Origin of the sequence: Alcaligenes sp. Me129, assembly GCF_050487245.1 — a bacterium.
In the GTDB taxonomy this organism is placed as follows: domain Bacteria; phylum Pseudomonadota; class Gammaproteobacteria; order Burkholderiales; family Burkholderiaceae_B; genus Alcaligenes; species Alcaligenes phenolicus.
This window is the reverse complement of the sequence record NZ_JBKQGX010000002.1, coordinates 1-115343: the sequence shown is the minus strand read 5'-3', so window position 1 is coordinate 115343 and position 115343 is coordinate 1. Positions and strand designations below refer to the sequence as shown.

The 115343-nt window shown below is 56.8% G+C and carries 103 protein-coding genes and 3 tRNA genes (1 of these 106 running past the window's edge); 46 read left to right on the top strand and 60 right to left on the bottom strand.

Going from position 1 to position 115343, the window contains the following annotated elements; translation table 11 throughout:
• The 5 genes in view from ACLPGZ_RS02540 to ACLPGZ_RS02520 are tightly spaced (at most 16 nt apart) and all read right to left on the bottom strand, a layout consistent with a single transcriptional unit that may run on beyond the window.
• Positions 1-546: the 5' end (the start) of a vWA domain-containing protein gene (locus ACLPGZ_RS02540; protein WP_203144941.1), read on the bottom strand. The gene continues 1449 nt to the left of window position 1, outside the view; only the first 546 of its 1995 coding nucleotides appear in the window; the start codon lies at positions 544-546; its stop codon lies beyond the left edge, outside the window.
• Complete coding sequence (locus ACLPGZ_RS02535) at positions 543-1589, bottom strand: hypothetical protein (RefSeq protein ID WP_239055317.1); 1047 nt, start codon at positions 1587-1589, stop codon at positions 543-545. Before ACLPGZ_RS02535 ends, ACLPGZ_RS02540 begins: the two co-directional genes overlap by 4 nt.
• Complete coding sequence (locus tag ACLPGZ_RS02530; protein ID WP_239055316.1) at positions 1586-4156, bottom strand: virulence factor SrfC family protein; 2571 nt, start codon at positions 4154-4156, stop codon at positions 1586-1588. Before ACLPGZ_RS02530 ends, ACLPGZ_RS02535 begins: the two co-directional genes overlap by 4 nt.
• Positions 4157-4161: 5 nt before the next feature.
• Positions 4162-7380, bottom strand: coding sequence for a virulence factor SrfB (locus ACLPGZ_RS02525; protein WP_239055315.1), 3219 nt, complete (start codon positions 7378-7380; stop codon positions 4162-4164).
• Between the two features lie 16 nt (positions 7381-7396).
• On the bottom strand, positions 7397-8878 hold the full coding sequence (locus tag ACLPGZ_RS02520) for an SrfA family protein (RefSeq protein WP_429640973.1): 1482 nt from the start codon (positions 8876-8878) through the stop codon (positions 7397-7399).
• Between the two features lie 499 nt (positions 8879-9377).
• Between ACLPGZ_RS02520 and ACLPGZ_RS02515 the strand changes: the two genes are divergently transcribed.
• Together ACLPGZ_RS02515 and ACLPGZ_RS02510 are read left to right on the top strand one after the other, a co-directional pair.
• A complete protein-coding gene (locus tag ACLPGZ_RS02515) occupies positions 9378-11471 on the top strand; it encodes a PhoX family protein (protein ID WP_115634952.1) in 2094 nt (697 codons plus the stop codon).
• A gap of 458 nt (positions 11472-11929) precedes the next feature.
• On the top strand, positions 11930-13105 hold the full coding sequence (locus ACLPGZ_RS02510) for a FliC/FljB family flagellin (RefSeq protein WP_239055312.1): 1176 nt from the start codon (positions 11930-11932) through the stop codon (positions 13103-13105).
• 348 nt (positions 13106-13453) lie between these two features.
• On the opposite strand, the gene ACLPGZ_RS02505 is transcribed toward ACLPGZ_RS02510, so the two are convergent.
• From ACLPGZ_RS02505 to ACLPGZ_RS02495, 3 genes are all read right to left on the bottom strand, one after another.
• Positions 13454-13780 (bottom strand): type II toxin-antitoxin system RelE family toxin, encoded by a 327-nt coding sequence (locus ACLPGZ_RS02505; protein WP_239055311.1) that lies wholly within the window; start codon positions 13778-13780, stop codon positions 13454-13456.
• Positions 13767-14018 carry a type II toxin-antitoxin system prevent-host-death family antitoxin gene (locus ACLPGZ_RS02500; protein WP_239055310.1) on the bottom strand — a complete coding sequence of 84 codons (252 nt, stop codon included), beginning with the start codon at positions 14016-14018 and terminating at the stop codon, positions 13767-13769. The genes ACLPGZ_RS02505 and ACLPGZ_RS02500 overlap by 14 nt, the downstream gene beginning before the upstream one ends.
• A 127-nt stretch (positions 14019-14145) precedes the next feature.
• Positions 14146-14907: an RNA polymerase sigma factor FliA gene (locus ACLPGZ_RS02495; RefSeq protein WP_197314352.1), complete on the bottom strand. Its 762-nt coding sequence runs from the start codon at positions 14905-14907 to the stop codon at positions 14146-14148.
• Positions 14908-15144: 237 nt separating this feature from the next.
• On the opposite strand from ACLPGZ_RS02495, the gene ACLPGZ_RS02490 reads away from it, so the two are divergent.
• The 20 genes from ACLPGZ_RS02490 to fliR all read left to right on the top strand — a co-directional run bounded on the left by ACLPGZ_RS02490 (position 15145) and on the right by fliR (position 31311).
• A complete protein-coding gene (locus ACLPGZ_RS02490; protein ID WP_239055309.1) occupies positions 15145-15546 on the top strand; it encodes a flagellar protein FlaG in 402 nt (133 codons plus the stop codon).
• Positions 15547-15635: 89 nt separating this feature from the next.
• Positions 15636-17024, top strand: a complete 1389-nt coding sequence (gene fliD, locus ACLPGZ_RS02485; RefSeq protein WP_239055308.1) for a flagellar filament capping protein FliD — start codon at positions 15636-15638, stop codon at positions 17022-17024.
• 6 nt (positions 17025-17030) lie between these two features.
• Complete coding sequence (fliS, locus tag ACLPGZ_RS02480; protein WP_429640972.1) at positions 17031-17462, top strand: flagellar export chaperone FliS; 432 nt, start codon at positions 17031-17033, stop codon at positions 17460-17462.
• Between the two features lie 78 nt (positions 17463-17540).
• Positions 17541-17876 (top strand): flagellar protein FliT, encoded by a 336-nt coding sequence (locus ACLPGZ_RS02475; protein ID WP_239055307.1) that lies wholly within the window; start codon positions 17541-17543, stop codon positions 17874-17876.
• Positions 17873-19162, top strand: a complete 1290-nt coding sequence (locus tag ACLPGZ_RS02470; RefSeq protein WP_239055306.1) for a flagellar hook-length control protein FliK — start codon at positions 17873-17875, stop codon at positions 19160-19162. Before ACLPGZ_RS02475 ends, ACLPGZ_RS02470 begins: the two co-directional genes overlap by 4 nt.
• Positions 19152-19472: an EscU/YscU/HrcU family type III secretion system export apparatus switch protein gene (locus ACLPGZ_RS02465; RefSeq protein ID WP_239055305.1), complete on the top strand. Its 321-nt coding sequence runs from the start codon at positions 19152-19154 to the stop codon at positions 19470-19472. Before ACLPGZ_RS02470 ends, ACLPGZ_RS02465 begins: the two co-directional genes overlap by 11 nt.
• 142 nt (positions 19473-19614) lie before the next feature.
• Complete coding sequence (gene fliE, locus ACLPGZ_RS02460; protein WP_239055304.1) at positions 19615-19950, top strand: flagellar hook-basal body complex protein FliE; 336 nt, start codon at positions 19615-19617, stop codon at positions 19948-19950.
• 104 nt (positions 19951-20054) lie between these two features.
• Positions 20055-21788 carry a flagellar basal-body MS-ring/collar protein FliF gene (fliF, locus tag ACLPGZ_RS02455; protein ID WP_226349329.1) on the top strand — a complete coding sequence of 578 codons (1734 nt, stop codon included), beginning with the start codon at positions 20055-20057 and terminating at the stop codon, positions 21786-21788.
• Positions 21775-22785: a flagellar motor switch protein FliG gene (gene fliG / locus ACLPGZ_RS02450; protein ID WP_026484542.1), complete on the top strand. Its 1011-nt coding sequence runs from the start codon at positions 21775-21777 to the stop codon at positions 22783-22785. Before fliF ends, fliG begins: the two co-directional genes overlap by 14 nt.
• An 85-nt stretch (positions 22786-22870) precedes the next feature.
• A complete protein-coding gene (gene fliH / locus ACLPGZ_RS02445) occupies positions 22871-23611 on the top strand; it encodes a flagellar assembly protein FliH (RefSeq protein ID WP_239055303.1) in 741 nt (246 codons plus the stop codon).
• Positions 23611-25053, top strand: a complete 1443-nt coding sequence (gene fliI, locus ACLPGZ_RS02440) for a flagellar protein export ATPase FliI (protein ID WP_428993901.1) — start codon at positions 23611-23613, stop codon at positions 25051-25053. Before fliH ends, fliI begins: the two co-directional genes overlap by 1 nt.
• A gap of 2 nt (positions 25054-25055) precedes the next feature.
• Complete coding sequence (gene fliJ / locus ACLPGZ_RS02435) at positions 25056-25505, top strand: flagellar export protein FliJ (RefSeq protein ID WP_239055302.1); 450 nt, start codon at positions 25056-25058, stop codon at positions 25503-25505.
• A 12-nt stretch (positions 25506-25517) separates the two neighbouring features.
• Positions 25518-26864: a flagellar hook-length control protein FliK gene (locus ACLPGZ_RS02430; RefSeq protein WP_239055301.1), complete on the top strand. Its 1347-nt coding sequence runs from the start codon at positions 25518-25520 to the stop codon at positions 26862-26864.
• 212 nt (positions 26865-27076) lie between these two features.
• Entirely contained in the window at positions 27077-27562 is a 486-nt protein-coding gene (locus ACLPGZ_RS02425) for a flagellar basal body-associated FliL family protein (RefSeq protein WP_239055300.1), read from the top strand.
• The gene (gene fliM / locus ACLPGZ_RS02420) at positions 27563-28570 is read left to right on the top strand and encodes a flagellar motor switch protein FliM (protein ID WP_239055299.1); all 1008 of its coding nucleotides are present in this window, start codon (positions 27563-27565) and stop codon (positions 28568-28570) included.
• Positions 28567-29070, top strand: a complete 504-nt coding sequence (fliN, locus tag ACLPGZ_RS02415) for a flagellar motor switch protein FliN (RefSeq protein WP_045931731.1) — start codon at positions 28567-28569, stop codon at positions 29068-29070. Before fliM ends, fliN begins: the two co-directional genes overlap by 4 nt.
• A 30-nt stretch (positions 29071-29100) precedes the next feature.
• The gene (gene fliO / locus ACLPGZ_RS02410; protein WP_153229564.1) at positions 29101-29376 is read left to right on the top strand and encodes a flagellar biosynthetic protein FliO; all 276 of its coding nucleotides are present in this window, start codon (positions 29101-29103) and stop codon (positions 29374-29376) included.
• Between the two features lie 7 nt (positions 29377-29383).
• Positions 29384-30151: a flagellar type III secretion system pore protein FliP gene (fliP, locus tag ACLPGZ_RS02405; RefSeq protein WP_239055298.1), complete on the top strand. Its 768-nt coding sequence runs from the start codon at positions 29384-29386 to the stop codon at positions 30149-30151.
• A gap of 9 nt (positions 30152-30160) precedes the next feature.
• Positions 30161-30430 carry a flagellar biosynthesis protein FliQ gene (gene fliQ / locus ACLPGZ_RS02400; protein ID WP_003804652.1) on the top strand — a complete coding sequence of 90 codons (270 nt, stop codon included), beginning with the start codon at positions 30161-30163 and terminating at the stop codon, positions 30428-30430.
• A gap of 95 nt (positions 30431-30525) precedes the next feature.
• Positions 30526-31311, top strand: a complete 786-nt coding sequence (gene fliR, locus ACLPGZ_RS02395) for a flagellar biosynthetic protein FliR (protein ID WP_239055297.1) — start codon at positions 30526-30528, stop codon at positions 31309-31311.
• Here the strand turns inward: fliR and ACLPGZ_RS02390 are convergent.
• The 16 genes from ACLPGZ_RS02390 to flgB all read right to left on the bottom strand — a co-directional run bounded on the left by ACLPGZ_RS02390 (position 31308) and on the right by flgB (position 48249).
• Entirely contained in the window at positions 31308-31997 is a 690-nt protein-coding gene (locus tag ACLPGZ_RS02390; RefSeq protein ID WP_239055296.1) for a 3'-5' exonuclease, read from the bottom strand. The genes fliR and ACLPGZ_RS02390 overlap by 4 nt on opposite strands.
• Positions 31994-33904, bottom strand: a complete 1911-nt coding sequence (locus ACLPGZ_RS02385; protein WP_239055295.1) for a DUF294 nucleotidyltransferase-like domain-containing protein — start codon at positions 33902-33904, stop codon at positions 31994-31996. Before ACLPGZ_RS02385 ends, ACLPGZ_RS02390 begins: the two co-directional genes overlap by 4 nt.
• A 119-nt stretch (positions 33905-34023) precedes the next feature.
• Entirely contained in the window at positions 34024-35730 is a 1707-nt protein-coding gene (locus tag ACLPGZ_RS02380; protein ID WP_239055294.1) for a methyl-accepting chemotaxis protein, read from the bottom strand.
• 21 nt (positions 35731-35751) lie between these two features.
• Positions 35752-36189, bottom strand: a complete 438-nt coding sequence (locus tag ACLPGZ_RS02375) for a hypothetical protein (RefSeq protein WP_042487528.1) — start codon at positions 36187-36189, stop codon at positions 35752-35754.
• Entirely contained in the window at positions 36189-37628 is a 1440-nt protein-coding gene (locus ACLPGZ_RS02370; protein WP_275424328.1) for a methyl-accepting chemotaxis protein, read from the bottom strand. The genes ACLPGZ_RS02375 and ACLPGZ_RS02370 overlap by 1 nt, the downstream gene beginning before the upstream one ends.
• 67 nt (positions 37629-37695) lie before the next feature.
• Positions 37696-38913 (bottom strand): flagellar hook-associated protein FlgL, encoded by a 1218-nt coding sequence (gene flgL, locus ACLPGZ_RS02365; RefSeq protein WP_239055293.1) that lies wholly within the window; start codon positions 38911-38913, stop codon positions 37696-37698.
• 35 nt (positions 38914-38948) lie between these two features.
• Positions 38949-40664: a flagellar hook-associated protein FlgK gene (flgK, locus tag ACLPGZ_RS02360; protein ID WP_239055292.1), complete on the bottom strand. Its 1716-nt coding sequence runs from the start codon at positions 40662-40664 to the stop codon at positions 38949-38951.
• 105 nt (positions 40665-40769) lie between these two features.
• Positions 40770-41735 carry a flagellar assembly peptidoglycan hydrolase FlgJ gene (gene flgJ, locus ACLPGZ_RS02355; RefSeq protein ID WP_239055291.1) on the bottom strand — a complete coding sequence of 322 codons (966 nt, stop codon included), beginning with the start codon at positions 41733-41735 and terminating at the stop codon, positions 40770-40772.
• Positions 41735-42865 carry a flagellar basal body P-ring protein FlgI gene (locus ACLPGZ_RS02350; protein ID WP_009458108.1) on the bottom strand — a complete coding sequence of 377 codons (1131 nt, stop codon included), beginning with the start codon at positions 42863-42865 and terminating at the stop codon, positions 41735-41737. Before ACLPGZ_RS02350 ends, flgJ begins: the two co-directional genes overlap by 1 nt.
• A gap of 26 nt (positions 42866-42891) precedes the next feature.
• Positions 42892-43578 carry a flagellar basal body L-ring protein FlgH gene (locus ACLPGZ_RS02345; RefSeq protein ID WP_026484557.1) on the bottom strand — a complete coding sequence of 229 codons (687 nt, stop codon included), beginning with the start codon at positions 43576-43578 and terminating at the stop codon, positions 42892-42894.
• Between the two features lie 19 nt (positions 43579-43597).
• Entirely contained in the window at positions 43598-44383 is a 786-nt protein-coding gene (gene flgG / locus ACLPGZ_RS02340; RefSeq protein ID WP_021446824.1) for a flagellar basal-body rod protein FlgG, read from the bottom strand.
• A gap of 44 nt (positions 44384-44427) precedes the next feature.
• Positions 44428-45177: a flagellar basal-body rod protein FlgF gene (gene flgF, locus ACLPGZ_RS02335; protein WP_239055290.1), complete on the bottom strand. Its 750-nt coding sequence runs from the start codon at positions 45175-45177 to the stop codon at positions 44428-44430.
• Between the two features lie 8 nt (positions 45178-45185).
• Positions 45186-46646 carry a flagellar hook protein FlgE gene (locus ACLPGZ_RS02330; protein ID WP_429640971.1) on the bottom strand — a complete coding sequence of 487 codons (1461 nt, stop codon included), beginning with the start codon at positions 46644-46646 and terminating at the stop codon, positions 45186-45188.
• Positions 46647-46700: 54 nt separating this feature from the next.
• Positions 46701-47393: a flagellar hook capping FlgD N-terminal domain-containing protein gene (locus ACLPGZ_RS02325; RefSeq protein ID WP_239055288.1), complete on the bottom strand. Its 693-nt coding sequence runs from the start codon at positions 47391-47393 to the stop codon at positions 46701-46703.
• Positions 47394-47415: 22 nt separating this feature from the next.
• Positions 47416-47820, bottom strand: coding sequence for a flagellar basal body rod protein FlgC (gene flgC, locus ACLPGZ_RS02320; protein WP_009458120.1), 405 nt, complete (start codon positions 47818-47820; stop codon positions 47416-47418).
• A 12-nt stretch (positions 47821-47832) separates the two neighbouring features.
• A complete protein-coding gene (gene flgB / locus ACLPGZ_RS02315) occupies positions 47833-48249 on the bottom strand; it encodes a flagellar basal body rod protein FlgB (RefSeq protein WP_115634908.1) in 417 nt (138 codons plus the stop codon).
• A gap of 175 nt (positions 48250-48424) precedes the next feature.
• On the opposite strand from flgB, the gene flgA reads away from it, so the two are divergent.
• From flgA to flgN, 3 genes are all read left to right on the top strand, one after another.
• Positions 48425-49129 (top strand): flagellar basal body P-ring formation chaperone FlgA, encoded by a 705-nt coding sequence (gene flgA, locus ACLPGZ_RS02310; RefSeq protein WP_239055287.1) that lies wholly within the window; start codon positions 48425-48427, stop codon positions 49127-49129.
• Between the two features lie 84 nt (positions 49130-49213).
• Positions 49214-49504 (top strand): flagellar biosynthesis anti-sigma factor FlgM, encoded by a 291-nt coding sequence (flgM, locus tag ACLPGZ_RS02305; protein WP_021446826.1) that lies wholly within the window; start codon positions 49214-49216, stop codon positions 49502-49504.
• 16 nt (positions 49505-49520) lie between these two features.
• On the top strand, positions 49521-49970 hold the full coding sequence (gene flgN, locus ACLPGZ_RS02300; protein WP_239055286.1) for a flagellar export chaperone FlgN: 450 nt from the start codon (positions 49521-49523) through the stop codon (positions 49968-49970).
• 74 nt (positions 49971-50044) lie between these two features.
• Here flgN and flhF read toward each other — a convergent pair whose 3' ends face one another.
• From flhF to flhD, 14 genes are all read right to left on the bottom strand, one after another.
• Positions 50045-52393 carry a flagellar biosynthesis protein FlhF gene (flhF, locus tag ACLPGZ_RS02295; protein ID WP_429640970.1) on the bottom strand — a complete coding sequence of 783 codons (2349 nt, stop codon included), beginning with the start codon at positions 52391-52393 and terminating at the stop codon, positions 50045-50047.
• Positions 52390-54501: a flagellar biosynthesis protein FlhA gene (gene flhA / locus ACLPGZ_RS02290; RefSeq protein WP_035269032.1), complete on the bottom strand. Its 2112-nt coding sequence runs from the start codon at positions 54499-54501 to the stop codon at positions 52390-52392. The genes flhF and flhA overlap by 4 nt, the downstream gene beginning before the upstream one ends.
• A gap of 5 nt (positions 54502-54506) precedes the next feature.
• A complete protein-coding gene (gene flhB, locus ACLPGZ_RS02285) occupies positions 54507-55658 on the bottom strand; it encodes a flagellar biosynthesis protein FlhB (protein ID WP_021446829.1) in 1152 nt (383 codons plus the stop codon).
• 215 nt (positions 55659-55873) lie between these two features.
• Positions 55874-56515, bottom strand: a complete 642-nt coding sequence (gene cheZ / locus ACLPGZ_RS02280; protein ID WP_021446830.1) for a protein phosphatase CheZ — start codon at positions 56513-56515, stop codon at positions 55874-55876.
• Between the two features lie 13 nt (positions 56516-56528).
• Complete coding sequence (gene cheY, locus ACLPGZ_RS02275) at positions 56529-56918, bottom strand: chemotaxis response regulator CheY (RefSeq protein ID WP_009458133.1); 390 nt, start codon at positions 56916-56918, stop codon at positions 56529-56531.
• Positions 56919-56962: 44 nt separating this feature from the next.
• A complete protein-coding gene (locus ACLPGZ_RS02270; RefSeq protein WP_021446831.1) occupies positions 56963-58021 on the bottom strand; it encodes a protein-glutamate methylesterase/protein-glutamine glutaminase in 1059 nt (352 codons plus the stop codon).
• A gap of 62 nt (positions 58022-58083) precedes the next feature.
• Positions 58084-58926 (bottom strand): CheR family methyltransferase, encoded by an 843-nt coding sequence (locus ACLPGZ_RS02265; RefSeq protein WP_026484567.1) that lies wholly within the window; start codon positions 58924-58926, stop codon positions 58084-58086.
• Between the two features lie 4 nt (positions 58927-58930).
• Positions 58931-60667, bottom strand: coding sequence for a methyl-accepting chemotaxis protein (locus ACLPGZ_RS02260; RefSeq protein WP_035269028.1), 1737 nt, complete (start codon positions 60665-60667; stop codon positions 58931-58933).
• A gap of 127 nt (positions 60668-60794) precedes the next feature.
• Positions 60795-61295, bottom strand: a complete 501-nt coding sequence (locus tag ACLPGZ_RS02255; RefSeq protein WP_009455177.1) for a chemotaxis protein CheW — start codon at positions 61293-61295, stop codon at positions 60795-60797.
• A 16-nt stretch (positions 61296-61311) separates the two neighbouring features.
• On the bottom strand, positions 61312-63393 hold the full coding sequence (cheA, locus tag ACLPGZ_RS02250; RefSeq protein WP_035269025.1) for a chemotaxis protein CheA: 2082 nt from the start codon (positions 63391-63393) through the stop codon (positions 61312-61314).
• Between the two features lie 86 nt (positions 63394-63479).
• A complete protein-coding gene (motB, locus tag ACLPGZ_RS02245) occupies positions 63480-64418 on the bottom strand; it encodes a flagellar motor protein MotB (protein WP_009455181.1) in 939 nt (312 codons plus the stop codon).
• 12 nt (positions 64419-64430) lie between these two features.
• On the bottom strand, positions 64431-65306 hold the full coding sequence (motA, locus tag ACLPGZ_RS02240; protein ID WP_026484570.1) for a flagellar motor stator protein MotA: 876 nt from the start codon (positions 65304-65306) through the stop codon (positions 64431-64433).
• 191 nt (positions 65307-65497) lie between these two features.
• Entirely contained in the window at positions 65498-66148 is a 651-nt protein-coding gene (gene flhC, locus ACLPGZ_RS02235; RefSeq protein WP_035269018.1) for a flagellar transcriptional regulator FlhC, read from the bottom strand.
• Between the two features lie 30 nt (positions 66149-66178).
• A complete protein-coding gene (gene flhD, locus ACLPGZ_RS02230) occupies positions 66179-66505 on the bottom strand; it encodes a flagellar transcriptional regulator FlhD (protein WP_009455187.1) in 327 nt (108 codons plus the stop codon).
• A 437-nt stretch (positions 66506-66942) separates the two neighbouring features.
• Between flhD and ACLPGZ_RS02225 the strand changes: the two genes are divergently transcribed.
• A complete protein-coding gene (locus ACLPGZ_RS02225; protein WP_009455189.1) occupies positions 66943-67440 on the top strand; it encodes a C40 family peptidase in 498 nt (165 codons plus the stop codon).
• A gap of 124 nt (positions 67441-67564) precedes the next feature.
• Here the strand turns inward: ACLPGZ_RS02225 and ACLPGZ_RS02220 are convergent, their stop codons facing one another.
• Entirely contained in the window at positions 67565-69163 is a 1599-nt protein-coding gene (locus tag ACLPGZ_RS02220) for a glycerol-3-phosphate dehydrogenase/oxidase (protein WP_060186842.1), read from the bottom strand.
• A gap of 199 nt (positions 69164-69362) precedes the next feature.
• On the opposite strand from ACLPGZ_RS02220, the gene glpK reads away from it, so the two are divergent.
• The 4 genes from glpK to ACLPGZ_RS02200 all read left to right on the top strand — a co-directional run bounded on the left by glpK (position 69363) and on the right by ACLPGZ_RS02200 (position 74659).
• A complete protein-coding gene (gene glpK, locus ACLPGZ_RS02215; protein WP_239055284.1) occupies positions 69363-70856 on the top strand; it encodes a glycerol kinase GlpK in 1494 nt (497 codons plus the stop codon).
• 27 nt (positions 70857-70883) lie between these two features.
• Positions 70884-71336, top strand: a complete 453-nt coding sequence (locus tag ACLPGZ_RS02210; protein WP_083053895.1) for a TM2 domain-containing protein — start codon at positions 70884-70886, stop codon at positions 71334-71336.
• A gap of 505 nt (positions 71337-71841) precedes the next feature.
• On the top strand, positions 71842-73563 hold the full coding sequence (locus ACLPGZ_RS02205; protein ID WP_239055283.1) for an arylsulfatase: 1722 nt from the start codon (positions 71842-71844) through the stop codon (positions 73561-73563).
• On the top strand, positions 73550-74659 hold the full coding sequence (locus ACLPGZ_RS02200) for a formylglycine-generating enzyme family protein (RefSeq protein ID WP_239055282.1): 1110 nt from the start codon (positions 73550-73552) through the stop codon (positions 74657-74659). Before ACLPGZ_RS02205 ends, ACLPGZ_RS02200 begins: the two co-directional genes overlap by 14 nt.
• Positions 74660-74777: 118 nt before the next feature.
• Here the strand turns inward: ACLPGZ_RS02200 and ACLPGZ_RS02195 are convergent, their stop codons facing one another.
• Both ACLPGZ_RS02195 and ACLPGZ_RS02190 read right to left on the bottom strand, forming a co-directional pair.
• Positions 74778-76478 carry a SulP family inorganic anion transporter gene (locus tag ACLPGZ_RS02195; RefSeq protein WP_035269000.1) on the bottom strand — a complete coding sequence of 567 codons (1701 nt, stop codon included), beginning with the start codon at positions 76476-76478 and terminating at the stop codon, positions 74778-74780.
• 355 nt (positions 76479-76833) lie between these two features.
• Positions 76834-79155, bottom strand: coding sequence for a heavy metal translocating P-type ATPase (locus ACLPGZ_RS02190; protein WP_239055281.1), 2322 nt, complete (start codon positions 79153-79155; stop codon positions 76834-76836).
• 78 nt (positions 79156-79233) lie between these two features.
• Between ACLPGZ_RS02190 and cadR the strand changes: the two genes are divergently transcribed.
• The gene (gene cadR, locus ACLPGZ_RS02185; RefSeq protein ID WP_021446839.1) at positions 79234-79665 is read left to right on the top strand and encodes a Cd(II)/Pb(II)-responsive transcriptional regulator; all 432 of its coding nucleotides are present in this window, start codon (positions 79234-79236) and stop codon (positions 79663-79665) included.
• A gap of 18 nt (positions 79666-79683) precedes the next feature.
• Here the strand turns inward: cadR and ACLPGZ_RS02180 are convergent, their stop codons facing one another.
• The 3 genes from ACLPGZ_RS02180 to ACLPGZ_RS02170 are packed head-to-tail and all read right to left on the bottom strand — an operon-like array spanning position 79684 to position 80849.
• Entirely contained in the window at positions 79684-80094 is a 411-nt protein-coding gene (locus ACLPGZ_RS02180; RefSeq protein ID WP_009455401.1) for a DUF6691 family protein, read from the bottom strand.
• Positions 80095-80104: 10 nt separating this feature from the next.
• Positions 80105-80533: a YeeE/YedE family protein gene (locus ACLPGZ_RS02175; RefSeq protein ID WP_239055678.1), complete on the bottom strand. Its 429-nt coding sequence runs from the start codon at positions 80531-80533 to the stop codon at positions 80105-80107.
• Positions 80523-80849 (bottom strand): ArsR/SmtB family transcription factor, encoded by a 327-nt coding sequence (locus ACLPGZ_RS02170; RefSeq protein WP_009456065.1) that lies wholly within the window; start codon positions 80847-80849, stop codon positions 80523-80525. The genes ACLPGZ_RS02175 and ACLPGZ_RS02170 overlap by 11 nt, the downstream gene beginning before the upstream one ends.
• A gap of 74 nt (positions 80850-80923) precedes the next feature.
• On the opposite strand from ACLPGZ_RS02170, the gene ACLPGZ_RS02165 reads away from it, so the two are divergent.
• The gene (locus ACLPGZ_RS02165; RefSeq protein WP_239055280.1) at positions 80924-81790 is read left to right on the top strand and encodes an MBL fold metallo-hydrolase; all 867 of its coding nucleotides are present in this window, start codon (positions 80924-80926) and stop codon (positions 81788-81790) included.
• Positions 81791-81907: 117 nt separating this feature from the next.
• Positions 81908-82288: a SirB2 family protein gene (locus ACLPGZ_RS02160; protein ID WP_060186835.1), complete on the top strand. Its 381-nt coding sequence runs from the start codon at positions 81908-81910 to the stop codon at positions 82286-82288.
• Between the two features lie 231 nt (positions 82289-82519).
• Here ACLPGZ_RS02160 and ACLPGZ_RS02155 read toward each other — a convergent pair whose 3' ends face one another.
• Positions 82520-83575: a YeiH family protein gene (locus tag ACLPGZ_RS02155; protein WP_060186834.1), complete on the bottom strand. Its 1056-nt coding sequence runs from the start codon at positions 83573-83575 to the stop codon at positions 82520-82522.
• Between the two features lie 100 nt (positions 83576-83675).
• Here ACLPGZ_RS02155 and ACLPGZ_RS02150 point away from each other — a divergent pair, with 100 nt between their 5' ends.
• Together ACLPGZ_RS02150 and ACLPGZ_RS02145 are read left to right on the top strand one after the other, a co-directional pair.
• Complete coding sequence (locus ACLPGZ_RS02150) at positions 83676-84581, top strand: LysR family transcriptional regulator (RefSeq protein WP_035268980.1); 906 nt, start codon at positions 83676-83678, stop codon at positions 84579-84581.
• Positions 84582-84703: 122 nt separating this feature from the next.
• On the top strand, positions 84704-85927 hold the full coding sequence (locus ACLPGZ_RS02145) for a DUF3734 domain-containing protein (RefSeq protein WP_026484584.1): 1224 nt from the start codon (positions 84704-84706) through the stop codon (positions 85925-85927).
• A gap of 18 nt (positions 85928-85945) precedes the next feature.
• On the opposite strand, the gene ACLPGZ_RS02140 is transcribed toward ACLPGZ_RS02145, so the two are convergent.
• Positions 85946-86866, bottom strand: a complete 921-nt coding sequence (locus ACLPGZ_RS02140; RefSeq protein ID WP_239055278.1) for a DMT family transporter — start codon at positions 86864-86866, stop codon at positions 85946-85948.
• 330 nt (positions 86867-87196) lie between these two features.
• Here ACLPGZ_RS02140 and ACLPGZ_RS02135 point away from each other — a divergent pair.
• A tRNA-Asn gene (locus ACLPGZ_RS02135) sits at positions 87197-87272 on the top strand.
• A 259-nt stretch (positions 87273-87531) separates the two neighbouring features.
• Here ACLPGZ_RS02135 and ACLPGZ_RS02130 read toward each other — a convergent pair.
• Complete coding sequence (locus ACLPGZ_RS02130; RefSeq protein ID WP_083053900.1) at positions 87532-88674, bottom strand: porin; 1143 nt, start codon at positions 88672-88674, stop codon at positions 87532-87534.
• Between the two features lie 546 nt (positions 88675-89220).
• Here ACLPGZ_RS02130 and ACLPGZ_RS02125 point away from each other — a divergent pair.
• Positions 89221-89296, top strand: a tRNA-Asn gene (locus ACLPGZ_RS02125).
• A gap of 114 nt (positions 89297-89410) precedes the next feature.
• On the opposite strand, the gene ACLPGZ_RS02120 is transcribed toward ACLPGZ_RS02125, so the two are convergent.
• Positions 89411-89857 (bottom strand): IrmA family protein, encoded by a 447-nt coding sequence (locus tag ACLPGZ_RS02120; protein WP_115634889.1) that lies wholly within the window; start codon positions 89855-89857, stop codon positions 89411-89413.
• Between the two features lie 217 nt (positions 89858-90074).
• On the opposite strand from ACLPGZ_RS02120, the gene ACLPGZ_RS02115 reads away from it, so the two are divergent.
• Positions 90075-91652, top strand: a complete 1578-nt coding sequence (locus ACLPGZ_RS02115; protein ID WP_239055277.1) for a Na/Pi cotransporter family protein — start codon at positions 90075-90077, stop codon at positions 91650-91652.
• Between the two features lie 242 nt (positions 91653-91894).
• On the top strand, positions 91895-92983 hold the full coding sequence (locus ACLPGZ_RS02110; RefSeq protein ID WP_035268966.1) for an AI-2E family transporter: 1089 nt from the start codon (positions 91895-91897) through the stop codon (positions 92981-92983).
• A 104-nt stretch (positions 92984-93087) separates the two neighbouring features.
• Here the strand turns inward: ACLPGZ_RS02110 and ACLPGZ_RS02105 are convergent, their stop codons facing one another.
• Entirely contained in the window at positions 93088-93471 is a 384-nt protein-coding gene (locus ACLPGZ_RS02105; protein WP_021446846.1) for an MAPEG family protein, read from the bottom strand.
• 111 nt (positions 93472-93582) lie between these two features.
• Here ACLPGZ_RS02105 and ACLPGZ_RS02100 point away from each other — a divergent pair.
• Positions 93583-93658, top strand: a tRNA-Thr gene (locus tag ACLPGZ_RS02100).
• A 327-nt stretch (positions 93659-93985) separates the two neighbouring features.
• On the opposite strand, the gene ACLPGZ_RS02095 is transcribed toward ACLPGZ_RS02100, so the two are convergent.
• Positions 93986-95044, bottom strand: coding sequence for a DUF1176 domain-containing protein (locus ACLPGZ_RS02095; protein ID WP_429640969.1), 1059 nt, complete (start codon positions 95042-95044; stop codon positions 93986-93988).
• 306 nt (positions 95045-95350) lie between these two features.
• Here ACLPGZ_RS02095 and ACLPGZ_RS02090 point away from each other — a divergent pair, with 306 nt between their 5' ends.
• On the top strand, positions 95351-95785 hold the full coding sequence (locus ACLPGZ_RS02090; RefSeq protein WP_239055275.1) for a hypothetical protein: 435 nt from the start codon (positions 95351-95353) through the stop codon (positions 95783-95785).
• Positions 95786-95841: 56 nt separating this feature from the next.
• Positions 95842-96063 carry an aldehyde dehydrogenase family protein gene (locus tag ACLPGZ_RS02085; RefSeq protein ID WP_239055274.1) on the top strand — a complete coding sequence of 74 codons (222 nt, stop codon included), beginning with the start codon at positions 95842-95844 and terminating at the stop codon, positions 96061-96063.
• 50 nt (positions 96064-96113) lie between these two features.
• Here ACLPGZ_RS02085 and ACLPGZ_RS02080 read toward each other — a convergent pair whose 3' ends face one another.
• Positions 96114-97217, bottom strand: a complete 1104-nt coding sequence (locus ACLPGZ_RS02080; protein WP_239055273.1) for an AraC family transcriptional regulator — start codon at positions 97215-97217, stop codon at positions 96114-96116.
• 307 nt (positions 97218-97524) lie between these two features.
• On the opposite strand from ACLPGZ_RS02080, the gene ACLPGZ_RS02075 reads away from it, so the two are divergent.
• From ACLPGZ_RS02075 to ACLPGZ_RS02065, 3 genes are all read left to right on the top strand, one after another.
• Entirely contained in the window at positions 97525-98664 is a 1140-nt protein-coding gene (locus ACLPGZ_RS02075; protein WP_239055272.1) for a tyramine oxidase subunit B, read from the top strand.
• A 74-nt stretch (positions 98665-98738) separates the two neighbouring features.
• Positions 98739-99161: a Rid family hydrolase gene (locus ACLPGZ_RS02070; protein WP_042487671.1), complete on the top strand. Its 423-nt coding sequence runs from the start codon at positions 98739-98741 to the stop codon at positions 99159-99161.
• A gap of 85 nt (positions 99162-99246) precedes the next feature.
• Positions 99247-100545: an NAD(P)/FAD-dependent oxidoreductase gene (locus ACLPGZ_RS02065; protein ID WP_239055271.1), complete on the top strand. Its 1299-nt coding sequence runs from the start codon at positions 99247-99249 to the stop codon at positions 100543-100545.
• 71 nt (positions 100546-100616) lie between these two features.
• Here the strand turns inward: ACLPGZ_RS02065 and ACLPGZ_RS02060 are convergent, their stop codons facing one another.
• The 8 genes from ACLPGZ_RS02060 to glcD all read right to left on the bottom strand — a co-directional run bounded on the left by ACLPGZ_RS02060 (position 100617) and on the right by glcD (position 112095).
• The gene (locus tag ACLPGZ_RS02060) at positions 100617-102146 is read right to left on the bottom strand and encodes an aldehyde dehydrogenase family protein (RefSeq protein WP_239055270.1); all 1530 of its coding nucleotides are present in this window, start codon (positions 102144-102146) and stop codon (positions 100617-100619) included.
• A 55-nt stretch (positions 102147-102201) separates the two neighbouring features.
• Positions 102202-103743 (bottom strand): aldehyde dehydrogenase family protein, encoded by a 1542-nt coding sequence (locus tag ACLPGZ_RS02055; protein WP_239055269.1) that lies wholly within the window; start codon positions 103741-103743, stop codon positions 102202-102204.
• 197 nt (positions 103744-103940) lie between these two features.
• On the bottom strand, positions 103941-104888 hold the full coding sequence (locus tag ACLPGZ_RS02050) for an AraC family transcriptional regulator (RefSeq protein ID WP_239055268.1): 948 nt from the start codon (positions 104886-104888) through the stop codon (positions 103941-103943).
• 126 nt (positions 104889-105014) lie between these two features.
• A complete protein-coding gene (locus ACLPGZ_RS02045; protein WP_239055267.1) occupies positions 105015-106481 on the bottom strand; it encodes an APC family permease in 1467 nt (488 codons plus the stop codon).
• A gap of 205 nt (positions 106482-106686) precedes the next feature.
• The gene (locus ACLPGZ_RS02040) at positions 106687-107997 is read right to left on the bottom strand and encodes an alginate export family protein (protein WP_197313691.1); all 1311 of its coding nucleotides are present in this window, start codon (positions 107995-107997) and stop codon (positions 106687-106689) included.
• A 305-nt stretch (positions 107998-108302) separates the two neighbouring features.
• On the bottom strand, positions 108303-109526 hold the full coding sequence (glcF, locus tag ACLPGZ_RS02035) for a glycolate oxidase subunit GlcF (protein ID WP_239055266.1): 1224 nt from the start codon (positions 109524-109526) through the stop codon (positions 108303-108305).
• Positions 109511-110596 carry a glycolate oxidase subunit GlcE gene (gene glcE, locus ACLPGZ_RS02030; RefSeq protein ID WP_239055265.1) on the bottom strand — a complete coding sequence of 362 codons (1086 nt, stop codon included), beginning with the start codon at positions 110594-110596 and terminating at the stop codon, positions 109511-109513. Before glcE ends, glcF begins: the two co-directional genes overlap by 16 nt.
• Positions 110596-112095, bottom strand: coding sequence for a glycolate oxidase subunit GlcD (glcD, locus tag ACLPGZ_RS02025; RefSeq protein ID WP_035268958.1), 1500 nt, complete (start codon positions 112093-112095; stop codon positions 110596-110598). The genes glcE and glcD overlap by 1 nt, the downstream gene beginning before the upstream one ends.
• Positions 112096-112290: 195 nt before the next feature.
• On the opposite strand from glcD, the gene glcC reads away from it, so the two are divergent.
• Positions 112291-113055: a transcriptional regulator GlcC gene (gene glcC / locus ACLPGZ_RS02020; RefSeq protein WP_051316371.1), complete on the top strand. Its 765-nt coding sequence runs from the start codon at positions 112291-112293 to the stop codon at positions 113053-113055.
• 9 nt (positions 113056-113064) lie between these two features.
• On the opposite strand, the gene ACLPGZ_RS02015 is transcribed toward glcC, so the two are convergent.
• Complete coding sequence (locus ACLPGZ_RS02015) at positions 113065-114645, bottom strand: phytoene desaturase family protein (protein WP_137431372.1); 1581 nt, start codon at positions 114643-114645, stop codon at positions 113065-113067.
• Positions 114646-115343: the final 698 nt, after the last annotated feature.

Genomic DNA, 115343 nt, shown 5'->3' with positions numbered 1-115343 from the left:
CTCTTCGCCACTCAAAACGGGCAAGAGGTAGAACTGTTCCTGCACATCCACAAAGTACTCGGGCTCTTGCGCCAATACGCCCTCTGTTTGCGAGTCCTTACGCAAAGCCTGGCGCATAGGGGCTACCAAAGTGGCCGGGTCTGGCGTGTCCAGTACTTTTTCCAGCAAGGCGCGATCCTTGAAAAACAGCATGCGATCGCGGTTGGCCGGATTGGTGAAGGCCAGGGTCAACTGCATTTTCCAGTCCACCGTGCAGGCCTTGTCCAGCCAACCTACGGTCTTTCCCTGGCTATCCGGGCCAACTTGCACGCGCTCTGCCCCGCCCTGCTCGGTACGCTGATAAATGTAGAAGCGGCTGAACGCAGGAACCGGCTTGCCCTGCTGATCCGTTTCCGAAGAGAACAGGCGGCAGGACGGTGTGGTCAGAACACGTTGATACAGCGTCTTCTTGCCCTCTTGCAGCAAGGGAGCCGCGGCCTGTGCCTGGCTTGCGCCCAACAGGAGAGCACCAAGCAAACTGAATCGAACAAGGGGACGCATCATCATTGACTCAACTCCTGGAAGCGGGCCTTGGCTTGCGCGTTATCAGGCTCGGACAGCAAGACGGTTTCATACCAGTATGCAGCGGTAGCAGGATTGGGCTTGCTAAAGCAGGTGTTGGCCTGGTGATCTTTGGGGTCGTATTCGCGGGCGTAAGCCATGGCAATTTTCACATCACCGGACTGTGCCTTGTTCACGTACAAACGCTGGGCCACGTCACACTGTTCCGCCTTTTTGGCTTCTTCGATCACGGCCAGCCATTGCTCGGAGGTTTTGCTCTCCTTGACGCACTCTTGCACAAATTGCAGGCCGGGACGGTCTGCCAACTTGTCCATGGTGCAATTGTCTGTTTCCACCACTGCAGGCCTGGACTCTGGAGCATCGGGCACGGCCGGGCTGTCGCCCTTGGCGGATTGGCTGTAGAACCAGTAGCCTGCAGCGCCTGCTAGAATCAACAAAAGAACAAGCAAGACGATCCATTTGGCCATGCCACCTTTTTTGGCGGGAGGCGCGACAGGAGCAACCGTCTCCTTTTTGGGAGCAGGTGCTTCTACCTTGACCGGCTCGGGCTCGGGCACAGGCTCCACCACCTCAACCACGGGCGGTGTTTCAACAACTGGTTCCGGAGCGGGAGGCTCGGGCGCAGCAGCTGCCGGCATGGTCAATTCCATGGCCTGGGCATTGCCACCGGCCGTGGACGGCAAGATCGCCTTGTCCAGCTTCAGTGGGCTGCGACCCAGCTCTTCACCAGTGCTATCGGCCAGAGTGATTTGATACGCATCACTGGCATTGGCCAGCAGCGAATCCACAATGTCAGCGTTCAGCAGAACGGCAATACCTTCTTCATGCTCGGTCCAGCCTTGTTGCGGCAACCAGCGCAAGGACGCATCCCAGCTTTGGGCCGAGTGCAAGTAATAGCTGTTCTGACTGCGCTGAATGGCGATCGAGTATTCGCCCAGGTCCAGCTCTTCATCCAGATCCCGCACATACAGACGAGCGCGGCCAGGGACCGCGGGCTCCAAAGCCTGCAAACTAAATCTTAATTTCATGCCACGCTCTTATCGGTAAATCGTTCCAGAATGCGTCCCAAAGCCTGATTCTGTTCCAGACTCAGTTCGCGGCCACCTTCATAACCGGCGTTATGCAAAGTGGTATGGGCCAAAGCGGCCAACCATTGTTCAAAGAAAATTGCGCCGTGATCCTGGGGCTCTGCCGGCAGGACCGGCATGCCATCCTGGGCAAAGGCTTTGGGACTCTTGAAGAAGTCGTCGCTGCCGCCTTTCAGGTAGAACCAGGTCACAAACTCGCTGATCGTCATGGCCACATTGCAAACCTGGCGATCAGCCAGACGCTCACGACGCACACCGCTTTGGCGGCGCTTGGTCAACACAGCCAGCAATTTGTCACGCAAGGCCCAACGGTCCGAGGCCACAATCAGCTCTTCAACCAGGCTGGAGAGCAAGTCCACCGGCATACGCAGCACGTTTTGGTTGGTACGACTGGCTGGCAGCTCGCGCAACTGGCTGACCCAGCTGCGGTACACCAGATCGGCGTACTGCTGCTCGAAGGGCTGCTCCTGGGTCAGAACGCCCGGCTCGTCCGGCTCGGACTTGCTGGAACCCAGGCTCAGGAACAGATCCCGCAAGGTATCTTGCGGCAGGTGCAGCGCAGCCAGCAGCTCGCCCACAATGGCGCGGTAAGCAGGCAGCTCCTCCCGGAACTGTTTGGCCAGGGCTTCCTTGACCACCGATTGCTGATCGCCGTCCTGGCTGTACCAGGAATGCAGGGACTTCTTGACCAGGCTGTCATGCAAACTGCGGAACTGTTCCTGCAAGCGCATCAGCTTGAAGTCCAGACCACCGATTTGAGCCACATACGCACGCAAACGCTGCATGCCGCCATCATTCAAGGCCAGCATGGCATCCCAGGCTTCGGCCGGATCGCTTAATTGCTGCGCCAGTAGCGGATTTTCAATAAAGCTGCCACGCATGCGATCCATTTTGTCGGCCACGGATGCCGTAATGGATAGCTCCCGGCTTTCGGTGTCCAGATCAATAAAGGGTGTGGGCATGCCGGGCTTGCGCACCAGGAAGGTGTTGGAGAAGGGCTGATCCGGACGCCATTGCTGCAACCATTCGCAGTGGCCGAAACGCTCTTTGAAGCTCATCTTCATCAGGCCGTCCCAGCTGTCACGTACCTGGGCGTCATCCTGAATCAGGGAGGCACCGATACGCTTGTCGAACATGGTGATGGCCCACATCAGACCCACTTTACGGTTCTGGCGTTCCTGCGGCGTGGCACCCTGAGTGCGATGGACCCAGCGTGTCAGCACGGGCTCTACATCTTTCACATCGCTTTGCTTGTCCGACGCGGTACACATGACCAGGCCGTTCATTTCCTGCTGATCGGTATAGCGCTCAAACAGATAAGCCACCTTGCCACGCAGAATCAGTTGCGAGGCGGGGTTGCCACCGCTGCTTTCCGACGCCGCACCGGCATCCTGCACGGAGCGAATATTCAGGCGACCACGGTAACCGGGGAAATCCAGCAGATCGACCTTGTCCACGCCGCCGCCTTGGGTTTCACCAATCAGGGGGAAAGTCAGCTCCACCGTCAACGCCGCCAGATGAGCCAAAGGCACTTCCACCGCTTGGGCGGCAACGACGGGCTGGCCATCCTGTTCACGCACGGGCAAGACGCTCAGGCTTTTCTCCGTGGGGCTGCCCAGCGATTCAAGCACATCCACGTTCATGATGCTGTCTTGCTGTACAAAGCCATCGCCTTCGCGACGGATCAGCGCCGTCAGTGGTGCGTAAACCTTGCTGGGGTGACCCAGAGCCTGCAGCACTTTAGCCAGGCCAATATAAAGTTCGCTCAGCTCAGCCTGCTCGCCCCACAAGATGGAAAACAACTGTGCCCGGTCTTCCAGACGCAAGGCAGGGGCCAGATTGATGACCTCCGGCCAGTAGGTGCTATCCAGCAAGCGAGTGGTATTGCCAAAGCTGCTGCGCACGTAATCCCACAAGGACACGGCATCATCGGCGCTCAAACCAGCATCATTGGCACCGGCACGGCTCTTGAGCGATTCGATCAGGGCCTTGATGCGGTCTGCGGCAAAGGTGTAGCCGATCTGTTCCTTGTCAAAGTCATTGAAATAACTGTTGACCAGGATTTTCACCATATCGACTTCAGAGAAAATCTGCAGTTCGACGGGATAGGCATCAGGGCCTGCGGTGGCATTGCGACTAAAGCGCGTTACCAGACCCGTAGCCTCCTTACCGCCCCCTGGCGGGTTCACGTGGCGCAGGAAGTCGATGGTTTCACCGCCGTAATTGGTTTCCAGACGGCCATTGCCACCCGCAGCAAGGCTGGAAATCAGATAAGACTTGCCCGCCTGCGACAGGCCAAAGAAACCAATCGTCATGGGGCGGCCCGAGACCACACCCAGACTGCGGGCGGTATTGCGGGCACGGCGCAGTTCCAGCACCAGGCTATCGGCCTGTGCGTTCAGGCGTTGCGACGAAGCGCGCGCCTGCATCACCCAGTCAATCGCCTGTCCGGCACCTTGATATACGTTCTGCCAGTCCTGGCACAAATCCTGCTGTAAGGTCGTCATGTCCATCATTTGAGCACTACGCTCCCGCTATCGAGCCAATATGGAGAATCACCCAGGCCTGCTTCCAGCATGGTGTTGAGCTGGATACGGACGGCCCCTTTGGACACGCCACTCAATTTGAAGTCTCGGGGTGCCGAGTTCTTGATCTTCAGTCGATCGCTGATCAAACGACGGCCTTGCCCACCTTGGGAAGCCTTATCCACCATCAAGGTCACTTCCATGGATGGCAGTTGGCCATCGTCGTCGGGCGCATCGGCCATCTGACGACGCACCTTTTCGTTCAAGTGCAGGTAGTACAAGGGCGAAGCGGGCCAGCGCTCTACATCCAGTTGTCGATAACCCAGACGCAGATAGCTGCCCTGCATGAGCAGGTGATAACCATCGGAGTCTTCACTGCTGACACTTTCCAGCGTCACCATTTCCTCGCGGGTATCGGGGTCCATCTGGAGCACGTCCTTGTAGACGATGTCCTGATCCTTGATCTGATTATTGGAGTCAATAATCCCGATGTGGCGCAGGGTAGAACGCGGGCGCAGATTCGATACTTTGAAATTGAACTGGTCGATATTCATGTTGTAGCAAAGCAGGCACAACATGGCGCCCACCGAGGCCGTGCTCTTGGGATCGTCGATCCGACCATTGGTATGGAAGGGATACCAGCTACCCGTGCGGTAATTGTGCAAAGGCAGCAGACGCGCTGGCGATACCGGCATTTGCGAGCGCATATAGGCCTGGACACCCGGCAGACGCGAAGGACGTCCGGCCATCAGCACAATGTCGCAATCGTAGTAGTTCAGCACCTCACTGAAGGCGCGCAAGGGGTCGTTGATATTCAAGGAACCGCTGACCAGACCTTGATGCAAATGAGCCAGATCAAAAGGCTGTTCAACCTTGGCCAACTCCAGGTCGACGCGTTGACCGGCATGTTTGTGCAGCTCGTCCAGAACGTACTGAACGACCTTGCTGGAGACTCGTGGCAAAGCATCCGCCGAACCTGCCGAGGCATGGGACAGCGGTGCATTGGCCTGATCGCCCTGCAAATGCTCGAACTCCAGCAGCTCGCCCCACGGCAAGGACTGGACGGCGCGCGGGTCTTCATGCGGATCGTAGGCTTCGTAGCGTTTCAGGAACTCCAGGCCCAGTGGTACAAAAACCTGCAGGGCCAGTTGCTGACGCAAAACGGCTTTATCAGCATCGGCCTTTTCATTGCCGCACAGTCGCGACAAGAACACATCCGTGTCTTGCACACCGGCATGGCTCAAGGCGTCTTCAAAAGCAGGCAGCACATAACGCTGAATGACGTCCAGCAAGATGTCATCCCCAGCCACGCGGAAACTGTCGCGGAAACGCTGCTTGGGCGAGATGGTCAGATTGCTGCCACCGCCCGCCCCTGTCGGACGACGCAAGGTGTAGTCGCTGATCACGATATCGGTGGTACCGCCACCAATATCAATAATGCCTATTGTCAGTGTTTCCCGATCTTCCTTGTAGGGAGCGGCAACCGCGTCAAAGAACTCGTCAGCATGGCCAGCAAAGTTCTGGGTAATTTCGGTAAACAGATAGACCAGTTGAGAGCTGGTGGCTTCGTCCCACTCCACCCGGAACTCGGGCAGAGGCACAAGCAGGTTCTCCGGCATGCGGCCCGACTCGGAAGGCTCCAGACCATAAGGGTCTTCTTCGCCTTGATACCAGTCCATGCTGGTCCACAGCAAACCAATGGCCTGACGCAAACGCTCGGCCAGCAGGCTGCGCTCTACCAGCGGCATGCCGGGCGGCACGGTCAGAACGATATTACTCAAGCGACGTGGCTTGTTGGAGTGACCTTGGCGTACTCGCTGGGCCGGGCTGTTGATTTGCAGCAGCGCCTGGGCCAGCACCTCGGTCAGCATGAAGGTCATGACCGAACTGCGTGAATAGAAAGGCTCGAACACCGGCAGACGATCGTCTTCGTCCAGGGTGTACAGGGCTTCGCCACGCTCGTCGATATGCAGGGAGAACGGTGCCGCCAGGGCACGCGGTTCTGCATCGGAGCGGTCGTACTGCTGGCTGAACCGCCAGCCGTGCTTGTATTCGTTTTCGTCCCACAAGTAACGCTTGGGGCTGGACAGCCCGGTCGTGCCCTCGGTGCCGCGACGGCGGGCAGCCAGACGTGCGGCCTCATCCCCGACACGCACCAAAGTGGGCCAGGAAAAGGCGGTGGGACGTCCGCTTTTCAGGGACAAGTGGTTCTTGCCAAAATCCGTCTGCGCAAACTCCACGCGACTTTCAAAAGGCTTGCTGTACACCTGATGCGGATGAGACAAGTCCCGCAGTTGCAGCACATAGTTCTGCCGCAAGCCGGAATCGTCCTGACCGTGGTTTTCAATCAGAATCCCGCAAGTGCGCGAATTCCCCACGTCCAGCACCAGATCCACAGGAATGACCTGCTCACTTTGCCAGTTAGCGGCCAGCACCTTGATGTCCGGCAGACGCACCCAGGCCTCGGAGCGGCCATCCACGCACTCATGCGGTGGGGCGAACAGGCTGAGCAAATTCAGGAAATGCAGCTGTGCCGAGTGCAAGGCGCTGACATCTTCACCAAAATCGATGTTGCGCGTTTTATTGACGTTGTCTTTATAGACTTCCAGCAACCATTCCTGCACCCAGTCACGGTTCAGGAACCAGTCCATATGGGCGCTGTCGCAGGCAATGCGGAACAAGGCCCCGGCATTGATATCTTCACGCAAGGGGGCCAGGTAAGCCGCGCCCTCGGTCAGGTCCACCACGCTGGTATCGCAGGCAAGCGTAATTCGGTGCGTATTGCCGTCGCGATCAGGCGTTTCCAGGCGCACCACGCGCAGGCGACTCCAACTGGCCGGGCCATGGTCAAAGCGATGCGGCGCCACAAAGCGCACATAGGGCACAGGCAGCCACAGGCCATCGAACAGGTCCAGGGTACGGCTCAGGGAGACATCGCATTCCTGATCATTGCGGCCACCGCCCTGGTACACCCCAACCTCGCCTTCGGGCTGATGGAACAGGGTTTGCTCCTGACCAAACTGCAAGCCTTCAAACAGAAAGCGCCAGTTCTGGCCGTTCGTGCTGAAGAAAGAATGGTTCAAGGTGCCCAGCTTCTTGCTGCCCACAGTGGGAGCATTGATGTCAAAACCAAAGTCCATGAACTGGACTCCGGTGTTTTCAATCAAGGTAACCAAGCCATCGTGTTTGAGTAATTCAGGCAACATAAGATTCAAGCACTCATCATTCGGATTGCTGCAAGATCAAAGGAAAGGCATTGGAGCCGTACATGCCCGCGCATTGGGCGGCAGCACCTGCCGCACCGGGGTCGCACACAATCTTGGGCATATCGTAAGCGGCATTGTCCGTGCACTTTGCGGCGGAATTGGCATTCAAAATCAGGCGGCCCTGCTCCGACGAAGCAGACACGGGGGCTTCACACTGAACGCCATCCCCCCGCTTGATCTGCACATTGCCTGCACCGTCTTTCAACTGATATTGCAGTTGCACGGGTTTGCCGGTCTGACTGTCTTGCACACCCATGCGGGCAGCCCACTGACCATTCAGGAAATCCATCTTGCCAGACTGCAAGGCATCGGGCGGCACCACCAAGGAACCGGGCGGAACTGCAGCAGGCGTAGCCGGAGCAGCCGGGTTGGTATCGGGTGTTGGAGGAGCAGCGGGATCAGCGGGCGGGTTTGCCGGGTCTTGTGGCAACTCGGGCGGCGGAGGATTGGTGTCCGGGTTTGCCGTCGGGTCGGCGGGTGGTGCGGGCGGTGGGGTGTCAGAAGCCTGTCCCGCATCCGGTGCGGCAGGGGCATTCGTCCCCGGAGCAACGGCACCAGGAGCGTCAACACCGGGAGCGGTGCCAGCACCCGTAGCGCCAGGAACCACGGGAACAGTCCCCGTGGGAAGAACTCCTGTTGCATCAACACGGCCATTGGGCAGCAAGGCACCCGCATCCAGCTTGGGCAAGGACCAGCCAAACCAATTACGGACTTTCTCGGGTAAATAGCTGCCTACGCTGGAGGTGAAAGAACCCAACGGTGTGTCAGGCACGACCGGCGTGGTGCACCAGCGCAAACCAAACAAGAGCAAGGTCAGCAACAAGAGCAAAGCCAGCAAACGCCACCACCAACGGGACCACCAACTGGCGGCCACCGGGGCCACAACAGGGGCTACTACAGGCTCGACAGGCGGCACTACCGGCGGGGCCACCACGGCTGCGGGCTTAGGCGTGGGCCTCAACGGCAATAAGGGGTCCTGGTTCTGATCCACACCATGGTGCAGAAATCCCCAGAAGGTCAACACGGGCTTGCCGTTGACCAGATAAACAAAGTTGTCGTCCGGGAAATAAAGCACGCGGCGCAGCAAGCTGGAAAACAGAGCCTTGTCGCCCAAAGCCTCTTGCTCTTGGGCATCCATCGTTGGGGCCATCTCGTTCAGCCGGGCCTGAAAAGCACTTAATTGCTTCAAGCCTTCTTCGCGTTCTTGCTCGGTGGCTGCAGTCCAGGGCACGACCTGACCGGAGACCGGGCTGTACCAATCCAGCGTGGAACCCGTTTCATTGCTTTGCGGAATTGCCAGATGGTCGGCAAAGTTGCCTGCCCGACGGCGCAAGGCTTCTCGCAACTGTAAAGCGGAGCGAAATACCGGTCGGCCGCCCTCACCTAAAGCCATGAAAGCATCGGCACGGCCACTGCGCAGTAAAACCCCTTGCTTCATTGAGTTCCCGAAGAAAAAAAAGAAACATAGTACAACAAATAGGAAGTATCAAAGCCTGTGGGAAATGCCCATTCATAGGGCGTACACAAGGGAAAAAACAAGCTTTGAACCTTAAAGATTGCTGAACACCAAAAAGAACTCAAGGTCGCTTTAGTTCTTGTGTTCTAAATAGATAGGGAAATAAGCAAACAGGGTTACGGCAAAAAACATAAAAAATGTACAACTCTGTACATGAAACAAAATCGATATTCGCCCAATAGCCAAGGCACTGATTTTTTTAATTAAAACAAAAGTCCAATTCCGGCCTGATCCGGCGTCCAAACCTGCATCGCGAAAACGGCGCCTGACCCTGCCCGCTTGCCAACGAGCCTCACCAGATACGGGTAAGCCGCCAAAAAATCACCATCCCGGATATTCAGCTTGTTGTCATAGTCCTTTCACCTTGGGCCACTAGCATGAGCGCTACCCCCACAACTCAGCCTTGGCGCTATTTATCACTATGAGCAAACATATCTCCGACAAGACTGTTCGTAACGCTAGTCAGAACACCCCTTTTAGTGAAATCCTGGAACGAAGCATGACCCGCCGCGCCGTGATGCGCGGTGGCCTGGCAGCCGCCTTGGCCACCATGAGCAGCTTTGGTCTGGCTGGTTGCGATAGCAGCAGCACAGGAGGCAATTCCACTGATAACGGCGGCGAGAACCCGAACCCCGGTCCCGGCCCTGATCCGGAACCACCAGCAAGCGTCAAACTGGGTTTTGAATCCCTGCCCACCTCCATGACCGACGGCTGTGTCGTACCTCCCGGCTACATCGCCCATGTACTGGCCCCATGGGGTACGCCAATCAATGACAATGCCCTGCCCTGGGACAAGAACGGCAATAACAGCTCCAACGACCTGCTCAACTCCATGGGCATGCACCATGACGGCATGCACTTCTTCCCCCTGGAAGGAAGCTCTACCGAGGGCTTGCTGGCCGTCAACCACGAATACATTGATGAAAAAGCCCTGCACCCCAATGGGCCGACCCTGGTCAATGGCAAGCGGCCGGCAGAAGAAGTACGCAAGGAAATCAACGCCCACGGCGTGGCCATCATCCATATTCGTCGCACCAATGGCCGCTGGGACATCGTTCAGAACTCGCGCTACAACCGCCGCTTCACCTCGGCCACGGCCATGAAACTGGCTGGACCTGTGGGTGGCACGGACTGGGTCAAGACCCCCTTCTCGCCCAACGGCACGCAAGTGCGCGGCACCAACAATAACTGCGGTAACGGCACCACGCCCTGGGGCACCTACATCACCGCTGAAGAGAACTGGGCAGCCTGCTTTGTCAACACCGGTATCCGCCCGCCTCACCAGCAGCGTGTGGGCGTATCGGCTGGCCCCGTTGGCCGCTACCAGTGGGAAACGGCTGCCAAGGATCCTTCGGAAGTCCTGGGCGAATTCGCCCGCTTTAACGTGACCGAAACAGGCGCCAGTGCCACCGAGGACTGGCGCAACGAAGTCAACGGTTTTGGTTACCTGGTCGAGATCGACCCTTACGACCCCAGCAGCATTGCCACCAAACGCACGTCCATGGGTCGCTTCGCTCACGAAGGCTGTGCCTACAGCAAGCCCGAAGCCGGCAAACCCCTGGCTTTCTATAGTGGCGACGATTCGCGCTTTGAATACGTGTACCGCTTCGTGTCCGAAGCCAACTGGGACCCGAAAGACGCCCAGCGCACGGATCGCCTGGCCGTGGGCGCCAAGTATCTGGACAAAGGCACCTTGTATGTCGCCCGCTTCAACGAAGACGGTTCGGGCGAATGGTTGGCACTGACAGGCTCTACCAAAGGCAAGGATGGCGGCACCTTGGCTGACAAATTCAAAACTTTGGAAGAAATCCTGATCAATACCCGTGGCGCCGCTGACTTTGTCGGTGCCACCCCGATGGATCGCCCCGAGTGGACGGCCACCCACCCCAGCAATGGCGACATCTACCTGACGCTGACCAATAACACCAGCCGCAACGCGTCCACTGGCACCAACCCCGCGAACCCGCGCCTGAACAACGTCAACGGTCACATCATCCGCTGGCACGACGAACCCGGTTCGAACAAGTTCAAGTGGGATATCTTCGTATTCGGCTCGGACTCGGGTGCGGACGCAGATACGAACCGCTCCGGCCTGACCGACCTGAACCAGTTGGCCAGCCCCGACGGCCTGGGCTTCGACAGCCGTGGCATTCTGTGGATTCAGACCGACAACGGCATCGACGGCGGACGCAAGAACAATGTTGCGCGTGCCACCAACGACCAGATGCTGGCCGTGATCCCAGGTGCCTTGGCGGACAGCTCGGGCACCGGCCCGGCCATCAACGCCAGCAACCAGTCCGATTTGCGTCGCTTCTTTGTAGGTCCGAACGAAGCCGAAATTACGGGCTTTTCCATGACGCCGGACCACACCAGCCTGTTCCTGAACATTCAGCACCCCTCGAACTGGCCGGCCTACGACACGCATGACGCCACGGTAGTCAGCATGAACACGGTACGCCCGCGTTCCTCGACCGTCGTCATCCAACGTGCGGATGGCAAGCCTATTGCTGTGTAAGCGCAAGGGCGGGTTCGCTAGTTGAATCCGCCCAAGCCTGTTTTTATTAAGTTTTTGCAATGCGGGGCCGTCAATAGATGGCCCCGCTGCTTTTTTGACTGCGCAATTCAAACAAGGCCTCTGGATTGTCTGCTGCGGCACAGAGCTATCTGCTCCATTTCCATGCAGCGAACTGGAAAAATCAGAATTCAGGGTCGGAAAACGAAAGCAAACAGGCCGCTCGGCACACCGGGTTGTCATGCTTGAAGCCGCGTAATTCAAGGCTTCAAGACAAAGTGGAGAAAATTTTCCCAACAGGCCCCTAAAGAGTTTTTTGCCCCTTCCGTTAATGGTGCTGTACAGGAAGAACGCAGTGTGTCGAATGCGCGATCAGCCCCCTGGGGCCTAGCAGAACGCCAACGCTTTCCTGGGCAAAGGGCGAAACCGTTTCGCCGCTCTACTCAACATTGGGAGTTACCATGTCTGTTATCAATACCAACTACCTGGCTCTGGTTTCGCAGAACAACCTGACCAAGTCCCAGAATTCCCTCGGCACCGCGATTGAGCGTTTGTCCTCCGGCCTGCGTATCAACAGCGCAAAAGACGATGCTGCTGGTCAAGCCATCGCTAACCGTTTCACCGCCAACATCAATGGCCTGACACAAGCTGCTCGTAACGCTAACGACGGTATCTCTATCGCTCAAACAACTGAAGGTTCGTTGAACGAAATCAACGAAAACTTGCAGCGTATCCGTACACTGACAGTTCAAGCTTCTACTGGCTCCAACTCTGATTCCGATCTGCAATCCATTCAAAACGAAATCAAAGAGCGCCTGAGCGAAATCAACCGCGTTTCCAAAGAAACACAATTCAACGGTAAATACGTATTGGGTGATGATGCTTCATCGCTAACAGTACAGGTTGGTGCTAACGACAACGAAACAATTACTATTGATTTGGCAAAAATTGATAGCACGACATTGAAGTTGAGTGATTTTTCAGTAGTCGGGACATCACTGGCAGAAGAGGTTGCTGCTGACAGTACATTGAGTGTTGGTGGTACAGAGTACACATTCAAAGCCACCCCCGATGCTACTGCTGCAAGTAAGGAGCTTAGTACGACTGTTGACTTAACTGAGGTCAACAAACAGTTGTCAGGTACTAACAAATTGGTGTTAGCGGATAATAAAGCCTACATTCAAAACACAGATGCTGATGGTGCCGTTAAGTTTTATGAAGCAAAAGTTGATGTAACACCAGGTGTGGATGCTGATGCTACAGCTACTCCTCCTGTTACAGCTGCTGCTCCAAAATTGGCAGTAGAGGTAGGTAAAGAAGCTAAAAACCTGACAACAGATCCAACAAAAGTTGTTGAGGCTTCAAAAAACCCATTATCCAAGCTTGATGCTGCATTGCAGCAAGTCGACGATCTGCGTAGCCACCTGGGTGCGATTCAAAACCGCTTCCAGTCCACTATCGCTAACTTGAACAACACTGTGAACAACTTGTCCGCAGCTCGTTCACGCATTGAAGATGCAGACTACGCAGTTGAAGTGTCCAACATGACACGCGCTCAGATTCTGCAACAAGCTGGTACTTCTGTGTTGGCACAAGCTAACCAAGTTCCACAAACTGTTCTGTCCTTGCTGCGTTAATCTTAACGATAGTAATACTGACCAGATGGGCAACCTAAGTTGCCCAGCAGCACAAAGCCTCCGAGAAAAATCTTGGAGGCTTTTTTATTCGATTTCAGATCATGTCACAGGCGGCGCACGCACGACTTAGCCAACAATAAACAGGCAGCAATGCGGCGATAGCCAAAGTAAGACTCCTCCTGGACGCGGCAATCCAGCGCTCTTCCAGTCTTCGATTGCATGAGCACTTAAACCAACAACCAACGTCCGGCCCAGGTAGTGACATACTTTGCGGTGTGATAATTCGTGCTAGGTCCAACAGCAGGACCTCCCAAGGAAGACAGAGTGCACTTACTGCCCGCTCGATACTTAATCCAAATCCTCACTTAAGCGCTGAATAGCAACGCGGTACACCGCCATGTCTTCCCGCTTGTTTACCGCCAAGACCAATACCACCAGAACATCATCCTCAACGGTATAAACCAGACGATAGCCCTGTTTAAGAAGTTTGATTTTGTAGCAATGCTGCAAATCGCCCCGCAAGGCGGACCCCGGTACGCGTAGTGCATCCAAGCGTTTACGAAGCAAGGTCTTAAAGGTGGTTTTTACACTACCATCGAGCCTGCCCCGCTCTTGCAAGGCTTCGGGCAAGAACTTTAATTTGTATTTTGTGGGCTGCCGCTCAGAGCTGCTCAAGATCAACCTCGACCGCCGTATCCTTGACGGCCTGCCGTCGACGCACCAACTCATCCAGATCCCGATTAGCCATTTCTTCGACCAAAGCCTCGAACAAACGAGGAGTCACCATATAAAAGGCAGGCCGGTTATGGTGCAACACAGCAACAGGCTTTTCTCCAGCCGTACGCAATACCTGTGCCGGGTTCTTCTTGAACTCGGACATGCTAATAGAATAATCAGCGTAGATCGCATCCATAATGGCTCCTAAAAAAGCTACAAATTTAGAGCCTTTTTAGCATCAGACGACTATAAGCACACAAGAGCCAGAAAAAGGTGCTTATATCAGTCGAAAAGTGGAAGCTTGGTAGCCAGCACGCGCAGGCTTACAACAACACCTGAAATTCCGCGCTATCGGAAATGGCGTCCCACTGGTCTTTGGCAAGACTGGCGCGGATACGGGCCACGGCCTGGCTACGCAGTTGGGACACGCGCCCTTCTGTTACGCCCAACACCAGAGCAATTTCTTTCTGATTCAAATCTTGCTCAAACTGCAGAGCGAACAGCAACTTCTCGCGTTCGGGCAGGTGGTCGATGGCGGTAATCAAGGCTTGCCGCAGACCCTGGGAGGTCAGCAGGTTCAGGGGATTATCGAAGTACGCCTGTTCGCGCGTGCTGTCTTCCAGAAACTCCAGCGCATCGGCGGCAGGATCGGCATGGCGTTTCAGGTCTTCGTAGTGAATCACCTGCACTCCGACTGCCTCATCCAGCAATTCGTAGTAATCGCCCATGCTCATGGACAGGGCTTCGGCAATTTCCGGCTCGGTAGGCTCGCGCAGCAGTTCCTGGCGCAAGGTGCTGACGGCCACTTCAATCTGGCGCGCTTTGCTGCGTACACTACGCGGCAGCCAGTCCTGGCTGCGCAATTCGTCCAACATGGCCCCACGAATTCGGGTAACCGCGTACGTTTCAAACTGGGCCTCGGCCACCACCTGGTAACGGCGCACGGCATCCAGCAGGCCCATCATGCCCGCCTGCATCAAATCATCCAGTTCGACACTGGGGGGCAGGCGCGACACGAGCTGGAGCGCTTGGCGGCGCACCAATGGGGCGTACTGCTCAACCAGGACGTCTTCTGAACGAGGCATGGACAGGCAAGAATCCGGACAATAAAGATTGAGCTATTTTGCCTGCCAGCTCTGCCTGACAGTCTCCAAATCAAACAGTCTTTCGCCATCTTATTCAGGCTTTAAACGGGCCTGAAGCCGACAAAAACCAAAATATCTCCTAAAGATACATGTGTGAGTGCCGTAATTGGATCGTTACAGGTGCCAAGCCCACCCCATCGAGCAGGCCTGCCACCAAGCCCCTTCTGGAGTGATGTCATGATCAACTCAGTTTCATCTCAAACGACGGCCTTGGCGCCCCTAGCCTCCCCTGTGGAGCAAAACCCCGGCACACCTATACCTTCGGCAGCCACCACGGTGACTCCCATTAAGGAAAGCAGTACCGATACCCAGTTGCAGCAACGCTGGCCCGATAAACGCGAACCCGTGCCCGGCATGGTCAACACGCTGGACGACACCCTGGATCAGATCAACAATTCCCTGCAGGCCTGGTCCACCGGCATTCGCTTCAATATGGACGATGAAGCCCAGCGTCTGGTGGTCTCGATTGTGGACAACTCGACCGGGGAGGTACTGCGCACAGTCCCTTCTGACGTGGTGATCCAGATTGCCAAGATGATCGTTCAGTTGCAGGGCAACCAAGTCAGCGTGAAAGCCTAAAAAGCAAACTGGCATCGAAACATCCCATTGACATGGGCTTTGTGCGCGGCACATTCGCGACAAAATAGGACACTAAAGGAGTATTGAATATGGCTATTTCTGCAATTGGCGTAGGCTCGGGCCTGAAGCTGGACGAACTGCTGGAAGATCTGCGCAAGACGGAAAAGAAGAGCCTTGTTGTCATTCAGAACCGCCAGGTTGCCAATACCAACAAGATTTCGGCCTATGGTCAGCTAAAAAGTGGTCTGTCTGAACTGCAAGCAGCCGCCAAAAAACTGAACTCCGAAGATTTATATGGTGCCGTCAAAACGACTGCCAATAGCGAAGACGTGAAAGTTTCCGGCACAGCTAAAGCCGTGCCTGGTCAATACGTCATCGAAGTAAGTAACTTGGCTACCCGACAAACACTGACCGCCGCAGCACACACTTCTCGTGACACCGCCCTAGGCACAGACGGCAAGATTACCGTCACATTAGCCAATGGTAAGGAGCATACTCTTGATATGACCGGCAAGGACACGTCCTTGCAAGGGGTAATGAACGCGATTAATGCCGATGCTAAGCTGGGCATAAAAGCCACTATCATTAATACCGGAGCCGCTGACGAGCCTTACCGATTGCAATTATCGGCTACCGACACTGGCAAGGCTGCTTCTGTTGCCTCGATCAACGTGGACGGCAACGAAGACTTAAGCAAACTGCTGAACTTTAATCCCAGCCACGCAACCACAAGCGGCCCTAAAGAAGTAGCAGCGGTAAACGCTGAGCTAACCGTGAACGGTATTAAGATCAGCAGCGAAAGCAACACATTGAACGACACTATTGAAGGCCTGGAAATTACGCTGAACAAAGCAAGTTCCGAAGCCATCAATATTGACGTCAGCAAAGACGATAGCAAGGCTTCCGAGGCTATCAAAGAATACGTTGCGGCCTACAACAAGCTCAATAAATCCATTCGCTCGCTAACCGCCTATAACCCTGACCTGAAGCAGGGCTCGGCCCTGACAGGCGATTCCTTGGCCCGTGAAGCCCAAAACGCAATGCGAGAAGCCACTTTGGGCCATGTAAGCGGAGACGGCGAAGTACGGACTCTGATTGGTCTTGGCATTAACCTTGACCCCAAAACTGGTGAGTTGCAGATTGATGACAAGAAGCTGGACGCCGCCTTGAAAAACAATATGGCTGACGTCCAGAAGATGTTTGTCGGCGAACAGGCCATAGCAGGTCGTGTCCAAAAAGCAGCAGAAGATTTTGTCAAAAAAGGCGGACGCATTGACAAGGCCCAGGAAGGCGCCGAAAAAATCGGTAAAACCCTGCAGGATCAGTACGATAACGCCGACAAACGCATCGAAGAAAAGATGGAAGCCTATCGCAAGCAGTTCGTCCAACTGGACGTCATGATCAACCGCATGCAAGGCACCAGCAATTACCTAAGCCAGCAACTGTCCATGCTGGGCAATATGAACAGCAATAAATAAACCCCTATGAGCTATCCTGCCCCTTCCCGTCGCTTTGGCCAACAATCGGTCCGCGCCTACGCTCAAGTAGGCCTGGAAACCGAGGTCCTGAGCGCGAGCCCCGAACATCTGATTACCCTGTTATTTAACGGTGCGCGCACCGCCATGCTGCAAGCGCGCTTGCATATGGAACAGGGCAATATTGCCGGGCGGGGGCAGTCATTATCGAAGGCTATTGATATTGTCGATAGCGGCCTGAAAATGGCAGTCGACACCGAAAAGGGCGGAGAGCTGGCCCGCAATCTGGTCGCCACCTACGACCTGATCTTGCACAATCTGATGTTGGCCAACCTTCGCAATGACACGGAAAAGCTAACGCTGGCCGAGCGCTTGCTAACCGATATTGCCGATGCCTGGCGCAGCAATGTTGATACCCAACGTGCCAAGCAGCCAGCTTGACTCCGGGGCTCGCGGGACAGGTTCTGTTCCTGACCTGCACCTCCAACCTCCTTTGCGCCTTTAGCGCCTGGTACGAACATGAGCGATACCTCTAACCCGATCGTCGATCAATATCAAATTATCGCCAGCATCACCCGTCACATGCTGGAGCTTGCCCAAACGGCTCGCTGGGAGGATGTGTTTGAACAGTCCGAACACTATCAACTCGCCGTGGAAAAGCTCAAGAACATGGAAGATCTGTCTGTTACCCAAAAACAGGCACGCCGTCAGTTGCTGACCCAAATTCTGGAAGACGACGCCCAGATCCGCCATCTGGCTACCCCCGAGCTGGGTCGTCTGGGCGCACTGCTGGGCAATATGAAACGCCAGCAAACCGTGCTGCAAGCGTATTACAGCCCTAGCGTTCATCCATGAGCATAGGCGGCCCCTCCCCCTTGGGGACGCTGCTTATTCAACGGCTTGATGCCGTTCTGGGTATCAGCACTGGACAGCAAAGCAATATCGCCACAGGCGCCCGCCCGGACGCCATCAGCCAGACACCGGGCAGCCAACGCCCCGAGCGCGCCGAAAACCAAACGGCTCGTGATCAACGCCAAAGCGTAGACCAGGCTCGCGCCCACACCCAGGGCCGCGATAGCCGGAACATCCGCACACAAAACGGCCAAACCTCGACCGATCCAACTCTGAATGCACGTGGCCCCAATACGGCCACCACCAGTTCAGCCCCCACGACCCTGGGGCGCACTGCCCAACTGATTCTGTCCTTGCTGGAGCGCTTTCCGGATCGTGCCCCTGCTATCCAGGGACGACAGGCCTTATTACCTGGCCGTCCCACGATGCAGGCAGACGGCAAGGAACCCACGCGCCCCGGCAGTGAGACCCAGACTACGGGACGCGCAGGCACAGCACAAAATACCGCCAGCACAATTGCAACCCTGGCTCAGCAACGCCTGCCTTTACCCGGAAGCGCGGCAACGGGTAGCGCAAATGCCGGTTCCACCAGCGCAACGACAGCAGGTAGCCATGCCGCTGGAACGGGCGCGCCCGCAGGCATGCCCAGCGCGGGCACCCCAGCCACTGGTACAGCAGCCCAGAACGCCCTGCCCACAGGCAGCACGGCCGCCCTGGCTCAACATTTCAGCCAGGCTCTGCCCCAGGCCCTGCAACAGAGCGGGCTGTTCTACGAATCTCATCTTAGTGATCTGCACTTTGGGCAACGCAGCGTCGGCGAATTACAGCAAGAGCCGCAAAACCTGAATCGCCCCGCGGCCGAAACACATACCGGTACAAGCCAAAATACTCAGGCCCAGGCCAGCACCCAAGACCCGGCCAATAGCATGCTGGTGCGTCAGCAACTGGATACGCTGGCCCATCAGAACCTGCAATGGCAAGGTCAGGCCTGGCCGGATGCCGACATGAACTGGAGCGTACAACGTCACGAGGCCCAGTCAGAGGACGAAACCGAACACTGGTCCAGCACCTTGCAACTGGACCTGCCCACGCTGGGGCCGATCACACTACGGCTCAACCTCTTGAATCAGCAATTGCTGCTTCATATCCAGGCCGATCAATCCGCCCCCTATCTGGACGAGAACAGCCTGCCCTTGCGCGAGCGTCTGCAGGACCAGGGCCTGATCCTGAGCCAATTGCAGATTGAAGCCGACCCGACCCTGCCGCAGGACCTGCCCGATGAATCATGATTCTCCCACCCATCGCCCGCAGGCTCTGGCCTTGCGCTACGACCCCAAGGACGGGGCCCCGCGCGTGGTTGCCAAAGGCTACGGCACCTTGGCCGAAAAAATTGTCGAGACCGCCTGCGAACACGGTCTGTACGTACACGAGTCCCCCGAACTGGTCGGCCTGTTGATGCAGGTAGATCTGGACCGTCACATCCCCCCTCAGCTCTATCAAGCCGTGGCTGAATTGCTGGCCTGGCTCTACGCACTGGAACAAGGCCATCCCCAGGCCACACAGGCCTTGCAGGCTTTGCACGACGCCCCAAAAACCTGAGCCTGCCATTTATAAGGGCTGAAAAGCCCCTGTTTTTGGGCTTAGATACCCTGCTTAGCCTCGCGTTCTAAACGTTACATTAAGCACGGCAAGCTGCCCGCACCTGTGCGCGTGGCCCATCCTGACTTTCTGGCAAGCGAATATGTCGATTTCCAATCTTTCCAGCATTGAAAACCTTTTGGCCCAGATGCGCGCCGTCGCGCAAGCGGCCGGGGCTTCCAGTTCTGTGTCCTCCTCGGCCAGCAGCGCCGCTCCCGGTGGCTTTGCCGCCGAGCTGGCCCGCTCTTTGAACCGGGTTTCCCGGGCGCAGAACGAGGCCAATGCCCAGGCTCAGGCCTTTGAGATGGGCGAGCCCGGAATTTCCTTGAACGACGTGATGATTGACCTGCAAAAAGCCAGCGTGGGCTTTCAGGCCACCGTCCAGGTACGCAACCGCTTAGTGGCCGCCTACCAAGAAATTGCCAGTATGCCGGTATAAGCGCCTGATTCTTTCATGCCCGCCGCCCTTTCCTTAATGCTGCCTGAGCACGTCCTGATTTGAACTCCCCTGATTCCATGCAGAACCCTGCCTCTGCCTCACCCATGAGTCAGACAGCACAGTTGCTGAATAAACTTCCTGGCTACGACACACTGCGCGCCTTGCCCAAGGTAGCGCTGATCGGGCTGGGTGCCGCACTGATTGCTCTGATTGTCGCCCTCTTGCTGTGGAGCCGCGGCCCTACTTACCAGGTACTGTTCTCCAATCTGGACGACCGCGATGGCGGTGCGATTGTCTCGGCTCTAGGCCAGATGAATGTGCCCTACCAGTTCAACAGCAACGGCACGGCCATTCTGGTGCCACAGGATCGTGTGCACGATGTGCGCATGCAAATGGCCTCGCAAGGCTTGCCGCGCAGTGGCAATGCCGGTTTCGAGCTGCTGGATCAAAGCCGCTTTGGCGCCAGCCAGTTCACCGAGCAAGTCACGTATCAGCGCGCCCTGGAAGGCGAGCTGGCCAACTCCATCAAGGCCGTGCATGCCGTCAAGGAAGCCCGCGTTCACCTAGCCATGCCGCGTGAAACCTTGTTTGTACGTGACCGCCAGTCTCCGACCGCTTCGGTAGTGCTGTCGCTGTATCCGGGCCGCGACCTGAGCGAAGGCCAGGTTTCCGCCATCAGCTGGCTGATCTCCTCCAGCGTGCCCAATCTGCATGCCGACAAGGTGTCCATCATTGACCAGAATGGCCGCTTGCTGACCGCGCCCACTGGCGAGATGGGCGCTGATAATCAGCAGCGCAATTTTGTAAACGATATTGAATACCGAGCCGTCCAGCGCATCCTGACCTTGCTGAACCCCTTGGTCGGTGCTGGCAACGTCCGCGCCCAGGTGACGGCCGAGGTGGACTTCTCGCGCCGCGAGCAGACGTCCGAGGTCTACAAGCCCAATCAGCAACCCGGTCAGGCCGCGGTACGCAGCCAGCAGACCAGCTCTTCCTTGCAACGCAACCCGCAGCAGCCCCAGGGCGTGCCCGGTGCCTTGAGCAATCAGGCTCCCAACAATGCCACCGCCAATCTGGTCAACCCGCCTGCTGCACCGAATCAGCCCCAAGCCCCGGCTGCTCCGGCAACTGAGCCGGCCAATGCCGCCGCACAAACCGCCAACGCTGCGAACGCTGCAGCGGCCGGTACAGACCCTTCACTGGTGTCCCTGGCCGAACAGGCCCGCTTGCTGCAAAACACCGGCAATGCGCGTAACGACTCCACCGTGAACTACGAAGTGGATCGCACCATCAGCCATGTCAAAGGTCCTTTGGGTCAGCTCAGCCGCCTGTCGGTGGCCGTGGTGGTGAACTACCGCAATACGGACAAGGAGCAACAGCCGCTGGAGCAGGAAGAACTGGACAAGATCCGCGATCTGGTCAAGCAAGCCGTGGGTTACTCGGCTGATCGAGGCGATAGCCTGAGCGTGGTGAACGGACAGTTCAACGAGCAAGGCGATATTGATACCCCCTTCTGGAAAAATCCGGAGTACCGCGAGCTCGCTATGGAACTGGTCAAGTATCTGGTCTTTGCATTCATTCTGTTCATGGCATGGCGCATCGTCATCAACCCCATCATCCAGGGCCTGATCCAGGCCAAGGCGGTGGCTGACGCCCGCGTCGAGCGCCAGAAAGAAGAATCTGCTCGCGAACAGGCCGCTGAACAACGTGCCGCCGAAATGAGCCGCTACGAAGAGAATCTGAACACCGCCCGCACGATGGCTCACGATGACCCACGTGCCGTGGCTATGGTGTTGCGCTCCTGGTTGAACAAAGATGAAAAAAATGAAAACGGCTAAACCGGACGATTCCATCGAACGCAGTGCGATTTTGATGATGTCCTTGGGGGAAGATGCCGCCGCCGAGGTGTTTCGCCACCTCTCGCCTCGTGAGGTGCAGCAGCTCAGTACCGCCATGGCGTCCCTGAAGCAACTGACCCGTGCCGATATGGACGAGGCTCTGGAGAGCTTTCGCCAGGAGGCCGACCAGTTCATGGCGGTGGCGCTGGACTCCAACGCCTACATCCGCTCCGTCCTGAACAAGGCGCTGGGCTCGGACCGAGCCGCTGGCCTGATCGAAGACTTGCTGGAAAACAGCGAAGGCTCCAGCAGCGGTATTGATGCCCTGAACTGGCTGGATGCCTCCAGCGTGGCCGAGCTGATTGCCGACGAACACCCCCAAATTATTGCCACCATTCTGGTGCATCTGGAGCGTGATCGCGCCGCCGACATTCTGGGCTACATTCCGGATCGTTTGCGCGATGATGTGGTCCTGCGTATTGCTACTTTTGGTGGCGTGCAGCCCACGGCCCTGAACGAGCTGACCGAAGTGTTGAACGGCATGCTATCGGGCCAGGGTGCCAAACGCAGCAAGATGGGTGGTCCACGCACGGCAGCCGAGATGCTGAACTACATGAACGCCAGCCTGGAAGAGTCCGTCCTGACCAGTCTGCGCGGCATGGACGCCGACCTGACCCAGCGCATCGTGGACGAGATGTTCGTGTTCGAGAACCTGGCCGATGTGGAAGACATTGCCATTCAGCTGCTGCTCAAGGAAATCGAGACCTCTGCATTGACGATTGCCCTGAAAGGCGCGCCCGAAGAGTTGCGCGACAAGTTCTTCCGCAATATGTCCAACCGTGCTGCCGAAATGCTGCGCGAAGACATCGACGCCCAAGGCCCGATCCGCATGTCCAAGGTGGAACAGGAACAAAAAGCCATTGTGCAGGTGGCCCGTCGCCTGGCCGAAGCCGGTCAGATTACGCTGGGTGGCCTGAGTGGGGACGAATATGTCTAAGACGGCCTCGTTTGGGCAGCTCCTGCCCGTCCAAGCCGTTATTCGCTTGTGCCCAGGCACGAACCGCCTGCGCAGGAGCCTGTAAATGTCCAGCCACCGTAAAGCCTCGGCCTACTCGGAACTTCAGGAAAGCTGGAGCCGCTGGCAAATGCAGGGGCTGGATGATCCTGTCGTCGCCCCGGAACCGGAAGAGCCCGAGTTCGTCCCTCCTACCCCGGAAGAACTGCAGCGCGATCTGGAAAACCAGCGCAGCCAGGCGCAGGAAGAAGGCCATACCCAGGGCTATCAGGCCGGTTACAACCAAGGCCACGCTGCTGGTCTGGCAGCAGGCCAGGAAAGTGGTCATGCCCAGGGCTATGAAGCCGGAATGGCGGCTGGAATGGCCAAGGCACAAGAACAGATTGACCAGTACATCAAGGAATTTGTCGCCTTGAACCAGAACTGCGCCCAGTCCATTGAACTGATGGATCAGGAAATGGGCCAATCCCTGATTCAGCTGGCGACACGTATTGCCGAGCATGTATTGCAAAGCACCATCAAGGCCGAACCCAGCCGCATCCGCGATCTGGTTGCCGAAGTACTGCGTAGTGATCCAGGCGATACCAGCGCCCTGGAACTGAGCTTGCACCCGGACGACATCAGCCTGGTGCGTGAGTTTCTGATTGAACAAGGCGAGCCCCGCGCCTGGCGTCTGCAAGAAGACCCCCAGCTGCAACGCGGTGAATGTCGTGTGCGCTCCAGTTACGGCGATATTGACGCCACCTTTGCCACTCGCTGGAAACGCACCCTGGCCAGCCTGGGCTTGCCCGTCTCTTCGGAGCCCTGATGGCAACGCCCCTTTTGGCCTCCTCCCCCGAACGCTGGCGCGCCCAGATGCTGTCGGCACAGCAACGGGTCCAGGCCATTGAGCCCTGCTTGCGCAGCGGCCGCGTTGTCCGCGCCACGGGTTTGGTGCTGGAAGCTACAGGCTTGAAGCTGGCTGTAGGAGCCGCTTGCAAAGTGGAGCTGTCTGCCGCGCAAAACATCTGGGCCGAAGCCGAGGTTGTAGGGTTTGAAGGCAGATCCTTGTATTTGATGCCCTTGAGCGAAATTTCCGGCCTGCCTCCCGGTGCACGTGTTGTACCGGTTGAAGCTCAATTGCAGCCGCCGGTTCCGCTGCCCGACTCCGATCAACCGGACAGCCTGCCCGCCCAGGCGCGTTCGCGCCATGTTCCGGTCGGCCCCGGCCTGCTGGGTCGCGTGGTCGATGGCAGTGGCAATCCGCTGGACGGTTTGGGCCCGATCGACGCGCAAGCGTCCGTCTCACTCAGCCACACCACACCCAACCCACTGAAACGCAGTCCCATCGACACGGTTCTGGACGTAGGAGTACGTGCCATCAACGGTTTGCTGACCGTAGGCCGTGGGCAGCGCATGGGTCTGTTTGCCGGTTCCGGCGTGGGTAAGAGTGTGCTGTTGGGCATGATGGCCCGCTACACCCAGGCCGACATTATTGTCGTGGGCCTGATCGGTGAACGGGGCCGAGAAGTTAAAGAATTTATTGAGCACAACCTGGGCGAAGAAGGCCTGCAACGCTCGGTTGTCGTCGCTGCTCCGGCTGATGTCTCGCCCTTGCTGCGTCTACAAGGCGCGGTGTACGCCACCCGTCTGGCCGAGTTTTTCCGTGATGAAGGCAAGAACGTCTTGCTGATCATGGATTCACTGACGCGTTATGCCATGGCCCAGCGCGAAATCGCCTTGGCGATTGGCGAACCGCCCGCCACCAAGGGCTATCCTCCTTCCGTTTTTGCCAAGCTGCCCGCCCTGGTGGAACGCGCCGGCAATGGCGAACCCAATGCACAAGGCCGTTGCGGCTCGATCACCGCGTTCTACACCGTGCTGACCGAGGGCGACGACCAGCAAGACCCGATTGCCGACTCGGCTCGCGCGATTCTGGACGGTCACATTGTGCTGTCACGCAGTTTGGCGGAAACCGGCCATTACCCAGCCATTGATATCGAAGCCTCCATCTCGCGGGTCATGCCCAGCATTGTGGAGCCGGAACAGATCAAGATGGTGCACCGCTTCAAGGGACTGCTCTCCAGCTACCAACGCAACCGCGACCTGATTGCCGTGGGTGCCTACACCCGTGGCAACGATCCTGCCATTGATCAGGCCATTGATCGTTTCCCCTGGCTGGAAGCCTATTTGCGCCAGGGCATGCAGCAACGTGTGGACGTGCCACGCGCCTTTGATGAATTGAACGCCGTTCTCAATAGCGAGCAATAGCCATGAAAGCCAACGCCTCTTTACATACGCTGGTCGATCTCAGTCAGAACAATGTGGACGATGCGGCCCGCCATCTGCAGGAGCTACGCACAGAACGCGATGCGGCCCAGTCGCAGCTGGAAATGTTGCAGACCTATCGCCAGGACTACGCCCAGCGCCTGCTGGATGTGGGCCAAACCGGGGTAACCATGGCGAACTACCACAATTTCCGGCGCTTTATCGTGACATTGGACCAGGCCATTTCCCAGCAAAATAGTGTCATCCAAGCGCTGGAAGAGAAAATGGAAGAGGGACGCCAGGTCTGGTATGGCCATCAGCAACGCCTGAAAGCGTATGAAACCTTGATCGACCGCCGTCTCCAGACCCAGCAAGTCCAGCAACAAAGAATGGAACAACGTAACAGCGATGAAATCGCTGCTCGTCTCTTTACCCGTAGCCAGACCGCCTATTAAACAAGCGCCGCCATGACTTCGCCCACTCTTTCGGTTTTACCTGCGGTCCCTGCCGCAACCTCGGCCCCCACCACCAACACGGCCGGGCCTGCGGCTGCGCATGCGCCCAAAGACGAAGGCTTTGCCCAGCACCTGCAAACACAACAGCAGCAGGTGCAAAACAAAGGGGCTGGCAAGACACCAGCAGCCGCCAAGCAGGACAGCGCCAAAACCCAGACTCCCGCCGACAGCTCCAAGCTGGCTGATGCCGAGGCCGAACAGGCCGACGCCAGCGAACTGGACATCCTGACCCAGGACCCCGCCCTGCTGATTGCCCATCAGACCGATCTGGAACTTGACACCGACGCCCCGGCCGATAGCGGCCTGCCGGCCATGGCCTTGTCGATTCTGTCGCAAGTACAGGCCATCAAGAGCATCAAGGCCGATCCCAAAGGAGTACAAACCGATAGCAAACTGCCGCTGAGCACCGCCAACACACGCCAGAATCTGACCGTCGACCTAAGCAGCCGTCAAGCTCAGACATCGCCATTGAAAGCCGTTGAAGCAGAAGCCGAGCTTGATCTGAACGCTGAACTGGTCTTGCCTAAAGCCCTTGAAACCAGCAATCCGCTGGCTGCCACCGCCACCCGCAAACCGGCGAGCAATGCTGCACAAGTACTGAACAACAACCCGCTAGGCACCAACATCCCCGTAAATACGGCTTCGTCCCAAACACGTTTGATGGATGAGGCGTCGGCGTCCTTGGCTAGCTTTGGCCGACAAATGGCTGAAGATGCCCGTGCTGGCGTGAATCAGAACCTGCCCGCTCTGGATGCCTCCCTGCTAGCCCAACTTGGCGCCGCACCTAACGCAGTCCAGGCCAACAGCCCGACCGCCTTGCCCAGCCCCATGACGTTGGCCATTGCCACGCCGGTCCAATCCCCCGAGTGGGGTGCCGCTATGGGTCGTCAAATGATTACCTTGGCCCAACAGGCTCAAGGCGGCATTCAAAGCGCCGATATTCGCCTGGACCCGCCCGAACTGGGCCCCTTGCGCATTACCTTGCAAATGCAGGACGGCATGGCCCACGCCATGATCACCTCGCCCCACGCCCAAGTCCGCCACACCCTGGAGCAGTCCTTGCAGCAACTGCAACAGCAGTTTGCTGAAAGTGGCCTGACTTTGGGACAGGCTGATGTAGGCGACCAACACGCCTCGCATCAAGCCTTTCACGAGCAACTGGCCGCCAAGGGCAATCAAGGCGATCAAGCCACCTTCAGCCTGAACGGCCTGGCGTCCACTGAGGAGACCGGCCCCCTGGTGAACAGCAGCGCCACCCGCTCGCTGAACCCCGACGCGCTGGTTGATACCTTCGCCTGATTCACAGTCCCACAGACAGCCCGGCAAAAAGCATGATTAAGCTCGAAAAGCAGCGTCTATTCGCCGGGCCTGTCCTGTCTGACCTCCGGCACAATAGCTCAGGCATGCAGTCAGGCTCAGGCCCGACATGCGTTTGTCTGTTTGTAATACGCTAGAAAATACATCGCTCACATCACATGGCCCGAAAAGCACCCACCAAACTTGCACGCCTGATGAAAACCGGTCTGCTGGTTCTGTTTATTATCGCCGCTAGCGTGGGCGCAACGCTGTACTACTCCCTGCAACAAAGCAGCACGCCTGCCTGGTTGGCCTGGGCAGAAAAAAGCCAGTCGGTTGAAGCGGCCCCTGCCCCGGACGAACCGTCGGTGGTCAAGGTCAATGCCAAACCCATTTTTGCGCCGCTGGACCCCTTTACCGTCACCCTGAACGAGAATGGCCGCTCGCGCATCTTGTACGTAGGCATCACCTTGCGCGTCCAGGACGATGGTTCACGTTCCATGCTGGTGGAGTACATGCCCATGGTACGCGATCGCGTGCTCAAAATTCTGGCTGAACAGCGCCCCACCTACATCCAGACTTCCGAAGGGCGTCAAGCCCTGGTTGCACAGCTGAGCGCCGGCCTGAAAGAGCCCTACGCGCTCAACACCGCTGTACCGAACATCAATGATGTCCTGTTCACCGCCTTTGTCATCCAATAAATGTCGTATCAGAGCTTCCTATCCCAAGACGAAGTCGATGCACTGCTGGCCGGTGTTACCGGCGAAGGCGCTGACACCAAGCCCTTGAACGAAAACCTGACTGGCGTACGGGCCTATGACCTGACCTCGCCAGACCGGGTAGTGCGTCATCGCATGCAGACCCTGGAGCTGATCAACGAGCGCTTTGCCCGTCGTTTGCGCTCGACCATGCTCAGTTTCATGCGCCGCAACGCAGACATTACCGTCGGCTCCATTCGTATTCAGAAGTACTCGGATTTCGAACGCAACCTGCCCGTGCCCAGCAACCTGAACATGGTTGCCTTAAAGCCCTTGCGCGGCGTGTCGCTGTTTACCTTCGACCCGAACCTGGTCTTCCTGATTATCGACAGCCTGTTTGGTGGCCATGGCCGCTACAACACCCGCGTCGAAGGCCGGGACTTCACCACGACCGAGCAGCGCATCATCCAGCGTTTGCTGACCCTGACCCTGGAGAGCTACTGCGGCGCCTGGGAGTCCATCTACCCGCTGGAAGCGGAGTACATGCGCTCGGAGATGCATACCAAGTTTGCCAGCATCAGCAGCAGCAACGACATCGTGGTGGTGACCTCTTTCAATATTGAATTTGGTGCCCAGGGCGGCAATCTGAATATCTGCCTGCCCTACTCCATGATCGAGCCGCTGCGCGATCTGCTGACCCGCCCCTTGCAGGACAAAGGCACCAACGATATTGACCAGCGCTGGACCCAGCAATTGTCACGACAAGTGCGCAGCGCCGAAGTCGAACTGATTGCCAACTTCGTCAATATAGACATGACCATTGCCGAGCTGACCCAGTTAAAGGCCAATGATGTCTTGCCGATTGAAATTCCCACTCTTATTGAAGCCCACGTGGATGGCGTACCGGTTCTGGAATGCCACTACGGCACCTCCGGTGGCCGCTATTCCTTGCGGGTAGAAAAAATCTTGGCCACCAACGACAGCGATTTGACTAAAGGTAAGTCCCTATGAGCGACCCTCACAACCCTAACGACCGGTCTGCACCCGAGGACGACTGGGCAGCCGCGATGGCTGAGCAACAAGCTGGCAGCCAAAGCAGCACCCAAGCCCAGGGACTGGAACAGCCCTTGGAGGATGACTGGGCCTCGGCACTGGCCGAGCAAAGCGCAGCCGCGCCTGTGCACGAACCCAGCCCAGCCAGCAATCTGTTCCCGCCCATGGAACACGCCCAGGCGAACGCCACCACCGATATCGACATGATTATGGACATCCCGGTCCAGTTGTCGGTGGAGCTGGGCCGCACACGTCTGACCATCAAGAACATTCTGCAACTGGGCCAGGGCTCGGTAGTGGAACTGGACGGTCTGGCCGGTGAGCCGCTGGATATTTACGTGAACGGCTACCTGATCGCCCAAGGCGAAGTGGTTGTGGTGGACGATAAATACGGTATTCGCGTCACCGACATCGTGACCCCATCAGACCGTATCCAGCGCCTGAACGGCCGCCGCTAAAACATGGAACAAGCCCAGCTCGTCAGAATCATGCTTAGCCTGCTGCTGGTTGTAGGCCTGATTCTGGCAGCAGCCTGGGTCGCCCGCCGAGGCGGGCTGCTGAAAAACAAAAACCAGCAACGCATCAAGATTCTGGACAATCAACGCCTGGGGCCACGCAGCAGCGTAGCCTTGATCCAGATTGATGACCGCGAAATTCTGATTGGCATCACCCCTCAGCAGATCAGCCTGCTGCACACCACGACGCCTGCTGGCTCCGAGCCGGACTTCCAGGCCCATCTGGACCAGCACCGTGCGCCCCGCTGACCGCACCATGACCGCACTCCTCTCTTCCGCCCAACGCATCGGCCTGATGCTGCTTCTGGCTCTGATCAGCCTGCTCCTGCCTTCCGAAGCCTGGGCCCAAGCTGTTCCGGCCATTACCAGCACGGCAGGTCCAAACGGCTCGCAAACCTGGTCACTCAGCATCCAGACGCTGGCCATGCTGACCATGATGTCCTTCCTGCCTGCAGCCTTGCTGATGATGACCGGCTTTACCCGCGTCATCATTGTGCTCGGTCTGCTGCGCAATGCCATGGGAACAGGCACGGCACCGCCCAACACCGTGCTGGTGGGTCTGGCCCTGTTTCTGACTTTCTTTGTGATGTCGCCGGTGTTTGATCAGGTGTATCAGGACGCCTACAAGCCCTTGTCGGAAAACAAGATCAGCTTTGAAACCGCGCTGGAGCAAGGCGCCCAGCCCCTGAAAACCTTCATGCTGCACCAGACCCGTGAAGCGGACTTGAAGCTGTTTGGCGATATGGCGGGCGTGGCAGAACTGGAATCTCCGGAAGATGTCCCCTTGCGCGTATTGGTGCCGGCTTTTGTGACCAGTGAGTTGAAAACCGCCTTCCAGATCGGCTTTACGATTTTTATCCCTTTTCTGATCATTGACCTGGTGATTGCCAGCGTTCTGATGTCCCTGGGGATGATGATGGTCCCACCCGTGACCATCTCGCTGCCCTTCAAGCTCATGCTGTTTGTGCTGGCCGATGGCTGGCATCTGCTGCTGGGTTCCCTGGCTCGCAGCTTCTACCAATAAAGGACTGCCATGACTCCCGAAACCGTCATGTCCATGACCTATACCGCCCTGAAACTGGCCCTGTCCATGGCCGGTCCCATGTTGATCGTGGTGCTGGTAGTCGGTCTGGGCATCAGTATTTTCCAGGCAGCCACCCAGATCAATGAGATGACGCTATCTTTCATCCCCAAGCTGCTGGCCATGGGCATTACGGTAGTGCTGCTGGGCCCCTGGTTGATCAACAATATGGTCGACTACATGCAGGGCCTGTTACGTGGCATTCCCGGGCTGGTCAACTAAGACCGACCAGCGCGACAAGGAGCCTTCCGTGAGTACGCAAATCCGTGACTGGCAAAGTGCAATGCCTTGCCCACTGAACAGGCCCTAGGCTTGCCGTGCTCGACCTGAACTCCGCCCAGCTCTATGCCTGGCTCAACGCCTTTCTGTGGCCCTTCATCCGTATTCTGGCCACCCTGGCCACGGTCCCCTTTTTCAGCGAATCGGCCATCCCCAAGCGGGCCAAAGTGGGTCTGGGTTTTGTCCTGACCCTGATTGTCGCGCCCTCGCTACCGCCTCTACCCGATCTGCCTACGGCCTCTTACGAGGCCCTGCTGATTGCGGCGCAACAAGTGTTCATCGGGGTCGCGCTGGGCCTGACCATGCGCATCGTGTTTGCAGCGGTGCAGACAGCGGGCGAATTTATCGGGCTGCAAATGGGCTTGTCTTTTGCCTCATTTTTTGACCCCGCTACTGGCGCGAATACCGCCGTGCTATCGCGGCTGCTGAACGTGATTGCGGTGCTGACCTTTCTGGCCCTGAACGGCCATCTGCTCTTGCTGGGCGTGCTGGTACGCACATTCCATGTGCTGCCCATCGGTGCAGACCTGAACATCAATGGCTGGGGTGCCTTGCTGGATTGGAGCAGCGAATTGTGGGTGTCTGGCATGTTGCTGGCCCTACCGCTGATTATTGTGCTGCTGACCATTAACTTGGCCTTCGGGATATTGAACCGTACCGCCCAGCAATTGACGATTTTTGCCGTGGGTTTTCCGATCACCCTGACCATAGGCCTGACCTTGCTAACCGTAGTCGTCCCTCAAACCACGCCCTTCCTGACCCAGCTATTCAACTCCGGCTACGAAGCCATGATGCGGGTCGCTCTGGGGCTGGCGGGTTCTTAAAACGCGTGCGCCTGCCGCTGCTTGTGCGACTGCATCAAGCGCCGGGCCTGCCCTATGGTCAGGATGCCTTTTTGCTTGGCGCGCCCAATCAATAACTGCATCAACTGTGCACTGACCAGGGCGTCGCCCAAAGCATCATGGCGGTCGCTTACTGGCAGACCACAGTACTTCAGGCAATCGTCCAGGCCCAAGCGACGCCCCCGCCAGTCCGGCAATACACAGGCCGCCAGCTCGGCCAGATCCAGGGCCAAAGGCCGAGACTGCTCCAGCCCGGCCTGTGGCCAGGCACGATCCAGAAACGCCAAATCAAAATCGGCATCCCAGGCTACCCATACCGTATTTTCTGAATAGCGAGCAAAGTCCCGCATCAGCTGTGGCAAGGGTTCGCCCTCTTCTTGTTGCTGCGGGCTGATCTCATGAATCAATAAGCTATCGGGGCTACGCTCGCCATGGGTACGAACCAGACCGGACCAGATATTGCCCAGGGCAATCGAGCCGTTTTCCAGCCGTACTGCTCCCATCTGCACAATATGGTGGCGCTTAGGCTCCAGACCGCTGGTTTCCAGATCCAGCACGGTAAACGCCGCTTCGTCCAAGACCTGCTCATCCACCCCGCTCCAGGACAAGGAGGGGCTGCGTGCAGCGAAAGAGGCTCGACGCCAAGGTAACCAGGAAAGCAGTTTCATAAGCGATACCGGAAAGCCAGAATACGTTGGGCACGACGCACTTGTGACAAGGCCTCACGCAAGACACGCGCATCCAGAGCACCCAAACCACTCAAGCGCACCAGATTGTTGGGCTCCTGCCCTTCTTGAAGCTGGGTTTGATGATGCTGCAAGCGCAACAATTGCAGATAGCGATAGGCTTCGCACAAGCCTTCTGATTCCTCGGCCGTAAAGACGCCGCGCTGGGTCAGCACCGCCAGCCTGTCCATGGAGGACGGCAGCTCGCAACCGTGCGCCAGCGCCAGCACACGCAGCACATCAACCATAGGAGCCAAGGCTTGTTTCTTGATATCCAGCTTGTCATCACCCTGCCCCATCAAGGCCTCCAGGCGGCTACGCTTTTTACCACTGGGAATACGGGTCTGACAGGTACTTTGAGCCAGCATGCGCTGGAACACAGGGTTATCGTTCACCATGCCCAGTACCCGACGCTGCATGCGTTGCAGCATACTGCTCTGGCCCCAGATGGCGCGGCAATCGAAGTAAATCGTGGACTCCAGCAATTGCTCGGGCGCAGGCCGTTCAATCATGATCTGGAAGCGATGCAGCCATTCGGCTTCAGACAGGCATAGATCAGGATTACTGGCCATGATATTGCCGGTACACCAGACCATCCCGCAGCGGTCCAGGGCCTCGTTCACCCGACGGGCAAAAGGCAAGAGCAAGGCGCGATGGGCTTGGGCCTGTTCGGGCGAATGGGCGGCAAACAAAATGCCATTGTCCTGATCGGTATGACGGGTTTGCTCACCACGAGCCTGGCTGCCAAAGGCCAGCCAGCAAAACTCGATGCCATCCAGCCCGGAGCCGGGCAAGGTCAATTCAATCGTGCGCTGAACCGTGTGATCGTTCAAACGCGTAATCACCGCAGTCAGTTGTTCAGAACGCGCACCGTGGGCCAGCATGGCATCCACCAACCGACCAATATCGGACTGCAGACGCACCAACACAGACACGTCCTGGGCACAGCGCAAGGCACGCGACAAATGCACCAGATCCACGCGCTGCAAGGAGAACACATCGCGCTCGGACACCATGCCGACAACTTTATGGTCTTGAACCAGGCAGATATGGCCGATCTGATGCTCTACCATCAGCAAAGCCGCATCAAAGGCCGAGGATTGCGGCGCCAGCCAGACCGGGTCCGGTGTCATGACTTGAGACATGGCCTGGGTCGGATCGTACTGACCACCTGCCACCAAACGGCGCAAGTCTCGCAAGGTAAAGATGCCCAGCAGGTGCTGGTCCGGATTGACGACCACCATGCTGCTGACCTGACGCTCGTGCATGTCTTTGACCGCCTGCTCGACCGGGCAATCCGGCAAGCAGCTGAGCAAACCGCGCTCCGTCAGGGCTTGCAGACTCATGTCCAGCGTATAGCTGGCGCCCAGGTCGGCACTGGCGCTTTGCTGAGCACTGCGCCAGACCGAGGCTAACAAGCTGCTGGCACCACGCAGGCAGTAATCCCGAAAAGGCTCGCTAATGGTCAGTAGATGGGCAACGGCTTCACCAGCCACACACAAGGTAAAGCAGTCTTCCTGCACCTGGTACGCGCTGTCCAGAGCCTGACCCGAGACCAGTTCACGCACGGGCAGCAGGTCTCCTTCCACATACTCGTGAGTTTCACCGTGCTCCTGGCTGGAGAGTTGGCCTTGGCGAACAATGTAGAGCTGGTCAACACGCGCGCCTTCTTCCAGCAGCACCTGTCCGGCTGAAAAAAACCGTAGCTCGCTATGCTCGATCAGGTAATCGCAATGCTGCGCCTGCATCTGATCAAAAGGCGGGTAAGCAATCAACCAGGCCAAGATACCGGGCGCCTTCTGGCGCACCGCCGTCTTGGCCACGGATTCACCGGGAATCGCGAAGGACATGGGCGTCTCTGCTGGCTATAGGCAAAGAATTATTGTGCCATGCAGCATGACCCTCGCGGACCCTGTTTTTCTAGGGGATTTCAACTATAGGCATGCGCCTGTTTTTCCCCTCAACTCGCTTAACGCAAACGCTCGTAGTCACGCTCGGCCATGTCGATGACATCGCCTTCCTGAACTTTGAACTGGGAGACCGCCCCGGCCAGGGTCTCGGATTGAGACTGCAAGGAGCCTGCTGCTGCAGCGGCTTCTTCCACCAACGAGGCGTTTTGCTGCACCACAGCATCCATTTGAGCCACAGCGGTATTGATCTGTTCGATACCCGCCGTTTGCTCTTGGGAGGCCGAGGAAATCTCGCTCATCAGAGTGGTCACGCTATTTACGGCACGCACCACTTCCTGAATAATGTCGCCCGCGCTGGCCACTTGCTGTGTACCGGTCTGAACTTCGTTTTGCGAGGCTTCAATCAGGCCCTTGATTTCCTTGGCCGCTTGCGCGCTGCGTTGTGCCAGACTGCGCACTTCGCCCGCTACCACCGCAAAGCCCTTGCCCTGCTCACCAGCACGGGCGGCTTCCACGGCGGCGTTCAAAGCCAGAATATTGGTTTGGAAGGCAATGCCGTCAATCACATTGACGATGTCCGCCACCTGTCCGGAACGGGCAGAAATCTGGTTCATGGTGTTGACTACGGCACCAACTGACTCCCCACCCTGGCGCGCAACCTTGGCAGCGTTCTGAGCCAACTGGTCTGCCTGATGGGCGTTATCCGCGTTCTGGCGCACGGTGCTGGCCAGCTCTTCCAGACTGGCCGCCGTTTCCTGCAAGGCCGCCGCTTGTTGTTCGGTACGGGAACTCAAATCGGTATTGCCTGCAAAAATCTGCGAGGAACCCGAAGCAATCTCGTCCACACCTTGACGCACGGTCAGCACAATGCCTTGCAAGCTTTGCTGCATGCGGCGCATGGCGTCATACAAAACACCGACTTCATTGGCCGAACGGTAGGTAATTTTCTTGGTCAGATCACCATTGGCAATGTGGTCAAAGTGCACGCCCGCTTCACGCAAGGGTGCCAGGGCGGTACGGCCCAGCACCAGACGCAGCGCCACAATAATGGCCAGGCCAACCAGCAAGCCCAAACCAATCGCACTATTGGCTACGCTGGTTTGCAGTTCGGACTGGTCCAGCAGCAAATTGGTCTGATCGCTGTAGAACTTGCTCAGCTCTTCAATACGGAACTGGAAGGTAGCGGCGCGCAGCACCCCAAAACCTTCACTGACAAAGTAAAAAGTACTGTAGTCGCGCGTCTCCAGCGCCTGCACCATGGGTTCGATGCCATCATCCAGATACGCCTGATAGGAAGCGACCAGACCCATGGCCAGTCGGCGCAGCTCCGGTTCGGTAGGCATATTGGCACGGATATCCGCAAAAGCCTTGCGTACCTCATCCAGTTTCTGGTTAGCCATAATCACCAGATTGTCTGCGCTTTGCAGCGTATTGGCGTCGTTATCGATGCCGGCTTCCTGATAAAAACGGGCCGCGCTCATCAAGCCAAGACGCGCTTCCATCATATTGTTACTGAGTTGCAGAACCTGTACGGCACGATCGCTTTGGCGATTAATGGTGCGCAAGGCATCGCCGCTTTGCTGCAGGAAATACGCTGCCAGACCACCGACAGCCACAATCAACACCATGAACAAGCCCATGCAGATCATCAGCATGGTGCTGATCTTCAGGCCTGAAGCGGCTTTTAAACTTGGGCGAAAAGATTTGGAAGAACGACGTTTAGATGCGCGGGACGCGGACGGAAGACTGCTTTCAATACCCAGCATTTGCTAAATCCAAAGAAAACTCTAGTGGCTGACCGGCAAGATGGTGATCATGTCCGTGCCAGGGTGCTCAATCGTGACCGAGCCAGGGGTGGCGCTACGCGCCTGCTCGCGATACATGGAAGGAATATGACTGCGTTTGACCACTTGCTGGAAACGCCCCTGGGCATCGAATTGAAGCCACAGTTCCTGTCGAAAATAGACCGCATCCGTTGCCAGGGTTGTGCCCTGGAACCACACGGCCATTTCACTGCCATCAAGCTGTCGGTAGACCTGATGAGGGCGACCTTGCAAAGACAGCTCGGCATCGGCACGAGTACTTTGGCCCAGGACCAGATCGTTCAAACCCGAAGCCTTGAAGGAGGAACCCTGGGTGGCGCACGCCGCCAGGGTTAACAAACACAAGCCTATCAGTGTCTTACGCCCCAGCCCGACCCAGGTACTTAGTCGGGGAAAAGACATTAAAACTCCTCCCAATCATCATCCGAGGACGCCGCGTTTTGCTTGCCACTCAGGTCGGGGCGCAACAGGAGCTGGCTATCATCCTGAGCCGCTGCCGACGCTTTGGCCGGCGCGGCTGCCCTGGCGGTCGCCGGCGCAGACAGGCCCTTGGTCGCCGCGCCAGCCGGTTTACTGGCTGCCGCACTGCTCTTTAACGATGGGCTGCGACGCTGCTCGGACTCGGAAGTGGAGGCATTGACGCTGCGGCGGTTGGCCACCCGGCGAGCGCTGACATCAATGACTTCAGTACCGGGCGAACGGAAGAAGGCGATGGCCTGATTGACCTTGGTCACCTGCTCGCTCAGGCCGGAAGAAGCCAGGGCAGCTTGCTCCACCAGACGGGCGTTGTACTGCGTGGTTTCATCCATTTGGGAGACAGCTCGGTTCACCTGATCAATCCCGGAGGACTGCTCAATCGTGGCCGCCGTAATCTCGCCCATGATGTCGGTTACACGGCGCACGGAATCCACAATTTCCTGCATGGTGGCGCCGGCACGTTCCACTTGTGAGGAACCTTCCGTCACTTTACGCACCGAATCTTCGATCAAGGCAGTAATTTCACGCGCAGCCTGGGCGCTACGCTGAGCCAAGGCTCGCACTTCAGCGGCCACCACTGCAAAACCCTTGCCCTGCTCACCGGCACGTGCGGCTTCCACAGCCGCATTCAGCGCCAGAATATTGGTCTGAAAAGCAATGCTGTCGATCACGCCCACAATGTCGGAAATCTTGTTGGAGCTGGCCGAAATGCCTTGCATGGTTGCAACCACTTCATTGACGGCACTGCCACCACGATGAGCCACATCCGATGCGGTCGCAGCCAACTGATTGGCTTGCTGAGCGTTGTCCGCGTTCTGGCGAACGGTGCCGGCCAACTGTTCCATGCTGGCAGCGGTCTGCTGCAAGGAAGCGGCCTGCTCTTCGGTACGGCTGCTGATATTGGTATTGCCCTGGGCAATTTCCTGCGCACCGGCGTGGATCTCTTCCAGACCCAGACGTACCGTCGTGGTGGTCTTGACCAGGGATTCCTGCATGCGACCCAGCGACTCGAACAGATCACCGATTTCATTGGCGGTCAGCACGCGAATACGTTGAGTCAGATCGCCTTTGGCAATTGCATCAAAGTACGCAGCAAAGTCGCCCAAGGGACGCACCACACGGCGGAAGAAGTAGCTGATCGCGGCCAGGCCCAGCAGCACGGCCAGCACCAGCACAACGGTCAGGACGATATTGAACGTGCTCTGCTGCTCTTGCAGGGTGCGCAAGACTTTGTCGCCCGAACCCAGGGCCAGCAGGCCATGAAAGTAATACAGTGCCCAACCTGCCATGGCCACTGTCAATGCCATCAGAGCAGCAATACAAAAGGTCATGCCGACCTTTAGACTCAAATTCTTAAAAAGCATAGAAGATTCCCGCACGTGGTGCTTGACTGCCGGTTAAGGAAAAACCACCCAAAAAAGGAACGCAGACTTAGCGATTCAGATTGAACAAGCTCATGCTCTGAATCGTCTGAAACGCCATGGCCGACATTTCCAGCGCGGCCTTGCGCAACTCCAGATCCGTGGAAGCCTGAAAAATATTCAGATCTTCCAGACGCGAGAGCTCATTGGTGTAGTTCAGGGCACGAGCCGCGCCGTTGGCGCTCAAGGCATCAATCTCGTTCATGCGCGTACCCACCGAGGAAATCACGGTCTGGACGTTATCGAAGTTTTCTCCGATACGTTGCATGGCCGAGTTCATCGCGTTGCGGAACTCTGCCTGCCCAGCGGGATCGCCACTGACCGGCTTGCGCAGGACCTCAACCACCGATTGCAAGGTGTTGAACATGTTCATGTCCGCCGAGCTGGTGCTGTCTACCGAGCTGACCTCGAAGCTGTCACCCACGGCAGGCTTGCCTTCGATCTGGACGCTGACGCCACCGGGCAAATTAATGCGCTGACGCTCGTTCTCGTCCAGTACGCCTTGGCTGACAACCGCGCCATTCACTTCGATGTCGTACTCGGTTTCCGAGGTAAAGCGGATGGTGTAATTGGCTTCAGCACCGGCCAAAGAGGAGTTGCCATTGGGCCCACTGACCACAGCCGAACCTGTATTGGCATTGGCCTGTGTGAAATAGGCGGTAGAGCCCGGATTGGCGCGCTCGAAAATGGTGCGGCCATGATCGGCCGAATCCATTTGACGGGTTTGCTCAACCTGAATATCACGGCTATTGGTATCGCCGGTGTAGCTGAACGTATTACCTGTGCGCTCAAATGCCTGTGTCGTGCCTTTGGCGCCAGAGAACAGGTACTGGCCCGAGCCATCCTTGGTATTGGCAAAGCCAAACAGGGTATCCAGAGCACTTTCCATCACCGTGGCCAGTGTGCTGCGGTCCGCATCGGACAAGGTGCCGGTAGAGGCTTCCACCAGACGGGTCTGCACGCCTTGCAACTGCAGGTTAACGGCGTTGAGCAGGTTTTCTTCTTCGCCCAGGGCGCGCATAGCCACTTCACGGTTTTCACCGTAACGCTTGTCCATGGCCTGGGACTGGGCCAGGTTAATGGTCTGAGCCGACGCCAGCGGATCATCCGATGGGGTAATCATGCGCTTTTGCGAGCCCATTTGCTGAAAAACCCGCATCAGATCGGACTGCTGCTTGTTGATCGAAGTCAGGCCCGTCTGAAAGAAAAGAGAAGAACTAATACGCATAGCAAGGTTCCAATTTCAAGACTAAAGAGCCGTACTTAACTACGCAGGCCTAAAAGGGTGTCAAACATCTGGGAGCTGACATCAATCAGGCGGGCAGCGGCCTGATACTGCTCCTGATAACGCTGGAGCATGATGTATTCCTCGTCCTTGTTCACACCGGACAAGGTTTGCTGAGCGGCATAGTTTTGCTCGATCAGCTTTAACTGAGCTTTGGCCGCCGTGCCGTTTTGCTGCGTTTGCACCGCAATACGGTTCACGATCTGACCGAAAGAATCGTTCAGGCTCAAAGAGCCGTCGGCCAGCACTTTGGTATTGCGCAAGTCCGCCAGTTTCTGGGCGATGGCACCGTTAGCCGAACCGGTGTCTTTGTCGGCTGCGGCAATATCCTGTGGGCGCTTGATCTCCACCTGCAAGCTGCTGCCTGCATTGACGGTAGGCTGCAGCAACCAGGAGTCGCCATCCTGAGATTGGGTTTTCAAGCCGGAGACATCAATTTCCAGACCATCCACCCGGGTAATGCCACCGTTCTTGTCCGGACCGTTCAGGGGGGTGACGTCATTGCTGCTCAGGTTACGCAGCTGGAAGCGGCCATCCACGCGCTCGATGCGGTAGTTATCGCCCGTCAGCTTGTCGACTGGCTGGGTGTAGCCCTTACTGGGATCAGCCGGATCAACGGGGTCTTTGTAGAAAGACACGCCAGGAATACCGCTACTGGCCGGGTTATTGCCGTTGGCAATCACTTTCGGGCCGCTGACGCTGAACATGTCTTTGCCAGCCTCACCCTTCAGGTCCACTCCTTGACGGTGAATGTCGTTCACCGTGTGGGCCAGACCCACAGCCAAACGACCCAGCGCATTGATGGCCGGTTCCAGGCTTTCCTGACGGAACTGCAACAGGCCACCCAAGGTGCCGCCCTTAATAGTGCCCTCGCGGAACTCGGACACCACCATCTTGCCGTCCACATTCAGTGCGGAGGTAAAGCCCACCACCATACGCTCGGGGTTCTCAGCCGAACGCACGGCGTGCAAGGGGTAAATACTTTCGCCACCCAGCAGCATCTGGCCGCCGGCCGTGGTGATGCTCATCCGACCATCCTGCTCGACGGTACGCACATCAATCAGCTGACCCAGCTCGGCCACCAGTTGTTCACGCTGGTCCAGCAAGTCATTGGGTTCGTGGCCGGGCGTGGTGCCTTTGGCAGCAACGATCTGTTTGTTGACGTTATCAATCCGTTCCAGATAGCTGTTGATCTGGGTAACGGTGGTACCCACCTGGGTATTGATGTTCTCGTTGACGCGGTTCATGTAGGACGTCGCGTCACGAATCTGGGTAGCCAGACTTTCAGCACGGCCCAGCAGTTCCTGGCGGGCCGAAGGATCAGCAGGCTGCGATGCCACCGCTTCCAGACCATTGAAAAAGTTTTGCAAGGCGGGACTGACACCGACCGTGCGGTCCGAGAACAGATTGTCCAGCTGGGCAATTTCCGTACCGTAGCTGACCAGAGCCGCACCGGTAGTTTGCGAGCGCACCAACTGCTGATACAGAAAGTTGTCGTAGGAGCGCTGAACGGTAACCACCTGCACGCCACGGCCGTAATAGCCATTGCCGCTTCCTACCGAACCAGCCGTCTCAACCAGAACCGATTGGCGGTTATAGCCAGCGGTATCGATATTATTAATATTGTGGCCCGTCACCTGCATGCGCTTTTGAGCGGCAAACAAGCCGGTAATACCAAGGTTGGCGAGATTCATATCAAATCCTTTCTGTCCTGCCCGGCCCGTAGTGTCCAAGGCGAAAAATGAACATGCTGCTTTTTAACGACCACCTTGGTGCAATATTTAGACCTGCATTAATAATTAAGACTTGCCGCCATCAAAGTAGGCCATGATGGAGATCAGTTTTTTGGCGTAGGAGGGGTCGGTAGCGTAGCCCGCATCCTGAATACGCTGCGCCGCTTCCTGAGGAGAAGCCGCTTGTTTTACGCTTTCATAGCGTTTGTTATTACCGATCAGGCGCGCATAGTCCGCAAACGACTCGGCATAGGAGTCGTAAGCACGGAAGGTCTGCGTCATTTTGCGCGCCACGCCGTTCTGATATTCCGTCGTCATGACTTCCACCGTTTTGCCCTTCCAGGACGGTGTGGCCTTGATACCAAACAGGTTGTGGCTAGTGGAGCCATCTGCGTGCATGATTTCACGCTTGCCCCAACCCGATTCCAACGCCGCTTGGCTCAAGATCAGCTGGGCCGGGACGCCACTGTCCTCGGCTGCCACTTTGGCGGCCGTGTTCATGCGGTCCACAAACTGGCGAATATGATTGGGCGCGCCCTGAATCGACGAGTACACACGCTGCACCGTACTGTTATTGCTGAGCTTGTCGATCAGCTCGGCAATCGATGCTGCATCAATGGAACGGTCATTAGGCATGCGCGAACGCAAATCCGCCCGACGCGAAGAGGCCGCTTCCGGATCATAGGACGCGACACCAAATGGCTCGCTGTTCTGCCCGCTCATCTGGGCCTGCAAGGCTTTGGCCAAACCAATGCCGGGGTCAGCCAACTGCATGGCCAATTGCTCATCACCCAGACTTTGCGCCATGCGCACCGACTGCGTATCAAACAAGCCGCCTTCGGGATTGGCAGCCCGTGCCTGCTTCAAAATATTTTGAATGAACAGGGACTCGAACTGACGCGCCACTTGCAGCTGGGTGGCCTGATTCTGACCGTCCTGCCCGGCTTGCCGACGCAGCTGGGCCAGCTGCTGGGGGTCAAACATCGAAACCTGCGTTCCCGTGCCCGGACGTGGGAAGTACTGCACCGTCATTAGATGATCTCCAAATCGGCCCGCAAAGCGCCCGCGCTTTTCAGGTTCTGCAAGATGGACAACAAGTCTTGAGGGGTGGCACCCAAAGCGTTCAAAGCGCGCACCACATCGGCCAGGTTGGCACTGGTCTTTACGCGTTGCAGGGAGCCGCTATCACTGCGCATTTCAATCTGGGTGCTGTCAGCCACTACGGTCTGACCACCACCAAAAGGAGTATCCGGCTGGCTGACCTGCGGTTGACGGCTGATGACCACGGACAGATTGCCGTAGGCAATGGCGGCTTCATCAATCGTGACCGTGCGGTTCATGACCACCGAGCCGGTACGAGCATTGATCACCACGCGAGCACGTGCCGGTGGCAGATTCACTTGCAGGTTTTCAACATGCGAAATAAAGGCGGTTTGAGCCTGGGGATCCAAGGGACCGCGCACCTGAATCAAGCGACCATCCAGCGCTGTTGCGGTCGAAGGACCAAACTGCTTGTTCAGGGCCGCCACCACGTTCTGGGCTGTACCGAAATCCGAGGAATTCATTTCCAGATTGATCACGCCATCCCGAGCGTAAGTCGTGGGTACGCTTTGCTCGACCGTTGCGCCGCCTGGAATGGTGCCGCCATTGAGCTGGTTGACCTGTACGCTGGAACCACCTGCTTCGGCCCCTGCCCCACCCACCAGCAAGTTGCCTTGGGCAATGGCATAGACCTGACCGTTCGCACCTTTCAAGGGCGTCATCAACAAGGTCCCGCCACGCAAACTCTTGGCATTACCCATGGAGGACACGACCACATCCACGGCCTGACCAGGACGGGCAAAGGCTGGCAGACGAGCCGTCACCATGACAGCCGCCACGTTCTTGAGCTGCATATTGCTGCCCTGGGGAATGGTCACCCCCAACTGGGACAGCATATTGGTCAAGCTTTGCTGGGTGAAAGGAGCCTGACGCACCTGGTCACCGCTGCCATCCAGACCCACGACCAGACCGTAGCCGATCAGCGGGTTGTCTCGCACGCCCTGAATGGATGCCAGATCCTTGATACGCTCGGCCTGACTGACCGGAGCCAGCAACAGGCCCGCCGCCAGCATGGCTGCTTGCAGCACATGGCGACAAGAAGAAAAACGAGTACGACTCATGGAAAACGCCATAGCAAGCAAAAGGCTCAGAACGGAGAAATATTCAGGAAAAAACGCTGTAGCCAACCCATGGTCTGGACTTCGTCCATAACCCCTTTGCTACGAAACTCGATACGGGCATCGGCCACTTGGGTGGAGGACACCGTATTGCTGCCAGTAATGGAGCGTGGGTCCACCACACCAGAAAAGCGGATGTGCTCGCTGCCACGGTTAATGGCGATCTGCTTCTCACCGGCCACCTGCAAATTGCCGTTAGGCAAAACGCCGACCACGGTGGTCGTCAAGGTGCCGCTAAAAGTATTGTCGGCACGGCTGGAACCCTTGCCCTGGGCCTTGTTCGAGCCGCTAACTTCAAAGTTCTGCTTGCTGCCCACCTCGTTAGGCAGGAAGGCTGGAACGCCGGTAAAGTCCAGGCCACCGCTTCCGGTCCGATCCGTATTGGTCGAAACATTCTTGGCCGCGTTGGTACGCTCCTGGATCATGATCGTGACAATGTCACCCACATTACGTGGCCGTCTGTCTTCAAACAGCGGATAGTTGCCGTAAGCCGAGGGCTGGTAGATGGAGCCATTGGCCACTACGGCGGCAGGCACCGCCGGTGGCGGGGCCGCCGTCAGGGGACCGGTTACCACATCTTCAGGGGGCACCAGCGCACAACCGGACAGGACCACAAGCGCACACAAGGCAAGACGGCTCATCAGAGCTTGGAACATTGTCACGATCTCTTTAGATTTACAGCTGTGTCAGGCGAGCCAGCATCTGGTCAGCCGTAGAAACGGCTTTGCTGTTGATTTCGTAGGCGCGCTGGGTGCTGATCATATTGACCAGCTCCTCGGCCACATTAACGTTGGAGGTTTCGTTGTACTTGTGCATGACCAGACCTGCACCGTCCATGCCGGGTTGCAGGAAGTTGGCGGCGCCCGAGGCATCGGTTTCGATGTACAAGTTCTCGCCCATGCTCTGCAGACCAGCCGGGTTCACGAAGGTGCTCAATTGCAATTGGCCCACTTCCACACTCGTACCGGCTGCGCCAGGCTGAGTGACCGACACCGTGCCATCACGGCCAATGGTCAGTTCCAATGCGTTATCGGGGATATTGATGGGAGGCTGAATGGGGTAACCACCAGCGGTAACCAACTGACCATTCTGGTCGCGCTGCAAGCTACCGTCGCGCGTGTAGGCAAACGTGCCGTCTGGCATTTCCACTTGTAGGAAACCGCTACCCTGAATCGCGATATCCATATTGTGGCCCGTGTGCTTCATGTCACCTTGGGTATGAATACGCTCGGTGGCTACGGTGCGCACACCGGTACCAACCTGCAAGCCGGTAGGCAACTGGTTGGCAGCACCGACTTGGGCACCAGGCTGACGAATGGTTTGATACATCAAATCCTCAAACACCGCACGGGTCCGTTTGAAGCCGGTGGTATTCACGTTGGCCAAGTTATTGGAGATAACGTCCATATTGGTCTGCTGGGCTTCCAGACCGGTCTTGGCAATCCACAGAGAGCGAATCATGTGTGTGTAATCCTTGCAGCTAGCGCCTGCGCAATCAGCGCGGCTTAGCCATTAAAAGAAAGTAGGGAGTTGGCCCGATCTTCGCGTGCGCTGGCGTCCTGGATGACCTTCATCTGGGTTTCAAAGCGGCGCGCATTGGCAATCATGGCCACCATCGCTTCAGCCGGGTTCACATTGCTTTTCTCGATAAAGCCCGAAACCATGCGCACTGAAGGATCAGCCGGAGCCGGCGCGCCATTGCTCATGCGAAACAAACCATCCTGACCCCGCAACAAATCTGCGGAGGGTGGATTGACCATCTTCAATTGACCCATCACCTGGATATCGCGCGGATTGTCACCTGCACCCAGCGCGGTCAACTGACCGTCGCTGGAGAACGTGATCGATCCGCGATCCGGGATTTCAATGGCCTGCCCATCGGCGCTAAGCACGGGCAAGCCACCTTGTGTCACCAGCTGGTTCTGGGCGTTGACCACCAGATCGCCTGCCCGTGTATAGGCTTCCTGTCCATCCAGCGCACGGACGGCGAACCAGCCCTCGCCCGCAATGGCCACATCCAGCGCATTGCCGGTCTCGGCCATGGCACCAGACTGAAAACGGCTGCCCGGCGTCACCGTGGCCGTGCCTACGCGGGTTTGCGAACCCACATCGCTCGTGACGGGCACGGAACGGTAATACGCCAGCTGCTGACGAAAACCGGACGTGTTCACGTTGGCCAGATTGTTGGTAATGACGTCTTGTTGCTCCAGCGTGCGCTGGGCGCCATTCATGGCGGTGTAAATCAGGCGATCCATGACAGCTCTTAACGCAGGTTGACCAGGGTTTGCAGAACCTGATCCTGCGTCTTGATGGTCTGGGCATTCGCCTGGTAGGTACGCTGGGCAATAATCATATTGACCAGCTCCTGACCCATATCCACGTTGGAATCTTCCACGGCCTGCCCCTTGATGGTAGCCAGACCGTTCTCGCCAGGACGACCCAGGATAGGCTGGCCCGATGCGCCGGTTTCAGCCCAGGCGTTACCGCCTACGGGGCTCAGACCTTGCAGGTTGCTGAAGTCAGCCAGAACCAGGGAACCCAGACGCTGCGTTACACCGTTGGTGTAGGAAGCCACCATGGTGCCGTCCTTGTCGATGCTCATGCCAGCGTACTCACCCGTGGCGTAACCATCCTGGTAAGGCTTGCCCTTGGCAAACTCGCCACCGAACTGGGTGGTGCCGGTATAACGCACATCAAACACCAGATCATCAGCAGGCGACGCATTGCCACCGGGATTGGCCAGGGTCAGATTGACGGTAGCCGGATTGGGGCTGGTCATCACACCTGCACCGTTAAAGGTCAAGGTCGCGCTAGCAGGCGACAAGGGTGTGCTGCCTTCCATGTAGTACACGTCCCACACACTCTCACCGGCCGCATTGGCGGGGCGCTTGACGAAGTATTGGGAAACCTCGTGGCTGTTACCCAGCGAATCGTAGACAGAGTAGCTGAATGCGTTGCTGTAAGTCGTGGGGTCTTTGGGATCAAACACATTGACCGCAACGGTTTCCATATCTGGTTCCATCGCGGGTTCCATGACTGGATCGCCGTTAGCATCTAACTTGGGCTCCATAACAGGATCACCGTTGGCATCCAACTTGGGTTCCATTACCGGCTCCATCACTGGTTCCATAACGGGATTACCGCTGCCATCCAGAACGGGATTGCCATTGGCATCCAGCTGGGGCTCCAGTTTGGGCTTGAATACCGGATCACCGTTGGCATCCACTTTTTGCTGTGTTTTGGTCGTTGGAATCGCTTCCGCACCGCCGGGCAGATTGGGCTTGAAATCCAGGGCTGTCGTAGCTTTGGGAGGCACGTTGGCCGAAGGCACTTGCAAGCGCTCCAACTGGCTACCACCTGGGCCGTAACCGGTCAGGTAATGACCTTGGGCGTTAACCAGATAGCCTGCCTTGTCCGGATAGAACTGACCATTGCGCGAGAACAGTACAGCGCCGTTGCTTTGCTCCAGACGGAACAAACCGTTTGCACCGTCAATCGCCATGTCGAACTGATTACCCGAGTTGCTGATGTTACCCACAGTGAAACGCTGACTGACGCGCGATACCTGCACACCCAGACCGATACGCGAGTTGGCATACACGTCCGCAAACTGCACTGTCGAGGACTTGTAGCCCACCGTGCCCGAGTTGGCGATGTTATTGCCGATAGAATCCAGGTTTTGGGAGGCGGCGTTCAAGCCACTCAATCCTTGTCCGAAGCTCATGAACTTTCCTTTTAATGTCGTGTTGGCCCAGCCCGCTTTTGGGGCAAGCGGCGCTTACATGATTTTGCGTATATCCAGCAGGGAGAACGAACCCGCCAGGCCAAGATCCAGCATCAAACCGCTGGAGGTATAAGCCACGCTATCGACCTTGCCGTGCGTCAATGGGCTGGCTGTGACGGCGGTGCCATCATTACTGGCCAATACGCTGACGGTGTACGAACCGTCGGCCAGCGGTAAACCATCGTTATCCAGGCCATCCCACTCCAGCGAGTACACGCCCGCGTCTTTGGCACCCAGATCGTATTCACGAACCACTTTGCCGCTGCTGTCCTTGATCTGAACCACGGTCGAGGTCGCTCCACTGACCAGATCGATGCCGTAGGGCATAGCCACTTTTTCGCCATCCTGGCTGGTCCCCAGCGACACTTTCGAGCCCGGCACCAGCACTTGCTTGCCGATCAGATTGGCGGCCTGCATAGACTGGCTGACGTCCATTTGCCCGGCCACAGCCAGCAAGGTGTTATTCAATTGCTGAATCCCCGCCACCGTGGACATTTGCGCCATCTGGGTCGTGACCTGGGCGTTATCCATGGGGTTGAGCGGGTCCTGATTACGCAGCTGCGTAATCAGCATGGTCAGAAAGCGGTCTTCCGTTTCCGCCATGGCGCTTTTGTTGCGGGCATCCACACCAGCCATGGTCCCTGCAGTGGGGTCCAGGGCGGTGCGATCGTTATTGACTGTGCTCATGTTCTATCTTCCGTAAACCGGCTTACTGGCCAATGGTCAAGGTGCGCAACATCAGGTTCTTGGAGGTGTTCACCACTTCCACATTGGCCTGATAGGAGCGCGACGCGGCCAGCATATTGACGGTCTCGGCCACCACATCCACATTGGGCAGAGTCACATAGCCTTGTTCGTCAGCGTAGGGATTGCCGGGGTCATATTGCAAACGGCCGGGCGCATCACTTTCCTGCACGCCCACCACTTGCACGCCACCCACGGGGCTGTTGCCCTGAGGAGTCATTTGAAACACCACTTGGCGGGCCTTGTAGGGCTGGCCATCGGGTCCAACCACGCTATCGGCGTTAGCCAGGTTGCTGGCCGACACGTTCAAGCGCTGCGATTGTGCCGTCAGAGCAGAACCGGCAATCTGGAAAATACTGAAACTGGACATGAAGACTCGCTATTACTGTTGCAAGGCCGCCATCAAGCCTTTCAAGCGCTGGGAAGCCAGGTTGATCGTGCTTTGATAGTGCAAGGTGTTATCGGCAAATTGCATGCGCTCCACATCCATCTCGACCGTGTTGCCGTCCAGAGAAGGTTGTACAGGAACGCGATAGAGCAACTCGTCCGTGCTGGGTGGACGGGTTGCCTGGGCGGGAATATGACGGGTCGAGGTCAAGGACAAACTGGTATTGGGCAATGCCATCTGACCCTGCCCCCCTAAAGCGGCCTTCAAGGTGGCCGTAAAGTCCATATCCCTGGCCTTGTAGTTAGGCGTGTCGGCATTGGCAATATTGGAGGCCAGCACCTCCTGGCGCTCCTGGCGCACAGCCAGGGCCGTCTGGTAAAACTTCAGGTGCTCACCGATGCGATCAATCATGGAGTCAAGCCAATATTCTGTGTTCAAGTTTGAGATCCAGGTGAACGCGCGCACGCCTTTTCACCGCCATAACAGAATGGTAGCCAGAGGCACTGCTTCACAAATCAGGGAACAAAACGCAATTTATCGGCCAGTTCAGCTCTTGACCTGGCGACTGAGTCCGTAAAATTCAGTCATGACCTTATATAGACTCCTGATCTGCGTATGCCTGTTCGCCCTGGGTGCAACAGCGAACGTGCGCGCTCAAGAGAGCGTTCAGGCGCTGAGCGTGCAAGCCATGCAGGACCAGGCGCAGGACTATCTGCTCAAGCTGGCGCAGATGTATCCCGGTATCGCCACGATCACCCTGGACAGCGCGCGCCTGAACGCCATGCCTGCCTGCACCCAGAACCAGATATTTCTGCCCAGCGGTCAACGCCTGCGATCGCGCATGAGTGTTGGCGTGCGCTGCCTGAGCCCACAAAGCTGGAGCACCTCCATCAGCGCCACCTTGTCTATTCAGGGACACTATTACGTCACCAACCGCCGCATCAATCCGGGCGAGACCATCAATCAGGACGATCTGCTTGAGCGCGAGGGGGATTTGCTGGCTCTGGCCAATGGCGTGGTCATTGATCCCAACCAGATCATCGGGTATGTCGCCAGCCAGCGTATTCCTTTGGGCAATGCGATACGGGCTTCGGCTCTACGCGACCCGCAGTCGGTAACACGCGGCCAGATGGTGCGCACCATTGCGCGCGGTATGGGTTTTGTAGCGACCGGCGAGGGCCAGGCGCTGCAAAGCGGCTCACCAGGCACCCAGATTCAGATCAAGGCCAGTTCGGGGCAAGTGATTTCAGCCACGGTACTGGATGCATCCACGGTTCAGGTCGTTCTCTAAACTAAATCGGATGAGCATGCTAAAGTTTGCGTCCAGAGCGCCGTTACAAGATCAACGCAAAGAACAGGCCGCACGGAGAAACACGTGAAGATCAGCCCCTCCCCCCTCAAGACACCCCTTGCTGAAACGTCTGCCGCAGAGCGCAGCACGGCATCCCCTCGTGCGCGCCACGCGTACAACAACAGCAGCAGCACCAACGAAGTGGACTTCAGCGCTGCAGCCCGCCAGCTCAATTCCCTGCAAGACAGCAGTGCCGATGTCGACATGAAAAAAGTCGAGGCCTTGCGCAAGGCCATTGCAGCCGGCGAGCTCAAAATTGACACCAGTCGGATCGCCGACTCCCTGATTGCCTCTGTGCGCGATCTTCTCAAGTAACTCACCTGAAACGGCCATGTCTTTGCAAACCTGTCTTGCCGATCAACGCCAAACCCTGCTGGACTTCGAGCAGCTACTGGCAGAAGAAAACACCCTGCTGCTGCGCAGCTTCGAGCCACAAGAACTGGCCCAGATCACCCTGCGCAAATATCAGCTGGTTGAACGTATCGAGCAACAGGACCAGGCTCGCGCCCAGCTCCTGCAAGCACGTGAACTGGAAAACAACCTCCAGGGCCTGCGCTACGCGGCTGAAGAAGACGAACTGGAAGAAGAACTAGAACAGTTGATCGAGCTGAGCGAGAAGGTGCGCAACGCCAGCGACAACAACCGCATTTTGGTGGATACCTTTTTGGTCGACACCCAGCAAAACCTGGACGCCCTGGAAGCCTTCACGGGTCGCAATACCTTTTACGACGCGTCCGGCAAAACACGGAATACGCAGTCTTCCTTGAGCTTGAAGGCTTAGAGCCAAGCCAAAGCTGCGCTCTGACAGACATAAAAAAGCCTGCCACACGGCAGGCTTTTTCAATCTTGCTGAATTTAGCTCATCGCTTCCTTCAACACCAGCATCTTTACCAGCGCATCAACCGCGTGGCTGGACTTCAGCCCCGGTTTGCCCAGCAAGCGTGCGCTGAGTTGTCGCACACCCAAATTGTCCGGTGCCTGCAGCAAATCCCAGGCGGCCAGCGTCAATTGGGCGGCGGCCAGCAAGTTGAGTTCTTCTTCAAACTCGGAATTGCTGGTAGGCAAAATGCCACGCACAGTGCTTAGCAAGCGCGCCATTTCCTGCACTTCGCTACGCAGCATCATGTAGCAGGCCAGACTGGCCGGGGCGATGGCCTCGGAGCCTGCGCGTTGGTGCATCAAGGCAAAACGGGTTTTCAACACTTTGCCGTCGTGACGACGCACGGTGCGCAGGATGATCAGGTCCAGATGCACAGGCTCGGCATTGCGTTGTCGCAACTGCACCGGCTCGACGGCGTACCACAGGGCGATTTCACCCTTCTTGGCGCGGCCCAACGTTTCCAGATGCAAGCGTGCTGCCAGATCGGGAATCGCGTGGAATGCCAGCTGTTTGCCAAGGGCATTCGGCGTGGTCTTGCCGTCCTTGTGCCACAAGGAAGTCGCACCCGGAATCAGGGCCAGCCAGTCGGCTTCCATATCAGCCCATTGACGCCACATGGTGGGCGAACCACCTTCAAAAATATGCAGCAAGTTTACCGGTTGGGCCTGGGCATTCAAGACCTGCATGGCCTGGTTCAGTGCCTGTGTCGGGCCCGGCCGTTCCATGCTGCGCACGCCCCGTACATCCGACCATTGGGAGGGCGTTTGGCGTTGATAATACGGCACGCTCAAGGCCTGACCTTTAGGACTGAACAGGAAACTGAACGAGCATTGCTCCTGGCTACCGGCAAGCTGATGATCGGCATGGATCACCAGCAAGCGGGACACATTGCCCTCACTGACTTCCTGACACGCGGCACGCATCAGGCCTTCGGCACGCTGTGCCGCCGCCCCATCCTGAACAGGGGCATTGTGAGCATGCAGATCGCGCCAGAAATCGTAGGCTTCCGCGCAGGCCAGACGTTCATCCAGATCGGCGGCTGCACGACGGGCCTGCTCCAGGGCGATAGGGCCACCCGCAGAGGCAGCCGACAACAAACGCGGCAAGACACGCGCACGGCGTTCTTCTTCAGCCTGTTGCTCCTGGGCGGACTGTCCACCGCTTTCCAGCAAGGCAGCCAGATCACCGGAACTGGGCGCGTACAAGGGGCGCTGGTTCTCGCGCACCTGCAAGGCAGAGTCGACCAGTTCGGCGGCACTCATGAAACGCAAATCCTCGGGCACTTTCTGGCCGTTGGACACATAATGAATAGGCAGCTTGAAGCGAATGGCCGTATCCAGCGGCCCACCCAGCTTGATCGCCTCGTCCACTTTGGAGATGATGCAGCCACTTAGCGGAGTGCCACCATCTTGCGTATAGCTGCGGGCGACCTCATCCAAGGTATCGCCCTGGCTGGCGGCGTTCAGGACCAGCAAGCGTTGCACCCGGCGTCCGGCACTGGCCAGCAATGCAGCTTGTTCTCGCACATAACGGTCGCGCTGGCTGATGCCCATATTGTCGATCAGGATCACCTGATCGGGCCGCACACCCAGCATCACGCTACGCAGTTGCGCCACGTCCTGAACAATATGCACGGCTACCCGCATCAGGTCGCCATAAATTTTCAGTTGCTCGTGCGCACCGATCCGATAGGTGTCAGTCGTCAGCAAAACGACCTTATCGGGACCAAAACGGCGCACAGCACGCGCAGCCAGTTTGGCCAGCGTGGTGGTCTTGCCCACACCCGTGGGGCCCACCAGAGCCAAGGCCAAGCCGGGCTGCCACAAGGAGTCCTCGGAACGCAGTACCGGCAAATGGGTTTCCAGCTCGGTCCGCACCCATTGCAAGGCCGCCCGCGCGCCCAGCTCTTCAGGCAGGCGCTTGAGCATGGCACGCAACAAGGCAGTACTGAAGCCTTGCGATAAAAGACTCTGAAATAGATTCACCGCGACAGGCGAGCGCCGCATCTGATGACTCCAGACCAGATCGTCCATGCGGCCTTCCAGGGCACCACGCAATGCCCCAATCGCACCCATCACATTGTCGGCGGCCGGTGGCGGGGCCATCTCCTGCTGACGTATGCCAGCGGCCTGATGCGGTGTGCTGCTGGGCATGGGTGCACGTTCAGTGGCACCACCGGGAACGGAGCTGGAATCGGTAGCGAGAATCTCCACCCCGCCATTCACGCGACGGTTGGACACAATCAAGGCATCGGGGCCCAAAGCGATACGCACCTGGCGCATGGCTTCACGGCTGGTACTACCAAAAAAGCGACTTATATTCATTCAGACTGACCAATAATGGTGGTGACCCGAAGGATGCGTTCTTCAGGGATTTCAGCGTTGGACAAGACACCCAGTTGTGGGATGTGGTGACGCAAGAAACGCGACAAGGTGGCCCGCAAAACAGGCGGCACAACCAGCACGGGCGGATCCCCATGTTCCTCCTGGAACTGGGCCGCACGCATGGCATCAGTCAGTACCGACTCGGCCAGACCTGGTTCCAGTGCACCACTGCTGGTCAGCGCCTGCGTCATGACCCGCTCCAGACGGGCATCCAGACCAATCACACGCAACTCGCCCTCGCCAGGGAACCACTGCTGCACAATAGCGCGCCCCAAGGCCACGCGCAGAACTGCAAGCAATTCGCCTGCCTCCTGGCCGGGCTGAACCGCACCGGGAGCCAGAATGCGCGGCGCATGTTCAGCCAGCGTTTCCACAATGCTGCGCATATCGCGAATCGGCACATCTTCAGCCAACAGACCACGCAAGACCTTGAGCAAGAGGCTGAGGGACAAGGTTTGCGGTACGAAATCTTCGACCAGCTTGGGCGCTTCGCGGCCCACGTGATCCAGCAATTGCTGCACTTCCTGACGGCCCAGCAAATCGGCCCCGTGGCGATGCAGCAAGTGGTTGATATGCGTGGCAATTACCGTGCTGGCATCCACCACGGTGTAGCCCGCAATCTGGGCCTGCTCGCGCATGCTGACATCCACCCAGACGGCGGGCAGGCCAAAGGCTGGGTCCGTAGTAGGTGTGCCGGGCAGCTTCATGGTGACACCACCGGGATCAATGGCCAGCCACTGCCCTGGCGTGGCGGTACCCCGACCAATTTCCACCCCGGCCAACAGGATGCGATAGTCGTTAGGCTTGAGCTCCAGATTGTCCCGGATATGAACCACAGGCGGCAAAAAACCCACTTCCTGTGCGAACTTTTTACGCAAGCTGCGGATACGATGCAGCAGCTCACCGTTTTGCGCATGGTCCACCAAAGAGATCAGGCGATAACCCACTTCCAGACCCAGCGGGTCCACCATGGACACATCATTCCAGCTGGCTTCACTGGCGGCAGAATCGGCTGCGGCCAGCACTTCATCATTGGGTTCGCTGGCTTGCTGCTGCTGTTCGAGCTGATGCTTTTGCATCATCCAGGCTCCAGCACCCAATATCGCGGCCAGCAGTAGGAACACCAGATTGGGCATGCCGGGAATCAAACCCATCAAACCCAGAATCCCGGCGGTGATATACAGCACCATGGGATTACGGAAAAGCTGGCTGACCATTTGCTGGCCCACGTCTTCATCCGTCGCCACACGCGACACTACCACACCAGCGGCAGTAGAAATGATCAGGGCTGGAATCTGGGCGACCAGGCCGTCACCAATGGTCAACAAGGTGTAAACGCGACCGGCTTCCGAGAAAGACAAGTCATGCTGCAGGACACCAATAATCAGACCACCAATCACGTTGATGACCATGATCAACAAGCCCGCCACCGCGTCCCCGCGCACGAACTTGCTGGCACCGTCCATGGAGCCGTAGAACTCGGCTTCCTGCGAAACCTCGGTACGGCGACGACGGGCATCGTCTTCGCCAATCAGGCCGGCGTTCAAGTCGGCGTCAATCGCCATCTGCTTGCCCGGCAAGGCGTCCAGGGTAAAGCGTGCCCCCACTTCCGCAATACGACCTGCACCCTTGGTAATCACCACAAAGTTGATGATGACCAGAATCACGAACACGATCAGACCAACGGCAAAGTTACCGCCCACCAGAAAGTGACCAAAAGCCTCAATCACCTGACCGGCAGCGTCCGGGCCTTTGTGGCCGTTCATCAGTACCACTCGCGTCGAGGCCACGTTCAAAGCCAGGCGCAACAAGGTCGCAAACAGCAGCACTGCCGGGAAAGCGGCAAAGTCCAGCGGCTTTTTGGTGAACATGGCCACCAGCAAAATCATGACGGCCAGGGCGATGTTAAAGGTAAACAGCAGGTCCAGCAGAAACGGTGGCAAGGGCAGAATCATCATGGCCATGACCATGAGGATCAGCACCGGACCAGCTAAAAGCCGGGCGTGTTGACCACCGTTTTGTTTCAGTAAGGCAAAAAAATTGTTCATTGCTTTTAATGTTTGCGCGAACGCAGTGGACCTTCATCCATGCCAGTTGGCACTTTCAATCGGGTGGGCATGATCGGGCGCTCGCCCTGCCCCTTGTTCCAGTTACGAAGCTGATAAACCCAGGCCAGCACTTCGGCCACGGCCGAGTACAAGTCCACAGGAATCTCGCGCTCCAGCTCCACGTTGAAGTACAAGGCCCGTGCCAGCGCTGGCGCCTCCAGCATGGCCACCTTATGCTCGGCGGCCAGCCCGCGAATCTTGGCAGCAATCAGCCCCGTGCCTTTGGCAACCACACGGGGGGCACCGCCCTTGCCGTCCTGATACTTCAAGGCCACCGCATAATGCGTAGGGTTGGTAACCACCACATCGGCCCCCGGCACCTGGGACATCATGCGCGAACGGGCCATGGACCGTTGCTGCTGCCGGATGCGCCCTTTCACATGCGGGTCACCCTCGCTTTCCTTATGTTCTTCTTTCACATCCTGGCGCGACATGCGCAGCTTTTTGTAAAAGCTCCACAACTGCCAGGGCGCATCAATCAAGACAATCACCAGCAAGCTGGCGGCGATCAGGGCACAACACTTGATGATCAGTGTCATCCCCGTGGCAATGGCCGCCGTGGGATGCACATACATCAAGGCCGTCATCTGCTCGCGCTCGGTCCAGATCACATACACCGCCACCGAACCCACCAGACCGGCTTTGGCCAGGGTCTTGATCAGCTCGATCACGGTCTGCATGGAAAACATGCGCTTGATGCCCTTGGCCGGATTCATGCGCTCGAACTTGGGCTGCAAGGCCTTGCCGCTAAAGCTCATGCCGCCCAGCGCGATCGAGGCAAAGATCGCGACCACAACCAGCAGCAGGAACAGCGGTGCCAGACCTTTTAATGCTTCGCCTGCCAGACCGGCCGCCTGCACAACCATGGCGCTGGGATCGTGCGCTACGCGCGGATCAAACCAGACGCTGCGACGCACAATGCCGCCAAAAGTCTCGTACAAATAGCTGGCCCCGGCCCAGATTCCGCCAATCCCGGCCAGCAGCATCAGGAATGTCGTCAGCTCTCTGGAACGCGCCACCTGCCCTTCTTCCCGCGCCTTTTCCAGGCGCCGGGGTGAGGCCGGTTCCGTTTTTTCGAGATCGCTGTCTTCTGCCATGGACTGCCAAGACGCAGGAATTGAAAGAATGAATCACGCGCCCAGCACGAATGTCGCGTTCGCACTGCAGGCCGCGGGGTCATTCTAAAAGAGCACCGCGGCTCTGATAGCGCGGAGAAAGCCCGATAAAAGCAGGCTGTTCCCCACAAGCAAAAAGGCGCTGCAAGGTGCAGCGCCTTTCTGAAGCGAACGCGATGATCGAATTTGGGTGAGGATTAAAAGCCCAGATTCGCCAGCAAGTCGTCTACCTGGTCCTGGCTGGTGACCACTTCCGAGGCTACCGGCGAGACCACCGGGCCGTTGATAAGGCTTTGAGTTTCTTCGCGTTTTTCTGTGGGGACATTATCGACCAGCACCTGGACCAGTTCGGTCTCGATGGTGCCAACCACACCCAGCATGCGCGTGATCACCTGCCCGGTCAGATCCTGAAAGTCCTGGGCCATGATGATTTCCAGCAGATTGTCCTGCGTCTGCTGGGCCTTGACGGGCACATCGCGCAAGAAGCCGCGGGTACGCTTGACCAGTTCGCGGGCCTGGTCCTGGTCCAGAGGCTGTTCAAACCACTGTTCCCATTCGGCATCCAGGGCCTGGGCATCCTCTTGCAAGGACTCCTGCAAAGGACGCACCTGCTCGGCCGCGTTCAGTACCCGGTTGGCGGCCTGCTCAGTCATGCGAGCCACATAGTGCAGACGATCACGGGCATCCGGAATCGCGTGCGCGGCATCTTTAATGGCCTGATCCAGACCCAGTTCGCGCATGCTTTCCCGCAGCAGGCGGGTCAGATTGGCGATGCGGTAGACCAGATCAACCGGTACGCTTTGGGGGTCGGGATGATTCGGTGTTTGCTGTGGATCCATGACGTACTCCGTATTAACCGGCCATTTTCTCGAAGATCTTGTTCAGCTTCTCTTCCAGAGTTGCGGCGGTAAAGGGTTTGACGACGTAGCCATTGGCGCCCGCCTGGGCGGCGGCAATAATGTTCTCTTTCTTGGCTTCGGCGGTCACCATCAGCACAGGCAAAGAGGACAGGTTGGCATCGGCACGAATCTGCTTGAGCATTTCCAGCCCATCCAGATTCGGCATATTCCAGTCAGAGACCACAAACTCGAAATTGCCGTTGCGCAGTTTTTCCAGGCCCATCTGACCATCTTCTGCTTCGTCTACATTCTCGTATCCCAGATCCTTGAGCAGGTTCTTGATGATCCGGCGCATGGTGGGAAAGTCATCGACGACGAGAATTTTTATATTTTTTTGTACCATTTACATTCTCCAAATGAGTAGCATGCCAGTGCGTTCAGGACCGTTTATACACGGTGCCCAAAGGCCCCCACACTGGCCAGAATTCGTTCGCTGATCTGCCCCAGGGGCAAGGCGATGTCCGCCGCGCCAATTTGCAGGGCTTCACGCGGCATGCCAAAGACCACGCTGGTGGCTTCGTCCTGGGCAAAAGTCATGGCACCGGCCTGTTTCATGGCCAGCAAACCTTGCGCGCCGTCCTTGCCCATGCCGGTCAGAATGACACCCACGGCATTGCGTCCGGCCAGCTCGGCGGCAGAGTGAAACAGCACATCAACCGAGGGCCGGTGGCGGTTGACAGGTTCACTGTCCACCAGCTTGACCACATAGTTGGCACCCGAGCGGGCCAGCTTCATGTGCGCCACGCCACCGGGAGCCAGATACACATGGCCGGGCAACACGCGCTGACCATCTTCGGCCTCGTGCACCTGCATGGAACACAGACCATCCAGACGGTTCACGAACGAGCGTGTGAAACCGGCTGGCATATGTTGGGTAATCATGATGGCCGGACAATTGGCCGGCAAAGGCTCCAGCACCTGGCGAATGGCCTCGGTGCCGCCAGTGGATGCACCGATCATGATCAGTTTTTCAGTGGTCGAAAAGTTGTGCGTCAGGCGACGAGCCGGAGCGGACCCTGCCGGGGCCGGGGTCGCACGACGCGGACGGGCAATGGACGCGGCGCGGATCTTGTCGGCGATCAAATCCGAGTAATCCAGCAAGCCATCCCGCAGGCCCAGCTTGGGTTTGGTCACAAAGTCCACCGCGCCCAGCTCCAGGGCACGCAAGGTCACGTCCGAATTGCGCTCGGTCAGCGAGGACACCATCACCACGGGCATGGGACGCAAGCGCATCAGTCGCTCCAGAAAGTCCAGCCCGTCCATGCGCGGCATCTCGACGTCCAGCGTCAGCACATCCGGATTGTGTTCTTTGATCAGCTCGCGCGCCACCAGCGGATCGGGGGCCACGGCCACCACTTCCATATCCGCATGACTGTTGATAATTTCCACCATCAGGCTGCGCACCAGGGCGGAATCGTCTACACACAAAACTCGAATTTTCTTCATGCTACTCATAATCCCGATTTCAAACGCCAACAGAGCTTGGGGCGGGGTGAAACTAATGGGCCCTAGTTCCGGACATACACCGTCTGACCCAGCAAACGAAAGGCCTTGGTCAGATAGGAGAAGTTCTCGGAATGCCCCACAAACAGCAGTCCGCCAGGCTTGGTGACGGCGGCGAATCGCTCCAGGATGCGTGTCTGATCGTCCCGGTCAAAATAAATCATGGTGTTTCTACAGAAGATCACATCAAAACGGCTGGAAGACGGCCAGGCCGGCCCCACCAGATTGAACTCCTCGAACTCCACCATATTGCGCAACACGGGCTTGACGCGTGCCAGCCCCTTGCGAGCGCCCACGCCACGCTGAAAGTAACGCGGCAGCCACAAATCGGGCACGGGCTGAATGCGCTCCAGGGTATACACGCCCTGACGGGCCTTGTCCAAAGCTGCCGAGTCAATATCGCTAGCCAGAATGGATACGTTCACATCCGGTGAAGGGCAGTGTTCGCGCACCGTCATGGCAATGGAATACGCTTCCTCGCCCGTAGAGGCGGCGCTGCACCAGATATCCAGGGGTTTGCCGCGTGTACTGACAAACTTGCCCAGAATATCGAAGTGATGCTGCTCCCGAAAAAACGCGGTGTGATTGATGGTGAAAGCGTTGACGAAGTCCTGCCACTCCTGGCTATGCGTATCCTGTTCCAGAATATCCAGGTACTGGCGTACCTCGCGCATGCCCGCGTTCTGACTGCGCATACCCAGCGTGCGGGCCACCATATCTTCTTTGTGGGTACCTAAGATGATGCCCGCATACGACTTGAGCAAGCGCGCGGCTCGCTCACAGTCGGCCCTCGAGGCTTGCGGGATCGAGGGCAATGTATAAACAAAAGGTTCCACAGATGTGCTCATATAACTACAGGCTGGCCAAGGTCCCGCTAAAAGGCCCCGCCGACAGACGCTCGGTAGAACGTAATCGTTCCGGCTCGGGCGCTTCAAACGGATCATCAATAATGTCTTGCGCACTGACTTTGAACGCCGACACCGCATCGGACAAACGGGTTGCCTGATCCTGCAAGGAGCCCGCCGCAGCGGTAGCCTGCTCGACCAGGGCCGCGTTCTGCTGCACAACCACATCCATTTGCGCAACCGCCCGGTTCACCTGCTCAATTCCTTCGGACTGCTCGTTTGAAGCCGAGGAGATTTCCGCCATGATGGTCGTTACGCTCTGTACCGAGCTGACCACTTCCATGACCACCTTGCCCGCCTCATCCACCTGTCGAGTCCCTTCTTTCACTTTGGCCAGCGACTGCTCGATCAAGCCCTTGATCTCACGCGCCGCTTGCGCACTGCGCTGGGCCAGACTGCGTACTTCACCGGCCACCACCGCAAAGCCCTTGCCCTGCTCGCCTGCACGGGCGGCTTCCACCGCGGCGTTCAAGGCCAGAATATTGGTCTGGAAGGCAATGCCGTCGATCACGTTCACGATCTGGGCAATCTGTCCCGAACTGGCCGACAAGTCTTCCATGGTTTGCACCACGGTAGAGACCGCCTGGCCACCGCGCAGAGCCACTTCGGAAGCATTCTTGGCAACCTGATCCGCTTGCTGGGCATTGTCCGAGTTCTGACGAACCGTACTGGCCAACTGCTCCATGCTGGCCGCAGTCTGCTGCAAGGAGGCGGCCTGCTCTTCCGTGCGACTGCTCAAGTCCGTATTGCCCACATAGATTTCATGCGAGCCAAAAGTGATCTCTTCCACGCCCTGGCGCACGGTCTGCACCATGGACTGCAAGCTGCCCTGCATGCGACGCACGGCGTCATACAGCACACCAATTTCATTGGTGGACTTCACTTCCACGCGCTGGGTCAGATCCCCGCTGGCGATGCGATCAAAGTGCGCACCGGCCTGACGCAAGGGGCGCAACACCATGCGATTCAAGAACACATACACGGCCAAGGAGATAAACAGACAAAGCACCATGGCCAGACCCACCAGGCGGATCACCATGTTGTACTGGTCGTTTTCTTTCTGGTATTGCGAGTCGATAGAACGCTGCTGAGCTTCCTGCAAGGTGTTCAAGGCGCTGTACAGATCCTCTTCCAGGAACTTGGTGGTAGTCGCCACATAGCTGCGGAAACCCGCAATATCACCTTGCTCCAGATAGGCGATCAAGGGCAGCACGCCACCTTGCATCAGGGACATGAACGCCGCATCGACACGCTGGTAGTAATCGTTGGTGCCTTCCAGCTGGGTGGCAACACCCTGGTATTCAAAGAAGGCTTCCTGGGCCAGTTCAAACTGCTTGCGCGTGGCATCCAGGGCATCCCGGGTTGCCGAGCTGATCGCCGAGGTTTTGGGAGCCACATCGCTCCACTCGGCCATCAAGTCCTGGTTTTGCAGATCATTGCTGACCACATAGCTGATGGCCGCTCGTCCAATCAGGGTTTGAGTCTCTTTGTAGCGCTCGATGGCCTGATACATGGCCGAGCCTACACGCTGATTGACCACGATGCTTTGCAGCGCACCGTTATTGGCGCGCAAGGACAAAATCCCCAGAGCGGCGCCTGCCACCAGCATTGCTAAAAAAAACACCAGTACCAGAATCAGACTGGTCCGCACCTTCAGATTGGCTAAACGTAATCCATCCAGCATTGCAAGCACCTTGTCTAGAGTAGATCCGAACATCAGAGGCGCTTGTGACGCCTCCCCCGGCCCGAACATTCCTTGAAGGACCCGTTAAACAAGTCCCCGCCTGGCAAGTCTTTGCAGACTCGGGCGATCAGGCCACTGCGCTGTCAACCAGAGCCATCTCTTCACTGGTCATCAGTTTTTCAATATCCACCAAAATCAGCATACGTTCGCCCAGCGTACCGATACCGGTCAGGTACTCGGTCGAGAAGGCGGTGCCGAAGCTGGGGGCAGCGCTGATCTGGGACGATTGCAGCACCAGTACATCCGAGACACCATCCACCACCACACCCACTACGCGGTCGTGCAAGTTCAGAATCACCACGACGGTCTGGTGGTCGTACTCCACCCGTTCCATGTTGAAACGCACCCGCAAGTCTGCGATAGGAACAATCACGCCACGCAGATTGGTAACGCCCTTGATGAAATTGGGCACGTTGGCGATACGAGTGACGGTCTGGGAGTCGTAGCCCCGGATCTCCTGAACTTTCAGAATATCGATGCCGTATTCCTGGTCGCCCAGAGTAAATACCAGATACTCCTTGCCGCCAGCCTCGGCAGCTTCGGAGTGGGAAGTAAAGTCGTTGGACATAAAGATCTCCGAATAATCAGGCCCACGTCGAGGCGGGGTCCCGCGCCAGACGTTGCAAGGCAAAAACATCAACAATCAGGGCTACGCTGCCATCGCCCAAAATGGTGGCAGCAGAAATACCCGGAATTTTTCGATAATTGGCTTCCAGGTTCTTGACCACGACTTGATGCTGACCAATCAGGTGATCGACCAGCAAGGCAAAGCGCATGTCTTCGGCCTGCAAGATAACGGCAATCGCACGAGTCACATCGGTCTCGGCCCCTTCAACCGAAAAGATGTCACGCAGGGAAATCAGGGGCAGATACTCGCCACGTACAAACATGACGTGATCGGTATCGGTGACGCTGCGCAACTGTTCTTCAGTGGGCTGCATGGATTCGGTTACGTGAGCCAGCGGCAGGATGAACACCTCATTGCCCACCTGGACCGACATGCCGTCCAGAATCGCCAGCGTCAGCGGCAAAACAATACGGGTGGTCGTTCCCTTGCCTGCACGCGAGTACAGCTGCACATGGCCGCCCATGCTTTGGATATTGCGTCGCACCACGTCCATGCCCACGCCACGTCCGGAAATTTCCGTGACTTTGTCGGCGGTGGAAAAGCCGGGGGCAAAAATCAGTTGCCACACTTCGTCGTCCGGCATGGTCTCGGTGACCGGCAGACCCGAAGACATGGCTTTCTTCAGAATACGTTCGCGGTTCAGGCCGGCACCATCATCCACCACTTCAATGATGATGTGGCCACCCTGGTGCTGGGCCGACAAGGTCAGCACACCCTCTTCTTCCTTGCCCGCAGCCAGACGATCCTCGGGCATTTCAATGCCGTGATCGATACTGTTGCGCACCAGGTGCGTGAGCGGATCAATAATGCGTTCGATCAGGCTCTTGTCCAGCTCGGTGGCCTGCCCTTTGGTGACCAGACGAATCTTCTTGTTCATGCGGGCCGCGCTTTCACGCACCACACGCGGAAAGCGGCTGAACACGTAATCCATCGGCATCATGCGAATGGACATCACGGACTCTTGCAGGTCGCGCGCATTGCGCTCCAACTGTTCGATGCCATTTAACAGGCGATCATGCACGACCGGGTCCAGCGTCGAGGCAGTTTGCACCAGCATGGCTTGTGTAATCACCAACTCACCCACCAGATTGATGATCTGGTCGACTTTTTCCACGCCCACACGGATCGTGCCGGACTCTTTGGGAGCCGCGGCCTTGGCGGGTTTGTCGGCAGCTTTAGGGGCAGCAGCAGGAGCAGGCGTTTCGGTTTTTTCAGGTTCAGCCGCAACAGGGGCTGGTGCTGGAGCGGCCGGAGCGACAGCGGCGGGTTCGACAACCACGGCGGCGGCAGGAGCAGAAGCAGCCGCGGATGCTGGAGCCGCCGCTTGCCCAGGAGCAGCAGCCGGTTTTACCGACACCTGATCGGCATTCAGAATAAAGCAGCAAACGGCCAGTATGTCGTCCGCTGAACCTGTGGTTTCCACCCAGATATCCAGGCGATCGCCTTCACGGGTTTGATGGACGATGGTGCCCATCAACTCCATTTCTTGTTGCAGCGCCTCAGCATCTTTATCCGATACCGGTCCCATGGACACCCACAGTGGCAAGCCATCCGTATTGGCGGCCGGTTCCGGCTCGGGTTCCGCTTCGGCTTGCAGAATCGCTTCGGTTCCTTTGGCGTCCGTTGCCAGAATGCCCTTTTGCTCCAGGGCCAGTTGCCTCAATTGCGCGCAGATACGGGTATAGGCTTCCTCGTCAGGCTCCTGTTCCTCGCGGTAGGCATTGACTTGTCCGGTTAGCACGTCCTTGGTTTCCAGAAAGAGGTCAATCATGTCCTTGCGCAATTGCATCTCGCCATTACGGACCAGATCGAGCAGATTTTCGAGTAAGTGGGTAGTTTCAGCCAGCTGACCGAAGCAACCAAACGTGCCTGCACCGCCCTTGATCGAGTGCGCGGCCCGGAAGATGGCATTGAGCTGATCGCGATCAGGCTCGTCCAGATCCAGCTCCAGCAGCAAGCGCTCCATGTCCGCCAGCAACTCATCGGCTTCATCGAAAAAGGTTTCGTAAAACTGACTCAGATCTACGCCGGAGCTCATGAACACTTCCTTCCTGGTTATGGCTTAGAACAACAAAACAAAAAGCACAGCCCAAACACCTGGGCCGTTGGGCCTGTTAACAAGCCCTAGGGCACCACTGGCAAGGCAGAAGGCATTTCAGGCAGACCGGGAATATGAATACTGATTGGCCCCTCGGTCTCCTGCATGGCTTCGCGCAAATCAAACTCTTCCGAACCGCTTGCGGCTTGCTCGTCCATGCGTCGTTCGGCCCGGCTATTGAGCACGAGCAGGCTGATACGTCGATTTACGGCTGCGGCGGGGTTATCTTTAACCAGGCTGACACTATCGGCCAAACCCACGACCTGCTTGACCTTGGCCTCGGCCAGACCACCAGCCACCAGCTCCTGTCGAGCCGCATTGGCACGGTCGGCCGACAGCTCCCAGTTACTGTACAAACGCTCGCCACTGGCATACTGCAGCGAGTCGGTATGACCGGAAATCAGAATCCGGTTAGGCATCTCGTTCAAGGGAGCGCTTAGCGAGCGCAAAATGGCCCGCATGTAAATCTGTACCTGTGCACTACCCGTGGAAAACATGGGGCGGCTTTGACGGTCGATAATCTGGATGCGCAAACCGTCCTGAGTCATGTCCAGCAGTAGTTGCGGACGGAACTCTTTCAGCACGGGATCGATGCGGATCAGTTCTTCCAGAGCCGATTTCAAATCTTCCAGACGCTCCACATCCTGGCGATCATCCGCCGCCTGGCTGCTGTTCGTGCCGGGATGGGGATTGGGAACCAGGCTGGGCTGGCCACCGGGAATGACGCTGCGCGAATAGTCGGCCTGATAGCCGCCCGAAACGGCGTCCATCAAGGGCATGCGGAAGTAATCGGCAATTTCCTTCAAGTCCTGCTTGGGAACCAGGGAAAGAATCCACATCACCAGGAAAAAAGCCATCATCGCCGTCATGAAGTCAGCGTAGGCAATTTTCCAGCTACCACCATGATGCTCGGCATGGGCCGTCTTCTTGCGACGGATGACCACGCGATCTTTATGATTGCTCATGAACGCATCCGCTTAGGCTTTGCGACCAGCACCCGAGCGGGCCTGACGTACATGCTCTTCCAGCTCCTGGAACGAAGGGCGATCGGAGGAAAACAGCACTTTACGGCCAAATTCCACGGCAAGCTGGGGCGGGTAACCATTCAGATTAGCCAGCAAAGTGACCTTGATGCACTCCAGCACCTTGACCGAATCCGAGGTACGGCGTTCGATGGTAGCGGCCAAGGGAGCGACAAAGCCGTAGGCCAGCAAGATACCCAGGAAGGTACCAACCATGGCCTTGGAAATCAGGTCTGCCAGCACGGCAGGCGGCTGGTCTACGGAGGCCAGCGCTTTCACCACACCCAGCACCGCCGCCACAATCCCGAAAGCGGGCAAGGCGTCAGCCACCTCACGCAAGGCACGTGCAGGCACGTTACGTTCGTGCTGGTGGGTTTCAATGTCCTGGTCCATCAACGTTTCGATTTCAAACGAGCTCATATTGCCGCTGATCATCAAACGCAGGTAGTCGGACACAAAGTTCATCAAAGCCGGATCTTTCACCACATTGGGGTAATCAGCAAAGATGGGACTTTGTTCGGGGTTTTCGATATCCGCTTCGATGGACATCATGCCATCGCGTCGAGCCTTGTTCAGCAGCACAGACAACATGCCCATCAACTGCATGTACAACTGCTTGTTGTAGGGGCTGCTGCGAAATGCAATCGGCAACGCTTTGGCCAGCAGCTTGATGGACTTGCCGCTGTTGGACGCAAAATAGGCCCCCAGGGCCGCGCCACCAATCAGCAGTAATTCAAAAGGCTGGTATAGCGCACCCAAGTGCCCGCCCAGCCCCACAAAGCTCCCGAAAACGGAGACGAAAACAATGATATATCCAAGGATAATAAGCACGGATACGCCTTCTTCAAATACACGCTGCTAATGATGGCGGCAAGCAACCGGGCTAAAACGACGCGTTAATGGCCTTTTTCCAGCCTAGATCGACGCTTCCAGTTGCCTTGACACATTCAGATTCTTATCAGATCCACATCAAAAACCAGCATCTATCCGGCTTTGCTGCACACTGACGACAAAAGCTATTGCTAGATGGGCACGTCTACCTGTGCGTTGACGTGCCCCGTGACCCTGGCTTGCGGCTCCTTGACCGGCTCTGATTTTCGACTTTTGCCGCCCGGAGATTTAGGTGTACTGCGTGCCTTGCTGGCACGGGTCTTGCCAGCCCGTGGTGGCGGACGGCAAATGGCACAAATAAAGCCTGATTCAGGATCGTGCGCATGGGCCACAAAGCCCCCCTTGCAGCGCTCGCACTGGGACAGCTGCAACAAACCGCTATCAAAAAAGCGCAGCAGCATCCAGGCACGAGTAAAACTCAGCACGGGCTCTTCATCCGGCCCCACGTCCAGACGCCCGGCCGACGATTGCTCCAGGTAAAGGCGATAAGCCTCGACCAGTGCACGGCTTTTATCGCACGGCGTATGCACGGCCATGAACTGGTAAATGCTGTAGAACAGGCTGGAATGAATATTGGGCAGCCAGGTCATGAACCAGTCGACAGAAAAAGGCAGCATCCCTTTGGGTGGCGAGCAGCCTTTGACTTCACGGTACAAACGGGCCAGCCGGTCGTAGCTTAATGATGTTTCTGCTTGCAGGACCTGCAAACGCGCCCCCAGCTCAATCATGTCGGAAGCAAGCCCAATTTCCTGGGCTTCTTTGGCGACGCTTTTTATAGCCATAGTTCTTGATGTAATAAGTTCGCAGCCGGTTTAACCGGCTTGTTCTGCCGTCGCGCGCTGTGACAGAAGAATGGTGGAGTGGGCCTGCTGCAATACCCCTCCCAGCACATCCTGCGTCAAGGTGGTGAGCAGGTCGTAGTCATTGAAGCGAAAGCCGCAAATCAACGAGCTGGAGCTGGCCAGCTTGACCAATTGGGCCGGCGACAGACGCAACAAGGTCTCTGCCACATCGGTATCGAAGCCCAAACGGAACATACCTGCCGAAAAATTCTCCCGCAGCAGGCGCTGCGCGAGTAACAAGTACGACAAATTGACTTCCTGAATATCATTCAGCAGCGAATTTTCCGATACGGGCATGTCAGCCATCCTTGTAAATCTGTTAATCAGCCAGTTTCTTGTAACAAAACACATTTAAAATATATAAAGTTACATAAATATGTATCATGCCTTGCAATCTATTGCATGAATATAATTTTTACATTCTCGATGTTTCCGACACACACCCTCTTTTAATGCCCTAAAAACATGGAAAACATCAAATATATGCAATAAACGTATCAAGACACAGCAGAATATTATCAGATGCTCACTTAATGTTGTAGTTATAAACGAGATGTAACATGACAAAGATCAAAGCGTCTGTATCAAAATTATGTTTTGTTGCATACATTAGCCATTAATTAATGCATATTTCGACGATCCATCTCACGCGCTGCCTAAAAAGCGTCGAAATATCGGATAATCTTCTGGTGACAGCTTTCCCCGCCGCCCCCACATCCGTTTTGTAACAGCCCATGGTTCCTGCTGCTTTTACGCAACGTCTGTTTGCCTTGTGCCTGACACTGATCCTGGCGGCTTGTGCGCACACGCCCTCGTCCCGCCTACCCGCCGGCAAACCCATTGGTGTGGATGAACAACGCCGCTCAGCCGTAGTCCTGTCTGCCCTGACCTTGCTGGATACGCCTTACCGCTACGGCGGACGCGAACCGTCTACCGGCTTTGATTGCAGCGGCCTGGTGCACTATGTATTCAGCCAGGAATCCAGTTCCCCCATTCCACGCCGCACCGGCGACCAGGCCAGCGCGGCCCGGCGTGTCAGCCGTTCACAGCTGCGCCCGGGTGATCTGGTGTTTTTCAATACGCTGGGTACCCCGAACTCGCATGTAGGCATCTATATAGGCAAGCAACAATTCATCAACGCTCCCTCCAGTGGTGGACGCGTGCGGATTGATTCACTGGACAATCCCTATTTCGCCAAACGCTTTGAAACAGCTCGCACTTTCTTTGATTGACTCATCGGCAAGCCAGCGCGGGCATTGAAAGAAAGCAGGCCTGATCTTTCACCAGGCCCAATTTCATTGGGCGCAGAAAGCAAAAGGGCCCGTAATGAACGGGCCCTTTCTTATTGCCATACGTTTAACGCGTAGGCACGGTGGCGTATTGCTCGGCCAGTTCCAGAAAGGCCTCCAGCTCGGGCGAGCGCCCGGTTTCTTCTTCCATAATTGCCGCCACCGCTGGGGCAAGTGATTGCGCCAGACGCGCATCAAGGAACAAAAGGCGCGAACGACGGGCCAGCATGTCTTCAACGGTACGGGCATATTCAAAGCGGCAAGCAAAGCGCACCATAGCCACACTCAAGCCCGGCGCCAATTCCTGATCCGCTCCCGGCAAGGTCTGCACCCAATCGGCCTCGCTGCCATACGCATCCAGACCGGCTGTACGCCCCAGAGAACGCCGGTCACCTACATAAGAAGCACCGACCAAACGTTGCTCCTGAGTCCGACAGGCTGGCAAAGGCCTCAGCAAGCCGGACTGCTGGCAGCGTTCCAGCACATCCTCGGCCATGGCACGATACGTCGTCCATTTGCCGCCAGTGACTGTCAGCAAACCATTCGCACTAACCGTAATGCTATGTTCCCGGCTGATGGATTGCGTCTGCCCCGCGGCCGACTCGGCTGCAGGGCGCACCAACGGTCGCAGCCCCACCCAGATACTGCGCACATCCTGCACCGTGGGCGCTTTTTGCAAATAATTCGCGGACTCTTTCAGAATGAAATCCACTTCCTGGGCCAAGGGGCGCGGCTCCAGCGGAATATCGTCTCGGGGAGTATCCGTCGTGCCCAAAATCAGCTTGCCCAACCAAGGCACGGCAAACAAGACCCGGCCATCCTTGGTCCGTGGCACAAGCAAGGCGTGTTCACCGGGCAGGAATTCCTGATCAACCACCAAGTGCACACCCTGGCTGGGCGAAACCATAGGGCGCAGTTCACGCCCGGCTTCCTGCGCATCCAGTTGTCGCACCTGATCCACCCACACGCCCGTGGCATTGACCACGCATGTGCTCTGGATCTCGTAGGTCTGACCGCTTTCCTTGTCCTGGCAGCGCACCCCGCAGACCTTGCCCTCGCTGTGCATCACATCCACAACCGGACAGTAATTAATGAGCAAGGCCCCATTCAGAGCCGCCGTACGGGCCAGGGCCAAGGCCAGACGGGCATCATCAAACTGGCCGTCCCAATATTTCACACCACCTTTCAGGCCACTTTGCCGCGCACCGGGTAGAAGCTGCCGGATCTTGGAAGCACTCAAAAATTGGGTATGACCCAACCCCTCGCGCCCCGCCAAACCGTCATAGGCCATCAGGCCCACCCCGTAAAACGGAGTCTCCCAGCACTTGTAGCTGGGCATGACAAAAGGCAGGCGCTGCGCCAGATGGGGCGCATTGCTGAGCAAATGCATACGCTCGCGCAAGGCTTCACGCACCAGACTGACATTGCCCTGGGCCAGGTATCGCACCCCGCCGTGTACCAGCTTGGTCGCCCGCGAGGACGTGCCTTTGGCAAAGTCCCAGGCTTCCAGCACAACCACACTCAAGCCCCGCAAGGCCGCGTCCAGAGCCACGCCCAAGCCGGTAGCGCCGCCACCCACCACGACCATATCCACCTGCGTGGTGCGCGCCAAGGCGCCCAGCATCTGGGCTCTGTCGGTCAATAAGGGGGAACTTAATGTAGTCATAAGATGAGCTTTGGACCTGAAATTAGCAGACACCCGAAAAAACACTGACTGGCTCGGGATTTACCCTGATTTTAGCCCCTGAACTTTTACCGTCCAGTGAAACTTGTTTGCTCGCGTATCAAGTCCCCTTCTGCGACCGGACACAGAGCACACAGAGCCAGTACACTGTGGTCTGCTCCGCTTTTACTGCCTCATTCGCATGACATTCATACTTGCTCTTGATCAGGGAACCTCCAGCTCGCGCAGCCTTGTGGTAGCGGCAGACGGCCGCATTCTGGCCAAGGCGCAGCAGGAAACTCAGCAATACTACCCGCGTACAGACTGGGTGGAGCATGATCCCCAGGAAATCCTGGACACCCAGTTCCGAACCGCCCGGCAAGCGATTGAGCAGGCAGGGCTGCGCCCTCAGGACATACACGCCATTGGCATTACCAATCAGCGTGAAACCACAGTGCTATGGGATCGGCAAACCGGGCAGGCCCTGCACAAGGCCATCGTCTGGCAAGACAGACGCGCCGAGGACTTCTGCGCCCAGTTGCGCGAACAAGGGCACGAAGCCACCATTACCGGCAAGACCGGCCTGCCTATTGATGCCTATTTTTCAGCCTCCAAGCTGCGTTGGCTGCTGGACTCCGTACCCGGCGCCCGTGAACGTGCAGCGCGTGGTGAACTGGCTTTCGGCACCATTGATAGCTGGCTGATCTGGCATTTAAGTGGCGGCCAAGTCCATGCCACCGATGTCAGCAATGCCTCACGCACTCTGCTCTACAACATTCATAGCCAGCAATGGGACGATGAATTGCTGGCCCTGTTCAACATCCCGGCCAGCGTCTTGCCCCAGGTACAGAGCTCCGCCTCCGAGTTTGGCCATTGCAGCCCCGAAATTCTGGGTAGCCCCATTCCCATTTGTGGTGTGGCGGGCGACCAACAAAGCGCCCTGTTCGGCCAGGCTTGCACAACACCCGGCATGGCCAAGAATACCTATGGCACAGGCTGCTTCCTGTTGATGCACTGTGGCTCGCAAGTCCCCCAATCCCATAACGGCCTGATCGCAACCAGCGCCGCCCATCACGGCGATGCTCCCGCCTATGCGCTGGAAGGCAGCGTCTTTATTGGGGGGGCGGTGGTCCAATGGCTGCGCGATGGTCTGGGCGCACTGGAACATAGCGCGCAAGTCGAAGAGCTGGCTCGTAGCGTGCCGGATGCACAAGGCGTACGACTGGTCCCTGCCTTCACCGGCCTGGGCGCCCCCTATTGGGATGCCCAAGCCCGCGGCACCATTACCGGCCTGACACGCGCCTCCACCATGGCCCACATCGCCCGCGCTGCTCTGGACAGCATTGCCTACCAAAGCGCCGCCGTGCTGCAAGCCATGAATCGGGATGTACAGGCCAACGGCGGCCCGGCCTTGCACGAGCTGCGTGTGGACGGTGGGGCCTGCGCCAATAATCTTCTGATGCAATTTCAAGCAGACTTGTTGGGCCTGCCTGTCGTGCGTCCCGTTACTATTGAGACGACCGCGCTGGGCGCCGCCTATCTGGCGGGCTTGGGCAGCGGTCTGTATTCAGGTCTGCCTGAGATTGCGGCGCTATGGCAATGCGACCGGGTTTTCGAGCCCATCATGTCGCGCGATGAAGCCCAAAACCTGATGCTCAGTTGGGAACAAGCCGTGCGTCAGGCACGCACTTATTGAACTTGCTGTTTTTTTGACGGAAACACCATGCTGCAAAAAATCATTCTGGGCATTGCCATCTTCCTGATCGTGATGTTGGGCCTGACCTTTGGCGAGGCCATTTTCCACTACATTTCCTCATACCTGGGATTCCTGTTCCATGACTTCATCGAATTGGTGCAGCAAGTTCAGCGCTACCTGACCGTGCATTGGGGCAAGGCACTGATCGCCTTGATCATTACCATCCCGCTGGTGATCTGGATTTCCAAGAACAAGAAAGACGAAATGTCCAAGCCCAACAGCCACCGCAAGATCGCGATTGTGCTGGCGATATTCCTGGGCTGGCTGGGCGTGCACCGCTTTTACCTGGGCCAGATCGGCATGGGCTTGTTATTCCTGGTGCTGTTTGCCATCTGGTCGCCGCTGGCCTATTTCCTGGCCTTGATCGACGCCTTGCGTTACGCCTTCATGGGCGACGACGAGTTCAAGCTGGCCCGTTAATTTCCAGACTGCTCACCAAAGCCCCACTTGCTGGGGCTTTTTTTATGGCTGCCCCCTTCACGCATGCCAGAAGCCTGGCTACGTCAAATAAACAGGCTCCACTCAGGGCGTTTTGTGGACTTATCAGGGAAAACCACAGCCCATGCCGCTTGCAAGCCTAGTTCCTTGATTTCCAATGCTTATATTAGCCACCATACCTTCCAGGTATGCACGCAAACCTTTTTAGTCTTGGAAATCCCCAAGCGGCTTCGTGTTCAATCGAATTGGGGGAGACACGCCAGCCTCTAAAAGACTGGCAGCGGCGGCTCAGATCAAAAGTGTGAGGCCATTGTTGCTGGCTCTGTCTACACATCCGTTACCCGATGGTTTTACGTATAAAAACCCATCAATACGCCCTATGGCACTCGCGTCCACGGCTTTATGTAGAGACACATCTCCGACTTGCATCGGAGGCCTGCAGACGACGAGGGTCACTACAAACATAACTAGATTGAGACACAAGAAAATGCGACGCACTAAAACTAGCTATTTACTGCGCAACTTGCTGGGCCTGGCTTTGGCCGCCTGCACGCTAAGCAGCCACGCAGCCACAGAGACACAACGCCCCAATATTTTGCTGATCGTGGCCGATGATCTGGGGTATTCAGACATTGGCGCATTTGGCGGGGAAATTTCCACCCCTAACCTGGATGCCCTGGTCAAAGACGGCGTAGCCCTGACTGACTTTTACGCTTCCCCTTTCTGTTCCCCGACCCGCGCCATGCTGATGTCCGGCGCGGACAACCATCAGGTGGGCTTTGGTGGCATGGCCGAACTGATGACGCCCCAGCAGCGCGCCCTGCCCGGCTACGAAGGCTTTCTAAGCGACCAGGCCCTGCCCTTCCCCCTGGTCCTGCAAGACAATGGCTACCGCACCTATATGGCGGGCAAGTGGCATCTGGGCGTGAAAGAGGAAGTCGCCCCACCCAATCGCGGCTTTGACCAGTCCTACGCCTTGATGCACGGCGGCGCCAGCCACTTTGACCAAAGCGGCATCATCACCTTTGATGCCAATAAAGCGCCGGTTGCCCTGTACCGCGAGAACGGCAAGGAAGTTCAATTGCCCAAGGACTTCTACTCCAGCGAGTTTTTTGCCTCGCGCCTGATGTCTTATATCGATGCGGACAAGCGCAAGGACCAGCCTTTCTTCGCCTACCTGGCCTTTACGGCTCCCCATTGGCCCTTGCACGCACCCGAGGAATACATACGCAAATATGAAGGCCGCTATGACGCAGGCTATGACGTGCTGCGTGAGGAACGTCTGGAACGCATGAAAAAGCTGGGTCTGGTGCCCCAGGATATGCAAGGCTATGTGGGCAATCCGGCCTGGCCACGCTGGAAAGAGCTGAGTCCTGAACAGCAACGTGTTGAAAGCAAACGTATGGCCGTCTACGCCGCGATGGTGGAAGCCATGGATGCACAGATTGGCCGTGTCATCGAGCACCTGAAGCAAACCGGCCAGTACGACAACACCGTCGTCATCTTCATGTCCGATAACGGTGCCGACGGCAATACCGTGCTGGATGAAGGTGAAACCCGCGCCTGGGCTCACAAGCATCGCGATAACAGCTATGAAAACACGGGCCGTCCCGGCTCCTTTGTGGAATACGGCCCAGGCTGGGCGCAAGTTGGCTCCACGCCCTTCAATCTGTACAAAGCCTTCATGTATGAAGGCGGTATCTCGGTGCCCAGCATCATGCGCGTACCCAGTGGCAAGCGTCAGGGCGAATTTGTGCGCGCTCCGGCCCATGTAACCGACATCGCCCCCACCATTCTGGCCTTGGCCCAGATCGAACAGCCCAAGGGCGAGTACCGCGGCCGCCAGGTCATCCCCATGCAAGGCAACTCCATGGTGGATGTGCTGACCGGTCACAGCGATCAGGTCCATGAAACCTTCCGCCAAGGCTGGGAGCTGAATGGCCGCCGCGCCATGCGCGTGGGTGACTGGAAAATCGTGTACGCCAATGCACCGTGGGGCAAAGACCGCTGGGAACTGTTCAATGTGGTCGAAGACCGCTCCGAGCTGAATGACCTGTCCGAAAAACATCCTGAAAAGCTGAAAGAGCTGATTGCCGAGTACGAGCAATATGCCAAGCGCAACGGGGTGGAGGATTTTGAAGGTCTGGCTTCGCGCCCTGGCTACAGCAACAGCCTGAACTACTACAAGGATCTGGATGAAGTCCTTTAAGCTCTCCCGAGCCAAGGCACTGCTGACGGTATGCGGGCTGCTGACAGCAGCCCCGCTGCCTGCAGCGGCAGACGGCTCAGATACCCTCCCTCCTCCGGTTCCGGCCCACGATTGCCAAGCCTATAACGGCATACCAACAGGCTTCGGCCCGGCCAGGCAAGGAGCCGCCAATCAGGCTGGTTTGGTCACCATTCCGGGGGGGCGCTTTCTGATGGGGTCCGACGAAGGCTATCCGGAAGAAAAGCCGGTACATCCCGTGGAGGTCCAGGCTTTTCAGATAGACCAGCACGAAGTCACCAATGCCCAATTCGCACAATTTGTGGCGGCCACAGGCTATGTCACCCAGGCGGAACGGGTGCCGGAATTTCCGCCGCATGTTCAGGTTCCCGAGCAGTATCGTCAGCCCGGATCTGCCGTCTTCACGCCACCGGCAGCAACGCATGATCACGATCACCACGATGGGCACGATCAACATGCCCCTCCCAGCAATTACAACTGGTGGGTATGGGTGCCGGGTGCCAACTGGCGGCATCCCGGTGGTCCCGATACCAATCTGAACGGCCGTGACAATCATCCCGTCGTCCATATCGCCTACGAGGATGCGCTGGCTTACGCCCGCTGGTTGGGACGCGATCTGCCCACCGAAGAGCAATGGGAGTTTGCAGCGCGCGGCGGACTGGAAGGCGCTACCTACCCTTGGGGCAATACGCCTGAAGTGCGCGGCCGCTTGATGGCCAACACCTGGCAAGGTAATTTCCCCGCCCAGAACCTGCTGCGCGATGGCTACGAAGGCACCGCCCCCGTAGGCTGCTTCCCGGCCAATAACTATGGCCTGTGGGATTCGGTCGGCAATGTCTGGGAATGGACACGCAGTGCATGGCAGCCCCAGCATCGCCCCCTAGCGCCCAAACCCCTTCTCGTGGCAGCAACGGATGCCAACGGAAATCCGACAACAGGCGTCATCAAGGGCGGCTCGTTTCTGTGTGCGGCGAACTTCTGCGTACGCTATCGCCCGGCTTCACGGCAACCCCAGGAAACCACCATGTCTACCCAGCATGTGGGCTTTCGTACGGTGCTTAATGAAATAAAAAACTAAGCTCAAAAGCCGGGCTCACCCTTGCCAAGCCCGGCACCAAACAACAATCCCCTCGCTTTTGACGAGGGGATTGTTCACTATCAAGTTCTTTCAGGGCAGACAAGCAAGGCATCAAGGCCTACGATGCCATTCCCGTTTCAGGCGTGGCCGTTTCTTTTTGCTTGACGGCCTGATGGTCCAGGGTCTCGCTGACGCTTTCCCACGCATTCTGCAAGCTATCAAAAACGCGATGCGCGTGAATCTGCTTGAACAGACCCATGCGAATCAGCTTGCGACCCACTTTCTCGTTCGCCTCGCACAGCGCCACCATGACATTGCGCTGTTCCAGCTCCGCCAAGGCAGTCTCCAAAGCCTGCATGGCCGTCGCATCCACAAAAGGCACGTAATTCAGGCGCAAGACCACGGCCCGAACCTGCTCCGGCACCGTCAGCAAGGAACGATTCACCGCTTCCACACTGGCAAAGAAGTACGGTCCTTCCAGAGTCAGCACCGAAATATCCTGCCGCAACTCCTGGCTGAAGGACAAATCCAGTGCCCGCTGTAAACGGCGGCCTTCCAAGGCCCGCACTTGCACCCCATCCGAGGTGCGTTTGAGCACATACAGCATGGCCAGAATCACCCCAATATTGACGGCCACGACCAGATCCGCAAATACCGTCAGGGCGAAAGTCACCCACAAAATGAACAAGTCAGCGGTAGGCATACGGCGCTGCAGGCGAAGGACCAGCTTGGCCTGACTCATATTCCAGGCCACCATGAACAGAATGGCCGCCAACACCGTCAGCGGGATATAAGCCGCCAGCGGGGCCAGCAACAGCAGAACCAGCACCAGGAAAATGACATGCACCACGCCGGCAATGGGGCTGTCACCGCCATTACGGATATTGGTAGCGGTACGGGCAATGGCCCCGGTAGCCGCAATCCCGCCAAACAAGGGCGAGAGCACGTTGGCAATCCCTTGGCCCACCAATTCCTGATTGGAGTCGTGACGGGTCCCTGTCATGGAGTCGGCCACGACAGCGGACAGCAAGGACTCGATCGCACCCAGCATGGCAATTGCAAACGCAGGCCCGATCAGCTCCACCACGCGAGTCAGCGTAATTTCCGGCCATTGAAACGACGGCAAACCACTGGGCAAGGCACCGAAGCTGGAGCCGATAGTGGCCACCGACTCAAAACGGAAAATCGCCTGGATAAGCGTGATGACCACCAGGGCCACCAGCGGTCCGGGCAAACGCGCCAGACTTGGGATCTTGGGCACGACAATCAGAATCGCTAGAGACAAAAGCCCCAGCAGCGTGGTTGCCCAATCCAGGGACGGCAGGTTCTGCAGCAAGAACCAGAGTTTCTCGTGAAAGTGCTGGCCCTCGACGACGGGAAGGCCAAAAAAGTCCCGCCATTGGCCCACCCAGATGATCACCCCGATACCGGCGGTAAAACCCACGATGACCGGATCGGGAATAAAGCGGATCACCGCTCCCAGGCGCAGCAGGCCCAGCAGCAGCAAGATCACCCCGGCCATCAGCGTGGCAATTTGCAGGCCCGCCACCCCATGTTGGGCCACCACCCCGGACAGGATGACAATGAAGGCCCCCGTCGGCCCGGCAATCTGCACCCGGCTGCCGCCAAATAAAGACACCGCCAAACCAGCAATAATGGCGGTATACAAACCCTGCTCGGGCTTGACCCCGGAGGCAATGGCGAAGGCCATAGCCAACGGCAAGGCCACCACCCCCACCACCAAACCAGCCAACAGGTTATTTAGCCAGTGTTTTCGCCCCAGGAGTCCGGCTCGACCCGCTTCCAGCAGTGCAATCATCGCGCGTCCTTGTCATGCCCAGCCTGCTCGACACAGATGAGAAACAAGCAGGGCCTCAACCCAAATGAAGCCTTAATGATACTACTGCGTGTCAAAAAAACTTCACGTTAGTGATGGGCTTATTTGATGCGGCATAAAAAGCCCCCCACGCTGCGCCTGCGGCTTGCGCTCCACCTCGCGGCCTGCATGCCGCTCGGATTCGCCTGGCACACAGCAGGCCGCAATGGACTACTGTGTGTCCAGGCTCATCCCCGAGGGGGCGCTTTTTACCGGGGGCGCCGAGCCTTGGGACGGCCCAGCGATAAAAAAAGCCCCACCTCAAAGAGGTGGGGCTCAGTGACAACGAACACGGAGTTCAAGGGTTGCGGGCGCGCAGCAAACGCAAACTGTTCAGCACCACCAGCAAGCTTGCACCCACGTCGGCAAACACGGCCATCCACATGGTGGCTTGTCCGGTCAGGGCCATCACCAGGAACACGGCCTTGATACCCAAAGCCAGGCTGATGTTCTGCCACAACACGGCATGCAAGGCTCGGGACTGACGCATCAGCAAGGCAATCTTGCCCAGATCATCGTCCATCAAGGCCACGTCAGCGGTCTCGATCGCAATGTCCGAACCCAAAGCTCCCATCGCGATACCCACATCGGCACGAGCCAGGGCGGGTGCATCATTGATGCCATCACCCACCATCGCCACCAAACCGTTACCCAGTTTTTCCTCGATACGGTCCAGCTTGTCCTGTGGCAGCAAACCACCTCGGAAATCCTTGATTCCGGCTTGCTGGGCGACATGACGCACGGCTTGCTCGTGGTCGCCCGAAAGCACTTCCACCTGAACACCCTGCGCTTGCAGATCGCGAATCGCCTGGCTGGTGGTGGGACGCAGCGTATCCATCATGGCGAACCAGGCCAGCAGACCGTGCTCGTCACCCAGATACACCATGGTGGCACCGCTCTCTACCGCTTGCTGCTCGGCCTGGCTGGACTCAGCCTTGTTCTGCCCCAGCACCCAGCTACGCTTGCCCAGACGCAATTGGCCAGTCGTGCCTTGTGCTTGCACACCATTACCCGCCAAAGCTTCGAATTGATCCAGGCGCACCAGACCCGATGCCACACGGCCACGGGCAATCGCTTGCGAGGCAGGATGATCCGAACGCTCGGCCAGAGCAACGGCCATGTTCAGCACTTCGCTATCTGACAGGCTTGGACGCAGGCTGCCATATTCGCTCAAGGAAGGCTCGCCCAAGGTCAGGGTGCCGGTCTTGTCCACGGCCAAGTACCGCAACTGACGAGCCCGCTCCAGATACACGCCACCTTTAATCAAAATACCGGCACGTGCGGCACTGGCCAGGGCACTGACTACGGCCACAGGCGTGGAAATCACCAGGGCGCAAGGGCAAGCAATCACCAGCAGAACCAGAGCACGGTACACGGACTCCGACCAGCTCACACCCCAGATCAAGGGCAAGGCCACAGCCATCAAGGCCGCTGCCACCACAACCAGCGGGGTGTAGATGCGAGAGAACTGGTCGACAAAGCGCTGAATCGGAGCCTTGTTGGCTTGGGCCTCCTGAACCGAACGTGTGATACGGGCCAGCAAGGTTTCATCATGCGCGGCCTGGACCTGATACACCAGTTCGCCCATGCCATTGATGGTGCCTGCAAAAACCTCGTCACCGGGCGCTTTGTCCACGGGGGCACTTTCACCCGTGATAGGAGCCTGGTTAACCGTGCTTAGCCCTTGCACAACTTTGCCATCCAGGCCAAAACGCTCGCCGGGGGCCACCCGTACTTGCCAGCCTGCCTGCACCTGATTGGCCGGTACACGCTGCCAATCCTTGCCATCGGCACTGACCAGCACTTCATCCGGAACCAGCTTGAGCAGGCTGTCCACCGCATTCCGTGCGCGGTCCAGGGAACGAGCCTCAATCCACTCAGCCAGGCTGAACAAGGACATCACCATGGCGGCTTCAGGCCATTGGGCCAGTAGCACCGCACCGGTAACGGCAATACTCATCAAGGCATTGATATTGAGCTGACCATTACGCAGCGCAATCCAGCCCTTCTTGTAGACCTGCACGCCGCCGGACAGAATCGCGGCCAGAGCCAGAACAATCACCAACCACTCGGGGGCCGCCAGCCAGTGGCTGATCTCGGCGGCCAAAGCCAGCACCACGGCACCAGCAATGCGAATCAGGCCTTGCTTGGGCGATACCTGCTTCACAGGCTCCTCATCAGCCATGCGGGGTTCAAAGCCCAGGCCGCGCAACGCGCCCAGCACCTTGTCACGGGCACCATCCACGTGGTCCACGGTCAAAACACGCTGCATCAGGTCAAAACCCAGGTTCTGTACCTGATCCAGCTTTTTCAGGCCGGAGCGAATCATGTTCTCTTCCGCCGGGCAGTCCATATCAGCAATATGCACGACCAGACGAGTGGAGGTACTGGCCGCCAAGGTCACCGATGGGCCAAATGCGGGTGCCGAGCAGCACGCCCCCTCGTGGGAGTGCGACGCTTGTTCTGCATGGCTGTGATCGTGATCATGGCTATGCTCGTGGCTGTGATCGCCCGCCGCATGGTCGTGATCATGACTATGGTCATGTACGTGCTCGGTCTGGCAGGCTGATGTTGTGCACTGCCCCACGCCGAGCTTTGATGTGTTGTTAGCTGATGTCATAGCAGTTCCTCGCTTCTTGCATGGGACCAGTAGAAAGCCTAAAGTAACTACAAGGTCAAGCCCTTTGGAGGCCAAGCAATGAAAATTGGTGAGTTGGCGGAAAAAAGCCACTGCAACACGGAAACCATCCGCTATTACGAGAAAGTTGGGCTGCTGCCCGAGCCGGAGCGCAGCGAGGGCAACTACCGCCTGTACCGCAGTATCCACCTGGAACGGCTACGTTTTATCCGCAACTGCCGCAGCCTGGATATGACGCACGAAGAAATTCGCGGCCTGCTGGCATTCATGGACGGCCCAGCGCAAGACTGCGCCCCGGTCAACGATTTGCTGGATGAACACATCGAGCATGTGGCCGTACGCATTGCCGAGCTGGAACACCTGCAAAAACAACTGATTGAACTGCGTCACCGCTGCGGACAGGCCGGTGGCCTGGAGCATTGCGGCATTTTGCAGGGATTGGTGAATATGGAGCCGGATCAAGTCCCGGCGCCCACAACCCATTTGGGCTAAGGCGGTGTGACGTGGTCCTTAGCCACGCACCCGCCCTGCCGCCCACATTCCGATCAGCATCGCGACCAGAAACAAAATAGCCAACGGTGCGCCCGACGCAGCCAGCACAATGGCCGGTCCAGGGCAGAAACCTGCCACACCCCAACCAGCGCCGAAAATCAAAGCACCCAACACCAAGGGACGGTCTATTTGACGCTGCTTGGGCAGATTCATGGGCTGGCCAGTCACAAAAGCACAAGGACGACGGCGGGCCAGACTGAACGGCACAATCGCCACCGCAATTGCCGCGGCCATTACCAAGGCCAAAGACGGGTCCCAGGCTCCGGCCAGATCCAGAAAAGCCAGCACCTTGCTGGGGTTGGCCAAGCCGGAAATCAATAAACCCAAGCCAAAAATCAGGCCGGAAACTAAAGCGATGAAATAATGCATGGCGGGCCCCTTAGATCAGATGACGCAAGACAAACACGGTCAGAAAGCCGCTGGCCATAAACGTCAGCGTTGCCACCAAAGAACGGGGCGACAAACGCGACAAACCACACACACCATGACCACTGGTGCACCCCGAACCCAAACGGGTTCCGAACCCCACCAGCAAACCGGCTACCACCACCCACACCCAGGGCTGCGGCTGCACGACAGGTACGGTTTCCCCGGCCAGGCGATACAGCCAGGGCGCCGCCGCCAGACCCAACAAGGCCATCCAGCGCCAGCCCTTGTCACCCGCCTCCCCGCTCCAGGTGCCCGACAGCAGGCCGGATATGCCAAACACCCGACCATTGAACAGCACCAGCACAGCGGCCGCCAAACCAATCAAGGCGCCGCCAAACAAGGCGCTCCACGGGGTAAAGGAACTCCAGTCAATTGCGATCATCAATGCCTCCTGGGGCACAAAAAATTCCATATAAAGTTTGCATGACAGCCAGCACCGCCGGGTTTTCCAGGCGGTAATAGACGTATTTGCCCTCTTTGCGGCTGGCAATCAGCTCTTCGCGCCGCAAAACCGTCAATTGCTGGGATAAAGTAGGTTGTGAAATTCCACTGCGCTGCGCCAGCTCCCCCACATTGCATTCGCCCTGCACCAAAGTGCACAGAATCATCAGGCGGTCGGGGTTGGCCAGGCTGCCCAGCAAACTGCTGGCTCGGCCCGCTACCTGTCGCAGGGCTTCCAGTTCGGTTTGATTCATAACGTTCTACAAAAATACAATATATATTATTATATAATATCTTTTCATATTTTATAAGCAACAAGAGGTCTGACATGCTCCAAGCCCAGGTCGCCAGCTTCTTTCATACGGACACGTCCACGTTCACCTACGTGGTTTATGCCGAAGGTCAACGCGAATGCGCCATCATTGACTCGGTGCTGGACTACGACGCCGCCTCCGGCCGCAGCAGCACCGTGTCTGCCCAGAAGGTCGTGGACTTTGTGCGCCAGCATCAGCTGGAGGTGCAATGGATTCTGGAAACCCATGCCCATGCCGACCACCTGTCCGCTGCGGTCTGGCTGCAAGAACAGGTGGGCGGGAAAATAGCCATTGGCGAACACATCAAGCAAGTGCAGTCCACGTTCAGCCGCATCTTTAATATAGAGGCCGAAATACAGGCCAACGGCACACCCTTCGATACGCTGTTCAAGGATCAGGAACCGTTCCAGATCGGCGCCATTCAGGTGCAGGCTCTGCACGTGCCCGGTCATACACCGGCAGATATGGCCTATCACGTTCAAGGTCTGGGCGTATTTGTGGGCGACACCTTGTTCCTGCCCGATGTCGGTACCGCCCGTTGCGACTTTCCGGGTGGCAGCGCCAGCCAGCTTTATGAATCCATCCAGCGCCTGCTGGCCCTGCCCGCAGATACGGTCTTGTTCATGTGCCACGATTATCCGCCTGAAGGACGGGAGCCCCAGTTCCACTGCACGGTTCAGGAGCAGAAGGACAGCAACATCCACGTACACGACGGCATCAGCCAGAAACAGTTTTGCGAGCGCCGCCACGCACGCGATAAAACCCTGAGCATGCCGCGTCTGATCCTGCCTTCCATTCAAGTCAATATCCGCGCCGGACACTTTCCCGAACCAGAAAGCAATGGTCAGATCTATCTGAAACTGCCCGTCAATCTGCTTTGAATACGACTGTTTTTTGCGTCCGGGCAGACACAGGCTCGGACGTAGAAAAACTTTTAAGGCTCAGCCTGCGTATACTGCCCTTTTCTGCACCCTGAACTTCAGAAGGAAATAACAGGCATGACTTACGTGGCCATCAAACACTTGCACATGACAGCCGCCGGGCTGAGCATTTTGTTTTTCATTATTCGGGCCTTTTGGTCAGTCAGCGGATCATCCTGTTTGCAGAATCGCTTTGTGCGCATTGCCCCGCATGTCATCGATACCGTCTTGCTGGTCTGTGGTCTGGCGCTGGCTGGCATGTTGGGCGCAGCCGCCAACCAGCCCTGGCTGCTGACCAAGATTGTGCTGCTGGTGGTCTACATCGTGGTAGGCAGCTATGCCATCAAGCGCGGTAAAACCGCCTTTAGCCGCGGCGTGGCAGCCCTGATTGCGATTGCCATCTTTGCCTATATCGTAGGCGTGGCGCTGAATCGCAGCCCGGCGTCCTGGTTCGTCTGAACCAGTAGCCCACATACAAAAAAAGCCCCCACGCTACGCCTTTGGCTTGCTGCCCCCCGAGGGGGAGCTTTTTGTCTTGGGACGGCCCGGCGACAAAAAAAGCCCCCACGCTACGCCTTCGGCTTGCTGCCCCCCCGAGGGGGAGTTTTTGTCTTGGGACGGCCCGGCGACAAAAAAGCCCCTGTCAGTGAAAGTTACCTTCCACTGACAGGGGCTTTTTACATACCTGTCTTACCAGACACCTATCCAACGCTGTACCAGCAAACTGCTGACCGCCACCGCGATCCAGACTCCCAAGCCCAGCAAGGCAGGCCGCACGCCAGCTCGGGCCATCACACGCAAGTCCGAAGACAAACCGATAGCTGCCAGGGCCAGCACCATCAGGAACTCAGCCAGAAAACGCAGGGGTTCCAGCCACTCCACCGGCACCCAACCCAGCGAGCGCAGAGCCGAGGCCACCATGAACCAGACGATGAACCAGGGGAACACACGCATCAAGTCAAAGTCCCGACCAGCCTGACGCGAACGCCACACTTCCAGACCCGCCAGAATCAGGCAAATCGGGATGATCAAGGTTGCCCGAGTCAGCTTGACGATAGTGGCGTGGTCACCCGCCTGACGGCTGTAGCTATAGCCTGCTGCCACTACCGAAGACGTATCGTTGATGGCGGTTCCCGCCCACACCCCAAAACCTGCGTCCGACATATTCATCATGTGACCGGCTAAGGGGAAAATCAGCACAGCCACAATATTGAAGATAAAGATGGTGGAAATCGCCAATGCGGTTTCATGCTCCTCAGGTTTCAGAATGGGCGTGACCGCTGCAATGGCCGAGCCACCACAAATCGCCGTCCCCACCCCAATCAAGGTGCGCAGCTTGGAAGGAATCCCCAAGGCTCGGCCAAGCACCAGCGCCGTCACAAACGCCACCGTCAAGGTCACCAGGGTCACCGCCAGCGAATCCATACCGGTACGCATCACTTGCGGCAGGCTCAAACCAAAACCCAGACCAATAATCGACCACTGCAACAACACCTTGGACGAAAAGCGCAAACCGGGCTGAAACACCGTAGCCACGCCCATGCTGTTACGCAGTACCATGCCCAAGACAATCGCAAAAACCGGACCGCCAATCAAAGGCCACACTTTGCCCAGGCCCATAGCGGCCACACCCACGGCCACCGCCAGTAAAAAACCCCACCAACGCGACGGCTTCAGAGAGAAACCCGATTTGCCCTGTGCCTTCAGGGTCGTGCTTCCTGCTGGTAAATCGGTCACACTGCTCATCTCGTCATTCCAGATATGTAATAAGTAAAAGTAATTTTAGGTTGACCCCGAGTATTAAAAAATTCATTATTACTTATCGTAAGTATCAATTTTATTTATCATGAATGCGATCAGCATCAGACAACTGGAAGTGTTCGTAGGCATTGCCACCTTGGGCACCGTGCGTGCTTGCGCAGCCCAGATTCACTTGTCCCAACCCGCCGCCAGCATGGCCTTGGCCGAACTGGAAAAGCAGCTGGACTGTCCCCTGTTTGAACGCACGCCGGGGCGCATGCAACTGACCAGCCGCGGCAAGCAATTGCTGCCGCACGCTCGCGAAATTCTGGAGCGCCTGCGGGAGATGCAAAGCCAGCAGGAAGAAAGCGAGTTGCGTGGTGAAATCCGCATCGGGGCCAGCAATACCGTCGGCAACTATCTGATTGGGGATCTGGTGGGGCAGTTTGTGCGCCAGCACCCGCGCGTGTCCCTGCATGTGTCCGTGGACAACACGGCCAACATCATCAATCAATTGCTGGAACATGGCTGCGACATTGCCTGCGTGGAAGGCCCGGTCAATCACCCTCAGTTGGAAACCTGGATCTGGCGCGAAGATGCGCTGGTCGTCTGCGCCGCCCCCGATCACCCGCTGGCTACCAAGGCCACCTTGGAAAAACAGGACTTTGCGGGCATGAGCTGGATCATGCGCGAACGTGGCTCGGCCTCCCGAGCGCTGACCGAACAAGCCTTGAATGTGCTGCCCGGCGGCCATGTGCTGATGGAGCTGGGTCAGGTAGAAGCCATCAAACAGGCGGTCATCGCCGGACTGGGCTTGGCTTGCCTGCCACAGGCAGCTACCCTGGATGCTGTTGCCAATCAGCGACTACGCATCCTGGACACCCCTTTTCTGGATTTGAAGCGCCGCCTGTCCCTGGTCCTGCATAAAGAACGCTACCGTAGCCAGGTGTTAAGCGCTTTTGCGGAACATGTACACAGCCCGGAGTCCGGTTCAAGCGCATCGGAAACTTGACGCAAGTTTGCATTCTGATGATGGTTGACACCCGCAGCAATGCTATTCTTGCTGCAGTGCAGCACAAACAGAAGGGACCATAAGTCCCGCTCTCCTGCCCACCTCTTGAACCGAGTGATGCCATGAACACTGTTCCTACGCCACAAGCGCAAGATGTCCCCGCTTTTGCCCGCCCCTCTTATTTGCCACCCTACGAAACGGTAGCCCTGGTATTGCAAGGCGGCGGCGCTTTGGGAGCCTATCAAGCCGGTGTATATGAAGGTTTGCTGGAAGCAGGAATCGAGCCAGACTGTTTATCCGGGATTTCAATTGGGGCCTTGAACACCGCGATTATTGCGGGCAATCCCCCCGAGCGGCAGGTAGAACGCCTGCGGGAGTTCTGGAATACCATTTGCGAGCCCTACTATGGCTGGTCCAGCCCAGCCTGCCTGGAGCGTGCCCTCTTTGGTATCAACGATGTCATGCGTGAGGCCATCAGCGCCTTCAATGCCAGCAACGCCCTGGTCTTGGGACAGCGTGGCTTTTTCCGCCCCCGTTTCCCCCCTCCAATGCAAGCCACACCGGGCGTGCCCGAAGGTGCCAGCTATTACGACACCAGCGCCCTGAAAGACACGCTGGAACGTTTATGTGACTTTGATCGCATCAACGACAAGCGTCAGCGCATCTCGGTAGGTGCGGTCAATGTAGGCACGGGCAACTTTGTTTACTTTGACAACCATCGCACCACCTTGCGAGCCGAACACTTCATGGCCTCGGGTGCCCTGCCTCCGGCTTTTGCCCCCGTGGAAATTGATGGTCAGTATTACTGGGACGGCGGTCTGGTTTCCAATACGCCGCTCTCTTATGTGCTGGATCAGTCACCCCGCCGGGACACTCTGGTTTTTCAAGTGGACTTGTGGAGTGCGCGTGGCCCGGTACCCAACAATATGGGTGAAGTCAGCGACCGCTTGAACGAGATCCGCTACTCCAGCCGTACCCGTATGGTGACCGAGGACATGCGTCATTCGCAGTACATGCGTCATATCCTGTCAGAGCTGCTCACCCTGATCCCCGAAGATCAACGCAAAGACCTGTTGCCGTGCCGCCTGGCCGAAGAGCTGGCCAGCAACAAGCGCTACAACGTGGTGCACCTGATTTACCGCAACCAGCCCTACGAGCAGCACTACAAGGACTATCAGTTTGGTCGCATGACCATGCGCGAGCACTGGCGTAGCGGTCTGGATGATATTCGCCAGACGCTGATCCATCGAGACAAGCTAAACATGCCGGAGAACCTGGCCGGCTTCACCACCTACGACGTGCACCGCGACGAAATCGAAAAACGGCTGGCCAACAACGGCAAGTAAGCCAGCCTGTGCCGGGACTTAGCGGCGGCTCAAGACCATCGCACCGCTAAGTACAAAGGCCGTACCCAGTAATTGCATGAGCGTAATCGGTTCCCCCAGAAACCAGTTCGCCAGAAACAGAACCGAAACTGGGCCAATCAGCCCCATTTGAGCACTCATGGGCGCGCCTATTCGCTCCACCGCCCACATAGTCATAAAGGTCGGCAAAACCGTATTGCAGACGGCGTGAATCATGGACAGGCCATAGACCGGCGCAGGCTGCACCAGCCCCTGCCAGCCCAGCACGGCAAAAAAGTGAATCAGGGTGTAGACCGCCGAGAAGGACATGGCATAAGCCACCAGCCGTGTAGAACCAATGGCCTTGAGCAGCTCGCCCGAACCAATCAGGTAGATGGCATAGGAAATGGCTGAACCCAACACGCAAAGCGCACCCAGCAGCACATCATCGCCGGTCAGGCTCAAGTCCTGCACAAAGACCAGCCCTACCCCTAAATAGGCCAGCGCCAGAGCCAGCCATTGTTTGGGCAGAATGCGTCGTTTCAGAAAGATGGCGGAGAACATCAGCACAAAGGTAGGCGACAAAAACAGAATCAGCCGCTCCAGCCCTGCCGAAATATATTCAAGGCCGATAAAGTCCAGCAAACTGGCCAGGTAATAGCCCAGAAAGCCCAGCACCACCAGCTCCAGCTTCTGACGACCAGTCAGTGCGGCCAGCTTACCCTGCCGTACTTTCTTCACTTGCCAAAGGGCAATAGCCAGAAAGAAAGGCAGCGACAAGAGCATTCGAAAGCCAATAACGGTCAAGGCGTTGGCATCGTATTGGTAGGTCAGCTTGGCAACCACCGCTTTGGCGGAAAAAAGAATAGAGCCGCCCCCCGACAGGGCCAGTCCAATTAAAAAGGAACTGCGCTGTGCACTGGAGCTTTGACTAGCTTGCATGGGAATTCATCACTTTGCAGGGCGACACCGTCAGCACAAGAGCTGCTGGCCCCAGCGAAAAAAAGAGTCAACAAGCCGTCGATTCTACTCTTTGCTTCTGGCAGCGGCCACGTTGACCCTGCCAATATTGCAGCCAATGGCCCACTAGAGTGCACGAGTCTCCAAAACCGAATATCGCGAATGACACGATGTCGAGCCAACTCCCCAATAAAGACAAGGACTTAGCCTGCCCGCCCGTGAGAACAGCACCAACATGCCAAAACTTTTGTGCTGCCCCTCCATGAAAACTTGCACATTTCGCAAAATACATGCTATATTCTTTTTCTCTGGTCCCCGATAGCTCAGTCGGTAGAGCGACGGACTGTTAATCCGCAGGTCCCAGGTTCGAGCCCTGGTCGGGGAGCCAAGAAAACCATTGAAATCAGCCCATAGCATTTGCTTTGGGCTGATTTTTTTTGTCCCTGCAAAACGCGTCTGTCCGATAACGACGCAGCGACGCCATTAACATTTGGACAAACAAAATCCTTCAGCCAAAAGACAGCGGGACTGCATGTTGATGCAGCCCCGCTGTGGCTCTTTTCCCCTGACCTAGCCCCTGCCCGGGACGATGCCGCCGCTGCTAACGCACTACGTCGACCCGGAGCTGGCAGAATCAGTCAGAAAGATCAGAAACGGTGCGTGATACCGACCGTGGCAACCGTGCTCTTCAGATCGCTGTAGTAGCCGATATTGCGAGCGTAGGAGCCAATCGCGTACAGATTGGTGCGCTTGGACAGGTTGTGCAGGTAGCCAGCGCTAAATACGTGCTGGGTCTTGGCATCATCAGTACTGCGTGGAGTCGAGCGTGGATCAGCCATGGTCCAGGAAGCCAGAACCGAGCCGGCCTTGCCTGCAGGAACTGTCACGCCCAGCGCGTAGGAATTGACCTTCAGGTCTTTATGCAGGCCAGGACCAAACTGTTCGGTTTGCAGCGAGCCACCGATGTAACCATTACGGCTCTGTCCAAAAGCAGCGTGCAAGGTAGCAAAGCTGAATTTGTAGCTGGCAGCCAGGTTCCAGGCGCTGACATTGCCGCTTTCAGCCGCAACCAGGTTGCCGCCTTGCTCACGAGCCGAACCATAACGGGCCTGGTCAAAGCTCAAGGCCGCTTTCAAAGGACCATTGGTGTAACGCATGGCCACGCTAAAGGCTTTCACGTTAGCGTCGTCGCTGTTGATGGCATTGCCAGTCAAACCGCTACGATCCCACTTTTGTGCGCCGTTGGTGTTGAAAGAATAGCCAGCACCGAACTGGAAGCCGGAGAACTCGGGGCTCTGGTAGGCGACCATATTGTCATAACGAACCGTGTTAGCCGCATCAAATGCAGCACCCACGCCGTACTGGTAGCCGTTGCCACCAAAGGGACTGGCTACACCGGCAACGTACAGGGAAGTCACAGTGGTTTGACGACCCAGATCCACACGACCCCAGGATTCGCCGCTCAGGCCCAAGGTGGCTTGACGACCAAACAAGCGATTCTGGCGCATCTTGCCATCGCTCAGATCAAAGCCGCTTTCCAGCATGAAGTTGGCTTTCAGACCGCCACCCAGATCTTCACTGCCCATCAGGCCCCAGCGGTTACCCATCCAGCCCTGGTCGTACAGACCAAAACGGCTTTGTTTTTCTGCGCCGCCTTTCAGGTCGCTCCCTTTCCACTGCTCGTAGCCCAGGCCTGTATCCACCACGCCGTACAAGGTCACGTTCGATGCGGCGTATGCGGGAACCGCCAACACAGGCATCAACATGGCTGCCAAGATAGTTTTTTTCATGTTCTCTGTTCTCTGTAAACGTCTGAATGCCGGATTTCTTATCGTTGTCCGGCTCTTGATCAAGTGCTGGGTCCCACCGCCTGAAAAGCTGATTTCCCGACGCCAATCCCCTGCACCCCCTCCTATTTCTTGAAGCAAAACTGCTCAACAGATCAGCCCTGAAACAGGGATGAAAGGGGCTTGATAGTTGAGGCACATATACTGCAAGCATTTATATTGCAGACATAAACAATATTGGTGTCAATAAACCGAATCCAGCGTGTTTACTGGGTTTCATACGCATTTTCCCTAGTTCTTCACCTACAGAGAATTCAGCAAAAAATGGGATAAACGGTCGCAAAGCCAATAAACAAAAGGCTTGCAACCATTTGCTACAAAGCGGGCTCATGAGCCTTATTGACCAGACGGTATGTTCCCAATGAAAAAATCAGGATTTACGCCTATTGCCAAGGCCGTATCCGGTTTTGCGTATATGAAAATAAATTTCTCAAAAAATACCTCTTTACAATCTCGATAGCCCTACCCTATAATTATTTTCTTTGCTGGTCCCCGATAGCTCAGTCGGTAGAGCGACGGACTGTTAATCCGCAGGTCCCAGGTTCGAGCCCTGGTCGGGGAGCCAAAAATACAAAAGCCCAGCTACGCAAGTAGCTGGGCTTTTCTACGTCTGGCCTCATGAAAAAAGCCTCTTGATTGCTCAAGAGGCCTTGTCTGCAAGGTCACTATCCAGAATCGCTTACTTGGCTCCTGCGGGTGTAATGCTGATCTCATACGGCACGAAGTTCTCCACTTCCAGCAGATCCTTGGCCAACAAATCAACACGCTCGCCATTCATCACTGCAGTCGCCCCCGTCACCACCACCCGCAAATTCTGATCGCAAGCGATTTCGTTATACCAATAACCAGTGGCATAGCGATCGGCACTGGAACTTCCAAAATCGTCCACCTCGATCACATCCTCGGCCACCAGCTTATTGTTCTTCTTGCTTAGCACCTGAATATGAACCCTCAGTTGCTGCACCGGCTCCATTTGGGAATCAAAAGTAAAGTTCGCAGCGCACATTCCCTGATTCGCAAAGACCGTATCGGAATGCCACATCTGCACCGCCTGTGCCTGGCCAGCAACCACACCACCCAGCAGCATGGTCCCTGCAGCCAGCTTCACACTTTTACGAAAATCCACATTGCCCTCTCTTTTGCAATAGAAGCCCAAGCGCTCTTATACACAAAAAAGAGAATGACCGCTGTGTTTGCAACATACGCTTCCAGAAACGTCCAGTTTGCACCACTGAAGCATTTCACTCCATAGGCTGCGTAACTGGCGATAATGCAGCATCCTGATTTCTATCCCGGTCTGTCGCGCCGGAACCTGCCGATTATTTCGCTGCTTGCACTCTTTTATGCTTGATACTCTTTTCCCCTTTTTAGGGGGGCTTGGCCTTTTCCTGATTGGCATGATGCTGCTGTCCGAAGGACTGGTGGCTTTTGCGGGTGGCTCTCTCAAGCAGATCCTGCTGGCGTTTACCGGCAGGCCCATCAAGGCCTTTGTTTCCGGCGCCCTGATTACCGCACTGGCCCAATCCTCTACCGCCACCACCGTCACACTGATTGGTTTTGTCAGTGCGGGCCTGATCTCCTTTACACAAGCCATAGGCGTAGTCATCGGTGCCAGTCTGGGCAATACCGCCACCGGCTGGATCATCTCTGGTCTGGGGCTGAAAGTGAATCTGGGCTTTTACACCCTGCCGTTGATCGGCTTGGGTGCCCTGCTCAAACTGCTCGCCCCCGGTCGCTATAAAGAGCTGGGTCGGGCACTGGCAGGCTTTGGCACTCTGTTTCTTGGATTGGGCATGCTGCAAGACGGCATGCAAGGGCTGGCAGCCAGCTTCAGCCTGGCCCATATGCCGACAGGAGGCTATGGCGCACACTTGTTGATCATGCTGACTGGCCTGGCTCTAACCGCCGTGCTGCAATCCTCGACCGCCGCAATCGCCATGACCTTGACCGCATTGGATGCCGGTGCCGTCAGCTTTGACCAGGCCGCCGCCATTGTCGTGGGTGCCTCCATAGGCACCACCCTGACCGGCGTGCTGGTTGCGATCGGTGGCACCATTTACGCCAAACGCACGGCCATTGCCTACATTCTGTTCAACGTTATTGCCGGTCTATTGGGGCTGCTGATCCTGCCCTTGTTCCTGAAAGCCATGTACACCACAGGCTCCTACATCAACGTTCCTCCCGGTGCATTGGGACTGGCGGCCTTTCACAGCCTGTTCATCGGCCTGGGGGCTGCCTTGTGCCTGCCCTTTACCCAGCAGTTTGCTCGCTGGGTACAAGGCCTGGTACCCGACCGGGCTGCCCGCCCCCAGCACCATCTGGACGACAGCTTGCTGCAAGTACCGGCCCTGGCCCTGGAAACCACACAACGCACCCTGGAAGAGTTGGCCCAGCGCCTGCTGAACCTGTATCAGCACAGTCTGAACATGAGTCGCCCCAGCACCGCCACTGCCGACCTGCAGCAAATCGAGACAGTCCTGGATCAAGCCTACGAATTTGTATTACGCATCCCCAGCGCTGCCGATGATCCCGCCGTTGCCGCCCGTATCAGCGCGCTCTTGCACACCATTGACCACATGCAGCGCCTGCGCAGCCGGCTGCAACATCCGCCCAGCACGGACCTGCAGGACAATCGTTACCAGCAAGCCCAAACCCTGGCCACAGAGCTAAATACCCTGGCGCAGCAAGGCCTGCACGGACAAGCCCCTGGTGATTGGCTGGAGCAAGTACAAGCCAGAGCCCAGGCCCTGGCTGATTTGTTAAGCGCCGTTCGCAGTCAGCTTCTAGCCGCGCCACAAAGCCATGATGATGTCTCACGCACCTTGCGCATCACAGACACCCATCGCTGGTTCGAACGCAGCAGCCAGCATGTCTGGCGCAGCAGCTATTACTTGCAGCTGGCTCGCCAACCGGAGCAATAAGCCCCAAGCCCATGCATCAACCCGGCTGGCGCCGCTACCCGCAAGCAGGCGCCCCAGCTTACCCTTCATACTTAAAGCAGCTTTTGGGGCTCTCCTGCCGCGCAAAACTCATATGACAAGAATATGCAAAACAAGCGTGTTTTAAAGCCCACAGAAACCCAATAAACAGATACCAAGATTCACGCTCATAGTAAGGATTCCCCCTTACAATCGGCTCAAATTCACGCTAATGGAAAAACTCCATGTCCACCCGGCCAAATCTACAATTCCATACCTTTTTGCTTTTGCTGGCCGCCGTATCCGCTGCCTTTGTCTGGATACTTCTTCCCTTTTATGGGGCCGTATTCTGGGGTGCCGTTCTGGCTATCTTGTTTACCCCTTTGCAACGCAAACTGCTGGCTAAAACCAAAGGCCGGCGGTCTCTATCTGCCCTGATCAGTTTGCTGGTCATCATTTTGATCGTCATTATTCCGGTCATCCTGATTTCCATTTCCCTGGTTCAACAAATCGCCTCTTTGTACGATTTGATGAATAGCGGTCAGCTCAATCCGGGCGCCTACCTGCAAAAAATACTGAATGCCCTGCCCCCTAGCGTGACAGATTTTGCCGCTCGTTTTGGTCTGCATGACTTTGCATCCCTGCAAGAGAAGTTCTCTGAGTTTGCCGTGCAAGGCGGCCAGTTCCTGACGAAACAAGCCCTGAACGTTGGCCAGAACACCTTCCAGTTCCTGGTCAGCCTGGGCATCATGCTGTACATGCTGTTCTTCCTGCTGCGCGATGGCGTGGAGCTGGGTCGTCATTACCGCCAGTTGATCCCTCTGAGCGAGGGCCAGAAAACCCATCTGTTCCGCAAATTCACCACTGTGGTACGCGCTACCGTCAAAGGCAATATCGCTGTGGCAGCCACCCAAGGTGCGCTGGGCGGGGTCATGTTCTGGTTCCTGGACATTCAAGGCGCACTGTTCTGGGGTGTGCTGATGGCCGTGCTGTCCTTGCTGCCTGCCGTGGGCGCCTCGCTGATCTGGGCTCCGGTTGCCATCTACTTCTTTGTCTCGGGCCACTACGTTCCCGGCATCATCCTGACCGCCTTTGGTATTTTGGTAATCGGCCTGGTAGACAACCTGCTGCGCCCCCTGCTGGTGGGTAAAGACACCAAGATCCCGGACTACGTGATCCTGATCTCCACCCTGGGCGGCTTGTCGATTTTCGGCCTGAACGGCTTTGTGATTGGCCCGCTGATCGCCGCCATGTTCATTGCCTGCTGGGACCTGTTCCCTTCGGCCGTCAGCGCCCGCGTGGAAGCGGAAGAGCAAGAAAGCAACGGCAAATAAAAACAGGCCAGCTTTGCGGCTGGCCTGCCAATAGTCCAAGCAAGCAATCCCAGGGCCTGTTCCATGCTTGATCAAAAGCACAGAACAGGCCCTTCTTCATTTCATCAAGTCCGCAGCACGGGCAGGAACACAATCCAGATATTGACGGCCAAGGCCAGGAACCACACCAGCGAACGCAAGGTGGCCTTGTCCATTATGTACATCAGCAAATACAGCACGCGCAGCACAATCCAGGAAATCATCAGGTTTTGCACGCGCAAGGCGTCCGCCCCCGACCACAAGGCCAACAAGACAGCCGCGTAAAAGAACGGTAAGGCCTCAAACGCATTGGCCTGCGCCGCATTGGCCCGACCACGCCAGCCCGACAGGCTGGCCAGCCACGGACGAGGCTCATGATTCGTAAAGCCCGCCCCACCGGCTTTGGCACAAATCGCCGCCAACCAAGGCAAGAAAGCCGCTACCACCAAACTGATCTTGATCCCCAGCATCATCGTCCCCTTCACAGGCTGAAAACGACCAACATAGCACGCCGCAGCCCAAATGCGTGCGCAGAATTTACAAACCCGAAAAAAACAGGATATACTTATCGTCTTAGGTTAGCCGATGTAGCTCAGTCGGTAGAGCAGCTCATTCGTAATGAGAAGGTCGAGGGTTCGATTCCTTTCATCGGCACCAGCTAATCTAAAACCATTGAAATAAAATAATCAATAATTTAATCGAATCAATGGTTTAGCTTCCTGACATCCGAAGCAATTAATCGCCCGCTTTCAGCTATTCCACATAGACGGCCCCAAAAAGCCCCACGACTGGCCTCATGCAAATAGGCATATGGCAAGCAATGCCAAACATGCAGCGGCCATAGCAAGCCAGCCCAGAAACCGTTAGGTTTCTCCGCTCACCCACACACCATTGCCGAGCTGAGAACAAAAAAAAATAAACCCCCAGGCTCGAAAGCCGGGGGGATCAGTACTCCAAGGCCACGTCGGTAGCTTTTTTATAACCTCACGGCCCGACCACTTGGCTGACATGCTCCGGAATATTCCAGGCGCCCCCAGCGCGAATCAGAGCACAGCGCCCGGTGTCGCCGCGTTCACTTTCAACAAAGTCGGTTCCATCCCAGACCGATGCCTCGTAACTCCAGCAATCGCCCAGGCCCCGCCCCTTCATGCTGGACGAGATCATTCCATTATCGTAATCAGTGGCGCTGGTACTTACTAACACCGGAGCAGACTGCATATTGTTATTGATCACAAAATAGGCTGCCCCACCGTTGTAAGCGGCTAACCAGCAAGGCGCGCTAACCAGGGAGAACTGCTGATTCAATCGTGCAATTTCCCATGGCTCGGACAGCATGTCAGCACTACAGGATTGTTCCTCATCAGCGGCAAGTACCTTCAACAGCACAGGCCTTATCAAGGCGTCCTCTTGCGCTGTCATGGGGCGCAGGCTTTTATCCACTACCGGGGCACGGTTGATAACTGGCGTAGCAATAGGTGCCTTGACCGTAGCCTCGCTGCCCTTCCCTTTACGCAGAATAGCCCCTGGCGTATTGACACGTCCTTGAACGTCATCCATTTTCAGCAAGACGGCACTTGAGCCTGCCCCCGAGAATGCATAAGTGCTGCCATTCCCACGAAAGGAAATTACGGCGTTTTTTTTCAAGGCTGCCAAAAACTGGGCTAACTGCGCCTCACTCATTTGCCAAGACTCGTCCACCGCGACACTCAGTGAACCGGCTTTACGGCCCGCAATAACAAGTTCTGGCAATGCGTCTTTTGGCCACTCGGGATCGTCGTAGTGTGCAAGCATGACTCTATTTGCCACCGGCTCTCCACTGCCCGCTTTACGCGTCAATAACACCGTTGAACCCAGCTCCTCACCATCAGCCGCATAACCGGCGGCGCGGCAGGTTAACGTGTTATCGCAACGTAGATCCCAGTCTTTATGAGAAAACGTCACTGGCGCCGCGTTAGCCGCTGCACCTCCCATACAAAACACTAGCGATATGGCGGCTGTTCGTACTGAAAAAAACGCACTGTGATCTTGTTTTTGCCCGCTCATTTTCTCTCCTCCCTAAGGTGTTATCTGGATACACAGCACATATTACGTCGCGGCAACGCTAAATGCGTTTTCCCAAGCCCATGTCAGAAAACCACATTAAACGTCTGACCGCGTGCGTTCGTGACATTATTCTGTTCAATCGCCTCTTGCAAGGCTTGGTGCTATCTGGCTAAGCCACAGGCACCTGGCTCGCCCTGTTTCCGTTTGTGCTCGTATCAATCCTCTGTATAGAATGCAGACGAAAAAGCCATGCAAGGTTTATCAAACGATAGATAATCAAACCTCATCCAGGTCGAGTAAATTCTGATGCGCAAATATCTGAACCCTATTGCAGTTGGCTTGCTCAGTTTCCTCGCCGTTGCCAGCCATGCGGCTTCTCCGGACTTTTCCGTCACGACTGAAGATCTTAAAAAGCTGCGCTCGACCTCCGTCATGCCACGCGAAGCGAATCCCTCGGCAGCCACACCCAAAGATCCGGCCAAGGACTCGGAGTTCAGCAGAAACTTCCAGAAGGCGATGAACAATGAGGAAAAGGCACGCCAAGCGGCACGAGAACAGCAACTGGAGCGCAACCGCCTGCCCCAGCTTGAGCAGAACAGAAACCCGGCCAATCGCTTCGGCCCACCCAATAACAAGAAAGAAAATATGGGGATTTATTTTGATGCCGACGGTACCGCGGCTACCTCTTGCCGAGAGGACGAGCTAGGAAAGACTCGTTGCAAGGTTCGTGAGCTCAGGTAGAAACCAGCCCCAGTCATACAGCCTGCGCGCTGTTTTCAGGGACGAGCCTTAACGGTTTGAAGGCACTCATAGACCATCCAACGAATTGGGGCCCGGCTTGTATCCAGAGCTACGTCTGGATCAACCGATACTTCAACCTGACGAGCGGCTCGCCCTTTGGTGACATGAAGGAAAGCGGCCTAGGACGCGAATACTGCCGTGAAACCTTGAGCATGTACTCGGAACTGAAAGCCATCACGGTGCAAAACAGCGTACCGCAACCTGGGTTTGCTGTTTGAGCCAAGCAAGCATCAAAGGGGGAGCTGAAAAGGGATAAAAAACACCAGCCTCAGCTTTGCCGCCTGGAGAAACGACGCGGGGAAGCCCGCGTCCACTCTTTGAAGGCGCGCGAAAAAGTCGCGGTATCCGAATAACCGAGCTGCTCGGCAACGACGGACAAAGGCAGATCAGCAGACTGCAACATGGCTTGTGCTCGCTCCTGGCGAACGGTCTGCAATACGCTACGAAAAGATGCCCCCTCTTCCATCAAGCGTCGACGCAAAGATCGAGCCGACATCTCCAGAACCAAAGCAATGGAATCGCAATCTACCGGCGCACGCCCCAAACGCCGGGCAATCGCTTCCTCTACTTGCTCTGTCACAGCTTTCGCCACCGTAATCTCTGGTCCCATCAGGTCCAGCAAATGACACTCCAGCACAGACTTGAGCCGGGTATCCTGAAACCCGCTGGCACGGGAAAACTGCCGATCCAAGTCGCTGTTGCGCATCACCAGCTGATTGGCAACCTGGTTGCCAAAGACAGGAGCTCGGAAAAACCGCTCCAAGGTCTGCTCTCGCCCCACAATCGAATGTTCAAAATGAACTTCAATCGGCTTCCAGCCTGGTGTCGCCAGTTGCTTGAGCATCAAGGCCATCCCTGCCATCGTAAACTCGGCATCCTGGCTGCGCGGCCAAATGGCCCGATTCTGAATCCGGTAACTAAGCGTGGTGGTCTCAGCCTGAGCTGTCACATCCAGGGATGTTCTGGTTTGCCAATGGCCTTGAAACATGCCAAACGAATCCAGCGTAGCGCGCAAACTCCCCGCTGCCACAAACAAGGCATGAAATGGACCCATTTCTTCCAGGCCAAACTTCGCCCCCATCTCCAATCCCAGATAAGGCCGATCAAACTTCCTGGCGGCATGCTCGAGCAAGGACACATAGCGATGCAAAGGGACCCGCTCGTAAGGGGTTGCCGTCTGATTTCGATAAAAACCGTATTCACGCAATAGCGTATCTACCTGATGCCCATGCTCTGACAAAGCGTCAACCAAAGCACTCAGATACAAGGTTCGTATTGTGGCCTGCCTATCCTCAGTCGGATTAACGGCATTTGGACAGACCGAGTCCAGGCCGCAAGCCACACCCACCGACCCGTCAAGACCCTGGTTCATCTTCCCCCCCTTTTTGTTTCCTGCTTCTACCTATCCACCGGTATCAAGCCAATCCGTAATATCTCTTTTTTTATGCTGGCTTAAATCTTCAAGCTTCAATTAACAAGAAGTTTTACGCTATATATAACTTATAAAATCAGCCACTTGCAATATCGGTATTTACCCCTGCCCTTATTTTTTACCCGCCAGATCAGTCTCAATGCGAGCTGGCCTATTCTGCAAATTCTCTATCCCGCTTTGCAATTTCCCCACCTTCGTCGCTGGGGCACCATGTCATTGCAAATAACGCACTACAAGGATATGAGACATGAGCACCTCGACGAAGATCGACTTTATCTATCTGTCCGAACAGGACATGGTTCGTGCTGGCGTGACCGATATGGCCAGTTGCGTAGATACGATGGAGGAGATGTTCAGCCTGCTGCACCATAACGACTACCGAATGGCAGGAGCCAACAACAACTCGCACGGGTCCATTGTTGTCTTTCCGGAGAACTCCCCCTTCCCCGACATGCCAAAACCGACCCCTGACCGGCGCTTTATGGCCATGCCCGCCTATTTGGGCGGACGTTTCCGTACGGCGGGGATGAAATGGTACGGCTCCAATATAGAAAACCGGGAAAAGGGGCTGCCACGCTCCATCCTGATGTTTGTGCTCAATGACGCGGACACCGGAGCACCATTGGCATTTATGTCTGCCAACCTGTTATCCGCTTATCGCACAGGAGCCATTCCAGGTGTCGGTGCGCGTCATCTGGCACGCAAGGACTCCAAGGTGGTCGGCATCCTGGGCCCCGGTGTCATGGCTCGCACCTCCCTGTCTGCCTTTATGGCCGTGTGCCCGCAGATTGACACCGTCAAGGTCAAAGGACGCGGCCAGAAAAACCTGAACGCTTTCCTGGCCTGGCTCGCGGAAACCTTCCCACAGATCACCACGGTCCAGGTTGTAGAGACCGATGAAGCTGTGGTTCGGGACAGTGACATCGTGACCTTCTGTGGTTCGGGAGCGGTTGGGGACCCCTCCACCTATCCCACTGTGAAGCGCGCCTGGGTTCGCCCCGGCACCTTTCTGGCCATGCCCGCGCTAGGCAACATCGATCAGGGCATGGAGTCCCCCGAAATTCGCAAGGTTCTGGACCATATCGGTCTTTATGACGCCTGGTACGAAGAGAACCCCAAACCCGTCCATGCCAGTGTGCCTGTAGTAGGGATTCGCTTCATGGATCTGATCGCTGAAGGCCGCATGTCCCGCGACCAGCTGGAGGATCTGGGCCAGATCGTGGCCGGAGAAGCACCGGGCCGCCGAAACGATGAAGAAATCATCATCATGTCCGTGGGCGGAATGCCGGTTGAAGACGTGGCCTGGGGAACAGTGGTGTATCGCAATGCCCTCAAGCAAGGCATTGGTACCCGCCTCAATCTCTGGGACGAACCCGTTCTGCGTTAATCCCATGTGGCCACACAAGCAGCCCCTACCACCTTGTGTGGCGCTTTCATCACCGCCTCTTTCAGGACATAAACATGACCTCTATCGTCAAAGTCAAAACGGGCTCCAAATTTGAAGAGTTGGGCAGCTACTCGCGTTTGGTTGCCGTCGACAATCTGATCTTCATGTCCAACACCGCCGGACGCAATCCCCGTACCAAGCTGATTCCCACCGACTTGCGCGAACAAACACTGCAAGTACTGAGCAATATCGAAACCGCACTGGCCTCAGTCGACGCCTGTCTGGCAGATATTGTTGCTGCTCGCGTCTTCATCCAGTTTCCTGAGGATGTGGACACCATCATGCAGGTATATGGTGAAAAAATGCGTGGAATCAATCCAACCCTCACCATGACCAGCCCTCCTCTGGGCTCACCCGAGTACAGGGTAGAAATTGAAGTGACGGCCTATCGCGGTGCCTCCAAAGGCACGATCAAAGAGCTGACCATTACCCCTTGAAAAGCGCCATGCGGTTGACGGTGACCGGTGTCGCGCCGCATGGAACGAGACATCCGGTCTACTCTACAGTCCAAGGAGACGAGCTGTGGCTCCCGTCATCACTCCTGTATCCAGCTCTATCGAGCTGCCAGACTCTTCAACCGTTGTTATTATCGGCGCGGGCATCATTGGCCTTAGCGCCGCCCTGACCCTGGCCGAACGCGGCATCCCCGTTGTTGTGCTTGAAAAGGGCCGTATCGCAGGCGAGCAATCCTCCCGCAATCTAGGCTGGGTGCGCAAAATGAGCCGTGCGGCACCTGATGTACCGTTGGCCCTGGCCGCCGACCAGCTCTGGTCCCAAATGCCTGAACGCCTCGGAGCCGATGTGGGCTACCGTCAGGCTGGCATTATGTACCTGGCCCGCAGCGAGGCTGAAATGCAGCAGCATGAGCAATGGCTAGCCTCGGTTCGGCATCTATCGCTGGACTCTCGCCTGCTCAATCCTTCCCAGATCAATGATATGGTGCCTGGTGGTCAGGGTCGGTGGGCGGGCGGTATTTATACCCCTTCTGATGGTCGCGCCGAACCCACCTTGGCCTGCAGTGCCATTGCGCAGGCTGCCCTGAAAAAAGGGGTTCTGATCGTCGAAAACTGTGCCGTCCGTAACTTGATCATGTCAGCAGGCCGCGTCAGTGGCGTCATGACCGAACGCGGCGCAATACACTGCGAACAGGTGCTGTTGGCAGGCGGCCTCTGGTCTCGACGCTTTCTGGGGAATCTGGGAGTCTCACTGCCAACACTGCCCCTGGTGGCCTCTGTCGTGCGCACCGCTCCTTTGGAGGGCCCTGCGGATATTGCCGTCGGTGCCCCCGACTTCTCATTTCGCAAGCGCCTGGACGGCGGCTTTACCATTACGCAACGCGGGGCTCTGTATGCTCCCTTGATGCTGGACAGTCTGTTACTGGGCAGGCAGTACCTGCCCATGCTGCGTGCTCAATGGAAAAATGTACGTATTTCTCTAGGCCGTGACTTCCTGTCGGATCTTATGTTGGGACGCCGCTGGAAAGAACATCAAATTTCTCCCTTCGAACGTATCAGAACGATGGACCCACCTACCTTGCCTGCTCTGAATACAGAAGCCATGAACAACTTGATTGCAGCCTGGCCCGTTTTTCAGCACGCCATTATCAAGCAAGCCTGGGGGGGCATGATTGATGTCACCCCGGATTCCCTGCCCGTCATTTGCAAGCTGGAACAGATTCCTGGGCTCACCTTGGCCAGTGGATTTTCAGGCCACGGTTTTGGTACTGGTCCGGCCGCTGGTCAATTGGCCGCAGATCTGATTTGCGATACTACTCCTCTCGTCGATCCGGCTCCCTATCGCCTCGATCGTTTTCAACAATAAAAACAAATCGCGGCGACCCTCCACTATCGGGGTCGCCGCGACAATCAGACACGTCACTACAGACTCAAAGATTAATAGCCAACCATCGCTCCACGATCCAGACGCATACAAACTGCCTTCGGTTCGGTGTAGGCCTGGATAGCCTCGCTGCCAAACTCACGCCCCACCCCGGACAGTTTCCGGCCGCCAAACGGCACGGCCAAATCCAGCACATTATGGGTATTGAGCCAGACCGTCCCGGCATCAATCCGGTCGGCAAGCAGGTGAGCCCGCTCCAGATCACGCGTCCAGATACTGGCGGCCAGACCGTAGGGCGTGTCATTGGCCAGATCGACCAGTTGTGAGGACTCCTCGATACGCAAGGCGCAGACCACAGGTCCAAACACTTCCTCACGCATCACGGGCATTTCACGCGATACCTCCGTCAACACGGTAGGCTGATAAAACCAGCCTGCCTCGCCAATCATATCGCCGCCTGCCAATGCCACCGCCCCCTCATCCAGACTAGAGCGAACCAGGCCAGCCACCCGCTCCCGCTGGCGAGCAGAGATCAATGGACCTATTTGAGCTTGAGGATCAGCACCCGATCCCAATTTCAGCGTCCTGGCGATATCGGCCACACCCGCAATCACTTCCTCATACACCGCGGCCTCAATCAACAAGCGCGAGCCCGCTGTACATATCTGACCTGAATTGGAAAAAATAGCGGCAGCCGCCCCAGGCACTGCTCGGCTCAAATCAGCATCGGCCAAAATAATGGTGGGGGATTTGCCACCCAGCTCCAGAGTGACACGTTTCATGGTCGGTGCCGCTGCTGCCCAAATTCGCTGCCCTGTCGCGGTAGAGCCAGTAAACGAGATCTTGCGCACCAGGGGATGTTCGACCAGAGCCGCTCCTGCATCATGGCCATAGCCCGTGACAATATTGACTGCACCTGCTGGAAAGCCCGCCTCCAGAATCAACTCCCCCAAGCGCAAGGTCGTCAAGGAGGTTTCTTCAGATGGTTTGAGGACAACAGTACATCCACAAGCGATTGCCGGTGCCAATTTCTGAATAGCTTGTCCCAGAGGAAAGTTCCAAGGGGTAATTCCGCCCACGACGCCCATGGGCTTACGTTCGGTATAAGCCCGGTAGGACGCCCCATCCTGAACCAGAGGTGAAAGGGCAATATATTCGCCGGAAATTTTAGAACTCCAACCTGCAAAATAACGCAGCGCCTCGATCGCAAAAGGAATATCAATCATGCGTGTGACACTTAACAGCTTGCCGCTATCCAGGGACTCGAGCTGAGCCAGTTCCTCTGCATGTTCTTCGATCAGCAAAGCCAAACGCTCCAACAGTCGCCCCCTGTCCAAAGGACGCATGGACCGCCAGGCCTGACTCTCAAAACAACGGTGGGCCGCCATGACAGCATGGTCCACATCCGCCGCCGTACAAGCTGGAATCGTCGTAATAAACTCGCCCGTTGCCGGATTGAGCACATCAATCCGTCGTGCTGACGGGGAGGCCCCACTGAGCTTTCCATCCAATAACAACAGGCCTTCAGGCATACGTATTTCAGATAAGGCCAGGTCCGGATTTAAAACAGATGCTTGCTTCATAAGTGTCTCTGCTTATTCAAGTAAAAATAGATGTGGTGCGTGCACGGCTGTGCCATCAAGGCAAATCCGTTGTGTCCATCTGAAGATAGTGGTGAACGGAACTCTTCAGACGGGTATGTGCCAAAACCGCCTCCTCGCTCAGGTCATGCCCCATGCCCGAGCTCTTCCAGCCACCAAATGGCAAGCTGACATCAAGCGTATTGTGGGTATTCACCCAGACAGAGCCGGCCTGAAGCTTGCGCGTCATATAGCGCACCCGGTCCAGATCTCGACTCCAGATGCTGGCACCCAATCCAAACTCGGAGTCATTAGCCAAGCTCACCGCCTGGGCATCATTCTCAAACGAGGCAGCCACCAGAACAGGGCCAAATATTTCTTCACGCACGACCCGCATCTGCGGGTTCACCCCGGTAAGCACCGTCGGCCGTATATAAGCCCCAGGATGATCCAGGCCTTGCCCGCCCGTGCGCAACGAGGCTCCTTCTCGAATCCCTTCTTGCACGTAAGCGAGCACACGCTGACTGTGAGCGCGATTGACCAAAGGGCCCATCGCACTTTGCGAGTCCAGTGGAGCTCCCAACGTGATGGACTCGGCAATCGCACTAATACCGTCAACAACCTCATCAAAGACACGGGCATGAGCATACAGGCGTGATCCCGCACAACAGTTCTGACCATGATTGGCAAAGATGGCCCAAGCGGCCTGAGGAATAGCACGCGACAGATCGGCATCCTGGGCAATAATGACGGGCGATTTACCGCCTAACTCCAGGCTGAAACGTTTAAAAGCCCCTGCCGCATCCAGCGCAATCTGCCTGCCAACCTCGGTAGAACCGGTAAAACTCACCATGTCCACATCCGGGTCCCGCACTAACGCAACCCCCACCTCAGGCTCACTGCCTGTCACCACATTAAGTACCCCTTCAGGCAGGCCTGCCTCTAGTGCCAGCTGTGCCAGGTACAAAGCAGTCAGCGGAGTTTGGGGTGCCGGCTTCAAAACGATAGTGCAGCCCGCCGCCAGTGCCGGTGCAATTTTCCAGATCGCAATCCCCAGAGCAACATTCCAGGGGACAATGGCAGCCACCACTCCTACAGCTTCTCGAAACGTGAAACCATCCAGCTCGCCGTCAGGCACATAGGGAACCGACAAAGGGGTCGTTCGCCCCGACAGTTTGGTCGCCCAACCCGCCATATAACGCAACACATGAGCCGAGTAATGCACGTCCACATGCAAGGTGTTCTGCAACAAGCGCCCGCTACACACTGTCTCGATTTCCGACAAGGGGCGAGCATGTTGCTCCAGCAAATCAGCCAGGCGCAGCAAACAGGCCTCACGCTGATGGGGGCGATACCTTGACCAAGCTCCCCCTAAAGCCTTTTTGGCTGCCGATACGGCATCTGCCACATCCAGCATCCGAGCCTGTCCGGCATGGGCGAAAACCTGCCCGGTGCTTGGGTCTTGCAACGCATACGTCGACGCAGCCCTGACCTGCTTTCCACCGATATGAAAGCCATGTGACGAGTCCAGAAAAGAGCGTGTGCTCTGCCCGAGCGATCCATAATCATTGTCCAGACGCAATTCAATCTCCACAGACATGCCGCCCCTGCGGTCTGCACGATCAGGCCGCTTGGCAACATTCAAAACAAAGTTGATTCAATCTTCAGTGCACAGCTCATGGACTTCGACCAGGAGTCTGCTAGCCACTCCAGCGTAGCAATCCAGCTCCGGCGGCAATAGGCACCAATGCGCAGCCACTATCCCTTAAGTGCAGCAAAAAAAGAGCCGTGTCGCCGTCAGCGAGGTTTGAGAACTTCGGAGGGACTTTGACCGAATCGCGCCCTGAAATCACGTGCAAACTTTCCCAGATGGAAAAAGCCATAACGTGTCGCGATGTCCGTGACGTTCTCCCCTGTTTCCCGAGCATCCAGCAAGGCGGATCGGGCTGCCTCCAGCCGCATGCGCTTTAACTGTGCGCCAGGTGTGGTCTGCCGGAAATTGCGAAATCCGGCATGCAAGGTGCGACGGCTGACGCCCACCGCCTGCACCAGATCGTCAACACAGATGGGGGCCGTTAAATGAGCATGCATATATTCTTCTGCTCGTTTGATGAAAAATGGAGCCGGACTCGTTGTTGCCGAGCAAGCGGGTTGCGCTAATTTGCGTGGCAAGGCACGAACGGCATTAACGACTATTTTTTCAATGGTCTGCCGAAATGCGGGCAAGCCCAGCAAAGAAGCGCCACTGGTCGTGTCCTCGCAAATCGCCTGCAAGATTCCTGACAAGGCCCGTGCCTGACCGTCGGCATTGATACGAGCTATTTCAAAAAAGGCACGCTGCCCCCCTGGACTTAGCCCATCTTCCTCATCCAGGGAATCAATCAGTGCCGCATTCAGCTGCAAGGTCAGGTGGGTGTAGTCTGCCGACATTGAGGAAACAAATGTCTCTCCGGGATGCACGACATACAACATACCTGGCCGAACCTCAAAATGAGCACCCGCCTGACGGTACTGGGCCATGCCACTTAACGGAATCTTGAACAAGTAGTGATCGCTCAGTTCCTGGGCCTCAAGGCTGACAACACCAGCGGGTACGCCATACTCGATGAAATGCAAGGAGAGTCCCTGCAGCAGCAAGCGATTATGCGTAAAACACACGGCTTGCCGCGTATCCAGTTCTAACCGATGCGGGGCGAGAATTGCGCTCAAGTGTTCACGCGCCTGATCCGCAAACCGTGTATTCATCGCCGGAAACCCCTCCAGCCTCAACGCAGGGTTCACACACCCTGCCTGGCTTCGGGCCTGACGTTGAGCTGTTGTCTCGTATCTCATCTCGCCTCCGCTTGAATCAAGAATTCCTGCACCGGCCAATCAGGCGGCTGCGGGTACCAGTACCTCCTCCTCAACTCGGGTGGAGCCCACTTTGAGGTAGACCGATGGCCGATTGCGTTTCAGCCAACTGCCATGCAGATAGCCCGCAATGACCACCACCAGGAACAGAAATGGCAGGTTATTGACCAGAACAGAGTCCGTACCTGTCAGTGCCGAATAATTAGCCAGTGACAAGCAGGTCGCAATGGCCAGGAGCAGACCCGCTAGCAAAGGGGCGCCTGTCTTGGCCAAAGAATATTCACCACGTCGGATGAAAAAGACGCAGATAGAAAAAGATGTAGTCGTGAGCAAACACATCAAGCCCACTGCCCCCATGGATGAAAGACTTGTCGCCAGATTGAGCAAAGGGTCCAGGCCGGCCAAGGCAAAAGCGCCAATCACCACAATAAAAATACAGGTCAAGAAGATACACGCCACATACGGCGAACCATGTTGCGGATGAACCTTGCCCAGCACAGCCGGAATCAAACCGTCGCGCGCCACCGCAAACAAATAGCGGGCAATGTTGTTGGCAAAGCCCAGGGCAGCGGCAAACAGGCTGGTCACAACCAGCAGATTCAATGCATGACGGCCTAACTCGCCCAAATATTGTTCACCTATGCCGGTGAGCAAACGTCCCGGGTCTGCGGCGGCCACTGCCTGCAGTTTCTCGGGAGTCACGCTCAACACCAGGCACCAGGAAGAAAAGACATAAAACGTCCCCAACACCAAAATGGCACCGTAGGTTGCCCGTGGAATCGTCACCAGGCTATTTCTGGCCTCTTCTCGATAAATAGCGGTTGCCTCAAAACCAACCACACCATTGATGGCATAGATAATGGAGATACCAAAACCAGGCGCCAGCACGGCAGCAGGCGTAAAGCTGCTGAAATCCAGGCCGGTAAATCCGACGTGGTACAAAATCAGCACATCCAGCACCAGAATGAAGGCCACCTCCAGAATCAACAACACCGCCAGCACTTTAGCCGCCATCGTAATTTTTCGATAGCTTAGGTAGGCAATCAAGGCAACACTGATCGCGGCCCACATTTCCCAGCGTGTAGTGACGCCGAAAACCTCTTGCACAAAATCAGTGGAAAAAAAGGCCATCGCCCCCAAGGTTGAGGTAGATGCGCAGATATAGGCAATGATGGCCACATAGGCGGCTGCCACCCCCACCTGTTTGTTCAGGCTGGTCGCAATATAGGCGTAAAAGGCCCCCACATTTCGCACATGGGGAATCATGCGCACATAGCCCACCGCAAAGATCAGCATCACCAGGCAAATCAGCAACATGGTGCCAGGTGTGCCCGCACCATTGCCAAACGCAAAAGCCAGTGGAACCAGCCCGCCCAACACCCCCAGAGGGGCAGCACAGGCCAGAATCATGAAAATAATGTCAGCAGTGCCCAATTGACCAGGAATCAAACCCGGCTTGGACACTGATCGCGCATCAATGTGGCTCATTGTTGTCTCCGTTTTCGTATTATGTGATTTATGCGCCATGTGCAATTAATGCTAATTTGTCGCTCTGAAAGCAGGTATTGCCGTTCTTCCCCGAAAATTTGCAATTCCGGCCAAATAAGCCGAAATGCATAAAAAATCAGGTACCGAGCAAGCTGATGTGCCAAGACAGCTCAACGCAAGCAAACACATGGATTTCAAAGCAGGATCAGAAACTGGCGCTGAGGACCAGTTGCGTATAGATATTGGTTGAGGCATTTCTGTTCTGGCTGCCGCCATTGGCCTCATACTGGCGTGGCTTATATAAGCCCACCAAAGGGGTAATGGTGATGTGGTCCGTCACCGCCCAGTCCAGATACAGATCGACGGCATTGGCATCACTGTTGAGCACATCTCGATTGGCAACGGTTCTGTAGTTATAGAAAATCGCGCCTACAGTCAGATTGTCATAAGGTCGGGCTCGCAAGGAGATGGCATGTACCGCCAAATTGCTGGCAAATGCACCTGGGACATAGTTTCCTGCTACCTCTCCATGCGTCCAGCCATCATCCAAGTACCCACCCGTAAAGAAGGGATCCCAGCGCTTTGAGTAATGGCTGTAGCGGTAACTGATTTCCGGACTCCAGGCCATATCGGCAAAGGTGTAGCCAGCTTGAACAGACCACGCCGTTTCATGGCCAGACTGCTTGTCCTGACGAGCCAAATCGAAGCCGAATTTGGCATTTTCTATACCCGCGCTTCCCTCTCCGAACAGGCCGTAAATGTTCATATTCTTGCGCTCCAATGCCATGGCATCGGCGTACTGCTTATCTACATCCAGACCCCGGATATAACTGAAGCCTACGGTCCCTTCAGCAGCGGTGTACTCGACCGTCCCAACCGCCATTTCCGTCTTGGCCATTGCCGGGTTGTCGGACTTGATCCACATGGCACTACCATGCAGCCCCTCCTTGCCGCCCAAACGTAAAACAGCGGTCTTGGCAAAAGAATGACGAGGGCCCAGATAGTAAGCACCACCTCGATCAAACTCCCTGCCCATGCCTCGGCCTGGATTGGCTGCATCGTCATAGACCAGAAACCCTCGGCCAACCTTGATGCTCTGCCGACCAAAGGAAATATCAATGCCATCCTGGCCCAAGAAGGGAAACAAGCTCCCCGAGCGCCACCCCACATAGGCATCCTCAAAACTGGTGCGCCTCTCTTTTCCTATCGAATAACCGCCAGGGTCGCCGTCGCCCCAAGTGCCAGAGCTGATCAAGGCCAGGCTACCGTACACAGAGCCAGCACCAATGCGGTCCGTTTCACCACTTAAACCATATTTGGCAAACCCTTCCTGCCATCCAAAACGGCCTGGACGACCTATATAGTTATGCTTGCTGTTCAAGACACCAAAGACAACGGTCAGATCAGCATTGAGCTCAGTACCCTCTTCACGATAGAGCTCGTAGGCTTGAGACTGAGGAATAGAGACGCATAAGATGCCCGCAGCGAGCAAGGATGCGCGAATGATTGAGTGCATGGAGCAACTCCTTTCTTTCTTATAGGAACTACAGCCTGAAATCATCCTGTGGGATGCCGATGTATGCAGAACCTGTGCTAAGCGCCAGAACCTTGGCATGCAGCAACAAATTCAAGCCCTATCAGGCTAAATAGCCCCCCTCCTGTCCCGCTATCCCATTCGCGCAGATGGCAGCCCTTTCCTGCACTTATTCACCAAACTGGCGAAAACCGCCCTTCCGCCCGTCGCTCGCGGCCTGGACGAAATAAAAAAAGCCCGCTTTTTTAAGCGGGCTTTCACTTCACTGTAGAAGTACAGCTATACGTTCAGGTAGACAAAAACTCATCCACCAACTCAATCCAATGCTTGACCGCAGTCCGACCCGCTCCATTCAAATGATTCCCGCAGGCCATATTGGCCGTGACAATCAGGTCAGGCTTGCTGCTTTCCAGCGCATCCATCTTGCGATCCCGCAGGCGTCCTGCGATCTCGGGCTGAGTCAATGAATAGGTGCCCGCCGAACCGCAGCACAAATGGCTATCCGGCACCGCGCCCAGATCAAAACCCAGGCGAGTCAACACGGCCTCAACTCGCCCCCCCAGTTTTTGCGCATGCTGCAAAGTACACGGACAATGGAAAGCCAGGCGTGGGCGGGTTTGCGTGTTCAGGCATTCTTCCAAAGGCTGCTCTTCCAGCACTTCGACCAGATCCTTGGCCAGTTCACTGACGCGGCGAGCGCGCTCGGCGTAGGCCGGATCGTTCCTGAACAGGTCCACGTACTCTTTCACAAAAGCGCCGCAACCGCTGGAGGTCTGCACAATCGCCACAGCTCCCTGTTCGATCTGCGGCCACCAGGCGTCGATATTGCGACGCGCCTGCTCCAGGCCCTGTTCTTGCGCACCCAAGTGAAAAGACGAAGCGCCACAGCAGCCTGCCTGAGCGATGGGCGTCACGCTGATGCCCAAGCGATCCAACACCCGGGCCGTCGCAGCATTAATGGAAGGCGCCATGGCTGGCTGAACACAGCCTTCCAGCATCAGGACACGCTTGCTGTGCCGCTGTGCGGGTCGTGTCAAATCCGAATTTTGCTTGGGCGGGATTTTTTCCTGTAAAGAAGATGGCAGCAAGGGACGCATGGTTCGCGCTACCCCCAGCAAGGCACTGACTCGAGCAGGCTCTGGCAAAATCTGCGTCAGTGCGACTCGCATGGCACGGTCCTTCAAGGGACGCTTTACTTTGGGCTCCAGTGCGGCCCGACCTATATCCAGTAAGTTGTGATACTTCACCCCCGAAGGACAGGTGGTTTCACAATTGCGGCAGCTCAGGCAACGATCCAGGTGATGCTGGGTCAGCTCCGAGGTCGCTTTGCCTTCCAGGAACATCTTGATCAGGTATATCCGGCCACGGGGGCCGTCCAGCTCGTTGCCCTGGTCCAGATAAGTCGGACAGGTGGCATTGCAAAACCCACAATGCACACAGGAGCGCAAAATAGCTTCAGCTTGCTCGGCTTGCGGTAGTTGCTGAGCCCATGGTGTCAGTTGTGTTTGCATGTGGACTCCGCCGAAGGAAAGAGACGACCTGGATTAAAAATGGCAGCAGGATCCAGCTGTTGTTTCAAACGCTGATGCCATATCAACAAGGACTCGGGCAAGACATCCTGCCCTGCACCTGATCCGGACCAGCAACGGGCATGCCCTTTCAAAGCTTGAGCCTGCGCGTGAATCTGCTCGGCAGCAGCATCGGACTTCAGCCACAGCTGTGTCCCACCCCAATCCACCAGAACCTGGCCGGGCCATGTTTGCACTGGGGCATCGACTGGCAAGGCGATCCGCCACAAGGTGCCGGCTTGCTTGAAGAACTCCAGGCGCTGCTCGCACAAATCGTCCCAATAGGACAAGTCCAAAGCCTCCCCACCGATTTGCTCTTGAGCCAATTGCACTGAGCTGTCGCCACCTTCCAGACGCAAATGCAAACGTCCGTCCTGCCAAGCTGCGCCCGTAATGGGACGGCTTTGGTCACGCCAACTGCGCAATAAACCGGCGATTTCCTGCTGGGCTACCTCCAGAACCAGGCTGGCACGGCTACGTGGGCGAGGCAAGACTTTGAAAGACACCTCGGTAATCACACCCAAAGAACCCTGTGCGCCGACCATCAGCCGCGATACGTCATAACCGGCGACGTTCTTCATGACCTGGCCTCCAAAACGCATATGTGTGCCCATGCCACTGATCAAACGGCAGCCCAGTACATAATCTCGTAATGAGCCTACCCAGGGACGACGCGGTCCCGACAGACCACAGGCGGTGGCTCCACCAACAGTGGCGCGGCCATCAAACAGAGGCGGCTCAAAAGGCAGGCATTGGCCTTGCTCGTTCAAGATCGTTTCCAGCGCTTGCACGGAAGTCCCGGCACGCACCGTGACGACCAGTTCCGCCGGATCGTAATCGACCACCCCTTCATGGCCTGCCAGGCTCAGCTCTTGCCCCTGCACGGCTTTGCCTAAAAAAGCTTTGGTATTGCCGCCTTGCAAACGCAAGGGGGTTTTAGTGGCCAGGGCTTGCTGGACCTGCTCCAGCAATTCAGCGCTGCGATCCTGATTTTTATGTTCTACGGTACTCATCAGAAGCGCTCCAACTCTGGGAAAGGCAATTGCCCGTGATGGATGTGCATGCCGCCCATTTCTGCACAGCGATGCAAAGTGGGAATGTTCTTGCCGGGATTCAGCATGGTTTTGGGATCAAAGGCAGCTTTGATCGCATGGAAAAACTGCAGCTCGTCTTCATTGAACTGCACACACATCTGATTGATTTTTTCTCTGCCTACGCCGTGCTCGCCGGTAATTGTGCCGCCGACTTCCACACACAATTCCAGAATCTTGCCGCCCAAGGCTTCGGCTCGCTCCAGCTCGCCAGGTTGATTGGCATCGAACAGAATCAGCGGGTGCATATTGCCATCGCCCGCATGAAACACGTTGGCGACGCGCAGGCCGTACTCTTCGGAAAGCTCGGCGGTTTTCTTCAGCACATAAGCCAACTGACGACGCGGAATGGTGCCGTCCATGCAGTAATAGTCGGGAGAAATCCGGCCTACAGCGGGAAAGGCATTTTTACGACCGGCCCAGAAGCGTTGTCGCTCCTGCTCGTCCCGCGCAACCCGCACTTCTTGCGCGCCGGCCTTGAAAAGAACCTGCTCAACACGAGCCACATCGTCCTGCACGTCTTCCAAAGCGCCATCAATCTCGCAAAGCAAGATCGCTTGTGCATCAACAGGATAGCCAGCGTGGATAAAGTCCTCGGCTGCGCGGATGGACATTTGATCCATCATCTCCAGCCCTGCCGGCACAATGCCTTGGGCAATAATCTGGGCCACGGCATCAGCTGCTTTTTCCACTTCGTCAAAGCTGGCCAGCAGCACCACCGTACAGGGGGGACGTGCCAGCAACTTGACAGTAATTTCCGTGACTACCCCCAGCATTCCTTCGGAACCCGTAAACAGGGCCATCAAATCAAAGCCGGGCGTATCCAGAGCTTCGGAGCCCAAAATCAATCGTTCGCCTGTGACGGTAATCACTTCCAGACGCAGGATATTGTGTACGGTCAGACCATATTTCAGGCAGTGCACACCGCCCGCGTTTTCCGCTACGTTGCCCCCAATTGAACAGGCAATCTGCGAAGACGGGTCCGGTGCGTAATACAAGCCAAAGGGTTGGGCCGCCTGAGAGATCGCGATATTACGCACGCCGGGCTGAACGCGAGCAATCCCGGCTACAGGGTCCAGATCCAGAATCTGGTTCAAGCGCGCCATCACCAGCAAAATACCCTGCTCCAAAGGCATGGCACCGCCCGACAAGCCGGTACCCGCACCACGAGCCACCACCGGCACGCCGACTTCGTGAGCCAAGCGCATCACGGCCTGTACCTGCTCCACATTACGGGGCAAAACGACCAGCAAGGGTTTGGCGCGATAAACACTCAGTCCATCACACTCGTAAGGATGCAGTTGCTCATCAGTGTGCAGCACATCCAGGCCGGGAATATCATCACGCAAACGGCTAAGCAGCTGCATCCTGTCCACGCGGGGCAGCACACCGTCCAGTTTTTCGTCGTAGCGCAAGCTCATGACGCCTCCTGTCTTTTAAAGTCTCCTGAAACGGATGGTCTTTGATGCGGGCTGGCTTGTCCAGCCGTCAGGCTACTGGTCCGACCAGTTTTTACCCTAAGAGAGTATTAGGGTTTATCTTTATACTTATAAATCAGACAGATAGATAATCAGCTTGTTATCATTTCCACAGGCATACAACTGGTCTGACCACGAATGAAAATGCAGGAACCCAAGCGTTTGGAAGTCACCGCCGAGCTGGTCGCCCAACGCATCGAAACTTTTATTATGGATGGCGTCCTGAAACCGGGACAAGTCCTGCCCTCCGAGCGGCAACTGACGCAAAGACTGGCGGTGTCCCGATCTGCCCTGCGCGAAGGGCTACAAATCCTGCGCGTGCGCGGCTTGATTGAAACCCGACATGGCAAAGGTTCCTTTGTCGCCAACCTGATTGATTCAGCCGTCAGCAAGCCGCTGGAGCACCTGCTTCAAGCGCAAGGGCGCACTCTATATGACTTGCTGGAAGTGCGTGAACTGCTGGAAAGCGAGGCGGCTCAACTAGCCGCCTCCAGGGGGACCGAAGCCGATCACATCATGATACGACGACGCTTTCAGGAACTGGAGGATCTGCAAATGCAGGATGCAGCGCCTGAACAGGTTGCGCGGGCAGATCATGCTTTTCATGCGGCAATCTGTGAGGCCTCGCACAACCCGGTGCTGGTACATATGATCAGCCTGTTCAACGATTTGATGTTATCTACGGTGCGCGTGTCCGTGCAGCACCTGTATCCCGACCATGACTCCAAACGCAGGTTGGACAGACAACATGCGCGTTTATGCAATGCCGTCACGCAAGGCCAAGCTGACTTGGCCCGACGCGCCGCCAAAGAACATATCGATGGGATACGACGACAACTACAGGAGATGGAGGCCAAACAGCTGCGCCTGGAACATGCCCGGCAACGTCTGAATGGCCTTTAGTTCTTTGACTTACTTCGCCAACAGATTGGCCAGCATATAACCTGATCCGGCCCCCGTCCCTGCACCGGGCCAGGTCGAGGCGCCGCACAAATACAGATCCTTGATCGGCGTTTTGTATTTGGAGTAACCGGCCACTGGACGGAAGAAGAAGTTCTGATCCAGATGGTGGCTGCCCGAGAGGTTATCACCGCCAATCAAGTTCGCATTGAACTGCTCCAGATCCTGGGGCGACATGATATGGCGGGCCAGGATCTTGCTACGCAGGCCCGGCGCATAACTTTCAAGCAGATCCAGGACGCGCTCTGCATATGCATCCTTAAGCTGCGACCAATCGCCAGCGGCAATCTTGCCAGAAGCGTCGCCTTTGACTTGGGCGGGCAGCACACGCACTTGAATCCACAAAGTATGTTTCCCCTCCGGGGCGCGCGAAGGATCCAGTGCTGTACCTTGTCCAACCACAAGAACTGGCTCGGCAGGCAATAAACCTGCAGCTGCTTCGGCATAGACGCGGCTCATCATGGCCATATCGGGTGCCAGATGGACGTAGGAGAAACGCTGCAGCTCGGTGCCAGCTGTCCAATCAGGCAAGCCATCCAGAGCCAAATGGATCATCATGGTGCCCAATCCGGGGCGGAAGGCATCGACTTTCTTCTGATAATCTTTGGGAACGGTAGCAGACTGCACCAGACGACCAAAGACGAGCTGAGGATTCAGATTCGCGATGACCGCCTTGCGTGCCTTCAAGCGGCGACCATCGGCCAAAACAACACCACTGGCGCGACCATTCTCTTGTTCAATTGTCTGCACGGGGGCATTCAACAGCAGCTCACCGCCCAACTCCTGCAGCAAGCTCGTCATGGCACGGATAATCGTGTCAGCACCGCCCTGCCCGATCACCATGCCGAAGGCTTGGTTGGCCATGGACTCCAGATAAGGAAACAAGGCACCGCCTGCTGTGTCTGGTGTGAAATCCACATGCAGCCCCCAGGCTGCCATCATGGCTTTCACTGAGTCGCTCTCGAAATGGCGGTCCAGAAAGTCACGAGGCGTCGCCAGCAGCAATTGCATCAGCTCTGCAACGCCATCCTTGCCCAGCTCCCGCCAGCTCTTCCAGGCGCTTTTCATCAAGCCCCAAGAAGGCATAGGGCTACCGAGCACAGCAAACAAATGGGGAGCCTTGCTCTGGAAGTCATCCAACATGGCTTGCCAAGCCTGCGCGTCCTTCTCAGAAACAGCTCGAATACGCTTCAAGGTCGTTTCCAGGTCTGTACTGACGCCCAAATAACTTTGATCCCGGAACACGCTGGCAAAGCAATGCTCTGCGGGGACGAACGCCAAGCCATGGCGAGCCAAAGCTTCTTTATGGCGCTGGAAGAACGCAGAGCCTGCGAAGGAGGACAGGTTCATGGCGCACACATCATGCTTGAAGCCGGGCAAGGTCAACTCCTGAGTGCTGACCGCACCACCCGCCGAACTCTTGGCTTCCACAACCTGAACTTTCCAGCCTTTACTGGCCAGTTCAACCGCTGCTGCCAAGCCGTTGTGCCCTGCCCCAACCACAATCGCGTCTACTACTGTCTCTGCACCCACGGGCAACTCCTTTAGCTCTAAAGTATTTACCCGTATTCTACGGCGCAAAGAGAAAACTGAGTAGGAATTTCAGGAGGATCAGGGAGGACGAATACAGGCAGTGACTAAGTACGCTACAGCCCTAAGCTAAGGAGACAGATGCCGGCAGTTGCAGGCGCCAATCTTGGTAGACAAAGCTGATTGGTGCGAAAAGCTCAGTTGCTAATGCTACAAGCGCGAAGAGTAGAGCGGCCACTCTGCAGCGATGATCCAGCCACGTTGTCTGCAACTAAAGCATTAAACGCGCTATGCGCACCAATCATAGAGCAGGCCCCCCTCATGCCGATCAGAGTCACTACCCGGGGCAATCAGCAGCAGCAGACGAAGAAGAAGAAGAAGAAGAAGAAGAGGTGGTCTGTCGCCGCGTCTCAACAACAAACAGTCAGCACAGCAAGAGTAGAACGACCGACCACCCTACAGGTAAGCAGCGACGGATTGAACGTCAATTTTCTTGTGCAGGGGCAAGATGCCAGGACCGACCTACTAGGCTTAGGCCAATCGGCGTCGGTAAGAACACGGAATACACGCAGCCCAGAACGGGCCAGGAGGGGGGGGCGGTGCGCCTGAACCGGGTGATCCAGCGTCAGGCCTTCGAGCAATCCGAGACAGGCCGGTAGCCTGCGCTTTTGTCGCCGCCTAAAACAAAACCCCCGCAAGGG

Coding starts and splice junctions, on each gene's coding strand:
- ACLPGZ_RS02535 (WP_239055317.1), bottom strand. CDS start 1,589: ATGAAATTAAGATTTAGTTTGCAGGCTTTGGAGCCCGCGGTCCCTGGC.
- ACLPGZ_RS02530 (WP_239055316.1), bottom strand. CDS start 4,156: ATGACGACCTTACAGCAGGATTTGTGCCAGGACTGGCAGAACGTATAT.
- ACLPGZ_RS02525 (WP_239055315.1), bottom strand. CDS start 7,380: ATGTTGCCTGAATTACTCAAACACGATGGCTTGGTTACCTTGATTGAA.
- ACLPGZ_RS02520 (WP_429640973.1), bottom strand. CDS start 8,878: ATGAAGCAAGGGGTTTTACTGCGCAGTGGCCGTGCCGATGCTTTCATG.
- ACLPGZ_RS02515 (WP_115634952.1), top strand. CDS start 9,378: ATGAGCAAACATATCTCCGACAAGACTGTTCGTAACGCTAGTCAGAAC.
- ACLPGZ_RS02510 (WP_239055312.1), top strand. CDS start 11,930: ATGTCTGTTATCAATACCAACTACCTGGCTCTGGTTTCGCAGAACAAC.
- ACLPGZ_RS02500 (WP_239055310.1), bottom strand. CDS start 14,018: ATGGATGCGATCTACGCTGATTATTCTATTAGCATGTCCGAGTTCAAG.
- ACLPGZ_RS02495 (WP_197314352.1), bottom strand. CDS start 14,907: ATGCCTCGTTCAGAAGACGTCCTGGTTGAGCAGTACGCCCCATTGGTG.
- ACLPGZ_RS02490 (WP_239055309.1), top strand. CDS start 15,145: ATGATCAACTCAGTTTCATCTCAAACGACGGCCTTGGCGCCCCTAGCC.
- fliD (WP_239055308.1), top strand. CDS start 15,636: ATGGCTATTTCTGCAATTGGCGTAGGCTCGGGCCTGAAGCTGGACGAA.
- fliS (WP_429640972.1), top strand. CDS start 17,031: ATGAGCTATCCTGCCCCTTCCCGTCGCTTTGGCCAACAATCGGTCCGC.
- ACLPGZ_RS02475 (WP_239055307.1), top strand. CDS start 17,541: ATGAGCGATACCTCTAACCCGATCGTCGATCAATATCAAATTATCGCC.
- ACLPGZ_RS02470 (WP_239055306.1), top strand. CDS start 17,873: ATGAGCATAGGCGGCCCCTCCCCCTTGGGGACGCTGCTTATTCAACGG.
- ACLPGZ_RS02465 (WP_239055305.1), top strand. CDS start 19,152: ATGAATCATGATTCTCCCACCCATCGCCCGCAGGCTCTGGCCTTGCGC.
- fliE (WP_239055304.1), top strand. CDS start 19,615: ATGTCGATTTCCAATCTTTCCAGCATTGAAAACCTTTTGGCCCAGATG.
- fliF (WP_226349329.1), top strand. CDS start 20,055: ATGAGTCAGACAGCACAGTTGCTGAATAAACTTCCTGGCTACGACACA.
- fliG (WP_026484542.1), top strand. CDS start 21,775: ATGAAAACGGCTAAACCGGACGATTCCATCGAACGCAGTGCGATTTTG.
- fliH (WP_239055303.1), top strand. CDS start 22,871: ATGTCCAGCCACCGTAAAGCCTCGGCCTACTCGGAACTTCAGGAAAGC.
- fliI (WP_428993901.1), top strand. CDS start 23,611: ATGGCAACGCCCCTTTTGGCCTCCTCCCCCGAACGCTGGCGCGCCCAG.
- fliJ (WP_239055302.1), top strand. CDS start 25,056: ATGAAAGCCAACGCCTCTTTACATACGCTGGTCGATCTCAGTCAGAAC.
- ACLPGZ_RS02430 (WP_239055301.1), top strand. CDS start 25,518: ATGACTTCGCCCACTCTTTCGGTTTTACCTGCGGTCCCTGCCGCAACC.
- ACLPGZ_RS02425 (WP_239055300.1), top strand. CDS start 27,077: ATGAAAACCGGTCTGCTGGTTCTGTTTATTATCGCCGCTAGCGTGGGC.
- fliM (WP_239055299.1), top strand. CDS start 27,563: ATGTCGTATCAGAGCTTCCTATCCCAAGACGAAGTCGATGCACTGCTG.
- fliN (WP_045931731.1), top strand. CDS start 28,567: ATGAGCGACCCTCACAACCCTAACGACCGGTCTGCACCCGAGGACGAC.
- fliO (WP_153229564.1), top strand. CDS start 29,101: ATGCTTAGCCTGCTGCTGGTTGTAGGCCTGATTCTGGCAGCAGCCTGG.
- fliP (WP_239055298.1), top strand. CDS start 29,384: ATGACCGCACTCCTCTCTTCCGCCCAACGCATCGGCCTGATGCTGCTT.
- fliQ (WP_003804652.1), top strand. CDS start 30,161: ATGACTCCCGAAACCGTCATGTCCATGACCTATACCGCCCTGAAACTG.
- ACLPGZ_RS02390 (WP_239055296.1), bottom strand. CDS start 31,997: ATGAAACTGCTTTCCTGGTTACCTTGGCGTCGAGCCTCTTTCGCTGCA.
- ACLPGZ_RS02385 (WP_239055295.1), bottom strand. CDS start 33,904: ATGTCCTTCGCGATTCCCGGTGAATCCGTGGCCAAGACGGCGGTGCGC.
- ACLPGZ_RS02380 (WP_239055294.1), bottom strand. CDS start 35,730: ATGCTGGGTATTGAAAGCAGTCTTCCGTCCGCGTCCCGCGCATCTAAA.
- ACLPGZ_RS02375 (WP_042487528.1), bottom strand. CDS start 36,189: ATGTCTTTTCCCCGACTAAGTACCTGGGTCGGGCTGGGGCGTAAGACA.
- ACLPGZ_RS02370 (WP_275424328.1), bottom strand. CDS start 37,628: ATGCTTTTTAAGAATTTGAGTCTAAAGGTCGGCATGACCTTTTGTATT.
- flgL (WP_239055293.1), bottom strand. CDS start 38,913: ATGCGTATTAGTTCTTCTCTTTTCTTTCAGACGGGCCTGACTTCGATC.
- flgK (WP_239055292.1), bottom strand. CDS start 40,664: ATGAATCTCGCCAACCTTGGTATTACCGGCTTGTTTGCCGCTCAAAAG.
- flgJ (WP_239055291.1), bottom strand. CDS start 41,735: ATGACGGTGCAGTACTTCCCACGTCCGGGCACGGGAACGCAGGTTTCG.
- ACLPGZ_RS02350 (WP_009458108.1), bottom strand. CDS start 42,865: ATGAGTCGTACTCGTTTTTCTTCTTGTCGCCATGTGCTGCAAGCAGCC.
- ACLPGZ_RS02345 (WP_026484557.1), bottom strand. CDS start 43,578: ATGTTCCAAGCTCTGATGAGCCGTCTTGCCTTGTGTGCGCTTGTGGTC.
- flgG (WP_021446824.1), bottom strand. CDS start 44,383: ATGATTCGCTCTCTGTGGATTGCCAAGACCGGTCTGGAAGCCCAGCAG.
- flgF (WP_239055290.1), bottom strand. CDS start 45,177: ATGGATCGCCTGATTTACACCGCCATGAATGGCGCCCAGCGCACGCTG.
- ACLPGZ_RS02330 (WP_429640971.1), bottom strand. CDS start 46,646: ATGAGCTTCGGACAAGGATTGAGTGGCTTGAACGCCGCCTCCCAAAAC.
- ACLPGZ_RS02325 (WP_239055288.1), bottom strand. CDS start 47,393: ATGAGCACAGTCAATAACGATCGCACCGCCCTGGACCCCACTGCAGGG.
- flgC (WP_009458120.1), bottom strand. CDS start 47,820: ATGTCCAGTTTCAGTATTTTCCAGATTGCCGGTTCTGCTCTGACGGCA.
- flgB (WP_115634908.1), bottom strand. CDS start 48,249: ATGATTGATCGCATCGGTGAGCACCTGAAGTTTTACCAGACGGCCCTG.
- flgA (WP_239055287.1), top strand. CDS start 48,425: ATGACCTTATATAGACTCCTGATCTGCGTATGCCTGTTCGCCCTGGGT.
- flgN (WP_239055286.1), top strand. CDS start 49,521: ATGTCTTTGCAAACCTGTCTTGCCGATCAACGCCAAACCCTGCTGGAC.
- flhF (WP_429640970.1), bottom strand. CDS start 52,393: ATGAATATAAGTCGCTTTTTTGGTAGTACCAGCCGTGAAGCCATGCGC.
- flhA (WP_035269032.1), bottom strand. CDS start 54,501: ATGAACAATTTTTTTGCCTTACTGAAACAAAACGGTGGTCAACACGCC.
- flhB (WP_021446829.1), bottom strand. CDS start 55,658: ATGGCAGAAGACAGCGATCTCGAAAAAACGGAACCGGCCTCACCCCGG.
- cheZ (WP_021446830.1), bottom strand. CDS start 56,515: ATGGATCCACAGCAAACACCGAATCATCCCGACCCCCAAAGCGTACCG.
- cheY (WP_009458133.1), bottom strand. CDS start 56,918: ATGGTACAAAAAAATATAAAAATTCTCGTCGTCGATGACTTTCCCACC.
- ACLPGZ_RS02270 (WP_021446831.1), bottom strand. CDS start 58,021: ATGAAGAAAATTCGAGTTTTGTGTGTAGACGATTCCGCCCTGGTGCGC.
- ACLPGZ_RS02265 (WP_026484567.1), bottom strand. CDS start 58,926: ATGAGCACATCTGTGGAACCTTTTGTTTATACATTGCCCTCGATCCCG.
- ACLPGZ_RS02260 (WP_035269028.1), bottom strand. CDS start 60,667: ATGCTGGATGGATTACGTTTAGCCAATCTGAAGGTGCGGACCAGTCTG.
- ACLPGZ_RS02255 (WP_009455177.1), bottom strand. CDS start 61,295: ATGTCCAACGACTTTACTTCCCACTCCGAAGCTGCCGAGGCTGGCGGC.
- cheA (WP_035269025.1), bottom strand. CDS start 63,393: ATGAGCTCCGGCGTAGATCTGAGTCAGTTTTACGAAACCTTTTTCGAT.
- motB (WP_009455181.1), bottom strand. CDS start 64,418: ATGAGCAATCATAAAGATCGCGTGGTCATCCGTCGCAAGAAGACGGCC.
- flhC (WP_035269018.1), bottom strand. CDS start 66,148: ATGGCTATAAAAAGCGTCGCCAAAGAAGCCCAGGAAATTGGGCTTGCT.
- flhD (WP_009455187.1), bottom strand. CDS start 66,505: ATGCCCGTATCGGAAAATTCGCTGCTGAATGATATTCAGGAAGTCAAT.
- ACLPGZ_RS02225 (WP_009455189.1), top strand. CDS start 66,943: ATGGTTCCTGCTGCTTTTACGCAACGTCTGTTTGCCTTGTGCCTGACA.
- ACLPGZ_RS02220 (WP_060186842.1), bottom strand. CDS start 69,163: ATGACTACATTAAGTTCCCCCTTATTGACCGACAGAGCCCAGATGCTG.
- glpK (WP_239055284.1), top strand. CDS start 69,363: ATGACATTCATACTTGCTCTTGATCAGGGAACCTCCAGCTCGCGCAGC.
- ACLPGZ_RS02210 (WP_083053895.1), top strand. CDS start 70,884: ATGCTGCAAAAAATCATTCTGGGCATTGCCATCTTCCTGATCGTGATG.
- ACLPGZ_RS02205 (WP_239055283.1), top strand. CDS start 71,842: ATGCGACGCACTAAAACTAGCTATTTACTGCGCAACTTGCTGGGCCTG.
- ACLPGZ_RS02200 (WP_239055282.1), top strand. CDS start 73,550: ATGAAGTCCTTTAAGCTCTCCCGAGCCAAGGCACTGCTGACGGTATGC.
- ACLPGZ_RS02195 (WP_035269000.1), bottom strand. CDS start 76,478: ATGATTGCACTGCTGGAAGCGGGTCGAGCCGGACTCCTGGGGCGAAAA.
- ACLPGZ_RS02190 (WP_239055281.1), bottom strand. CDS start 79,155: ATGACATCAGCTAACAACACATCAAAGCTCGGCGTGGGGCAGTGCACA.
- cadR (WP_021446839.1), top strand. CDS start 79,234: ATGAAAATTGGTGAGTTGGCGGAAAAAAGCCACTGCAACACGGAAACC.
- ACLPGZ_RS02180 (WP_009455401.1), bottom strand. CDS start 80,094: ATGCATTATTTCATCGCTTTAGTTTCCGGCCTGATTTTTGGCTTGGGT.
- ACLPGZ_RS02170 (WP_009456065.1), bottom strand. CDS start 80,849: ATGAATCAAACCGAACTGGAAGCCCTGCGACAGGTAGCGGGCCGAGCC.
- ACLPGZ_RS02165 (WP_239055280.1), top strand. CDS start 80,924: ATGCTCCAAGCCCAGGTCGCCAGCTTCTTTCATACGGACACGTCCACG.
- ACLPGZ_RS02160 (WP_060186835.1), top strand. CDS start 81,908: ATGACTTACGTGGCCATCAAACACTTGCACATGACAGCCGCCGGGCTG.
- ACLPGZ_RS02155 (WP_060186834.1), bottom strand. CDS start 83,575: ATGAGCAGTGTGACCGATTTACCAGCAGGAAGCACGACCCTGAAGGCA.
- ACLPGZ_RS02150 (WP_035268980.1), top strand. CDS start 83,676: ATGAATGCGATCAGCATCAGACAACTGGAAGTGTTCGTAGGCATTGCC.
- ACLPGZ_RS02145 (WP_026484584.1), top strand. CDS start 84,704: ATGAACACTGTTCCTACGCCACAAGCGCAAGATGTCCCCGCTTTTGCC.
- ACLPGZ_RS02140 (WP_239055278.1), bottom strand. CDS start 86,866: ATGCAAGCTAGTCAAAGCTCCAGTGCACAGCGCAGTTCCTTTTTAATT.
- ACLPGZ_RS02130 (WP_083053900.1), bottom strand. CDS start 88,674: ATGAAAAAAACTATCTTGGCAGCCATGTTGATGCCTGTGTTGGCGGTT.
- ACLPGZ_RS02115 (WP_239055277.1), top strand. CDS start 90,075: ATGCTTGATACTCTTTTCCCCTTTTTAGGGGGGCTTGGCCTTTTCCTG.
- ACLPGZ_RS02110 (WP_035268966.1), top strand. CDS start 91,895: ATGTCCACCCGGCCAAATCTACAATTCCATACCTTTTTGCTTTTGCTG.
- ACLPGZ_RS02105 (WP_021446846.1), bottom strand. CDS start 93,471: ATGCTGGGGATCAAGATCAGTTTGGTGGTAGCGGCTTTCTTGCCTTGG.
- ACLPGZ_RS02095 (WP_429640969.1), bottom strand. CDS start 95,044: ATGAGCGGGCAAAAACAAGATCACAGTGCGTTTTTTTCAGTACGAACA.
- ACLPGZ_RS02090 (WP_239055275.1), top strand. CDS start 95,351: ATGCGCAAATATCTGAACCCTATTGCAGTTGGCTTGCTCAGTTTCCTC.
- ACLPGZ_RS02080 (WP_239055273.1), bottom strand. CDS start 97,217: ATGAACCAGGGTCTTGACGGGTCGGTGGGTGTGGCTTGCGGCCTGGAC.
- ACLPGZ_RS02075 (WP_239055272.1), top strand. CDS start 97,525: ATGAGCACCTCGACGAAGATCGACTTTATCTATCTGTCCGAACAGGAC.
- ACLPGZ_RS02070 (WP_042487671.1), top strand. CDS start 98,739: ATGACCTCTATCGTCAAAGTCAAAACGGGCTCCAAATTTGAAGAGTTG.
- ACLPGZ_RS02060 (WP_239055270.1), bottom strand. CDS start 102,146: ATGAAGCAAGCATCTGTTTTAAATCCGGACCTGGCCTTATCTGAAATA.
- ACLPGZ_RS02055 (WP_239055269.1), bottom strand. CDS start 103,743: ATGTCTGTGGAGATTGAATTGCGTCTGGACAATGATTATGGATCGCTC.
- ACLPGZ_RS02050 (WP_239055268.1), bottom strand. CDS start 104,888: ATGAATACACGGTTTGCGGATCAGGCGCGTGAACACTTGAGCGCAATT.
- ACLPGZ_RS02045 (WP_239055267.1), bottom strand. CDS start 106,481: ATGAGCCACATTGATGCGCGATCAGTGTCCAAGCCGGGTTTGATTCCT.
- ACLPGZ_RS02040 (WP_197313691.1), bottom strand. CDS start 107,997: ATGCACTCAATCATTCGCGCATCCTTGCTCGCTGCGGGCATCTTATGC.
- glcF (WP_239055266.1), bottom strand. CDS start 109,526: ATGCAAACACAACTGACACCATGGGCTCAGCAACTACCGCAAGCCGAG.
- glcE (WP_239055265.1), bottom strand. CDS start 110,596: ATGAGTACCGTAGAACATAAAAATCAGGATCGCAGCGCTGAATTGCTG.
- glcD (WP_035268958.1), bottom strand. CDS start 112,095: ATGAGCTTGCGCTACGACGAAAAACTGGACGGTGTGCTGCCCCGCGTG.
- glcC (WP_051316371.1), top strand. CDS start 112,291: ATGAAAATGCAGGAACCCAAGCGTTTGGAAGTCACCGCCGAGCTGGTC.